The 115,343-nt window shown below is 53.6% G+C and carries 73 protein-coding genes; 37 read left to right on the top strand and 36 right to left on the bottom strand.

Annotated features, from left to right (window positions below; all coding sequences use genetic code 11):
• Positions 1-131 precede the first annotated feature (131 nt).
• Both ACL7TT_RS02075 and ACL7TT_RS02070 read left to right on the top strand, forming a co-directional pair.
• Complete coding sequence (locus ACL7TT_RS02075; protein WP_413392758.1) at positions 132-1,439, top strand: DnaT-like ssDNA-binding domain-containing protein; 1,308 nt, start codon at positions 132-134, stop codon at positions 1,437-1,439.
• 19 nt (positions 1,440-1,458) lie between these two features.
• The gene (locus ACL7TT_RS02070; protein WP_413392757.1) at positions 1,459-2,016 is read left to right on the top strand and encodes a replication protein P; all 558 of its coding nucleotides are present in this window, start codon (positions 1,459-1,461) and stop codon (positions 2,014-2,016) included.
• A 231-nt stretch (positions 2,017-2,247) separates the two neighbouring features.
• Here the strand turns inward: ACL7TT_RS02070 and ACL7TT_RS02065 are convergent, their stop codons facing one another.
• Positions 2,248-4,191, bottom strand: coding sequence for a phytase (locus ACL7TT_RS02065; RefSeq protein ID WP_413392755.1), 1,944 nt, complete (start codon positions 4,189-4,191; stop codon positions 2,248-2,250).
• A gap of 192 nt (positions 4,192-4,383) precedes the next feature.
• Complete coding sequence (locus tag ACL7TT_RS02060; protein WP_413392884.1) at positions 4,384-6,999, bottom strand: TonB-dependent receptor; 2,616 nt, start codon at positions 6,997-6,999, stop codon at positions 4,384-4,386.
• A 257-nt stretch (positions 7,000-7,256) separates the two neighbouring features.
• On the opposite strand from ACL7TT_RS02060, the gene ACL7TT_RS02055 reads away from it, so the two are divergent.
• Positions 7,257-9,194, top strand: coding sequence for a PhoX family protein (locus ACL7TT_RS02055; RefSeq protein ID WP_299942201.1), 1,938 nt, complete (start codon positions 7,257-7,259; stop codon positions 9,192-9,194).
• Between the two features lie 101 nt (positions 9,195-9,295).
• Here the strand turns inward: ACL7TT_RS02055 and ACL7TT_RS02050 are convergent, their stop codons facing one another.
• Positions 9,296-9,904, bottom strand: coding sequence for a MarC family protein (locus ACL7TT_RS02050; protein ID WP_299942199.1), 609 nt, complete (start codon positions 9,902-9,904; stop codon positions 9,296-9,298).
• 187 nt (positions 9,905-10,091) lie between these two features.
• Between ACL7TT_RS02050 and aceK the strand changes: the two genes are divergently transcribed.
• Both aceK and ACL7TT_RS02040 read left to right on the top strand, forming a co-directional pair.
• Positions 10,092-11,846, top strand: coding sequence for a bifunctional isocitrate dehydrogenase kinase/phosphatase (aceK, locus tag ACL7TT_RS02045; protein WP_299942197.1), 1,755 nt, complete (start codon positions 10,092-10,094; stop codon positions 11,844-11,846).
• 56 nt (positions 11,847-11,902) lie between these two features.
• Entirely contained in the window at positions 11,903-12,403 is a 501-nt protein-coding gene (locus ACL7TT_RS02040; RefSeq protein WP_413392752.1) for a hypothetical protein, read from the top strand.
• Between the two features lie 5 nt (positions 12,404-12,408).
• Here the strand turns inward: ACL7TT_RS02040 and ppk1 are convergent, their stop codons facing one another.
• Positions 12,409-14,457: a polyphosphate kinase 1 gene (gene ppk1 / locus ACL7TT_RS02035; protein WP_413392750.1), complete on the bottom strand. Its 2,049-nt coding sequence runs from the start codon at positions 14,455-14,457 to the stop codon at positions 12,409-12,411.
• 288 nt (positions 14,458-14,745) lie between these two features.
• Between ppk1 and ACL7TT_RS02030 the strand changes: the two genes are divergently transcribed.
• The 3 genes from ACL7TT_RS02030 to ACL7TT_RS02020 all read left to right on the top strand — a co-directional run bounded on the left by ACL7TT_RS02030 (position 14,746) and on the right by ACL7TT_RS02020 (position 18,334).
• A complete protein-coding gene (locus ACL7TT_RS02030) occupies positions 14,746-16,224 on the top strand; it encodes a Ppx/GppA phosphatase family protein (protein WP_299942191.1) in 1,479 nt (492 codons plus the stop codon).
• Positions 16,225-16,299: 75 nt separating this feature from the next.
• Complete coding sequence (locus ACL7TT_RS02025; RefSeq protein ID WP_413392748.1) at positions 16,300-17,766, top strand: protein adenylyltransferase SelO; 1,467 nt, start codon at positions 16,300-16,302, stop codon at positions 17,764-17,766.
• A 148-nt stretch (positions 17,767-17,914) separates the two neighbouring features.
• Positions 17,915-18,334 (top strand): DUF2147 domain-containing protein, encoded by a 420-nt coding sequence (locus ACL7TT_RS02020; RefSeq protein ID WP_413392746.1) that lies wholly within the window; start codon positions 17,915-17,917, stop codon positions 18,332-18,334.
• A gap of 87 nt (positions 18,335-18,421) precedes the next feature.
• Here the strand turns inward: ACL7TT_RS02020 and ACL7TT_RS02015 are convergent, their stop codons facing one another.
• The 3 genes from ACL7TT_RS02015 to ACL7TT_RS02005 all read right to left on the bottom strand — a co-directional run bounded on the left by ACL7TT_RS02015 (position 18,422) and on the right by ACL7TT_RS02005 (position 23,142).
• The gene (locus ACL7TT_RS02015; protein WP_413392744.1) at positions 18,422-19,495 is read right to left on the bottom strand and encodes an HlyD family secretion protein; all 1,074 of its coding nucleotides are present in this window, start codon (positions 19,493-19,495) and stop codon (positions 18,422-18,424) included.
• Positions 19,496-19,928: 433 nt separating this feature from the next.
• Positions 19,929-22,178 carry a DNA topoisomerase IV subunit A gene (gene parC, locus ACL7TT_RS02010; protein WP_413392742.1) on the bottom strand — a complete coding sequence of 750 codons (2,250 nt, stop codon included), beginning with the start codon at positions 22,176-22,178 and terminating at the stop codon, positions 19,929-19,931.
• Between the two features lie 142 nt (positions 22,179-22,320).
• Positions 22,321-23,142, bottom strand: a complete 822-nt coding sequence (locus ACL7TT_RS02005; protein ID WP_413392740.1) for an arylamine N-acetyltransferase family protein — start codon at positions 23,140-23,142, stop codon at positions 22,321-22,323.
• 321 nt (positions 23,143-23,463) lie between these two features.
• Here ACL7TT_RS02005 and ACL7TT_RS02000 point away from each other — a divergent pair, with 321 nt between their 5' ends.
• Both ACL7TT_RS02000 and ACL7TT_RS01995 read left to right on the top strand, forming a co-directional pair.
• A complete protein-coding gene (locus ACL7TT_RS02000; RefSeq protein WP_299942095.1) occupies positions 23,464-23,739 on the top strand; it encodes a hypothetical protein in 276 nt (91 codons plus the stop codon).
• Positions 23,739-24,281 (top strand): hypothetical protein, encoded by a 543-nt coding sequence (locus ACL7TT_RS01995; protein ID WP_299942093.1) that lies wholly within the window; start codon positions 23,739-23,741, stop codon positions 24,279-24,281. The genes ACL7TT_RS02000 and ACL7TT_RS01995 overlap by 1 nt, the downstream gene beginning before the upstream one ends.
• A 524-nt stretch (positions 24,282-24,805) precedes the next feature.
• Here ACL7TT_RS01995 and ACL7TT_RS01990 read toward each other — a convergent pair.
• From ACL7TT_RS01990 to ACL7TT_RS01970, 5 genes are all read right to left on the bottom strand, one after another.
• Positions 24,806-25,036 carry a hypothetical protein gene (locus ACL7TT_RS01990; RefSeq protein WP_299942091.1) on the bottom strand — a complete coding sequence of 77 codons (231 nt, stop codon included), beginning with the start codon at positions 25,034-25,036 and terminating at the stop codon, positions 24,806-24,808.
• Between the two features lie 903 nt (positions 25,037-25,939).
• Entirely contained in the window at positions 25,940-26,494 is a 555-nt protein-coding gene (locus tag ACL7TT_RS01985; protein ID WP_306039738.1) for a hypothetical protein, read from the bottom strand.
• A 9-nt stretch (positions 26,495-26,503) separates the two neighbouring features.
• Positions 26,504-32,431 (bottom strand): toxin TcdB middle/N-terminal domain-containing protein, encoded by a 5,928-nt coding sequence (locus ACL7TT_RS01980; RefSeq protein WP_413392737.1) that lies wholly within the window; start codon positions 32,429-32,431, stop codon positions 26,504-26,506.
• A 252-nt stretch (positions 32,432-32,683) separates the two neighbouring features.
• Positions 32,684-35,884: a fibronectin type III domain-containing protein gene (locus ACL7TT_RS01975; RefSeq protein WP_413392735.1), complete on the bottom strand. Its 3,201-nt coding sequence runs from the start codon at positions 35,882-35,884 to the stop codon at positions 32,684-32,686.
• A gap of 1,137 nt (positions 35,885-37,021) precedes the next feature.
• The gene (locus ACL7TT_RS01970; RefSeq protein ID WP_413392733.1) at positions 37,022-40,933 is read right to left on the bottom strand and encodes a fibronectin type III domain-containing protein; all 3,912 of its coding nucleotides are present in this window, start codon (positions 40,931-40,933) and stop codon (positions 37,022-37,024) included.
• Between the two features lie 1,367 nt (positions 40,934-42,300).
• Here ACL7TT_RS01970 and ACL7TT_RS01965 point away from each other — a divergent pair.
• The gene (locus tag ACL7TT_RS01965; protein ID WP_413392731.1) at positions 42,301-42,921 is read left to right on the top strand and encodes an ABC transporter ATP-binding protein; all 621 of its coding nucleotides are present in this window, start codon (positions 42,301-42,303) and stop codon (positions 42,919-42,921) included.
• Positions 42,918-43,724 (top strand): ABC transporter permease, encoded by an 807-nt coding sequence (locus ACL7TT_RS01960; protein ID WP_413392729.1) that lies wholly within the window; start codon positions 42,918-42,920, stop codon positions 43,722-43,724. Before ACL7TT_RS01965 ends, ACL7TT_RS01960 begins: the two co-directional genes overlap by 4 nt.
• Positions 43,725-43,872: 148 nt before the next feature.
• Here ACL7TT_RS01960 and ACL7TT_RS01955 read toward each other — a convergent pair whose 3' ends face one another.
• Together ACL7TT_RS01955 and ACL7TT_RS01950 are read right to left on the bottom strand one after the other, a co-directional pair.
• Complete coding sequence (locus tag ACL7TT_RS01955) at positions 43,873-44,178, bottom strand: hypothetical protein (protein ID WP_413392727.1); 306 nt, start codon at positions 44,176-44,178, stop codon at positions 43,873-43,875.
• A gap of 323 nt (positions 44,179-44,501) precedes the next feature.
• Entirely contained in the window at positions 44,502-49,697 is a 5,196-nt protein-coding gene (locus tag ACL7TT_RS01950; protein WP_413392725.1) for a DUF748 domain-containing protein, read from the bottom strand.
• Positions 49,698-49,956: 259 nt separating this feature from the next.
• On the opposite strand from ACL7TT_RS01950, the gene selD reads away from it, so the two are divergent.
• From selD to ACL7TT_RS01920, 6 genes are all read left to right on the top strand, one after another.
• Complete coding sequence (selD, locus tag ACL7TT_RS01945; protein WP_413392723.1) at positions 49,957-52,242, top strand: selenide, water dikinase SelD; 2,286 nt, start codon at positions 49,957-49,959, stop codon at positions 52,240-52,242.
• Positions 52,243-52,372: 130 nt separating this feature from the next.
• A complete protein-coding gene (locus ACL7TT_RS01940; protein WP_413392721.1) occupies positions 52,373-53,680 on the top strand; it encodes an NAD(P)/FAD-dependent oxidoreductase in 1,308 nt (435 codons plus the stop codon).
• A 111-nt stretch (positions 53,681-53,791) separates the two neighbouring features.
• Positions 53,792-54,496: a Sir2 family NAD+-dependent deacetylase gene (gene cobB / locus ACL7TT_RS01935; RefSeq protein ID WP_413392719.1), complete on the top strand. Its 705-nt coding sequence runs from the start codon at positions 53,792-53,794 to the stop codon at positions 54,494-54,496.
• Positions 54,497-54,513: 17 nt separating this feature from the next.
• Entirely contained in the window at positions 54,514-54,684 is a 171-nt protein-coding gene (locus ACL7TT_RS01930; RefSeq protein WP_413392717.1) for a hypothetical protein, read from the top strand.
• 121 nt (positions 54,685-54,805) lie between these two features.
• Positions 54,806-55,063 carry a transposase gene (locus ACL7TT_RS01925; protein WP_413392882.1) on the top strand — a complete coding sequence of 86 codons (258 nt, stop codon included), beginning with the start codon at positions 54,806-54,808 and terminating at the stop codon, positions 55,061-55,063.
• Between the two features lie 626 nt (positions 55,064-55,689).
• Complete coding sequence (locus ACL7TT_RS01920) at positions 55,690-56,235, top strand: serine acetyltransferase (RefSeq protein ID WP_413392716.1); 546 nt, start codon at positions 55,690-55,692, stop codon at positions 56,233-56,235.
• Between the two features lie 490 nt (positions 56,236-56,725).
• Here the strand turns inward: ACL7TT_RS01920 and ACL7TT_RS01915 are convergent, their stop codons facing one another.
• The 4 genes from ACL7TT_RS01915 to ACL7TT_RS01900 form a co-directional block, all read right to left on the bottom strand.
• The gene (locus ACL7TT_RS01915) at positions 56,726-57,445 is read right to left on the bottom strand and encodes an FkbM family methyltransferase (protein ID WP_413392714.1); all 720 of its coding nucleotides are present in this window, start codon (positions 57,443-57,445) and stop codon (positions 56,726-56,728) included.
• Between the two features lie 470 nt (positions 57,446-57,915).
• On the bottom strand, positions 57,916-58,695 hold the full coding sequence (locus ACL7TT_RS01910; protein WP_413392712.1) for an enoyl-CoA hydratase: 780 nt from the start codon (positions 58,693-58,695) through the stop codon (positions 57,916-57,918).
• Between the two features lie 257 nt (positions 58,696-58,952).
• Entirely contained in the window at positions 58,953-59,873 is a 921-nt protein-coding gene (locus ACL7TT_RS01905) for a dimethylarginine dimethylaminohydrolase family protein (RefSeq protein ID WP_413392710.1), read from the bottom strand.
• A gap of 81 nt (positions 59,874-59,954) precedes the next feature.
• Positions 59,955-61,202 (bottom strand): Zn-dependent hydrolase, encoded by a 1,248-nt coding sequence (locus ACL7TT_RS01900; protein ID WP_413392708.1) that lies wholly within the window; start codon positions 61,200-61,202, stop codon positions 59,955-59,957.
• A gap of 128 nt (positions 61,203-61,330) precedes the next feature.
• Here ACL7TT_RS01900 and ACL7TT_RS01895 point away from each other — a divergent pair, with 128 nt between their 5' ends.
• Positions 61,331-62,113: a tryptophan 2,3-dioxygenase gene (locus tag ACL7TT_RS01895; protein WP_299941215.1), complete on the top strand. Its 783-nt coding sequence runs from the start codon at positions 61,331-61,333 to the stop codon at positions 62,111-62,113.
• Between the two features lie 191 nt (positions 62,114-62,304).
• Here ACL7TT_RS01895 and ACL7TT_RS01890 read toward each other — a convergent pair whose 3' ends face one another.
• From ACL7TT_RS01890 to ACL7TT_RS01880, 3 genes are all read right to left on the bottom strand, one after another.
• On the bottom strand, positions 62,305-62,724 hold the full coding sequence (locus tag ACL7TT_RS01890; protein ID WP_413392705.1) for an ExbD/TolR family protein: 420 nt from the start codon (positions 62,722-62,724) through the stop codon (positions 62,305-62,307).
• Between the two features lie 185 nt (positions 62,725-62,909).
• Positions 62,910-63,362, bottom strand: coding sequence for a methylglyoxal synthase (locus ACL7TT_RS01885; RefSeq protein WP_413392703.1), 453 nt, complete (start codon positions 63,360-63,362; stop codon positions 62,910-62,912).
• Between the two features lie 263 nt (positions 63,363-63,625).
• A complete protein-coding gene (locus tag ACL7TT_RS01880) occupies positions 63,626-65,023 on the bottom strand; it encodes a tryptophanase (RefSeq protein ID WP_413392701.1) in 1,398 nt (465 codons plus the stop codon).
• Positions 65,024-65,971: 948 nt separating this feature from the next.
• Between ACL7TT_RS01880 and ACL7TT_RS01875 the strand changes: the two genes are divergently transcribed.
• A complete protein-coding gene (locus ACL7TT_RS01875; RefSeq protein WP_413392699.1) occupies positions 65,972-66,802 on the top strand; it encodes a hypothetical protein in 831 nt (276 codons plus the stop codon).
• A 77-nt stretch (positions 66,803-66,879) separates the two neighbouring features.
• Here the strand turns inward: ACL7TT_RS01875 and ACL7TT_RS01870 are convergent, their stop codons facing one another.
• The 4 genes from ACL7TT_RS01870 to ACL7TT_RS01855 all read right to left on the bottom strand — a co-directional run bounded on the left by ACL7TT_RS01870 (position 66,880) and on the right by ACL7TT_RS01855 (position 73,388).
• A complete protein-coding gene (locus ACL7TT_RS01870) occupies positions 66,880-67,806 on the bottom strand; it encodes a phosphoribulokinase (RefSeq protein WP_413392697.1) in 927 nt (308 codons plus the stop codon).
• Between the two features lie 138 nt (positions 67,807-67,944).
• The gene (locus ACL7TT_RS01865) at positions 67,945-71,091 is read right to left on the bottom strand and encodes an efflux RND transporter permease subunit (protein WP_413392695.1); all 3,147 of its coding nucleotides are present in this window, start codon (positions 71,089-71,091) and stop codon (positions 67,945-67,947) included.
• Entirely contained in the window at positions 71,088-72,293 is a 1,206-nt protein-coding gene (locus ACL7TT_RS01860) for an efflux RND transporter periplasmic adaptor subunit (protein ID WP_413392693.1), read from the bottom strand. Before ACL7TT_RS01860 ends, ACL7TT_RS01865 begins: the two co-directional genes overlap by 4 nt.
• A gap of 384 nt (positions 72,294-72,677) precedes the next feature.
• A complete protein-coding gene (locus tag ACL7TT_RS01855) occupies positions 72,678-73,388 on the bottom strand; it encodes a cyclic nucleotide-binding domain-containing protein (RefSeq protein ID WP_299941237.1) in 711 nt (236 codons plus the stop codon).
• 343 nt (positions 73,389-73,731) lie between these two features.
• Between ACL7TT_RS01855 and ACL7TT_RS01850 the strand changes: the two genes are divergently transcribed.
• The 3 genes from ACL7TT_RS01850 (at position 73,732) to ACL7TT_RS01840 (ending at position 79,240) form a co-directional block, all read left to right on the top strand.
• Positions 73,732-74,928, top strand: coding sequence for a TonB family protein (locus tag ACL7TT_RS01850; protein WP_413392690.1), 1,197 nt, complete (start codon positions 73,732-73,734; stop codon positions 74,926-74,928).
• Between the two features lie 166 nt (positions 74,929-75,094).
• Entirely contained in the window at positions 75,095-77,164 is a 2,070-nt protein-coding gene (locus ACL7TT_RS01845) for a M13 family metallopeptidase (RefSeq protein WP_413392688.1), read from the top strand.
• Between the two features lie 189 nt (positions 77,165-77,353).
• Positions 77,354-79,240, top strand: a complete 1,887-nt coding sequence (locus ACL7TT_RS01840; protein WP_413392687.1) for an MFS transporter — start codon at positions 77,354-77,356, stop codon at positions 79,238-79,240.
• Positions 79,241-79,423: 183 nt separating this feature from the next.
• Here the strand turns inward: ACL7TT_RS01840 and ACL7TT_RS01835 are convergent, their stop codons facing one another.
• Positions 79,424-81,355 carry a cytochrome c/FTR1 family iron permease gene (locus ACL7TT_RS01835; protein ID WP_413392685.1) on the bottom strand — a complete coding sequence of 644 codons (1,932 nt, stop codon included), beginning with the start codon at positions 81,353-81,355 and terminating at the stop codon, positions 79,424-79,426.
• 168 nt (positions 81,356-81,523) lie between these two features.
• On the opposite strand from ACL7TT_RS01835, the gene ACL7TT_RS01830 reads away from it, so the two are divergent.
• From ACL7TT_RS01830 to ACL7TT_RS01805, 6 genes are all read left to right on the top strand, one after another.
• Complete coding sequence (locus tag ACL7TT_RS01830; protein WP_413392683.1) at positions 81,524-82,003, top strand: glutathione peroxidase; 480 nt, start codon at positions 81,524-81,526, stop codon at positions 82,001-82,003.
• Between the two features lie 2 nt (positions 82,004-82,005).
• Positions 82,006-82,494, top strand: a complete 489-nt coding sequence (locus tag ACL7TT_RS01825; protein ID WP_413392681.1) for a MarR family winged helix-turn-helix transcriptional regulator — start codon at positions 82,006-82,008, stop codon at positions 82,492-82,494.
• Between the two features lie 395 nt (positions 82,495-82,889).
• Positions 82,890-84,425: a 2-isopropylmalate synthase gene (locus ACL7TT_RS01820; RefSeq protein WP_413392679.1), complete on the top strand. Its 1,536-nt coding sequence runs from the start codon at positions 82,890-82,892 to the stop codon at positions 84,423-84,425.
• Entirely contained in the window at positions 84,426-85,184 is a 759-nt protein-coding gene (locus ACL7TT_RS01815; RefSeq protein ID WP_413392677.1) for a hypothetical protein, read from the top strand.
• Complete coding sequence (rimI, locus tag ACL7TT_RS01810; protein ID WP_413392676.1) at positions 85,181-85,672, top strand: ribosomal protein S18-alanine N-acetyltransferase; 492 nt, start codon at positions 85,181-85,183, stop codon at positions 85,670-85,672. The genes ACL7TT_RS01815 and rimI overlap by 4 nt, the downstream gene beginning before the upstream one ends.
• A gap of 138 nt (positions 85,673-85,810) precedes the next feature.
• Positions 85,811-87,193: an MATE family efflux transporter gene (locus ACL7TT_RS01805; RefSeq protein WP_413392675.1), complete on the top strand. Its 1,383-nt coding sequence runs from the start codon at positions 85,811-85,813 to the stop codon at positions 87,191-87,193.
• Positions 87,194-87,388: 195 nt separating this feature from the next.
• Here ACL7TT_RS01805 and ACL7TT_RS01800 read toward each other — a convergent pair whose 3' ends face one another.
• Positions 87,389-89,152, bottom strand: coding sequence for an aminopeptidase P family protein (locus ACL7TT_RS01800; RefSeq protein ID WP_413392673.1), 1,764 nt, complete (start codon positions 89,150-89,152; stop codon positions 87,389-87,391).
• Positions 89,153-90,084: 932 nt separating this feature from the next.
• Here ACL7TT_RS01800 and ACL7TT_RS01795 point away from each other — a divergent pair.
• The 3 genes from ACL7TT_RS01795 to ACL7TT_RS01785 all read left to right on the top strand — a co-directional run bounded on the left by ACL7TT_RS01795 (position 90,085) and on the right by ACL7TT_RS01785 (position 94,689).
• Complete coding sequence (locus ACL7TT_RS01795; RefSeq protein WP_413392672.1) at positions 90,085-92,268, top strand: tetratricopeptide repeat protein; 2,184 nt, start codon at positions 90,085-90,087, stop codon at positions 92,266-92,268.
• Positions 92,269-92,555: 287 nt separating this feature from the next.
• Positions 92,556-94,352 carry a VCBS domain-containing protein gene (locus ACL7TT_RS01790; protein ID WP_413392670.1) on the top strand — a complete coding sequence of 599 codons (1,797 nt, stop codon included), beginning with the start codon at positions 92,556-92,558 and terminating at the stop codon, positions 94,350-94,352.
• A 37-nt stretch (positions 94,353-94,389) separates the two neighbouring features.
• Positions 94,390-94,689 carry a hypothetical protein gene (locus ACL7TT_RS01785; RefSeq protein ID WP_299941278.1) on the top strand — a complete coding sequence of 100 codons (300 nt, stop codon included), beginning with the start codon at positions 94,390-94,392 and terminating at the stop codon, positions 94,687-94,689.
• A gap of 261 nt (positions 94,690-94,950) precedes the next feature.
• Here the strand turns inward: ACL7TT_RS01785 and ACL7TT_RS01780 are convergent, their stop codons facing one another.
• From ACL7TT_RS01780 to ACL7TT_RS01770, 3 genes are all read right to left on the bottom strand, one after another.
• On the bottom strand, positions 94,951-96,261 hold the full coding sequence (locus ACL7TT_RS01780; protein WP_413392669.1) for a DEAD/DEAH box helicase: 1,311 nt from the start codon (positions 96,259-96,261) through the stop codon (positions 94,951-94,953).
• 322 nt (positions 96,262-96,583) lie between these two features.
• On the bottom strand, positions 96,584-98,590 hold the full coding sequence (locus ACL7TT_RS01775) for an alkyl/aryl-sulfatase (RefSeq protein WP_413392668.1): 2,007 nt from the start codon (positions 98,588-98,590) through the stop codon (positions 96,584-96,586).
• Positions 98,591-98,837: 247 nt separating this feature from the next.
• A complete protein-coding gene (locus ACL7TT_RS01770) occupies positions 98,838-101,192 on the bottom strand; it encodes a Wzy polymerase domain-containing protein (protein ID WP_413392666.1) in 2,355 nt (784 codons plus the stop codon).
• 323 nt (positions 101,193-101,515) lie between these two features.
• Between ACL7TT_RS01770 and ACL7TT_RS01765 the strand changes: the two genes are divergently transcribed.
• The 3 genes from ACL7TT_RS01765 (at position 101,516) to ACL7TT_RS01755 (ending at position 105,394) form a co-directional block, all read left to right on the top strand.
• On the top strand, positions 101,516-102,721 hold the full coding sequence (locus ACL7TT_RS01765) for a right-handed parallel beta-helix repeat-containing protein (protein ID WP_413392665.1): 1,206 nt from the start codon (positions 101,516-101,518) through the stop codon (positions 102,719-102,721).
• A gap of 333 nt (positions 102,722-103,054) precedes the next feature.
• Positions 103,055-104,005 (top strand): Rid family hydrolase, encoded by a 951-nt coding sequence (locus tag ACL7TT_RS01760; RefSeq protein ID WP_413392664.1) that lies wholly within the window; start codon positions 103,055-103,057, stop codon positions 104,003-104,005.
• Between the two features lie 588 nt (positions 104,006-104,593).
• Positions 104,594-105,394 carry a hypothetical protein gene (locus tag ACL7TT_RS01755; protein WP_413392662.1) on the top strand — a complete coding sequence of 267 codons (801 nt, stop codon included), beginning with the start codon at positions 104,594-104,596 and terminating at the stop codon, positions 105,392-105,394.
• A gap of 378 nt (positions 105,395-105,772) precedes the next feature.
• Here the strand turns inward: ACL7TT_RS01755 and cls are convergent, their stop codons facing one another.
• The 3 genes from cls to ACL7TT_RS01740 all read right to left on the bottom strand — a co-directional run bounded on the left by cls (position 105,773) and on the right by ACL7TT_RS01740 (position 110,393).
• Positions 105,773-107,197, bottom strand: coding sequence for a cardiolipin synthase (cls, locus tag ACL7TT_RS01750; RefSeq protein ID WP_413392660.1), 1,425 nt, complete (start codon positions 107,195-107,197; stop codon positions 105,773-105,775).
• Between the two features lie 393 nt (positions 107,198-107,590).
• Positions 107,591-108,955 (bottom strand): glutamate decarboxylase, encoded by a 1,365-nt coding sequence (locus ACL7TT_RS01745; protein WP_413392658.1) that lies wholly within the window; start codon positions 108,953-108,955, stop codon positions 107,591-107,593.
• Between the two features lies 1 nt (position 108,956).
• Complete coding sequence (locus ACL7TT_RS01740; RefSeq protein ID WP_413392657.1) at positions 108,957-110,393, bottom strand: amino acid permease; 1,437 nt, start codon at positions 110,391-110,393, stop codon at positions 108,957-108,959.
• A gap of 377 nt (positions 110,394-110,770) precedes the next feature.
• Here ACL7TT_RS01740 and ACL7TT_RS01735 point away from each other — a divergent pair, with 377 nt between their 5' ends.
• On the top strand, positions 110,771-111,073 hold the full coding sequence (locus ACL7TT_RS01735) for an HdeA/HdeB family chaperone (RefSeq protein WP_413392655.1): 303 nt from the start codon (positions 110,771-110,773) through the stop codon (positions 111,071-111,073).
• 73 nt (positions 111,074-111,146) lie between these two features.
• The gene (locus tag ACL7TT_RS01730) at positions 111,147-111,677 is read left to right on the top strand and encodes a hypothetical protein (protein WP_413392653.1); all 531 of its coding nucleotides are present in this window, start codon (positions 111,147-111,149) and stop codon (positions 111,675-111,677) included.
• 232 nt (positions 111,678-111,909) lie between these two features.
• Here ACL7TT_RS01730 and ACL7TT_RS01725 read toward each other — a convergent pair whose 3' ends face one another.
• The 3 genes from ACL7TT_RS01725 to ACL7TT_RS01715 form a co-directional block, all read right to left on the bottom strand.
• Positions 111,910-113,286, bottom strand: a complete 1,377-nt coding sequence (locus ACL7TT_RS01725) for a sigma-54-dependent transcriptional regulator (protein WP_413392652.1) — start codon at positions 113,284-113,286, stop codon at positions 111,910-111,912.
• A gap of 7 nt (positions 113,287-113,293) precedes the next feature.
• Positions 113,294-114,736 (bottom strand): sensor histidine kinase, encoded by a 1,443-nt coding sequence (locus ACL7TT_RS01720; RefSeq protein ID WP_413392650.1) that lies wholly within the window; start codon positions 114,734-114,736, stop codon positions 113,294-113,296.
• Positions 114,737-114,812: 76 nt separating this feature from the next.
• Complete coding sequence (locus tag ACL7TT_RS01715) at positions 114,813-115,103, bottom strand: helix-turn-helix domain-containing protein (RefSeq protein WP_413392649.1); 291 nt, start codon at positions 115,101-115,103, stop codon at positions 114,813-114,815.
• Between the last annotated feature and the right edge of the window lie 240 nt (positions 115,104-115,343).

Here is a 115,343-nt window from a genome sequence, read left to right as displayed (position 1 = left end):
TACCGAGTTAATGATAACACTGTGGCCCCGCCCATAGTCAGCTTAGTGACTGGAGCAGCTCTTTAGTGCCGGGACCACAGATCTGCCGCAATAGCTGCGCAAGCCCACCGACGGAGTGTTATTATCACGCCATGACACACCCCCTGCTCCCGGAACGACCCCTCTGTATCTCCCCTGCCCTGGCGGCTACTGTCGGCCTTGAGGAGGCGGTATTGCTCACCGCACTTGGCGACCTGCTCCCCTTTCTGCCCCAGCAACCCTACGCTGGGCGGGACTGGTATACGGCAGAGGGGGAACAGCTGTACCCGCTGGTGCCCTTCTGGCAAGCGGCGGATATCCAGCGGGTGGCCACCAGCCTGCGCAACCAAGGGACCCTGCTTCTGGGCGCGGCCCCCTTCGGCAGCAGCGAGATCCTCAAGTTTGCCCTGCCCACGGGACAGACCCGCCCCGCCCCGGCACCGCAGACACCCGCCAGCCGCAGTGCCAACACCATTGCGCCCAACTGGCAACCCGACGCAGAGACCCTGATGCGTATCGGCCAGTTGGGGATTCCGGAGCACTTTGTGCGGGAGCATTTACCGGAATTCGTCACTTACTGGCGCGAACGGGGCGAGCCCCGGCATTCATTCGGCGCCCTTTTCCTGCGCCAGATCAAGGGTAAATGGGAAGCTTTTCGCGCCACCACCCAGCGCAAGCAGGCCCTGCCCGACAGCTGGCAGCCGAACAGCGACACCCTGCAAAAATTGGCCGATGAAGGTGTCCCCAGCACTTTTGTCAGCCGCGCTCTGCAACGCTTCCTGGATTATCATCGCTCCAGTGGCAAGCAATCCATTTCCTGGGATCTGGAATTCAATGACTGGGTCATGGAAGATTGGGAAAAACAGGAAACGCCATTTATCGAGAAGCGCAAACCCACCGCCATGTGCCGCGACTGGCAACCGAGCGAGCATACCTGGGAACAACTGCAGCGCCTGGCCATCAATCCGCGCTTCTGCGCAGAATTACTGCCGGAATTTATCTACCAGTGGTTAGAGCGCGGCGGACACAGCGCGCGTTGGGGCGAACTGTTTATTGAATACGCCCGCGAGGAATGGGCCTATTACTGCCAGGGTATCGATAAGAACCCTGTCGCCAAGTCCATTTCGCGCAACTGGCAGCCAGGGGACGACTGCCTCAATCACCTGGTAAACCAGTGCGAGATAGAGCGCGACTTCGCCCTGTCTCTGGTTGCGGAGTTTATTATTTACTGGCGCGGCCAGAACGCCGCGCGCAAGAGCTGGGACGCCGTCTTCGTGCGTCACGCGCGCCACCAATGGGCGCAGCGCAACAAGTTGGCAATTGGAGACTCCTATGGCAAACGGCAAGACCCCAACAACAGCGCAAACCAGCGCACCCGCGACCGCCCAATCGGCGACATCCTCACAGACACAAGCTGGTAATACCGCGGAGCAGGGACTATTGAATGAAAAGAAGCGCGCGATCAACGAGGTTTTCGCACTGTTCAAGCTGAACTACCACAACCAGTTCAGCGCGGCTTTCCCCGACACCGAAACGCTGCACCACGCCAAGCGCCTGTGGCTGGAAGCCCTCGTTGCCCTTGCGCCGCAGAAGATTATGCAGGGCGCCAAACGCGCTATTCTGCACAGTGAGTACCTTCCCACGATACACAAAATGCTGCTGCTGTGCGCCGCTGGAGAAAACGGTTTTCCGGACACCCGCGCCGCCTACCGCGAAGCCTGCAACGCACCCAGCCCGAAAACCAACCACACCTGGAGCCACCCGGCGGTGTATTATGCAGGGCGCGAATCCAACTGGTTTTTTCTCGCCAACAATCCAGAGTCAGTGGCCTACCCGGTCTTTGCCGACCACTATCGCAAACTCTGTGCGCGGGTATTGGAAGGAGAAAAGCTCACCGCTCCGGAGCCCCTGAAGCTGGAAGAGACCCCAGGTAAACCGCTGTCGAAACGGGAAAATGCCCATAAACTGGCCGAACTTCGCGAGGCATTAGGGCTCTAGCCTTGACGTCCCGCGCCACCGTTCATACTCCCGCGCCATCCCCCGGATACAGGTTCAGCCTGTCAAAAGTGACCCTCCAAGCGCCTCTAAAGGCGGGGCGGATTGAACCTATCCGGGGTTACTTTTCATTCTCTGTGCTATCGGCCTGTATTGCCCTATCCGTGAAATTCCGCTTTGTGCAAAAAACCGTATCGAGGGGCACTGAAGGGCAACGCAGCTCAGTATCAGGCTTCAAGGTTCATTGGTATCTGGCAGCGCCAGCGCTTCACGAATATCCTGCCAGGATACCAGTTTGAAATTCTGTGCCGCATCGGGCATACGATTACGACCGTCCTGAACAACCAACAATCCCTGCGGATACTCGGCGCCCAGATTGGCGCTGGTTACTGCCAAGCCGTCGGTTTCTGAGCTGGCATCTATGCCCGCGTGGATATTCAGCCCCAGGCGGAAATTGCCAATAAATTCGTTGCCATCGCGACTGTACAATGCATAGCTGTCATTGCCCTGGCTGGAAACGACCAGGTAGCCGCTATCGCCCGCCCTGTATAATCCCAGACCTTCCACATCCGCAACCAGGTTTTCTCCGTCCGCTTCCGCCACCAACTGCGGTCGCGCACCACCGGCATCAAAGGCGTCCAGGTCCAGCCGCCATACCCCGAGATCCTCCTCGCCAAAGAACAGCCGTGCGTTTTCGTCGTCCACCACGCAGCCTTCCACCTGGCTGCCGACATCCAGTCGGGCACTCTGGTGCAGCTGCCAGTTTTGACCATCCTCGGGCACCTGGATTTTCATCTGGTGCAGGGCACCTACTTTATCGGAAACCCAGGCCAGGAGGTCATTGCCATTCCGGTAGAGGCACAGACCATAGGGATCTTGCAGGCTAACTGAACGCAGGCCCAGATGTTCCACTCGCCCGCTCCTGTCAATGGCGAACAGATCGACACCCGGTGTTGTGCGGTTGGATGCGGCCGCGAGGGCGCGATAGCGGGGGTGCGTTATAGGGCGTATATCCACATTGTTCACACGTCCCACCGCAAAGTGCTGAACCAGTCTGCCGGATAAATCGTAGACATTCAGGCCCCTTTTTTTATCGGTGCCAAAAATCAGGCTGTTTTCCGGCGCTTCGGGGTTGACCCAGATTGCCGGATCATCGGCGGCATCACCGGCGGATACCACGGGCTGTGTCTGGGCCCGAGCGGGAATACGCGCAGCGACTACACCGGTTCCCGAGGGCGCTTCCCGCAGCCCCGATAGCGGCGGCGATGCATCAAAATACAACAGGGCATCCCTGTCGTTATCCAGCACCAGCAGTGATCCATCCAGCAGCGCAAGGGAAACCGGGTTGTGTGCCTGCGCAATATGAATACGCCACTGGGGTCCAGCGTCCGCGGCCTGCAGGTCGTAGCGCTGCAACTGATCACCTGCAGTCAGCCACATATGGTTAGTGGCAGGCTCTACCCACAAGCCGCCAAAATCCTCACCAAGCTGCGCGGTCGATATCAATAACTTGCGTTCCTCATCCTTTTCAGCATCGGCATTCAGGCTGATCACGCCAAGGGGGGGCTGGGATATCAGCAGGCGCTGGGTGATCACATCCACCGCACAGGCATTGACCTGCTCACCGAAGTACAGCGAGCGCACCTCAATCAATGCCCACTGCCGGATGCCCGGCTTGATCAGATACTCGTGCCCCAGACCGTCTTCTCCGATGGCGAACAGTTGGGTGTGATTCCCCTGGCGGGAAAAACACAGAGCACTTTGCGGGGGCAAGTCGGAGCGGCTGCCGAGGTATTGGATCGCCGGACCTTCGCCGGAAGAGGGCTGGCGTATCCTGTACAGGCTTATTTGTGCCTGCGCATCGCTGTAAGCGGCCACCAGTACACTGCCATCTGCCTGTTCCTGCGCGGCCAGTTGCTCCAGGTTGCCCGCTTGTGCCGCCAGGGTGTCACCACCCCAATCCAGCAAAAGCAGTCCACGGCGCTCACTGGCCAAGAGAAAGCGTTGCCGGCCGTCAAGCTGCACCGGCACCATCTGCTCCGCTTTAATAGCGCCCAGAGCAATTTCCTGCCTCGGCAGTTTTTTCTCCCCCTGTAAAGGGGTATCGGATGTACCATCACAACCGCTCAGAAGAGCGCCCAGCAGTATACCTGCAGTACAAAAACACGTTCTTTTCATATCAGACATCAAATCAATAAAGACAAAACAACAAAATCCCAACTGGTTCACCGGGTGTGCTTAAAGCCCGCCCTGCCACAACCGGCTTTCACCAGTGGCAATCGCTGAGATTGCCACTGAATAGGGCCCGGGACAGTTGCACCGGGATTGATGGGCGACTGGCGGCAAACAGGCCCCAAAATACCTGTTGGATCAATAAAAGCTGCTATAGCTCAGGCCCAGTGCATAGGTGGGACCATACTCTTCATATTGCCCATTGAAACCGGCACTGTGCACATAATAGGGTTCATCGGTGAGATTCACTCCGGTGAAGGTCAACTGCAGACCGTTGTCAAAACGGTAGCGGGCGGAAAAATCCAGCTGCAGGTGATCATCCTCATAGCGATCACCTGCCGCGTTTTCAAGATCCACTTCCAACAGGCGTTCACCGCGGAAAGCGGCGGACAAACGCAGGCTGAATGCATCGCGCTCGTAACCCACGACAAAGTTGCCCACCACATCTGCCTGCGAGGGCAGGGAGATGCTGTCACCGCGCTGCCTGTCCGCCCCCAGGCCAAGGCGCGCATGAGAATCCGTCAAGGTGGCGTTGGCGCGCAGCAAAAAGCCATTGTCAAAGCCCCTGGTCCAGGCCAGCTCAACGCCACCGATACGGGCGCTGTCGCCATTCATGGGCTGCAGGACTTCCGCTTCCTCCACCGGCAGAGTCCCCACATACTGACGGAAATCCGCTGTGCTGGATGCATCGGACAGGACAATAAAATGGTCTATGTGCTTGTGAAACAGGCCTACAGAAAACATACCCAACTGATCGGCGTAGTACTCGGCGGAGAAATCCAGATTGCGGGATTGGTAAGGTTGCAGGCCGGGGTTGCCCGCTTCCACTTTCAACTCGCCCTCATCGTACTCGATTTTGGCTGGAGAGGGGTTCAGGTAACCAAACGAGGGTCGCGACAGGGACTCGCCATAAGCCGCACGGAGTACGATGTTGTCGTTGTAGTCGTATCTGAAATTGACACTGGGGAAAAACAGCCCATAGTCACGCCGGTACTCGACTCCACTGGCATAGACCCCTTCGGCAATAAGCTCGGCCTGGGGAATGGGCTCCTCCGACTCAACCACCCGCACACCCTCGGCAGTGAAGTCTGTATACTCATAGCGCACCCCAAAGACCCATTGGGATCGCTGCAAATCCACCGTATTCATAACATAGAGCGCACTGATATCCTCGCGCATGGTGTAATCGCGCGCAGAAGACAGTGCAGTTTCGGCTTTATCCAGCGCAAAGTCGGCGAGATTGGCGTTGATAAAACGATTGAGGCTGCCGGCATTGATGCCCGGACCAAAAGTATCCAGATGGTAATCAATGTCGTTGTGGACAAAGTCAGCCAGAGTGTAATCGCCTGCGAAACTCTCGTAGACCGTCGCGTTCAAGTCCCCTTGCTTTTTCCGCTGACGCTCGTGCAGGCCAAACTGTACGGTGGACGGATTGCCGGCCCATTCGAGTTCACGACTGAAATCCAGGCGCAGGCTCAGTTCCCCGTCCTCGGTGTGATTGTCCTCGATGACCAGTTCATCCAGCTGGTAGCTGGCCGGGTCCAGCACTTTCTCCAGCCCTTCACTGCCCACGGCCATACGCGGGGTTTTACCGGCTTCCACGTATCCCAGGCGCAGTGGTTTTAGAATAAAAGTGGTATCGCGGCGGTGGGGCTCCGATTCCTCTGCGTGAGAGTATCCCAGGGCATAGGAGAAATTCCAAAGGTCAAAATAGTGCTCGCCACCGAAAACCACAGAGAGAATTTCCTGTTGTTCCCGACGATCCTTGAGGGATTTTTCCAGCGCTGCCTCCTCCCACTCTGCCGAATTATCCGAGATACTTTCCGGCGCATCCCGCTCCGCATCCAGTTTCCAGGCATTGCGCTGGCGGATTTCCTCGTCTGAGAAGTCTGAATACAGACTGTGCAGGTAGAGGCTGGCCTCATTGCCGAGATCCAGATCAAAATTGGCCGCAACGCCGGTGCGCTCCCGCGTGATTGTGTAGTCGCGCTGCTCAATCTCACTGGCACCGATACCGGTGCTGCCATCCACTGCGCTAAAGCGCTCCCAGCGGCCATCGGTTTCGATATTCTCCGAGCCGAAATGGCGTTTTTGCTGGCTGACGGCCAGGGCCACACCCAGCCTTCTGTCACTGGGCAAAGCAAATACCCGAGTCATGCTCGCGGCAAGTTTGGGGCTGTTTTCTTCCTGCAGGCTGCTGTAGCTGTTCTCGGCACTGAACTTGTATCGGCTGTCTTCGTAATCCAGGGCATTGAGGCTCTTGATTTCGATGGCCCCACCAATCGAATCGGCACTCATATCCGGGGTCAGGGTCTTAAAGACTTCCAGGGTGGCGAGCAAATCCGAGGGGATAACATCCAGAGCCACGGCACGGCTATCGGTTTCCGGTGCAGGCAGGCTTATCCCATTGATCGTCGCAGCATTCAGGTTGGGATCTATTCCGCGCACGCCCACAAAGCGGCCTTCGCCCTGATCGCGGGCAATAAATACACCGGGCATTCTCTGCAGTGCCTCGGTCACATTCGCATCCGGCAGTTCACCGATCGCATCGGATGTCTGCACCGCCACCAGTTTATTGGCGTCCCGTTGACGTTCCATATCACTGCGTGCATTGCTGGCCTGGGCAGTAACCACTACCGTCTCCATGGCCTGTGGTCCGTCTTGCTGCGCAATCGCACCTGCCGCACTAAAGGCAGCAGCGAGCGCCATCAAAGGCATGTCCAGCCGCCGCAAACACTGGCTTTTATATTTCATCACATCCCCACTCCCATTTTGCCGGTGGCGTCTTTAAGCGCTGCGCAGACTAAGCGGTGACTATGACTTTTGCGTGACGTTTTTTTTAAGGTGTCATTAATCCTTCAAATTTGATCGCTAATCTCCCTATGAAAAGCTGAAGCGTGCGTGGACTAGCGTTTGCTATGGAGTGGGTACAGCCCGGTGCCCGCTCAGTACCGCGGAGATCCATCAAGGCGACGGATCACACCCATCAACGTCCTTTATCGGAGCAAAATGTGAGCCAGGAACCCAATCAACCCCCGCGACGCACCCTGCTGAAAACCCTGGGTAGCGCAGCGGCTGCCGGGGCTGCCGGCAAACTCATGCTGTTGCCCGGCTGCAGCAGCAAGGATAAAAAAAGCCGCAGGGATAACCTCTCTTTTACGGAAATTCCACACACCCTGGATTCCGAACACCACCTGCCTGAGGGTTACCGCGCCGACATACTACTGCGCTGGGGGGATGCCATCCTTGAGACAGACGCACCTTTTCGCCCGGAAAGCCTGGACAGCAAAAGCCAGCAACAGCGTTTTGGCTACAACAATGATTTCATCGCTTTTATGCCGCTGGCTCCGAATGCCCCTTCGAACCGGGGGGATATGCACGCCCAGAGCCGCAACAGCGATCGCGGCCTGTTGTGTGTCAATCACGAATACACCCAGCCCCACCTGATGTTTTCCGGCTACAATGACGCATACAGCGCCACTCGCGGTGTCAGTGGCGCGCATGTAGCGGTGGAGCAGGCCGCCTGCGGTCACTCGGTCGTGGAAATCGAGCGCGGCCCGGATGGCTGGCAGATACAATTAAGCAGTCCCTACAACCGGCGAATTACCGCAACCACGGCAATGGACATCAGCGGCCCGGCCGCGGGGGACAAGCGACTGCGCACGGCAGAAGACCCCACTGGCAGACAGGTGCTGGGCACCATCGGCAACTGCGCGGGCGGCAAAACCCCCTGGGGGACAGTACTGATCGCGGAAGAGGGATTTGGCAGTGCCTTTCAAGGGGACCCCGAAAAAATAGAAGACCCCCGCGAGGCGCGCAATCATCGCAACTTTGGTATCACCCCCTCGAACCGCAACTGGGGGAACTATGATCGCCGCTTCGATATCCAGGTGGAGCCCAACGAACCCAACCGCTTTGGCTGGATGGTGGAATACAACCCCTACAATCCAGCCTCCAGACCGCGCAAGCTCACAGCACTGGGGCGCTTTGAGCACGAGGGATTTACCCTAGTGTGCAAGCCTGGCCAGGCGGTGGTGGCCTACGGTGGCGACGATGACGAACACCAGTTTGTCTACCGCTTTATCTCCCGGGGCATCTATCGGCCCGAAGACCATGCCGGCAACCGGGAACTGCTGACCGAAGGCACACTCTACGCCGCAAGGTTTGCAGACAATGGCCAGGGGGAGTGGCTGGCGCTGCGCTATGGGCAGGGGCCGCTCACAGAAAGGAACGGGTTTCGCAACCAGGCCGATGTTCTGATCGATGCACGCCGCGCCGCGGCTCTACTGGGCGCCACCCCCATGGATCGCCCCGAGGACGTGGAGACCAACCCCCATAATGACTGCACCTACGTGATGCTGACCAAAAACAAACAGCGTCGCAAAAGCGATATCGATGCCGCCAACCCCCGCGCGCGCAATACCCGCGGCCACGTCCTGGAAATTGCACCGCCGGGGACCACAGGTCACCGCGACCACACAAGCGATCATTTCCAGTGGCAGCACTTTTTACTCGGAGGCGATCCCAATGCCGGGGACCCCGCCGAGCGGGGTGCCTATGGCCAGCAGTCCAGCGACAGCATCTCTCCCCACGGCTGGTTTGCCAATCCGGACAATGTCGCCTTCGACCCCCGCGGCAATATGTGGATAGCCACCGATGGTTGCGAGCGCTTTGGTTTTCACGACGGTCTCTGGGCCATGGCCACCGAGGGCCCCCTGCGCGCCGCGCCAAAGCACTTTTTTGGATGCCCGCGGGGTGCCGAAGCCTGTGGCCCGGAATTTACACCCGATGGCAAAACCCTGTTTGTGTCTGTACAACACCCCGCGCAAGGGCGCAGTTCCACCTATGACAACCCCCTGCACCGCTGGCCAGATAACGACCCACAGTCCCCGCCACGCCCGTCGGTACTGGCCATCTACCGGGTCGATGGCAGGGAGGTGGGCAGCTAGGGTCTGCTCCGCCCTCCACAGAGCCTGGAGATCCTGTTAAGTGTTGAGTTTTACAGCGGTGGGTGTCTACCGATACCCCATCCCGATAGAGGCGCTACAAATCAGATTGAGAAGAACTGCTGAATCCCCAGCAATACATTCGTTGTTGCCACCGAGGCCAAAATAAGTCCCATTACCCGGCTGACAATACTGGCACCCGCAGGTCCAATTAAACGGTACACCCACTTGGCCATCAGTATGAGCACCAGCACGATCAGCAATACAGCCAGCATTGCCGACGCGGCTTTCAATTGATGCATCACATTGAAGCGATTATTGTCTGTCAGAACAACGGCCGCGAGCATTGCCCCGGGTGAAGCAATCGAGGGCACCGCCAGGGGAAATATGGCCGTTTCATGGCCCTCCCGCACAAATTCCATCTCCTGTTCGGGCTTGCTTTCGCCAAAAATCATGGTGAGGGCAAACAGGAACAGCACAGTGCCACCGGCAACCTCAAAAGCGGACAGCGGCACCCCCATGGCCTCCAGTAAAAACTGACCCGCAATCAAAAAGAACAACAGAATAGCGGTGGCAACCAGCACTGCCAGACAAGCGATCCTGCGCTTTTTCCATTCGGCGTGTCCGGCGGTAACCGCAATAAATACCGGCAGTGTACCCACCGGGTCGATCACTGCGAAGAAAATGACAAAGCTGTTGATCCAATCGTTCAATTGTTACCCCGGCGTACCGTGCTACTATCCTTTCGCGCTCCAGTGCAGATCGCAGGCCGACATCAGATCCCAAACAACAACGGTACGAAATTGCGCCAGTATTTCAGAGGTGGCCATCAAACAAATCCCGGAAGACGGGTTTGATGGCCGGGTTGATACCTTGTGCCCCAGAACCAAAGTCTAGTGTATGACCAACCACTCACCGACCGCCCGCCGCATCGCCAAAACCATCCTGAATGGCTTCGATGCGTATTTTGCAGATTTTCAGAACATCACCCTGGGCGCCAAGGCGCGCTTCGAAACCGCTGCCTGGCAGGCGGTGCGACAGGTCAGCAAAGCGCGCATCGACCTGTATAAAACCAAGGTCAACCAGGTGTTAAGACTGGTGCACTCCGTCACCAGCAAAGACACCAGCCACCTGGCGCTATGGCGGGATGCCCGCGCCACCTACGCGCAGTTGATCGCCAGTCACAGCAATTACGAAATCGCCGAAACCTTCTTTAACTCGGTCTTTTGCAGCCAGTTCGACCACGCCCATATTCACGACAGTAATATTTTTGTGAAACCCTCGCGCACCCCCGACGACAAGCCCCTCAGGGATTACAGTATCTATATCAGCTACAGCGCCCGCGATGGTCTCGAACAGATGGTGGGAGAGATCCTCACGGACTTCGGTTTCTCCGTCCCCTGGGAAAATCTGCCGCGCGATGTGGAGAATATCTGTGCCGCTCTGCGCTCGGTGCCACTGGCCAATCTGGAGAGCGCGAAACAACTGCGTGTGGACATGCTGGAGTCGGTGTTCTATCGCAACAAAGCCGCCTACCTGGTCGGGCGTATGATCTTTCACGGTGAAGTGGTGCCCATAATTCTGCCCTGTCTGAACAATGGCCGCGGCGGCGTCTTTGTCGACACCCTGCTGCACAGTAACGATTCCGCCAGTATCATCTTCAGCTTTACCCGCTCTTACTTTATGGTGGACGCGCCCATTCCCTCCCGTTTCGTGCGCTTTCTCTCCACAATTATGCCCCTGAAGGAAAGGTCCGAACTGTATAATTCGATCGGCTTCCACAAACACGGCAAGACAGAGTTCTACCGGCATATTCTCGCCCATATGAAAGTGAGCAACGATCAATTTGTGATTGCGCCGGGCATCAAGGGCATGGTGATGAGTGTGTTTACCCTGCCCTCTTACCCGGTGGTATTTAAAGTGATTAAGGACCACTTCGACCGACCAAAAACCGTCACTGAAAAAATTGTCCGCGAACAATACAAGTTCGTATCCCGCTCCGACCGGGTCGGGCGCATGGCGGACACCCAGGAATACACCAACTTTATTTTCTACCGCAACCGCTTCAGTGAGGCGTTGCTGCAGGAACTACAAAATCTTGCACCCTCCAAGCTGTTGATCACCGACAAGTGGGTCATTATCAGGCATCTCTATGTAGAGCGGCGCATGGAGCCGCTCAATCTGTATTTGCAAAGCGCCAGCAAAGAGGAAACCCGCGAAGCCATGGAGGAGTACGGCAACGCCATCAAGCAACTGGCCGCCGCCAATATCTTCCCCGGCGATATGCTCCTGAAAAATTTTGGGGTCACCCGACACGGCCGTGTGGTTTTCTACGATTACGACGAGCTGTGCCCTCTGACCGAGTGCCACTTTCGCAAGATTCCCGAGGCGCAAACCGCCGAGCAGGAACTGGCGGACAAGCCCTGGTATACGGTAGATGACGCGGACGTATTCCCCGAGGAGTTCCGCCTGTTTTTCTCCGGCAATCCCACCGCGCGCGCCGCCTTCGAGAAGCTTCACAGTGATCTCTACGACTACCGTTACTGGAAGCGGCTTCAGGATCGCATACACGCCGGCCATGTGGAGAGCGCATTCCCCTACCGGCGCAAGTGGCGCTTTCGCCGCCGCTCCCCGGCGTCTGCACACAGACAGTAGCTGGGTAATAAATAGCTATATTGGTAGAAGGTCTCCGCTACTTGAACAGGTGATGCGTGCGTATTCGTGCATGGGGTGCAACCCTTGTGGCCCTGGCCCTGCTATCCGCCAGCGGCTGTGGTTACTTCCCCAGCGAAATGGCCATTGCGGGCAAGGAAAAGGTGCCCCCAGCCCATACGCGAATCACCGGCAAACCCCAGGTTGTCAGCTGTACCACCCCTGCACGGGGATTCCCCCCGATTCCCTTTGACGATCTCTACCTCTTTACCAGCAACCTGCGCAGACCTTTTCGGGAAAACCCCGGCCTGCCTGTGCAGTATGATGTCAACGCCTACGTGTGGGGGGGAGAACGCTGTGCCCCGCAGGCCTTCTGCAACAACGGGGATTACTACTGGCTGATCGGCCGCGGGCCCGGCGACGACTTCCAGACCTGGGCGATCACACCGCACTATCCGCGCATGACCATTCAATCTCCCTGCAGCGAACAACTGCAGGTGGGGCAGCGCTATCGCTTCTCTTTTAGCCGCGGACAACTGGTGGGCTTTAGCCCGGACTGAGGGGCTCAGGCGGTGCTGTGCTGTTTCAGATAGCGATAAATCGCATCCTGGGCGCGGCATCCCCGCGGTGTGTTACTGGCCAGACGCCGGTTGCTCTGCCCCGCATCCAGAATCCGCGCCTTCTGGTTGTCACTCCATTGCAGCTCGAGGATTTTGCGCACTATGCCGCGATGCACGCTCTGGGTGATGGGGAAGGTCACCTCGACCCGGTGATCCAGATTGCGTGTCATCAGGTCCGCCGATGACATCCATATCAACTCCTCCCCCCCATTGTGGAAAATATACACCCGCGCGTGCTCCAGGAATTTGTCCACCAGGCTGATCACCTGGATATTCTCCGAGAGCCCCGGGGTTTCACAGACCAGCGTGCACATGCTGCGCACGATAATGCGAACCTTGACCCCGGCAGCGCCGGCGCGGTAGAGGCGCTCTACCATCTGGCTGTCCACCAGGTTGTTGCACTTGAAAAACAGCTCGGCACGGCGCCCCTGGGCTGCCGCCTCTATCTCCCTGTCGATCGCCTGCATCAGGGCCGCGCGATTCGTGAGCGGGGAAACCGCAATATGCTGAAATACCGGACGGCGCCGGGTGGAACGGATCAATTCAAACACGTTGTAGACATCCCGCCCCAGTGCCTGGTTGCTGGTGAGCAGGCTGAAGTCACAGTAGATGCGCGCGGTATTCTCGTTGAAATTGCCCGTGCCCAAATGACTGTAATATCGCGTCTGCCCCTCTTCCCGCCGGATAATCGAGATCAGTTTGCAGTGCACCTTTAAGCCGGGCACCCCGTAGACTACCTCGACCCCGGCATCGCGCAGTTCCTCTGACCAGTGGATATTGGCCAGTTCATCAAAACGTGCGCGCAATTCCACAACCGCAACCACCTTTTTGTTATTGCGCACCGCATTGATCAGGGCAGCAACCACCTGGGAGTTTTTTGCCACCCGGTAGAGATTAATGCGAATTTCACGTACCTGGGGATCGATGGCGGCGGAAGCCAGCAAGTTGGAGATTGCGCGAAAATCGTGATAGGGGTAGTAATAGAGGCGGTCGGCACGGCGTATATGGGAGAAGGCGCTCTCGCCGCAGGGCAGGGTCGGCAGCGGTACCAGAGGTTTGTAATTGTGGCGGGCAGCACCCGCGGGAAATTTCATCAGATCCTTGGAATTGTGGTAACGCCCTCCCGGCGTGTAGGTATCGTAGCGCCCCATCTTCAGTTTTTCCTTCACCAGGTTCAGCAGCGTTTGCGGCATTTCCGCATCGTAGGCCAGGCGCACCGGATCGGCCCGCCTGCGCCGCTTGAGGGATTTCTCCATGCGGTCGACAAGATTCTGGGTAATCTGCTCGCCCAGTTCCAGCTCCGCATCCCGGCTGATTTTGAACATATACGCACGCGCCGAGCGAATGGGCAGGACATCGCGAAATACCTCCATCAGGCAAGCGCGAATAATATTGTCGAGTACGATATAGACCTGTTCGCGCCTGCCCTCGCGCGGGGGGATCAAGACAAAGCGGGACAGTGTATTGGTGGGAATATCCATCGCTGCACAGCGCAGCGAACCGTCTTTCAACTGCAGTTGGATCGCAAAGTAGATACGCGCCTCATTGAGCAGGGGCATGGTTTCGCGGTCATCGATAAAAAACGGCTCCAGTTCCGGCAGTACCTCCCGGTGAAAATAGTCCTCCACAAATTTTCGCTGCCGCTGCGTTAATTTGCTCTCTTTCACCACATGAATATCCTCTTTACCCAAACCTGCCAGCACCTTGGCATAAGCGCGGGCGTAGCGCCTCTGCAGGCGCAATACCCGTTCGTTAATCTGCCCGAGCAGCTTGGCAAAGTGCTTTTTCTGCTGTTCTCCTCTGGCAAAAGCCGCGAGGCGGCGCACATCCGCAACGCGCACGCGAAAAAATTCATCCAGGTTATTGGAAAAAATCCCCAAAAAGCGCACCCGTTCGATAATGGGCACGCTTTCATCCTCCACTTCCTGCAATACCCGCTCGTTGAATGACAACCAACTCAATTCTTTCGGGTAGAGGGGTATATCATTAGGCATGGGCGATCTGCGAAAATACACTCGGCTTCCTGTGAATTTCCATCTGCCCCGGGGGAGTGGCAACCGGGCCAAACCCGGCGGCTATGGACCCGTTACAACCCGATGTGCGCTACAGAACCGGTGACTGCCGACCGGCTGCGCTGCACACCCGGATACGGGGAATGCCACAAAAGCTGACCCCCGACCTCAAAGGCCGGTTTCCCAATGGCCGGGGACGCCTATCTTGAGCACAGGGTTATACCGTTAATAGTAGAGCAGTTTACCATCTCAATTCACGTGGGAGCCGGGATGCCAATGCAGACTCCGATAGAACGCTACGCCGCCCTCGACCTGGGTTCCAACAGCTTTCACCTGCTGCTGGCGGAATTCCGCGGCCAGCGCATGCTGCGCCTGCATACGGACCACGCCATGGTGCGGCTCGCCGAGGGCCTGGATGCGAAACGCCACCTGGACCCGGTGGTTTCCAAACGCGCCCTGGCGGCACTCAAACGCTTCCGGCCGGTACTGGAAAAGCTGCCCTCGGACCATATCCGCGTGGTGGGTACCAATACTTTACGCGCCGCGGCGGCCAGTGCAGACGCCTTCCTCGAGGAGGCGGAGTCCATCCTCGGCGCGCCGGTGGAAATTATCAGTGGCATTGAGGAGGCTCGCCTGATTTATACCGGTGTGATGGCCGCCGCGGATGAGCCGCCACGGCAGCGTTGCATTATCGATGTCGGCGGCGGCTCCACCGAACTGGTGCGCGCCTGCGAAGCGCCGGAGCAACTGCAGAGCCTGTATATGGGTTGTGTGGTTTACAGCAAGCGCTATTTTGCCGATGGCATTATCGGCAGGTACTCCGTCAACCATTTCCATCGGGCACAGCGGGCGGCGCGCGCGAAATTGCAGGAATTACAGCACATGGCCGCCGAAGCCGAGGTGATTGGCTGCTCCGGCACCATCAAGGCCGTATCCCGGGTACTCAACGGCGGCGAAGTGGCCGATATCAAGCGTGGGGACATCGACCAGTTGGCAAACACAGTCGCCGGGGTGGAACATATCGCCGAGTTGAACCTGCCCCATCTGGAGGAGGAGCGGCGCCCGGTTTTTGCCGCCGGCCTGGCGATACTCCACGCCATTTTCTGCGAACTGGACATACAGCGCATGGCGGTCTCCTCCTACGCGATCCGCGAAGGCATCGTGCATGACCTGGCCGGGCGGCTGCACGGCGGGGACCGCCGCACCGAGACCATAAGGGCAATGATGCAACGCTGGCAGGTGCATACCAACCAAGTCCGCCGCGTCAGCGATACCGCACAAAAGCTGCTGCAGCAGTTGCGCCCGGCCTGTCCACCCGAGGGCAGGCAGCGGTTGCGCTGGGCCATTCAATTACACGAGTTGGGCCTGGCGCTGACCCACAGCAGCTTCCGCAAGCTCGGCGCCTATATGATCAAACATGCCGACATGGCGGGTTTTTCCAAAAGTGAGCAGGAACACCTGGCCTACCTGGTGCGCAACCAACGCGGTCGTATCAAAAAACCCAGGGAACACTACGGCTTCCACCCCAGCCCGGACCTGCTGCTGTGCCTGCGCCTGGGCTGTATTATCCACCGCGACCGCAGCGAGCGCTCTCTGCGCGGCATCAACCTGGCCGACCAGGGTGACGCCTACCGCCTGCAGATCGAGCGCCTGTGGCTGGACGACAGCCCGGCCATCGAGGAATTGCTCTACCAGGAGGAGCAGCACTGGCAATCGCAACCCCATCCGCTGCGCCTGCTGGCTGTATGACTTCCCCCAGGGTTGACGATACGCACAGGCTGCGCACCGGGCTCAGCACCACTTTCCACCCTACACTCAGTCACTATGAAACTCAGCGAAGTTACCCTCAGCCATCATTACGCCGATCTGGGTGACGCCTTCGGCACCCGCATCGCCCCCACGCCGTTTAGGCACCCCAGGCTGATCGACACCAATCCGGCAGTACTCAGGCTGCTGGGCATTGATCCCGAAGAGGCCACAAACCCCACCTGGGCCCAGTTGGGCTCGGGCGCCAAACTGTTCAAGGGCAGCCAACCCTTTGCGATGAAATACGCCGGTCATCAGTTTGGGGTCTACAACCCGGATTTGGGGGATGGCCGTGCACTGCTGCTCGGGGAGATCGAACAGGCCGGGCGGCGCTGGGAACTACACCTGAAAGGCGCCGGCCTGACCCCCTACTCCCGCTTTGGCGACGGTCGCGCGGTGCTGCGCTCCACCCTGCGGGAGTACTTGGCGGGGGAGGCCCTGAGCGGGCTGGGCATCCGCTCCACCCGCGCCCTGTGTATTGTCGGCAGCGACGAGCCGGTCACGCGCGAGCAGATTGAACATGGCGCCATGTTGATACGCGTGGCCGAAAGTCACGTGCGCTTCGGCCACTTCGAATACCTGTTTTACACCAAGCAACTGCAGGCCCTGCAACAGTTGATCGGTGAAATCTGCAAGCGCTTTGTCGCGGATTCCCAGGGGCTCAGCGCGGGCGGGCAGGCCGAGGCGCTGTTGCGCTTCACGACCAGACGCAGCGCCGAACTGGTGGCCAACTGGCAGGCGGAGGGCTTCGCCCACGGTGTACTCAACACCGACAATATGTCGATCATCGGCGATACCTTCGACTACGGCCCCTACGCCTTTCTGGACGATTACGATCCCGCATATATCTGCAACCACTCGGACCACACCGGTCGCTACGCCTTCGCACAGCAGCCCGGGGTGGTGTTGTGGAACCTGAATGCCCTGGCCCATGCCCTCTCCGCTGTTGTGGACGTGGAAATCCTGCGCGACTGTCTGGAGCAGTTTCAGCCCATGGTCACCGATGCCTACGCCGCGCGTATGCGCGCCAAACTGGGTCTGGCCACCGAGGAGGAAAGCGACCACAAGCTGTGTGCGGCGCTGCTGCAGTTGCTGCAACACAGCACTGCGGACTATGCCCTGTTTTTTCGCGCCCTGGCCCGCTACCGCGGCGAAAGGCCGGCCTCGGCACTGCGCGAACAGATCCCCCCCGCGCAGCACGGTGAACTGGCACAGTGGCTGGCGCACTACGATAGCCGTCTGGCGCGGGAAAACAGCGACGCCCGCAGGCGCAGCCTCGCCATGCTGGCGGCGAACCCAAAATACATTCTGCGCAATTATTTGGCACAGAAGGTCATCGAGGCAGCCGAAAATGGCGACTATCATCCATTGCGGACCCTGCGCCGGCTATTGCAGTCCCCCTTCGAGGAGCACCCGCATCACGAGGTCTGGGCCATTGCCCCACCGGAATCCGCCAAGCGCATCCCGCTCAGCTGCTCCTCCTGAGGCGCAGTGACCCACGCGCTGCCCGGATAAGGCTGCCGGAGATCGATTTTTTGCGCATAACGGTTTCGAGGGCAAGGTACCGGCGGTCGCAGTATGTGAATTTTTATAATATTCTGGTCACAACCTAATAATAGAGGAACAATAACTGATGATAAGAAACCTGTTGTTGGTCACTTTCAGCCTGTTGATCGCCCTGCAGGCCAGTGCCGCAGACGTTGTGGGCCAGTGGCGCACCATCGACGATGAAACCGGCCAGCCCAAGTCCATTGTGGAAATCTACGAAAAGGATGGCAAATACTACGGCAAAATCGCAGAGCTTCTGTCGGAGCCCCGTGACACCGTCTGTGAAAAATGCCCCGGTGAACTGAAAGGCAAACCGCTTGTGGGCATGGATGTCATCACCGGTATGGTGAAGAAGGGGGACAAGTACACGGGCGGGGAGATTATGGACCCCGCCAAGGGCAAAGTGTACGACTGCAAGTTTTGGCTGGAAGGCGACAATACGCTCAAGTTGCGCGGTTACCTGGGGTTCCTCTACCGTACCCAGACCTGGCAACGGGTGCAGTAGCCCGACAGCGGCACAGGCCCGCCCCCTGGGGCGGTACCTTGCCCTGGCAGCGGCAAACGCCCAAGCGCCCTTGCAGGCAGGATCACTCTACAGGACCACCCTGCCACGCGCCCCGCTGGTGGCCCGCGCCGCTATGACCTTGTCATCTTCACCGGTATCGATGCGCACCCTGGCGCTCATGCCTGCGCGCAGGGCCGGTGCATCCTTGAGCGGGTAGAGACGCAGCCGCACCGGCACCCGCTGTCCCACTTTCTCCCAGTGGCTACCGGCATTTTGCCCCGGTGACGGGGCGAATTCGCTGTTGCTGGCGGGACTCATACTGTCCACCTGGGCCTGCCAACGGAAATCCGGATAGGCTGCCAGGGTGACTTCCGCCTGCTGGCCTACACGCACGCGACCCAGCGCCGTCTCCTCCAACTCGGCCTCCACCCACAGGCCGCTGGAATCAATCATGTCCAGCAGGCGGGTGCCGGCCGTGGCCATTTCCCCCACCTGGGGGAGGGTATTGGCAATAGTGCCGTCCACCGGGGCGATCATACGGGTGCGCGACAACTGGAAGCGCGCTCTGTCGAGCTGCGCCTGGGCCACTTTCAAATCAGCCTGCTCCTCCAATGGGATGCCCGGATCACCGCCCAGTTTTGCGCGCAGGCTGGAGAGCTTCTCGGCATTGATCGCAATCTGCGCCCCGGCCTTATCCAGTTGCTGGCGCGCGCTGTCCAGTTCCGCCTCGGAAAAAGCCGCCTGGCCGAGTTTTTCATTGCGCGCCAACTGGCGCCGATAGAATTCTGCATCTTTGCGCGCCTGCTGCAGGGCCGCATCGGCTTCAGCATACCTGGCGCGGCGCGCCAGTAGCCCGTTGCGTACCTGGGCCAGGCGCGCCTCCGCCTCCACCACGGCCAGTTCAAAGGTGGTGCGATCTATCTGGATCAGCAACTGCCCCTGGCGCACCGGCTGGTTGGCACTCACCAGCACCCGGGTGATTATGCCGCTCACTTCCGGTGCCAGGGAAACCTTATCCGCTTTCACAAAGGCATGCTCGGTCTCCACCAACTGGGTACCACCAAATACGCGCCAGCCGGCTGCCAGGATGACAACCGCCAGTACCAGGCCCAGTTTCCACAGGGCCACAGGGCCCAGCTGTAAGTGCCACTTGTCAGTCACATTCACTCTCTTCGGGTGTCAGATTTTTGCGCAGCCGCTTCCATTGCCACTGCCACTGTTGTCTCTCTCACAGGCTGAAGAAAAAACATTTTTCAGCAGCCTGCCAATCCGAACAGGGATGCTCGGGTCGCAAATCAAGCATGTAACGGCTTGATTTGTCGTGGAGGGTTTGCGGACATGCGCCGCAAACCCCGGTTCCGTAGCCCGGGTCTCGGGCGGGCAGGAACAATTGTGTAGTGACCGGCAAATGGTCCTGGGCAGCGCATGTCTGATCCCGGCCACAACCACTCTCCCTGACGCGCCCTGCCCTTTTTAAGGGGGGCTCATTATAGACCTGATTAATATTTCATCAATGGGGAGATAATGGTAGGCGGGGCAAGAAAAAAGGCGGCCCTCGCGGCCACCTTTTCTACTGGCGGGATGAGGGCTCTGCCTATTTTTCCAGCAGTTCAACCCTGTCCACCTTCTGGAAACCTCTCGGTAGCTTATTCCCCCGGCGGCCGCGCTCTCCGCGGTAGTGATCCATCTCAGAAATTTTGATCCTGGTGTGGCGTTTGCCCGCGTGTACCAGCAGCTGGCTTTTGCCCTCAAGCACGGCGATACCGACCACCACTTCCTCGCGGCTGGCAACCCGCGCCGCGGTGATATTGATGATCTTGTTGCCCTTGCCCTTGGACAGCTCCGGCAGCTCGGTCACCGGAAATACCAGCATGCGCCCCTCCGAGGTGACCGCCACCAACAGGGCCTCCTGCGGGCGATGCAGGATACAGGGGGGCAGTACCCGGGCACCCTTGGGCAGGGTCAACATGGCCTTGCCCGACTTGTTGCGCGAGTGCAGGTCCGACAACCGGGCAATAAAGCCGTAACCCGCATCGGAAGCCAGCAGGATGCGCTGGCTGTCCGGGCCCATCAGCAGCCCCTCGAAAGTGGCGCCGGAAGGCGGGTTGATACGCCCACTGAGCGGCTCGCCCTGGCCCCGCGCCGAAGGCAACGAGTGGGCGGCGATAGCATAACTGCGCCCCGAGCTGTCCAGCAGCAGGGCCGGCTGGTTGCTCTTGCCGCGCGCGGCAAACCCCAGGCCGTCGCCGGCCTTGAAGCTGAGAGAGGCGGGATCGATGTCATGGCCTTTGGCCGCGCGAATCCAGCCCTTCTTGGACAGCACCACGGTGATCGGGTCGGAGGAAAGCAGCTCCGCTTCGCTAAAGGCCCTGGATTCCTCGCGCCTAACAATCGGCGAGCGGCGCTCATCACCAAATGCCTTGGCGGCGGTCAATAACTCTTTCTTGATCAGGGTCTTCAGCCGGCGCTCACTGCCCAGGGTTTTACTGAGGGTATCCCGCTCTTTTTCCAGCTCCGCCTGCTCGCCGCGGATTTTCATCTCTTCCAGACGCGCCAATTGGCGCAGCTTAGTGTCGAGAACGTAATCCGCCTGCACCTCGGTCAACTCGAAGCACTCCATCAATTCCTGTTTGGGCTCATCACAGGTGCGGATAATCTCGATCACTTCATCGATATTGAGAAAGGCGATCAGCAGCCCCGCAAGCAGGTGCAGGCGCCTCTCCACCTTGTCCAGGCGGAACTGCAAGCGGCGGCGGGTGGTGGTGGCGCGGAAGGTCAGCCACTCGCGCAGTATTTTATCGAGGGCCTTTACCTGGGGGCGCCCATCGATACCGATCATATTCATATTGACGCGGTAATTGCGCTCCAGATCGGTGGTGGCAAACAGGTGGTTCATCACCGCTTCCACTTCCACCCGATTGGAGCGGGGCACAATCACCAGGCGTGTGGGATTTTCATGATCCGACTCGTCGCGCAGGTCGGCAATCATCGGCAGTTTCTTGGCCTGCATCTGCTGCGCAATCTGCTCCAGTACCTTGGCGCCACTGACCTGGTGGGGCAGCGCGGTAATGACGATATCGCCATCCTCCTTGCTCCACAGGGCGCGCATCCTGATGGAACCGCGACCGGTCTCATAGAGTTTGCGCATATCCTCGCGCGGCGTGATGATCTCCGCCTCGGTGGGCATATCCGGGCCGGGAATATGCTTGCACAAATCCTCGACGGTGGCTTTGGGGTTATCCAGCAGGGCCACGGTGGCGTTGACCACTTCGCGCAGGTTGTGGGGCGGAATATCCGTGGCCATCCCCACCGCGATACCGGTGGTGCCATTCAACAGGATATTGGGTACCCGCGCCGGCAGCACACAGGGCTCATCCAGGGTGCCATCGAAGTTGGGCTGCCAGTCCACGGTGCCCTGGCCCAGTTCCGACAACAGCACTTCGGAATATTTGCCCATACGCGACTCGGTGTAACGCATGGCGGCAAAAGACTTGGGATCGTCCGGGGAACCCCAGTTGCCCTGGCCGTCGATTAACGGATAGCGATAGCTGAACGGCTGGGCCATCAGCACCATGGCCTCGTACACGGCACTGTCGCCGTGGGGATGGTACTTACCAATCACATCGCCGACAGTGCGCGCAGATTTCTTGTACTTGGCGGAATTCTTCAGCCCCAGCTCACTCATGGCGTACACAATACGCCGCTGCACCGGCTTCAGGCCGTCACCGATATTCGGCAGGGCGCGGTCCAGGATCACGTACATAGAGTAATCCAGGTACGCTTTTTCGGTGTACGCCTTCAACGGCAGGCGCTCTGTGGCCTCATAGACAGTGGTGTCGGTCATACAGCACTCGTTGTTCGATTCGCGAGGGGCGGATTATGGCGGACCGCAACGGGAGGTTCAAAGGGGGTTGTGCACGGGGCCAGCCTGGGACGCAAGGTTCGAGGCGGAGAGGTGCCATCAGCCCCGGTCAAGACACCACCCTCTAAAAAATACCCGCCAACTTACGATCTGCACTTGCCCCGGAGGGCACCTCAATACCAAACACCGCGCGCAAAGTACGGCGTAAATCCCCCACATCGGCGAGTATTTTTTCGGTTTTGGGGCCATCGACCGGCAGGTAGCTCAACTGGCGGTCCAGCAGCACATGGCGCCCCTGGGGCAATATCCGTGTTGCAATCAGCTGCTGCACAAAACGGGACTCCGGATGTGTGCAGCAATACCAGTTGGCCATTTTGTAATCGCCTGCATTGCGGGGCCGGCAATCAAAGCGATACATGGGCTCCCAACGCTCCGCAATGCGGATTTCCAGCAGGTATTCCTCACCGGTCAATGTCAGGCGATAGACGCCGTGGGGCGTGTTCTGCCGGGCCACAGAATCCATCCGCAAGGGGGCTGAGGGTGTATTGCTGCCAAACCCCGCATCCAGCAAATAGGGCACCCCACCCAACACAACCCGCAGTAGCATATGGGACTGTGCGGATTCATGCTCCGGGGGCATCTGCCACAGGACACGGGCAGCGAGCCCCGTCACCTGAAAACCGGTCTGCTGCAATACCGCGCGCAGGAGCCCATTCTGCTCAAAACAATAACCCCCGCGCCGGTGATGCACCAGTTTGTCCTCAATGGCCGCCAGTTCAATCTTGACCGCATCACCAAGAAAGGGCGTGATATTCTCAAAAGGGATACTGCCGACATGGTGCGCAATCAGTGCTTTGAGGGTTTGCAGATTTGCAGCCGGCCTGCCGCGGTAGCCAATACGTGCAAAGTAACTGTCCAAATCAACGCCTTGTGTGTCCGCTGTCATTGGCCGCTTATCCTCCGGGCTCACTTTCAATACGGGGCAGACTAGCAGCACAACTTAGGTTGAGGTCAATACCAATCAATGCTCTTTTGACAGTGGGCCCCGGCAGCTCCAGCGGTCTCTGCGGCTACTGACAGGACAGACTGAAAATTCTGTAACGAATGGTGAGACATATTGACAGGTTCTGGGCCCCATACGCAGATTAGGAACAGCTAGACAAAGGTGGGCTTTGCCCAGGCAGGCAGGGTGGAATCAAGTTGCCTCAATAGTCCCAATAGTTAAAAATACGCAGAATCCTATAATAAGTCGGCTTTAAGGGACTGCATGACCGATACGCTCAAAGATATACTCTCCTTTGTGCAGGAGGTGGGCCTCAAGGACGGTCTCTTTGTCATCTTTTTCATCTTTGCACACTATTTACTATTCTGGATGTACCGTGGCCGCCTGAAAGATCGCCAGCTTGAAATCGATCGGCTGGCAGCGGATAATCGGGAATATCGGGATAGGTTTCTGAAGTTGATGGACAGCGCCTTCTCTTATTCCCCGCCAACCAGAAAAGCGGCGCCTAGAAAGCCGGTCAATGAAAAGGAGTCCGGATAATGCTTTATATACTGCTGGCAATGGCCCTGTTGGGCATTGCAGTTCAGTTATATCGGCTTGTAGAGATGAAAAAACATGACCAGCATTTATTTGAGCTTTGCCAGTTGCGCAGGGATGCCATCCACTACCTCTCCAACGCTTACGAAGACCTCTCCAGAACAGACTATATCGCCCTCAGAAAGATAAACGATGCCCTTAGTACCATTATTGCGAGCTACAGCGAGCACAGAACGGTTATCTTCAATTTCAGACGATTTTCTGTGTACCTGGATGAACTGAAGGCCTTCGAGAACAAGGCTAAAAATATATCCACCAGTAATACAGAAATACAAAACCTGCTCAACAGAATACACCACTCCATTTTTAAAGCCTTTCTCGCATTTACGCCCCAATTGAAGTCGGAACTGGCCTTCACACTTGAGCTGCACTTGATCGCATTCGGTGTGCGTGCGGGAATCAATTCCCTCAAAGGCTATTTACTGAGTCTTAAGGAAGCGAAAATGATGGTCAATGCCTTTAAAAAGTCAACTGCCCCCTGCTAGCTTCTGCCGTTTTCTCAAGCGAATTTTCTTGTAAAATAAGTTTACTATACCTCCCACCCTGCTTTTTTCTTGATTGCTTCCTTATACATTTCGGGATCACCTGAAGCCATTGACCGACCAATCGGCTCCAGCCGCGCCAATAGCTTCTTTATATTTTATCCAAGACACTGCAAAGCGCTTAACACAGTGCCATATTATCCCTCCCGCGGTAAGACCTTGTCACAGGAGAGCGCCTGTTTTGATCGCCCCCTGCCGGACCTGGTAGCGCGATACTGCTGCCGATACAGCTTACTGCAACGCCAGTTTCAGAACGGCCCGACCGGGAGGCGAAACAGCCCAGTTTATTTCGTAATCGCAATAGCAGCGCCATCAAACGCCTGATTCTTTACGCTGGGAGTACGAAGGCGAAAGGGCCGTGGTGGCTGATGCGCTTACTGCTCCGTAGTAACAGCACAGGAGGTAAGCGTGCGCGGTGCTGTTCGCAGCTGCACAGACTTTCCAGGTGCCCGCTCTTCCTCTCTGCGCTACGTCTTTTCTTTGGGGCGCCGCTTGAATGGCCTGATGGTGTCTGGCTCTTCCTCTAGCGCCCAGGCTTCGTCCAGCAGTTGCAGTAAACGCACGGCCCGTACCAGCCGGTTATCCTTGCCGGGGGCAATGTGCAGATCCACAGTGTTATCTTTGATAGCAACCGGCGTGATAATAAAATAATCCCCCAGGTGCAGTGGCTGAAACAATCGACAGGGTAATATAGCCATCTTTATAAGCTCCTTGAATCGCCTGTGACGGAAAAGCGAGTGCATAGCACCGTTTTTCTCGCCCGAGGCGCGGTCCTTGTAGGAAAAAGAAAAGGGAAACTTGCAGGGTGCGCAGCCAGAGAGGCGGTGCGCGGCTGAAGTAAAACACCACACCAATCATCACGCAACGCCACAGCACACGCCGCCGCCAGGGGCGAAAGTGACTCGAAAAGCTCGTCTTCAGGGAGACCTTTATTGAAGACGAACGAGTGTATGGCGTATCATTCAAGACAGCCTCGCTAGATAGCTTAATTATCTATTGGGGTTAGCCATCTCTCGGTGTTACTAGCACCGGGGGGTGGCGTTTTTCTATCATTTACGCGGTCATGATGCGGTCCTGCTTTATTGGTTGAAGCTTTGTTGTGGCTGTGGATTGCCCACAGGCGCCGCGGTTGCAGGGCGCCTTGCGGGCGGAATCACAATGATTGTTAAGCGTTTTTTCGGCTTTATTCTCTGTTTTTTTGTTCGCTTAGGCCGGATTACCGCTTGGCGGTAGGGCAGCAGACCTTACCGTAATCCCTTTTTACAGGGAATACAATCAAGCCGAAGCTTTAGGCGACACCGAATTCAGTTTCCCTGGCGGGTAACGATTGGCCAGGGGTTTTGGTTTAATGCAACTGTACATCAGATGCGAACGGCAATACGAACTTCACGAGATAGCAGCGTAGGTTCCTGGCCGTCGATGCATACTCCGCGCAATTCTCTGGGATCCAACTTGGTACTACACAATCGGTACCACAGCTGACAATCTACTTCCCTGATCATCTGGTGAAATATATCAGTTTATAAGGCTACTTGGCTGATACAGGGTTTTGAACACCCTCGATTTAAAAAATAGGCCCGCATTTGTGAGCTATTCGACAATTATTCTGAACTGTTCAATTCAGTAATAGCTTCATTTAGTTTATTACCCAATTTACTTTCCGCGCCCTCGTCAGAAAGAATTGCAGAAAGAACCGGTACAATTTTTTCTTTAGCCTCACTCAATGACATCAAAAGATCCAACGCTTGCTCTCGGCAACTAGAATTAAGATCCGCCACTTCACTCAAGAAAACCGGTAAAAAATCAATTATAGAAACGCGACAAGCCTCTCTTAACCCAAGCTCTTGACCATCATACGAACACTTTAATTCTTGAGCAGCATGCCCGTTGGCTATTTCAAAAAGCAAATCATAAACGTAATCACGACCTAAAGATGTGTCTGATTGCAATATCTCTATCAGAAACGGAATAGCATAAAATGATGCTTCATATAGGTCTGACTGCAATACAATATGATTATCAAGCTGCCAATAAGAAGCTTCCCTAGTTTTTGCATCTTCTGAAATTAAGTTTTTTATAGCTGAGGGAACATGCTCAGCATTACCATGAGCTTGCTGCAACTGCTCCCAATTTACACTATCAATTTTATCAAACATGCATTTACCTTATTCTGGTCCAAATGTATTGGTGCATCTATCACAGCGAGGTATTACCTTCTCGTTGCGTGGTCGAATTACTTTTGTAAATTCAATAGTTTTTGGATCTGGATTCCCTAAAGCTTCAGCGGCAAGATCTTCAGCACATTTATCAAAATCACACCCTGTTCGTTTAACTCCGACCGCAACTTTACCAGTTGCTGGATCGTGTGCACCGACAACAGTTGAAACCTTCTTTATTTGTGTGTTGGATAATTGAGAAATCTCATTTAACTTCGAATCTCGGGCGGCTTCAGCACGCTGCAATCCACTCTTTGTAGCCTTAGTTAAGTCCTTCGTCCCCTCTATAGCCTTATCCGCGCCCTTACAGAGTTTACATGCGACACCAACAACAGCTATAACAGCTCCACTATAGTCCCCATTTTTCAAATCGTTATAAGCCGCTTTAGCATCATTATAGCCGGACGCTTCTGCAACAGCACCGGACGCACCTCCCTCCTGGTAACCTTCATATGCAGAATAGGCTACAACTGCAATTGTAATAGCGAGAAAAACAAACTCGCCATTAGGATCAACATAACTAATCGGATTATTGCGCCCATAGCGATAAGGCGTCCAGCGCTGCGGATCAGTAAAACGTCCCGGATGGTTAAGCACCGGGTCCGGGCTGATAAAGGTGCCGAAAGCCGACTGCAGGTAGCGCCGCTCAAAATAACCCAGGCCAGTGGTTGTATCCCGCTCTTTGCCCGTATAGCCGTAGGGGGCCGCCGCGCTGTCACCGAGGACACTGTCCAGTTCGCCATAGGCTTTATAGGTAAAGGCGTTGACCAGCCCGGCATCGGCATCCAACGTCAGCGCGGTGGAGCCCAGATGGGTGTGCAGGTAGTAGGCGCTGGGCGCAAAGGTTTCCCCGCCCCGGTCACTGCGGGCAATACGCCGCTGGCCAAGGCGAATGTATTTCCACAGCTGGCCGTCGCGCACCTCGCTGTCTGCATCGATATACAGGGTAACACTGCGGGCCCCACCGGTATCTTCGGTGATTTTAAAGCGGCGCTGGTGTTTGAAGTCATAGCCGTAGTGATCCGCCGCCTGGGAGTTGCCGGCGGTGACCAGGCGCTGGCCGTGGTCCCACTGATAGTGCTGGTCGCCGGCTTGAATCCGGTTGCCGTTGTCATCGTACGCTATGGTTCCGCCGGCCCAGCTCAGGGCCTGGGGCCCGGGCAGGTTACCGCGGCCGGTGCGATTGGAGGCGCCGCTGTTACTGTTTGCACTGCTGCCGCCATAGCGCAGGTCCGTGATCTGTATTGCGTCACTGGTGGCCAGGTCCGGCAGGTTGACGGGGGAACGACCCAGTTGTAGCAGGTTGCCGATTTTGTCGTAGCTGTAATACGTCTGCTCACGATCATTGGCCACTCCGGTCAGGCGGTAGACGTCGTCATAGCTGTAGACCACATTGTGTGCCAGTGACGCTGCCTGGGCGGCCGCGCCGAGTTCAGCAGCCATGGCAGTCAGGGCGTCGGTGGGGCGTTGGTCGTCGATGCCCAGCACATTGGAGACGGCATCAAAGCGGTAGTCCCACTGCTGTAATGGCAGTGCGTCTGCGCTGCGTACGGTACGCAGGGCGGCGAGCCGCTGGCGTTCGTCGAACTCCCAGTGGGTTGCCACCCCGTTGGCGAGCCCCTGGTGTTGCAGGACGCCGTTGGGGGTATAGTCCAGCTGTTCCACCACACCCGGAATCCGCTCCAGCAGTCCGCGAGCGTTGTAGTGGAAATCCACCCGGGTATTGTCGGGATAGAACTGTTTTACCGGGCGCCCGGCGCTATCGTAGGCATAGCGCGTGGTGTAGAGAGGGCTGTCGATCTGCGGGCCAGTGATTTTGCGCTGGCGCTGAACCACTTGGCCACGCGCATCGTAATTCCACTGTTCAAAGCCGGCCTGGTCGGTGACTTTGGCCAGGCGCCCGCGTAAAAATCCACCGCCCGCTTCGCTGCGCTGGTCGTACTGGTAGCGCACCACAGGGGCCGTAGTGCCCAGCTGCACATCCGCTTGCCAGTGCCCGCCAGTCGGCGCTTCTCCCCGCGGCGGCAGGTGATATTCGTTCAGGAGGCGGTTGGCACCGTCATAGCGATAGTGCCGCTCCTGGCCCCGGGCATCGCGAGTGGCGAGTACATTGCCGGCGGCATCGAAGTGCTGCCAGCGCTGCCCGCGATTGGGGTCGTCCAAAAAGCGCATCCGCCCCAGGTGGTCGTAGTGCATGCTGCGCACATTGTTTTGCGCATCCTGCAGGCGGGTGAAGTTATCGTTGAGGTCGTAGTCATAGTACGTCGACCAGGTGGCACCACCGGCGCCACCCTGGGTATTGGCGCCGACGATTTCGTCCACTTGGCGCAGGCGGTATTCCCCCTCGGCAGTTTGCAAACCGTCAAACACTAGCCGCTTGGCGGCACCGGCATGGGGGCTATTGGCACGGGTCTGCTCTTCATCCTCCCGCAGTTGCACCAGCGGCTGGTAGGTAATACGGCTGAACACGCTTTCCCCACTCCCTGCGGAATAAGGCTGGCGGGCTTCCTGCATACGCCCCAGGGCATCGTAGCGGTACCGGCGCTGGTGAGGGCCTTGGTCGTCGGCCCGGTAGGCGAGGCCCTCGGCAAAATACGGCAGGGCGGTGCGAGAGACCTGGCCCCGCGCGTTGTACTGATGATGTTCACTGACCACCACCTGACCGGGCTGTTCACCCTCACTGCGTACCATCAGGGTTCGGCCCAAGCCGTCGTAGAAGTGGCGGCTGTCGATGGTGCCACCGCCCATGTCTTCACGTTGGCGCGCTTCTACCCAGCTAATCAACCCGTTTCCGACCGGTCGTGCTAACTGGTACTCGTACGCAAGCGTCGGTGCTGACAGGCTGTCTCCAGGTTTTACAATAGCGGTAAGCCGCCCCAAGTCATCGAATTGATAGCGGGTTTGCTGCCCATTAAAATCGGTGAAGCTCTGCATCACCCCAAGCGTATAATCGTAACTCGCTTTCGCAGTAAGTACATTCGTACCGGTATGAATGCGCTCTTCAATGGGATACAGTGAATAGGATGGGTCGAATACCGTCTCAACCAGATGCCCCGGCTGTTCGGGCCATAACGGGTCCATCTGCGCAATAATATTACCAACACTGTCGTAGCGATAACGCTTAAGCTCAATATAGGTGTTCGGGTTGCTGGCATCGGTCCAGGCCCTGTGCTGGGTCAGATTGCCCTTGCTGACAAAACCTAAATTCCCTCCGCTAAAACTCTCGTCGTCGTAAAACCATTGCTCTTTGGCAATCAATTGATGGTTTAAGTCGGTGACTGTTCGCTCGATTGGCCGTTGTAATATCCACCGGGCCTGCCCTGCCGATGATTCGGAACTGTAACGCCAGCGGGTGATCCGCTCATCTCCCCAGTTGCCATCCTGACGACCAAGCTCTTCAATGCGAATCGTATTACCATAATTATCATAGGCAAGCTGGGTCAGTAACCTCACCGCCTCACCCTGACCTAATTCAAAAACGATGCGTTCATTCTTGGTCAATTGCGCTTGCAGAACATCCCGCTGGTCCTCAGCAATGGACTCAGCAATTTCTGCAATTTCCCAGTTATAGCTTTCCTGGTCAAACAGTTCTCCCTGATCATTTTCACGGCGAGTGATCTTTAATTTTCCTTTTAAAACTTCAGCGCTTTCACCCAAGTGGTATTCATTGATATGGTGTAGTGTTGGGACATCCTGGCTTCCATGTTCAACGACTTCCACGCTTTCAAAGCCCCAAAAGGATTTGTCTGACGGGTTATACCATCCATTGTGATAGTTAAACTGCTTGCGCTGGATAACGCCGCTTACACCATCTTCCACGTCAATACTTTTGACCACCTGCATACCGATCGGCATTTTTCTGGTCCAGGGTCTCCCCTCAGCCATATCGCGCAGTCGTTCCCGCTGCAGAGAAATGTATTGAAGCGTTGTTTTTTTCCCCAGCCCATTGTCAATAACCTTTAGTTGATAGGGCTGTTCATTGGGGGAAAGATCGGCAACAGCATAACCGCCGTCTGAAGAGGTACGTTGATACCAGATGATATCTTGAGAACCATTACCATTAATATCGATAAAACGTATAGCATCTGGCGTGGTAAGTGTACCTGGAGCGGTGATAGAGTTTTTTGCGCTGAAACGAGACAAAGCATGATCGTCGGGATCAAGGCCATGATTGAGCCAAAATTCTGCCCGCGGCCCATTCAGATTGACTAAGTCGGCACGACCGTCACCGTTAATATCGGCAAATCGAATTTTTTTAGGGTCTAAAGGAACATTAACAACGGCATTAAAACTGACCCGGGCTCCAAACCCAGACAAGCCTCGATGTGGAAAATAAATCACTTTAAGATCATTTTGAACCTGCGCAATTACCACAATGTCAGATAGGCGATCTCCATTCATATCGGCCAAATGGACCTTTGGATTGGAAAAATCCACAGCAATTAAATCGTCGTGCGTGGGTAGATCAATAACATTACTCCAGCCATCCGGCAAATTGAGTAATGCGCGAAAGTTTAACGACTGACCGACTTTGGTTACTGACAATACATCTGTGCGCTTATCATGATTAATATCAATCAATCGCGTATTTTCACTATCTAGTTGCAATCCGGCGCGCTGGAGAGAGCCGTGACGCTCCCATTCAAAAGAATCACTGATACCAAAAACTTGCGTGTCCGACGTGGTGTAATTCAATAGTTCAGTACGACCATCCGCATCAAAATCTGCCAGTAGATTGTTCCTGTTTGTAAATTTTAAACTGGTCCTTCCCGCCATTCTTTGATCAGCAGACCACTGAACCACCCCTTGCGCATCGGGCCCTTGATTCAACCAAAACACATGATTTTGCAAGCCGGTATTGATGATATCAGGCAGCCCATCCCCATCCATGTCGAAAAATTCAGTAGATTCTGAATAAATTGGCGCATTGATACCCAGCATGATGTGTTTATCGACATTGTCCGGATCAAACCGAGTCCAAGTAAAATTCAAAGGGGGAAGATGTGTGGTGAGGTCCGCGCCATATTCCGTAATACGGTTTAATTGTGATAGTGGCTGCAAATCTGTAGTTGGATAATACTCAAGCCGATATTGTCTTACCGATTTACTCCCGGCAACCATGGTAACAGTTGCAAGGCGGTATTGCGTTTTTATTCCATAGCCAGCCCGGTAATCCATCAAAATATCCGGGCGTATTTCGTAGCCAAACTGAATACGGGCTGGGTCGGCTTGCCCGTGATTATAGGTAATTTCGGTTAAGTAAGGCTGTGCGCTATCATCAATTTTTTCCCAGTGGTAATCGATCCCATTACCATTTGTATCCGCATATTGCTTCGGATACCATCTAAATATTCTTGAGCCAGAAACAATTCTGGTTTCATCTGTTGTTCCCAATTGAAGCTTATCACCATTGGGATAATGCAGCAGCCAACCCTGAGGCAGCCTCTCATACTTAATGAAGTCAGATTCTATTTCTGCACGATAGCCTCCCTCTTTTGTCAATACCAATTCTCGGCCTTGCGCATCAATAAATTGATCAGCTTCTGCAAATTCATCGACTTGCCCATTATTATTATTATCCAGTTGATCACCAGCTGGCCATTCAGAATAATTGGGCAGCCCTAAATCTGTTTGTCTCTGTAAATAAGGAATAGAAAGTTTGACTCCAACCCCAACTAACCCATTCCCCAGACCACTGTTGTAATTGAGAGAAAGATTGGGGGATAAGCCATTCCGCCCCGAGGGCGTTACCAATTTCACCTGATACTGGCCAGTACCCGAGTTCAACTGTGGTGTGAAAGATTCCCCCAAACCCTCGATGGAACCGGGGCCACTCGGCAACGATAAAACGGTTGGAGTAACCGGAGCCGCACCCATTGCGGAGCTACAAATTGTTATAAGCAGTATCAATCCGGCCAGACAATCACTAAGGCGGATTCGATGACATTTCGCACACCAAATTTCCATGACTGCTTTTAAAATCAATTCTGCAAAATTCATAACAGTGAATATCTCCAATGTAACCCTTTAATTACAACCATGATCTATTCAAGATACAAAAAATAGGCAAAAAACTGCCCCTGCCTGGCAGGGGCCACTGTTAAGTAATAATCAATGAGTTAATCACAATTATTGTTCTGTAATACGGGCATCCTGCTCAATCCGCTCCTCAAAGAACATCAGCTCTTGCGGCATCTCACTGGCACTAAACCCGGTATTACAGGTTTGGATATTGCGCGATATGTATTTATGTCTTACAACAATTTCAATATCATCGACATCACCTATATTGAACAAATCACCAAATTGATCCGCTGAAAATATCGCCAGATGCCATTTCGAAGTTGCCACACTGCGCTCTTTAAATGCGGAAGTCGGGTACACCAGTCCGGCCGGCTCATCCCGTATTGCCGCATTGAAAGATACTGTGTAGCTGTTTTTGTAGTTCAGTGTATTGGATCCTGACACATCCCAGAAGCGTGCACTCAGTACATTATAACGATCAATCTGGTCCAATATATCGGGTACATTTTCCTCAAGGCGGGCACGAAAATAACTACTGCCCCCGTATGTCAATTCAATACTGGTTCTGTCTTCAAACGCACCAAACTGACTTAGAATATTGACACCAATGTCGATTATTTTGTCATTGTAATCACCGCCATTGTAAATACACAGTTCCCCGTTGCGCTCCAAAATACGAGGCCCCTTAAAGAAATTGATTCCCGCAATAGGCTTTAAGGTATCAAAGTTAAACGCTATCCACTGTTCACTGCCAAAATCCAACAGGTGGTAGCGCAAATAGGCTTCGAAGGCATCGTCTGCAGAGAGCATTTCAGAGGCACCAATTGCAGGGTTGGGGTGGGGATACTGCTGGGGCTCTCCCCGGATCGTATCGTAATAACCAAGTATATTCTCTTTCAGTGAAATACTATCGGTACTTTCCTGGAATGGACGAACTTGACGAGCATCGTCGAAGTCTTTCATTTCATAATAGAAATGTTCCAGCGCGTCGGCATTTCTCAGTGCAAACACACTGTCTCTTACCATTCCGGAATCACTGGAAAAAGGCTCCTGCCACTTATATTCCAACGCCTGGGCGGCATAGAACATCCACTCCTGGGCGCGCTCAAATGCAAACTCTGCTTTCTCCAAATCCTTGTTTACACGCTTTAAGTGTATGGGATCGGCGAAGTAGTTATCGATTAACCCGGATTGGAGATCCGCGGCGCGAGTCAACAGGCGGTTTGCCTGGTTCATCAGCCCAACCAGCCGCTCCACTTCCACCTCAACATTCGCTTCAGCCAGGGCAATATCCAGGTTGAGAATATTTGCCTGCAACCACATGGAACGGATACGGGCCTTGAAGTTCACTTCATTAATTTCGGCTCTTAGTGCCTGGATTTGTGCTCGCTCTTCATACGCCAATTGTTGGCTTAACGCCTGTAATTCCCCTTCCTTTCTTATCTGCCGGATATTGATATTGTGATTCTGGATACTTTGAGCGCTACTGGTCATTTCTTGTGCATACAAGTAGGCTTCACTGGCACCATAGGTAACAACCGCAGCCGCCACTCTCACCACAGCACCTAAAATCGAACCTTTTCGTCTCGCTCTTTCAGCCCGTTCCCGGATTTTGGTAATTTGATTCGTGATCTGAACCTGTTGTTGCCCATACTCAATTATCACGTCCTCGATTGCATTCTCCAGGCCATTCGCCTGGCCAAAGCGATCGATTTCGATTTCAATATCATCGAGCAAATTGCTTAGGCGTTGCTCATTTCTTTCCAGCTCTATTTGAGCGGTTTCTATATTTTTACTCTGCAGAGCAATCGTGCTACCCAGAACCGCCGTATCCGAACGGGTCACACAGGGTGTGCCACCACAGTTTTCCTGATACTCCCAACCAATTAAGCCTTTGAGTGCATCATTCACCGCAAGCATACGATCTCGGTAATCGGTTTGAAAACTTTGCTTTGTTCTTCGGAATGAGTCATAGCTCCCCTTCGCAGCATTCAGGTTCTGTATGGCATATGCCAGGGAACCGGTGCTGGGATTGTGATTCCTAATAATGGAATCGAAACTGTCGCCGTTTGAATTCTGGTCAAACATGATTAATACGGCATTGCTTGGAAGCCCCAATAAGTTGGTTTCTCCGGTCAACCAGGTATCGATATTGCCCAACTGACTCAAGGTACCGTTAAATTGTACTATTGCCTCAGGAACACCGGTAAACCCCGGCAGGGTATCCAGTTCTATCCCTGGAAACACTCCGCGCATGCTGGTGTCACTTGCGATCAGTTTATTTCGCAATTGTTCAGCATCGTTTCGCAGCTGTTCTATGACTACAGAATCCGTCTCGCCTGAGCTGACAATCAAACGGCTAGTGTTATATAGCACTTCGCCCCATTCATTCATCAAATCATACAATACACGGACGTCTTTATAACCGGTGAATAAATCACTGATCTCAGAGACATTGGCACTCTCACCGTTCTGACTCACATATCGAGGGCTATTCTGTCCTCTTGATGCGCTCCTTGCGGCAAGAATGCCCGGGTGATCGGACAACACTTGCGAATACGTATCAAAGCCCGCTTCCAATATATCCATTGCCTGCCGATACGCAGCAATTTCTGCGCTGATATCACCATCGTTAAGCCGTAGTTTACGTGCCAGATCCAGTTGCTGGTTGGCTGATATCAATTCTGCCACAGCCCGGTCATAGTAAATATTGAGTAACAGAGTCTCGACTTTGTCACGTAGTGTTGTACTGATACTTTCGGTAAGCAGTGTTTTAGCAAAATTCAACGCTTCCCCGGCTCGATTTCGCTCCGCTGGGCCATAAAGCACAGAGAAATCCTGGTCCTCATTAGTATTGCCGACACGGTAAATAACCTGACCCGTACTGGGGTCCAGTACATAGGAAAGGTCCAGGTACCGGAAGGCAGCCAGGTCCCTGGAAAAAATACCCTGAACCGGGTTTTCCTGGTTTGCCGCCACCGGATCGGCATCGTTGTAGTAGAGCTGTTTGCGAATCGCTACTGTGGGGTCCAGAACCAGCGGCCCACCTTCTGTATAGGTGGAGCAGCTGCGATTACAGGCACGTACCCGAAATCGATAACTGCTTTCAAGCACCAAGCCCGAAACTCTGACACTGGTGGCAGGACCGGTGTAGACATCCTGCCAGACATCGCCGTTTCGCTGTTGCTGCAGCTCATAACCGGCCGCTCCGGGACTCGCTGCCCAGCTGATAGTGACGCTATTGCCAGGAACACTGTCCGGAACGTTGATTGAGGCAGGGGGTGAAGGAGCCAGAGGAACAGTCACAACCGGCCCCTCTGTATAGGTACTGCACATATCAGAGGTGCAAGCTCTTATCCGGTACTGATACTGGCCATGGGGCAGATCGTTTTCATTAATTTCATTGCCACTTCCTGCGTAGGAAGCTGTCCAGTTACCACCATTGAATCTACGTTGCAGTTCATATCGATTAGCGCTATTGCTAGCGGGCCAGCTAACCGTATAGGTGCCATCGGCATCAAAGTCTGGATAATTTAAGGATATTGGCGGAGATGTGACGGTGACTGGCTGACATAGTGCAGACCGTTCAGTGTACAAATAGTTAAGCGCTACTATACAAAAAGAAAAGGTACCGTCTCGGGTTAACTCAATACTATGCGCACCCTCCTCAGTGTCATAGTAGTGCTCCTCCTCTCCAAGGATAATGATTTCCTCTGGTGTATCATAAATTGAAGAATAAGCTACAATGCCAGCATATTCGCCCGACACTTGCACAACTCTAAGGGCATTATCAGAATCATGTGGGCTAAACCAATGATACTGCCACTCGAAATTTACTGTACGATTTGAGGCAATATTACTGATGTAAGTACCAACGAATGGCGCGGCCGGCACACCACCAATTCCACCAAGATCGAAACTTTGATTACAGAGTTCAAGCTGCCTGCAAGTATCTATATCAGGAAAAGCTATAGCACTTCCTGAAAAACCCAGCAAAGCTGCCAACCATACTGTCACTATACCATACCTCAAACGCAACACTCTGTTCATTGTTATTTTCCTTACAATTTATGTGTAACATTTCAGACTGACACACCTCAACGGAGAAACCTGTCCAATTGTGTTGATTTCCGGATCAAGATACGCAGGGTACATATTTTGATCGTTATTTTTTTATTAAATTAATTTCAAATTTTTCCTAGACAATTTTATTGCCCCTATTATATGAAAAAACACAGAATCAGTTTGCCAACATAGCGAAATAAAGGATAAATCTTATTACACGGAATAGAATATCCATCTATTTTGGAGCTTTAGACTGCACAACAGGGTTCTGCATTTTGAATAATCCATCTTATATTTTGAAGAATTCCTCAGCCTTCAAAAAATAGCCCCTGCCTGGCAGGGGCTACTGTTAAGTAATAATCAAGGGGTTAATCACAATTATTGCTCTGTAATACGGGCATCCTGCTCAATCCGTTCCTCAAAGAACATCAGCTCTTGCGGCATCTCACTGGCACTAAACCCGGCATTACAGGTTTGGATATTGCGCGATATGTATTTATGCCTTACAACAATTTCAATATCATCGACATCACCTATATTGAACAAATCACCAAATTGATCCGCTGAAAATATCGCCAGATGCCATTTCGAAGTTGCCACACTGCGCTCTTTAAATGCTGAAGTCGGGTACACCAGTCCAGCCGGCTCATCCCGTATTGCCGCATTGAAAGATACTGTGTAGCTGTTTTTATAGTTCAGTGTATTGGATCCTGACACATCCCAGAAGCGTGCACTCAATACATTGTAACGGTCAATCTGGTCCAATATATCTGGTACATTTTCTTCCAGGCGGGCACGAAAATAACTACTGCCCCCGTATGTCAATTCAATACTGGTCCTGTCTTCAAACGCACCAAACTGACTTAGAATATTGACACCAATGTCGATTATTTTGTCATTGTAATCACCGCCATTGTAAATACACAGTTCCCCGTTGCGCTCCAAAATACGAGGCCCCTTAAAGAAATTGATTCCCGCAATAGGCTTTAAGGTATCAAAGTTAAACGCTATCCACTGTTCACTGCCAAAATCCAACAGGTGGTAGCGCAAATAGGCTTCGAAGGCATCGTCTGCAGAGAGCATTTCAGAGGCACCAATTGCAGGGTTGGGGTGGGGATACTGCTGGGGCTCTCCCCGGATCGTATCGTAATAACCAAGTATATTCTCTTTCAGTGAAATACTATCGGTACTTTCCTGCAATGGACGAACTTGACGAGCATCGTCGAAGTCTTTTATTTCATAATAGAAATGTTCCAACGCGTCGGCATTTCTCAGTGCAAACACACTGTCTCTTACCATTCCGGAATCACTGGAAAAAGGCTCCTGCCACTTATATTCCAACGCCTGGGCGGCATAGAACATCCACTCCTGGGCGCGCTCAAATGCAAACTCTGCTTTCTCCAAATCCTTGTTTACACGCTTTAAGTGTATGGGATCGGCGAAGTAGTTATCGATTAACCCGGATTGGAGATCCGCGGCGCGAGTCAACAGGCGGTTTGCCTGGTTCATCAGCCCAACCAGCCGCTCCACTTCCACTTCAACATTCGCTTCAGCCAGGGCAATATCCAGGTTGAGAATATTTGCCTGCAACCACATGGAACGGATACGGGCCTTGAAGTTCACTTCATTAATTTCGGCTCTTAGTGCCTGGATTTGTGCTCGCTCTTCATATGCCAATTGTTGGCTTAACGCCTGTAATTCTCCTTCCTTTTTTATCTGCCGGATATTGATATTGTGGTTCTGGATACTCTGGGCTCCAGAGGAGGCTTCTGAGGCTGCCTGTGCGATTCGCACAGAGACTTCGGAGGCACCATAGGTAACAACGGCAGCCGCCACCCTCACCACAGCACCTAAAATCGAGCCTTTTCGTCTCGCTCTTTCAGCCCGCTCTCGGATTTTGGTAATTTGATTCGTGATCAGAACCTGTTGCTGCCCATACTCAATTATCACGTCCTCGATTGCATTCTCCAGGCCATTCGCCTGTCCAAACCGGTCGATTTCGATTTCGATATCATCGAGCAAATTGCTTAGGCGCTGCTCATTTCTTTCCAGCTCTATTTGAGCGGTTTCTATATTTTTACTCTGCAGAGCAATCGTGCTACCCAGAACCGCCGCATCCGAACGTGTAACACAGGGCATGCCATCACAGACTTCCTGATACTCCCAGCCAATTAAGCCCTTGAGTGCATCATTCACCGCATGCATACGGTCCCGGTAATCGGTTTGGAAACTTTGCTTTGTTCTTCGGAATGAGTCATAGCTCCCCTTCGCAGCATTCAGGCTCTGTATGGCATATGCCAGGGAACCGGTGCTGGGATTGTGATTCCTAATAATGGAATCGAAACTGTCGCCGTTTGAATTCTGGTCAAACATGATTAATACGGCATTGCTTGGAAGCCCTAATAAGTTGGTTTCTCCGGTCAACCAGGTATCGATATTGTCCAACTGACTCAAGGTGCCGTTAAATTGTACTATTGCCTCAGGAACACCGGTAAACCCCGGCAGGGTATCCAGTTCTATCCCTGGAAACACTCCGCGCATGCTGGTGTCACTTGCGATCAGTTTATTTCGCAATTGCTCAGCATCGTTTCGCAGCTGTTCTATGACTACAGAATCCGTTTCGCCTGAGCTGACAATCAAACGGCTAGTGTTATACAGCACTTCGCCCCATTCATTCATCAAATCATACAATACACGGATGTCTTTATACCCGGTGAATAAATCACTGCGCTCAGAGACATTGGCACTCTCGCCGTTCTGACTCACATATCGGGGGCTATTCTGTCCTCTTGATGCGCTCCTTGCGGCAAGAATACCCGGGTGATCGGACAACACTTGCGAATACGTATCAAAGCCCGCTGCCAATATATCCATTGCCTGCCGATACGCAGCAATTTCTGCGCTGATATCACCATCGTTAAGCCGTAGTTTACGTGCCAGATCCAGTTGCTGGTTGGCTGATATCAATTCTGCCACAGCCCGGTCATAGTAAATATTGAGTAACAGAGTCTCGACTTTGTCACGTAGTGTTGTACTGATACTTTCGGTAAGCAGTGTTTTAGCAAAGTTCAACGCTTCCCCGGCTCGATTTCGCTCCGCAGGGCCATACAGTACCGAGAAATCCTGGTCCTCATTAGTATTGCCAACACGATAAATAACCTGACCCGTACTGGGGTCCAGTACATAGGAAAGGTCCAGGTACCGGAAGGCAGCCAGGTCCCTGGAAAAAACACCCTGAACCGGGTTTTCCTGGTTTGCCGCCACCGGATCGGCATCGTTGTAGTAGAGCTGTTTGCGAATCGCTACAGTGGGGTCCAGAACCAGCGGCCCACCTTCTGTATAGGTGGAGCAGAAGTCGCTACTACAGGCACGCACTTGAAAACGATAACTGCTATCGCGCAACAGGCCAGAAACAGTTGTGCTGGTGGCAGCACCGGAATAACTGTCAGACCATGCGCCTTCGTCTTTTTGCTGCTGCAATTCGTAACGGGTAGTTCCGGAACTTGACGCCCAGCTTATTTCAACACTACTGGAAGCCGCATAGCCAGGCACACTGATTGAGGCTGGGGCAGGTGGGGGGGCAATCACAACTCGTTTCTGGGCAGAATAAGAACTACAGCCACCTGTGTTGCATCCTCTTACCTTGAAATCCCAATTACCGATTGTCAGGCCGGTAATTAACTGGTTAGTTGTCGTTGAAGTCCCAGCTGAAGTCCATGAGCCACTATCATTTAACTTTTTTAAAATTTCATACTTTTCGGTAGTACCTGAACCCGCGCCCCAGGCTAATTGATAGCTACTTTCGTCGTGATAGTCCGTACCGCCAAGGGTGGGCTGTCCGGGTTTTCGAAGTACCGTAACTTCTATGTGGTCTGAGCCAAAATGACAACCGGGTGGTCCAGATCCAGGAACACATTCTGTAATACTTAAATCATAGAAATAAACCCCATCTTCTCTCCCAGCAATAGTGACTGAGGTTGTTATGCCTGGCGACCCAGTCGCGATTGTTCTAGAGCCATTAATGCCAGGTCCTCGCTCTGTAAGTTGAAAAGAAATTCCTGGACCAGATCTTTTATCCCAACCAAGAGTATAGGTCCCATCCGTGTCTACAGAAGTGGGATAGGTCGTAAACTTCGCGAATTGCGCCTTGGAGGGAATTGGCATGATCGTGCAAATCACACCAAAAAAAAGTACCAATATAATATTATTGTTCATAACTTTTCTTCCGATATTAAACCTGAGCAACCCTGGATAGAATACAGAATTTTTCTTAAAAAAAGTATTCTTCAAGTTACAATGAACACTCCTCCTAGTTGAACTAACAACGCGAAAAGAATATTGCCAAAATCCTTATCTTCATACACCATAACAGAGGAAAATTAATTCCACTCAGCCTGGCAACACTGCTCAACTAAAACCAAAACATTATCAGATCACATTTCCAAAACTCCCTAAAAATATCCTACAGAGATTTAGCTAACTACTAGCTTACACGCCTCTAAAAAGCATATAAAATAGCCAGAATCAGTTATAAAATTGAACTTCACCTGCGCCACTTGACTGTTTTTTCTAAAGAAAAAGCTCAATGAATCCAGCCAATGATTCAATAAAACTCTCTAGCTATAGTTATTTTCCTTTCAACCTTTATACTTCATTTAAAGTACTTTTCCGAGAGGTCAGATGTTACTTACTGCTAAATTCTCTGACAAATATGCCTATTCAATGCAAGGCTTCTAATTTAAAGGTTCGCAGCACCTCAACCGGTTAATTGAATCGCTTGTACAACTTTGAATTTTACTTACCTAATCATAAATTATTTTCATTTTCGATCCACAGTTACAAAGCAAGTTGCCTCTAAAACTCTCCAAGGGAAAACACACTCGTAATGAAGAACGACCTTCAATTCAACACCTCAACTTTATAAACAACCTAAGGGTGTCAAAAACTATGAAACTGCGATCTTCATTTGGTACCAACGCAGGGCTTACAAACTGGCACAAGAATATAAAAACAGCGTACCAATACCTATCCTTTTCTACGTTCTACTCAAAAATATTTTATTCGATTAATTTTTAGTAATAATCCTTTCACAAAATCCCTGCTTTTATATTTAATCGTTATATCATGAGCCCCTTTTTTGATCAATATCACGTCACCATCAAAAAGCTACCAACATCATTTTATGTAAAGCTCAATTTAAGCACCACAGGTGCATCATGATTCGTGTATTCCTGCAACATACCTGATAACTATTGCGGAATAGCTAAATCAATAATGCACTGCATACCAAAGTGTCATAACCCATGATGAACAACTACGATTCTGCCATCACAGTTCAGCACCTCATAAAGATCCATTTAAGAAATAAAACCTCAAATCAAGTACCTAGACCTCGGAGATATTTTTTATCTGTTCAGAAATACTTGTGCCATACAATAGATTGCCATGCCAAGAAACAGATACCGCCCCAGAAGTAGGGCAAAGTGGGGAGATACTATTGCCGGCCATAATCTGCCCAATCTCATTAAATGGAGTAAACCCCGTATAATCTTCTCAGGTTTTTCAGACGCAACAGATTTCCCAGGGCCCACTGAGGTAGCGGGTTTCACAAACACGGGTTACAACACTCAACTACAGTGATTGGTTGAAAACGATTTATGGCCATTAAAAGCATGCTTTCACTGAACACAACCAGTCTTGGTATCGATATTCTTGACAAGGTAGATTTTACCGTCAAAGCGGGGGAAGTCCTGTGCCTATCGGGCCCCTCGGGCTCCGGCAAAAGCCGTTTACTGCGCGCCATCGCCGATCTGGAGCCGCACAGTGGCAGTGCCAGTCTTGACAACAGGAAACAGGATTCAATGCCGGGCCACTGCTGGCGCAGGCAGGTTATGCTGGTACCGGCGCAAAGCGCCTGGTGGTATGAAACGGCCGGTGCACACCTGGCCAAACCCATGCCCCAGGCACTTCTTGCGCTGGGCTTTCCCGAAGAGGCAGACGGTTGGCAGATGGCAAAACTCTCCACCGGGGAAAAACAGCGCCTGGCACTGGTGCGGGCTCTCTCCTACGAGCCGCGGGCCCTGCTGCTGGATGAACCCACGGCCAATCTTGATGAAGACTCCACCTTGAAAACCGAGACCTTTTTACTGGAGGTGATTCGGGAAAAACAGTACCCGGTGATCTGGGTGGCCCACAGCCCGGCACAGATCCGCCGGGTGGCAGACCGGTATTTTACTATTGAGGGCAGAGGCCTGAAAGAACAGGAGATATCTTTGTGAATGTAATCGACTTGGCCTGGTGGCAACTGGCTCTGGCAGCAGCGCTGGTAGTGGCTCTGGCAGTCTGTACCCACATGGCCCGATTGCAGCTCGGCAGGCCGCTTTTGATCGCGGCGGCGCGCACGGCGATACAGCTGGCGCTTGTCGGTGTGGTTTTGGAAGCCCTATTTGCCGTGGGCAACCTGCTGTGGATAAGCCTTGTGGGTGTGGCGATGTTATTGTTTGCCGGTCAGCAGGTGGTGTCAAGACAGAAATATCGCCTGAGTGGCGGCTGGAGTTTTGCCATCGGCACGCTGTCTATGCTGATATCCGCCTTTAGTGTCACCATACTGAGCCTGGTGGTACTGATCGGGCCACAACCCTGGTACCAGCCCCAGTACTCTATTCCCCTGCTCGGCATGTTGCTCGGCAATACCATGACGGGCATCGCACTCGGGCTGGATCGTCTCACAGAGAGCGTGTGGCGCTCGCGGGAGATTATCGAGAACCGCCTGATGCTGGGAGAACCCTGGCGCAGCGCTTGCATTGAGTTTCGCCGCGACGCCATGCGGGCGGGCATGATGCCAACGATCAACTCCATGGCCGCTGCGGGTATTGTTTTCCTACCGGGGATGATGACGGGTCAAATACTTGCGGGCATCTCCCCCACCATCGCAGTGAAATACCAGATATTGATTTTGTTCACCATTGCCGCAGGCACCGGTTTTGGTACATTTGCTGCCGTCGCCCTCTGTGCGAGATACCTCTTCGACACACGCGAGCGGCTGTGTATGAACCGCCTGGTGGAAAGCCGCCATCGCTGAATTCAGATTGGCCCTGAGGTCCATGCTATTTTTAACTGGACCACGACCGGGCATCACAACAAAAGAGGCACATGCCCCGATACAGCGGGAATATGAAAGGTGTCATTATGCAGCCGGGTCAGCCTGAAACCGGCACACACAAGCGTATTTAGCGGCCGAAGATTAGGATAATCGCCGCAGTAACCAGACCCACCAGAAGCACCCAAACGCCCCGCAGCATCAGCGAGCGGGCGTACTCCGCCTCCTGGTATTTCAGCGCATAGGGGATACCGGTAATCGGTCCGAGAAAGATTGTCACTATCCCCCAAACCCAGCGCCGATTGCCCAGGGCCGTCAGCGCTGCCATCAGCCCGCCAAACCAGCATAGGGTAACGCCGATCACACCTATCACCAGTGCAGTGATGGACCACCACTGATGGGCCAGAAAAATTTCTACAATTTCAGTTTCAGTCACGACCTGCAGACATCCCTATTTACCCCCTGAGTCATTCGGTATCAATCACTGCGGGCATCCCCGCAGACGGTATCCCCCTGCTGAGCCCAGATGCGCATAACCGACACTACTCGCGAAATCTGGCCACCTCAGTGTGAGGTCGATACCCGCCCAGATTCTATAGCAACCTTGAGAAGGGACAAAGGGCCCCGGCTTGAAAGGGTGCCTTTTCAGTAAGTGAATGCCCACTTACCGACAAACACCCAAACCTATCCAAAGCGGTCAAACGCCCTGTCGAGATGACTAGCCACCCCGGGTTTCCAATAGCCTTAAACCACCACCAACTAGTTTGAAAACTCCACTCTGGGGTCCCCAAAGTCCCGGCCCATATAATCCGGTGCACAGGGGATCAACTCCGCTGCAGGGATACCTGCGTCAATCAGGTATCGCTCCACCCGGCGGCTTCGCTCCTGTGCCAAGCGCTCAAACTCCTCCCGCAACATGATCGGCGGGTACCGATAGAAATCAGCAAGCCTTCTGCGATTGCCATTCAGCCCCAGTGTAGAGTTCGGGTATAGGGCATTCCAGTCCCTGGCATTGGCGATGCCACAAATACCCGGGCGTGCCTCCGGGTGCTTATGTAATTTGACCACCATCTGCTGCAACTGCGCTAGGGCCAGATTACTCAAGTGCGCACTGCCGGGGGCAAACTCTATAGAATCGAAAGACTTAGCGCGAAAGCGACCCCAGGCCAGCTTGGCCAGAAGGTAAATCCCGTAAGGTGTAAAATAACTGAACAGGGCATCCATGATGGCTTTTTGCAGCACGTCACTGAAGACATAGCTCAATGAAAATTTCGGATCGCGGATATCTCCGGTTACCGGCATACTGAATTTTACATTCCCCTGGCCATCCTTTAGAAGCCACAGAGCCACATTCAGGGGAATCATTCTGGATTTGACCGGCAACTGGTCATCTTCGCGTACACGCCGGATTTTAATTTTCTCCAGTTTTATCTCCGCAAGGGCATTTATCTGGTTGTCATGAATCCGGATATCCATCACTGCATCCATTTGGCCCTGCAATATCTTGTACCCAAGCAGCCTGGCCATATAGGGTGTGGCCGGTATCAGATTGACATTATCGAGATAGCTTGTCAGCTGGGCATCCCATCTGCGCCCACCCAGGTAGTCGACGGTACCACTTAGTTGTAATTCCCCAAATCCACCAGGCCTGCCATTTGCCACCACTATTGAGGGTGGGTGCTCCCCGAGATTGCTGATATCACTGACATTCAGGTTGATATCCCGAATCGGTAAACGCGCCCGGAATTCACCCCGGCGATCCACCCAGGTAAAGGTGCCATGCCTCAGGAAGATATCGCCAATATGATAGAGAAAAGGGGAAGCGGCATTCTTCCTAAGGTGGATTTTATCGCCCTCATCCAGCCCTCGAAGTTCGGAGATCTGCTGCGCGAGGGGGAATTCGCCGTAACTGTTGCGCACAAGGATCAGTCGCGGACGTAAAAAATCGACAGAAGCTATATTCAGCAGTCCGCGGTGGCGATCATAATGCAGGGCCCCGACCTGCAAAGATCTGAAATCCCCGGTCCAGCTGTGGCGATCATAGTCCGGTGTGGTTTTTTCCCTTGGAAAAAAATGAAAATGGATAGCTTCGAGCCAATCAAAGCGCCACTCCCTCTTATTGGCAAGAAACCGGGACAAGTGAATACTCTCTCCTTCCGCCAAAAGCCTGCCCTTGCGGGAAAACAATTGAATTTCATAACCATTCAGCACAGTAATCGACAGTCCATCCCCAGCCCTAAACTGTCCTTCCAGTTCGAGCGTTCCCAATGCAAAACAGTGATTTCCCGTTTTAAAATAACTGTGGAGTATACAACTGGATAGTTGCTGTATATGCAGCTGCTGTGCAGCAATCTGGCCAGAACCAAAGCGCAGCTTAGCGACCAACAGTTTTTCCACCTGTAACAGTTTTGCCGGTAAATCCCTCGGCAAATTCGCCGCACTCAGACGCACGTCATCAACGCGAATATCCGAGAACACGGCACCTCCTCCCTCCGGCAAGCCCAACCGCTCAACCCCGCCCAGACTGAGTGGACCCACCCGATAGCAGGGAGCGAGGTGCGAGTCTCGAAACAATCCGGCTGGCAGACAACCGCTCGCAGCCCCTGCCTGAAGCAGGAATGCCCCTCCCACAGAGAGGTTATCCAATTGAAAACGGGTTATCCGCAGAGGCTCTCTGTCCCTCTGCGCCAAAGAAAGACCCACCAGCTCCAGTGAACCGTCAATCGCAAGCGGTTTGATCAGGGAAAGGGTTTGCGCGCTGGCAATCGTCAACTGATCGAGCCCATAACAGCGTTGAGTATCCCCCGGCCCAGCCCGCTCAAGCAGTTCGACGCTGACCGTTTTGCCGGATTCCGGTGTGCATACACGGGTATTGAATATCCGCAGACCCGTCACAGAGAAGTGAACGCCTCTTTTCCAGATAAAGCGCTGCCAATCCAGTTGCTGCAAGCCCGCCTGCAAGTAGTCACCCTCTTTCTGCCAGAAAGCGATTGGCCGGCTTTTCACTGGCCCCAGAGACACGCGAGCCACACCCGGCTTGAGTCCGATCCGAGTCGGGTCTCCACGAAATTCCAGTTGGGGTGTTTCAATGCAGTCCGCCAGCGGTACCCCGCCCAGTCTTTGGCGCATCAGGGTGTTAAGGCCGCAAAAAAGAATATTGTCAACCTGCAAGTTATAGAGGTCGAGGGTATCGGGGGAAAACGCCATCCGCTCTATGGACAATTTTTCAAATTGCCAGAGCGGCTCTGTCTGGGCCGCGGTTTTTAACTCCGTTTCACCCACTGAAACACCACTGTTTCCAACGGCATTGAGATTCCGGCTCAACAGACAGCGCGGCAGTTTTTTCGGGTAGCGGACCCTGTGTGGCAGGCAGGCAAAAACTGATTCCACCGACCATTTCTCCATTTTCACACTGGAGGTTTCGGCTCCGTTGCGGGACCAGAATAAAGCAAGCACCGGTATCGAGAGTTGTTGAATATCCAAATTTGCTATATCACCCGGCTCCAATAGCTGCAGTTGCGCGAGTTGGGAACCATCCAGGTTCACAGCTACCCGCGCAGGCCCCACCTGCAGATTGAACTTTTCCCCCAGTTGCAATTTTTGTAAAATCACACAGTGGATATTAAGGGGGGACATTCCCTCAGTAGCCGGCAGGCAGGCATTCAGGGCATCCAGGGAGACATTCGGCAGAGCGATATAACTGCTGCCGAGAGGGGGTAAGGTATGGCGTATTCTGGCGCTGGGCAGCGTTAGGCTGGACAAGCGCAAAAGAGACTCGCCCTGCGCCGTGCTTGCCAAGGCGCGCTCAACAGACAACCCTGCAGCGGCGATATCCAGTCCGTCCTGCCAGGCGATCAGCAGCGGGCGTTCCTGGCGCAACTCGCGCAGGTCAAAACAGACCGGCATTCGCTCGGGTGCCGGTGATGCCCGGTAGATGAGCCTCGCCCAGCTGCCCGGCAGGCAACCATCCAACCGCTGCAGGAAATTCCTTTGCAACCTGAAATTGGGCGCATCAATAGAAACCGGGGCTGTCTCTTCGCTCCCAGGCTCCAAGCCTTCGGCTTGGGCATCCAAACGGCCTTTTTCCTTGCCGTAATCTTCCTGGGCTGCCGCCGGTGTACCCGGCACCTGGCCTGCATCCGCCCAGGGGCTCGCTACCGCTGTGCGCCGGTAATACCCCTCGCCAATATCAAGCTTCTGCAGTAAAAGCCCTTTGTTGCCCTCGACCGAATCACTCAACTTCAATCGCTGCAGCTGTAACTGACCAAAAATGGCATAGGCATCTGCCCCGTGTTGCCAGGCGAAATTGCCGCGCCCGTCGAGGTTATTCAACTCAGCGCATAGGGATTGCCAGCCCTTGGGCAGTAAACCTTTCAAAAGACAGCCGGAGAGGGACTGCAGGGTGAAATCCGAAATGGAGAGGGGGGTACCGGCAGCCAGGGTATCAAGACTGTGCCATTTCAATTTTTGCAGTTGTAGCTGCTCCTCCCCCAGACCTTCCAGCCTGAAGTGCGCGAGACTGAGCAAGCCACTGGCAAACCCCCAAGGCACCTTTTTTGCAATCGAGCCAAACCGCACTGCCACGCTTTCGTCACCGAGCAGACCGGCCAGGCGCACGCAGTGATCCGGCCTTTGCCACAGTGCGCCGGCAACACAGCCGTTGGCGTTGTCAATCCGCAGACTGGCTACCGACAGAATGCGACTGACAATATCGAATTCGAGCGGACCGAAAACGGCCTGTTGTACCGTTAACGGGTTATTGCGTGGTCGAACCATATCCAGATAGTGCATCTGCTGCACACGGCTGGGCCCGGTGGTTATCTTGAGGCGGTGGCGCCAGTCAAAGGTGGTAGCTTCAGGCAATTGCAGGGTCTTGGCGCGAAAACAAAAATGATGATTGGTGTTGCGCAAATCCCGGGGGCACCAGTCGAAGTCGGTAGCGCCTGCCTGGCGCCAGTGCAGACGCTTGATCGAGCGATCATAATCGAATGCATTCATGGCGATGGTCCCGGCTCGCCAGTCCTGCCAGCGCTGATCACTGCGCCGTAGCAATATCTCCTCACCGCGCGCACGGTGCCAATGCGCAAACCCTGTAAGGCCAAAGCCGAATTTCAGGTCGCCCTCGGCGGACAGATGGCGCGCAGCCGCACAGTGCCCGATCAGCCGCTGCAAGCCGCTCAAGGCATCGGCCCATTGTTGTGGCGGGCAGCTGGCAAAAAATGCCACTTGGAAAGATTCGGCGGTTGTGCGCAGACTGGGCCAGCGAAAATTTCCGCCATCCAAAGACAGGTGCGCCAGAGTGGTATTGTATTCCGGCGCCCCTTTTATTTTTGCCAGCAACTCGTGCAGTTGGATTTCCGCGGCGTCAATCGTCACTTTGAGAGGCGCCTCTCCCTTGCGCCATAACGCCAAGCGGAAATCCCGTGCGTACATATTGCCAATATGGGCACAGGTCGGCGCCGTCCATGCCGGGCGGTACCGATAGCAGATTTTGCTGTCTTGTACCTTTGCCCTGCCGATAGCCAGATGGAAATCGCGATCCCTGGATTTGCCCCGGCCCAGATTCCAGCCCCCCACCTCCCAGACCTGTTGTAATGCATCCTGGGTGGATTGCAAATCCAGGTAGGCACCGCTGACCGAGGCGTGCGCCAATTGCACACGCCCTCGCAACAGTTGCCACCAACTGTAATCCAACATCACTTCGCGCGCAGAGAACCCCCGCCCTTCGCTGTTGAAGGCGCGCGCACCCACAACGATAACGCGCAAATCCAGCGGGGATACCCGTAGATAATCGGCGTGAAAGTCCAGGCCCCGCTGCACAAGCCACGCAGTGGTCTTATCCCGCACAAGACCCGAAGCCGCAATCGACAGGCCCTCCACCAGCAATAATCCGCCAATCAGCCACCACAGGAGACAGGTAAAAAAGGTGTTTTTTTGAATGGGCTCTGGTGGCATTGAAAAATAGCGCCCCTCAGTCAATAAAGCGCAAGCGGCAACGAGGGCCAAACCCATAAAGTAAAGACCAGCACCTGTGTATTGTTTTACCCTGGCGCTACGATTCACGATAATAGTGTGCTGAGTCGCGCTATGGGTCGCGTTCGGCGCTGTGCTGTCTACTATTTATCCAGAAATGTCGTCGCGCAGCGGGAAATTATAGCTGGCGGGTAATTGTTTGACGGCAAGCACCATGCCATCAAGTTGTCAGCGAGTGAAAATGCAGAAGTACCCGAATTACCAGGATATCGTTCTGGTTGGCGGCGGCCACGCCCACGCCATTGTATTACAGATGTGGGCGATGAATCCGCTGCCAGGCGCACGCCTGACACTGGTTTCCCCTCAGGTCCAAACTGCCTACTCGGGCATGTTGCCGGGTTTGGTGGCGGGCCACTACGCCCTGGACGATACCCATATTGACCTGGCGCGTCTCTGCCGCGCTGCCAGCGCACGTTTTGTGCAGGCATGCGCCCACCAAATTGACCCCGTGTCGCGCAAAGTCTCATTGCTGGGACGCCCGCCGCTGGAGTACGACCTGCTCTCCCTGGATGTCGGTGCGACCCCGGCGCGGGAACTGCCCGGCTCCGAGCTGGCGATGCCCATCAAGCCCATCGGGCACTTTTTCCGTTTCTGGCAAAAGCTGCAGGAGCAGGTGCAGAAAACCCATGCCCCCCTCAAGCTCGGCGTAGTGGGCGGCGGCGCCGGGGGCTGTGAACTGGTCATGGCCATGGCGCATGCGCTGGGGGAACAAGTGCTTTGCGGGCAGGTGGAGATCCACCTGATCCACGCAGGGGACAAAATACCCCAGGACTATCCGGCGCTTGCGCGCAAGTTGACCATGCGCGAGTTAGACAGACTCGGAGTGCATCTGCACCGCCACTGGCCGGTGGCGGAAATTACCGAGCTGGGTGTGCGCAACGACCGCGGGGAATTGCTAGAGCTGGATCGGGTACTGCTCTCCACCAACGCCTGCGCCCCCCCCTGGCTGGCAGACTCCAGGCTGGCACTGGATGAAAAGGGGTTTGTCCTGGTGGACTGCAAGTTGCGCGCCCAGGGGCGCCAGGAGGTCTTCGCCAGCGGCGATGTGGCCAGCTTCTCCGCACAACCGCTGCCGAAGGCCGGTGTATACGCTGTGCGTCAAGGCCCCATCCTGTTCCACAATTTGCGCGCCACGCTTACCGGGCAACCACTGAAGGTCTACCGCCCGCAGAAGCGCTTCCTCAGCCTGCTCTCCTGTGGTGGCAAGCGCGCTATCGCTGTGCGCAACAGTATCGCTGCAGCCGGCGATCTCCTGTGGCGCTGGAAAGACCATATAGACCGCAGTTTTATGCGGCGCTTTAGCGACCTGTCGGTGGCCGCGGAGGAAATGTCGGAAGCGCAACCGCGCGAAGTGCTGACGCAGCGCGCTGGAATTTCATTGTCGGGTATGCGCTGCAATGGCTGCGGGGCGAAAGTGGGTTCCGAAGTCTTGCGCCGGGCCCTGGAAAAACTACCGGTACAACAATCTGACTATTTACTGCGCGGCGTGGGCGACGATGCCGCAGTCCTGGATCTGCCCGCAACACAACTGCTGGTGCAAAGCTCGGACCAACTGCGCGCACCTGTGGCGGATCCCTGGCTATTTGGACGTATCGCAGCCCAACACGCACTGTCGGACCTCTTTGCCATGCACGCCCGCCCGGTGAGTGCGCAGGCCCTGGTGACCCTGCCCACGGCGGCGGCAGAAATTACCCAGCGCGACTTGCAGCAATTACTGGCCGGTGCCATTTTTGAGCTCAACCGCCACAACTGCGCCCTGTCCGGGGGACATACTGCCGAGGGGGCGGAAATGCAGTTGGGGTTCACTGTCAACGGGCTGGCCGAGCGGGATCAGTTATTGGAAAAAAGCGGCGCCCGCGCCGGGGACTGCCTGATTTTGAGCAAACCCTTGGGGGTGGGTACCATTCTCGCCGCCGAGGGCATGGGGGAGGCCCAGGGGCGCTGGCTGCAAAAAGCGCTGGACTGCATGCTGCAAAGCAACGCCGGCGCCGCCGAGATTTTCGCGCAAAACAGCGCCAACGCCCTCACCGATGTCACTGGCTTCGGACTGCTCGGACACCTATTGGAGATGCTCAGTGCAGACGGTCTCAGCGCCTCTCTGATTGCCGAGCGCCTGCCGCTGATTCCTGGAGCCGCGTTCTGTATTGAACGGGGCTGGCTTTCCAGTCTGCAACCGCAAAACGCCAGCGCCTATGCCTTTGTGGAAAATCCACAGGAGTGGCAGTCCCTGCCCCACTGGGCGCTGCTCACAGATCCACAGACTTGCGGTGGCCTGCTCGCTGCGATACCCGAGGGCAGTGCGGAGACCTGTGTCGATGCGCTGCTGCAAAGTGGCTGCGTCCAGGCATCGATTATCGGTGCGATCTCCCACTCAAGCCGGGCGCAATCCCGGGTGCGCCTGTACAGGGATGGAGATTGGCGCCAGCTAACCGCCCGGGACAACGAGGCGGAACAAAGTCAGGTTTGAGTTGCCACCGGCATTGAGACGGGAGATACTGGCGTAAAAATAAACGCTGGCAAGTTAAAGTGACAGCGAAAAGGTCTTCACAGCGTGGGGGAGTCGGCTTTCATAGCAATCGACAGGAAGACCACCCACCATGAAAAACATTGTGATTGTCGGCGGCGGCGCCAGTGGCCTGCAACTGGCCACAAGACTCGGGCACTATTTCAACCCCACCCCCCGGTTGTGGCGACGGCGCAAGCCGCCCCTAGCTTGCGTCACTCTGGTTGATAAAGAGCGTACCCATATCTGGAAACCCCTCCTCCACCAAATCGCGGCTGGCGCGTTGGACGCCAATATGGCTGCTCTCAACTATCAGGTCCACGCCCGCGCCAATGGCTACGAATTCCAACTGGGCAGCTTGCAATCCCTGGACCGCAAACGCCGAACCGTTGAGCTCAGTGCAATACTGGATAACAGAGGCAATCCGCTGGTACCGGCGCGCAAACTGGAATACGACTACCTGGTGCTCTGTATTGGCAGCCTGGGCAATGATTTCAATATCCCCGGCGTGTACGAGCACTGCGTGTTTCTCGACAGTAGCGAGCAGGCGCAAAAATTCCACCAGCAACTGCTGGACCATTTCCTGTGCCTGGAAACCCATGTGGAAGAAAAACTGCAAATTGCCATTGTCGGTGGCGGTGCCACTGGCGTGGAACTCTCCGCAGAACTGGTGGATGCGGGCAGGCAGATGGGACATTACGGCCGCATTCCTGCGGATGCCATCGAGGTCACTGTGATTGAAGCTGGGCCGCACCTGTTGCCCGCCCTGCCCCCGCGGTTGGGCGACAATGCCGAGCGCGAATTGGGCAAACTGGGTGTTCGGGTGCTGACAGGCTGTAGTATTGCCCGTGCCAATGCCACCGGCCTGACCACCCGCGATGGCGAGGAAATTCCTGCAGCCATCCGCGTCTGGGCCGCCGGAGTCAAGGCACCGGAGTTTCTCACCCGGCTGGATGGCCTTGCCACCAACCATCTCAACCAGATACAGGTGAAAACCACACTGCAAACCCAAAGCGATGCGCATATCTTCGCGATGGGCGACTGTGCCAGTTGTATCGATGGCCACGAACAGCGAGTGCCGCCCCGCGCGCAGGCTGCCCAGCAGATGGCAACGCTGGTCGCAGACAACCTCATCGCCCTGGCAGAAGACAAACCCCTGGAGCACTTTTACTACCGCGACCGCGGTTCTCTGGTTTCCCTGAGCAAGTTCACAGCAGTGGGCAACCTGATGGGTGCACTGGTGAAGGGCAGCCTCACCGTAGAGGGGCGCATTGCGGGCTTTGCCTACCGCGCGCTCTACCGAATGCACTTGGCGGCAATACACGGCTGGCCCAAAGCCATGTTGCTTTACCTGGTCGGCCAGGCGAACCGGGCAGTGAGCCCCCATTTAAAGCTGCACTAGTTAGCGCTAAACCCAGACCACTCAACAGGACATTGTTACAGGGATGTACCGCCCAACTCGAACACCGTAAAATTTCCGGGAGTTCCTGACTGCGCCAGCGAGAAACACAAAATGCAGTATCAACGTATTGTGGTATTGACCGGGGCCGGTATTTCCGCAGAGTCGGGCATCCGCACTTTTCGCGGGGCCGATGGCCTGTGGGAAAACCACCGTCTGGAGGACGTGGCAACGCCCGAGGCATTCGCGCGCAACCCACAGCTAGTGCAACGCTTTTACAACGCGCGCCGCAAACAGCTTCTGTCCACACACATTGCCCCCAACGCCGCCCACCACGCACTGGCAGAACTGGAAAGGAGGTTTGGGGGTGAATTTTTACTGGTTACGCAAAATATAGATGACCTGCACGAGCGGGCCGGCAGCCATCACTTGATTCATATGCACGGGGAGCTGCGTAAAGCACGCTGCAGTACCAGCGGCGCGCTGTTTTCCATCGACGGCGATCTGAAGACAACAGATAATTGTCGCTGCTGTAACCGCAGTGGCACCCTGCGTCCCCATGTCGTCTGGTTTGGGGAAATGCCCCTGCAAATGGACACCATCTACGACGCCCTGAGCCGCTGCGACCTGTTTATCAGTATCGGCACCTCGGGCAATGTCTATCCCGCAGCCGGTTTCGTGGAATGCGCGAACCAGGCGGGCGCGCACAGCGTGGAGCTCAATCTTGAGCGCAGCAATGTGGGAGACACCTTTGCCGAACACCGCCAGGGGCCCGCATCAAAAGTTGTCGACACCTATGTGCACGAACTGCTGGGTTAGATCCCGACCAGGATTTCTTGCCCGTTGCATCGCTCTCCGGCTCATCAGCGAGCACCCTGCCCTTCTCGGCGCCGTTACACTGTAGCAGGGTGATCACTTTCCCCGCAGACGCGGATAACAATACAGAGATGATCGCACCCATTCGCCGCCCCGATCGGTTCGCCCTGTTCACCACCGAGCAGCGCTAACCCGGATTTTGCACTACTTCAGATACAAAAGCGGCGGAAAGCCTTATCATTGCTGGGGTTAAAAAAGTCCAATAAGAACTTCCGTAGTGCCAAAATGCTACCAGCCTGAACTCAGTTTTTCATCTCTTGCCGCCGCAAAATTACCGCAGATTTCACTGGCGGCAATTTGACCTCCAATGCCGGCCTGCTACTCCTGAGAGAACGCGACCGCCGCCTGGGCTTGGCTCGCTCCGTCGCGGGTGTTGTCCATGATCCGCGAGATTCTGCCCGGGTTGAATACAGCACGGAACAACTGGTGCAACAGAGACTGCTGGCAATTGCTGCTGACTTTGAAGATCTGAACAATCACGACCAGTTAAGCTTCGATTCCGCGTTCTAGGCCGGTTGCCAAGGCCAGAAAACACTCGCAAGCACCGCTATCCTGTGTCGCTTTGAGCAGCAGCATCGCTCCGTAGCGGCCAACTTGCACAAGGTTGGTGCTCTTTGACCAGTTCGTGGCTCGCCATAAGAAACCGCCCAATCGCCTGACCAAAATTGCCGCTGTGGTCATCAAGAACACACGCCGCCTGCGCTTTCTGTTACCAACAGTGATGCCGGACAGAGAAATCTTCTGCGCTCTGGTATCCCGTCTGGTGCCGACGTAGTCCGAAATTGTGCTATTTCTGACACAGAAAACAATGGGGTAAGGAGTATTTGTACCCGAAAAAACTGGACCGACTTAAACTTGATCAAAGAATGCAAATGACAACTAGTCTTCACGCTGCTCAAGCGGTACACTGGCTATCAAAATAATATTCTGGCCAGGCCAGCTTGTTGATGCAAAATCCTGATTGAAAATTATAATCACCAGCAGCCCGGTTATCAAGCTCTCCTACAGAGGATTTTCATCTCATTAGTTCGTATCCATGCTGGGCGCATACAAATTTAGGCAAGGAACACCGTAAACTGCGCCCATGTTAAAAGCGCTATATGCATCTACACTTAATCAAGTTAAGAGTAATAAAGATGTATACTTTCAAAGAATATTTAATATATGAAGTTTTGAAACCAAAAAATAAATTTTCCTGGACAAAAGTCATAAAAAGAATACAAACAAACAGGGAAGCCAATTATATTTTTTGGTATCGTGCAGCGTATGTTTTATATCGAAAAAATAATTTTTTAGCAAAAAAATTATCAAAAAGAATAAACAAGAAAATAAGATTTAAGTATTGCTGTGATCTTCATAGAGAAAGCAATATAGATATTGGGTTTCGTATTGGTCATTTGTCTGGAATAGTTATCAACCCCAAGACAAAGATTGGCAAGAATTGTACAATTCGACAAAACACAACAATAGGAACGATAAAAGATGAAAACTCAGAAGGTGTTGTAATCGGTGATAATGTAAACATTGGAGCAAATAGCTGCATCATTGGTGATGGCATACGCATTGGTGATAATGTCACATTAGGAGCAATGAGCTTCGTAAATAAGGATATAGAATCAAATACAACTTACATTACAAAAAGAGAATCAATAAAAAAACAAAAACAGATAGCACGTGCATAACAAAAAACTCTAGCGGATTCCTTCAGCACTTTAGCAAAGCCACGGATGAGCAGGTTCGATTTGTTGTGGATCGATTGAACAGCAGGCCATAAGCAAGCAGAGGCGATCAATCGCGAAATACGTTATTCTTGGGACAGCAAAATGCTTTGCTCGCTGCATAAGAAAATTGTCGTTATTGCTGAAAGCCAGGCCAGAGTCAAGCACCCAGGAAAAGCGGTTTTATATCAGCAAAGATCGCGGTGGCTGTCAGGCATTCCGTGCTCAGTGAATGATACAGTCGCTCTATTTTTAGAGCGCACAGTCAACCCATGCACCGCTGGTGACGATACGTTCCAGCAACACCTTCCGCAGGATTTTCAATTTAGCGATTGATACTGAAAAGGGGAAATTCTGTTGTTGGCAATACAATTAAATATACTGTAGCTGATGGTTCGCTTGTTGAGATTTAGCACTGCTTTTTAAGGCTCTCCCTTTTAAAAAACTATGCAGGTCATTGAGATGATTTCTTTAGGTTCCTATTTATCATTACACAGTCAACTTCAATAATTGAATGTCCGCCATTTTCTTTGGATACAGGAAACAAGCCTGAAACTTCAAATCCATGTTTGCGATAAATATTCAAGCTTTCTGTGATGTCAGGCATGTTTTTGTAAATTTTCTTCAGGGCCATTTCAGATTGAAAGGTGGAGATATTTTTAATATTTTCTTCCCCACCCACAAAGACCTCGATATCAAATCCCTGAGTATCTAATTTTAAATGGATTTTGGGTTGTATGGACCCGCTGAAGGTTTCTTCGATAAATTTGTCCAGGGTTGATAGTTTGACTATTTCTGAGCTGCCAGTTTTTCCTCTTTCTTTAAGATAGTAGTCGCTGTACTCATGAAACGAGGAGAAGACATTATCAATATTGATCCTTAGCTCTCCACTTTCTCTTCCCAGGGCATAATTATAGGAAAACCAACTTTTGTCATCTTTGCTCGCTTCAGTTAGTTCTTTATAGTACATTCTGACGGGCTCAAATGAGTGTATTTTCCCTTTAAAACCAATGGAGCGTAGCAATTTTCCATACTGCCCCCTGTTTGCGCCAACATCCAGAACAGTATCAATTTGAAAATCGGAGAAAATTTTTTGCAGATGCCATTGTATTTTTAGAGTCTTCCCTTTTTTTACTATGTCATAGCCAAATAAATTGGCTATAGGTCTAAACAAATTCATAGTTCAATGGCATTTGGTTAAGGCTTAGCAGTTCTGACTTACCCCGTAACCTGCTGAAAAATATGAAGAAAGTTGGCCAAAAATGGTAATATGTTTTTTAACAATGAACACATCAACCAATTCTAGAACCAATCATCATGGACAACCCTAACCTCATCGTGAAACAGAGACAACCGTGTATTGAACGCCAAACCCAAGCAATGGATGTCAATTGAGTTTACAAACTACTGCAAAGCCAGAAGTTGAAGGGTATTGTCGAGGATCATCTTCCGGAATATCGGCAATGGCCATACCCACTAACCTTGACCTTGCCAATGGTTCCAGGGCAGGTAATGGGCGCAGTTATGATCACCGCTAGCTCGGCGAGCAGGCTCTCTCTAGAAGGGGGGCTTTCACCGCATTGGCTCATACCCATGCTGGGCATACATATGACATATCCATGACCGCTTCTGGCGGCCATGAATTTAATCAAATCTGGAGAAGTCCGCAGGCCGTTTTTCCATAAAGGCGGTTGCAGCCTCTTTAAATTCCTCGGAAGCCAGGCGCTCCTTGAAGTGGCGGCCCTCATTCTGGATAAATTCCAGGCCTTTTTCCTCGGTGGCTTGGCGCAGTAGTTGCTTGGTCAAACGCACTGCCGCCGGCGCCTTCGCTGCCAGTTCAGCAGCGGCTTCGCGGGCGCGCACAATTGCCTGTTCGGGCTCTACCGCAGCGTTACAAATACCAATGTCCACCGCGTCCTCTGCCGAGAATTTCTTGCCGAGCAGCAGCAGTTCCGAGGCCCTGGCATGGCCTGCGATACGGGGCAACAGGTAACTGGAACCGTACTCCGGACACAATCCCAGGTTCACAAAAGGCATCTGGAACATGGCGTCGTGTCCGGCGAAAGATAAATCACAGTGCAACAGCATAGTGGTGCCGATCCCCACTGCCGGGCCGTTTATCGCTGCAACAACCGGCTTGGGAAAATTGTACAGCGCGCCCATAAACTGATAAACCGGAGACGCTTCCCCCTCTGCAGAGCCCCCGAGGAAATCCATCAGGTCATTGCCACTGGTGAAGTTGCCCCCGGCACCGGTGATGATAACCACACGAATATCTCTGTTGTCGGCCGCACGGTTAAGCAACTCCGCCATGGCGGCATACATGGCCGTAGTCAGGGCATTCTTGCGCTTCGGACGATTGAGGGTGATTTCCAGTATATGATCGCTGACCTGAGCCTGAATTTCCTCACATGCGCTTTGCATATTGTTCTCCGGGTTTGGAATCCATTGGGGCTGGCTGGCAGCCTTTCAGACTGGCCTGGTACAAAGCTGTTTACGCCAACAACCCCTCTTTTTGGCGCTATGCCGGGCCAATAACGGCGAGCCACCTGTTCAGGGGATTCATATTACCGGCTGCGCCCGCGTAAGCGAGTTCATAAACAACCACATTCGTTGACGGGAAGAACCCGGCAACCACTGGCCGCCGGGTAACTTGGCTGGCACCTGGAAAATCGCTGCCATTAAGACCTCAGCGCAGAATCCCTTCGCAGAGGCTGGCACATGCAGTGGACACCGCCTCCACCGGGGGTAATCATGGAGATATCCGGATCGATCACCTGGAGGCCGTGGGCGCGGCACTTGTCAGCCAGACCGGTATTGGCCCTGGGCAGCATCACCCGGTCATTGCCTAGGGCCACCACATTGACCCCCAGCTCCAGCACTTGCGGGAAAGGAATATCGATAATTTCAATATTGCGGCTTTTGAACCATTGCACCAACTCCGGCTCTACCGCATCGACACAGACAGCCGCCAGCTTTTCCGCCAGCATCGCCACCATCACGTCGATATGCAGGAAGAAGGGATCAAACTGGTAACCCTTCACTTCCCAACCCTCTTTTTCCACCCAGCCCTGCATTTGTTGAAAGCCCAGGGGGCTGGTGCGCTCGCCGGAGTATCCGCACAGGATCACGCCCGGTTCCAGCACCATAAAATCACCGCCCTCAAGGGAGCCTGCGGTAATCACATCGTAGATGGGGATATCCAGTTCGGCATACTGCTTGACGATGGGAACCCACTCACCGCGGCGCCAGGGACTGTACATCTGTGTCACGATAGGACCCCAGGGAGTCATCACTGAAGAATCGCGCCCATAGATCTGGTAGGGCAGGCTGCTATCAGCCGGGATCAGGTGGGTGTTCACCCCCGCATGACGATAAGCATCCAGCATCTCTGCATGTTGAGCTTTTGCCACCTTGTGATCGAACTGCATGCCCAATCGCGCGGCGCGGCGGGCACTGGCATTGCCGGTGCGCCAGCTGAAGTTATCCACAGGCCCGATAAGAACATCACGCAGCACACCGTATTCGGAATCCATGCCCCAGTGGGTAAGCGCAGTGGTACCGCCGTTATCCTTGCGGTATTTCAGGGTAAATTCACGCATCTGGTCCATCCAACTATCTTATGGCGGGCCACTGACAGCAGGTGCCAGAAACCCTTTCTCTTGCTTCAATTTTTTCCCAGCTCAGGCCAGCTCAGCACTTGCGAGCATCGCCTGCAACAATACATTGCAGCCAGCTTCAAGGTGCCCTGGCTCTGCGGACTCAGCCTCATTGTGAGAAAGCCCCCCGGCACAGGGGACAAAAATCATGGAGACCGGAGCAACTCTGGAAACATAGACTGCGTCGTGGCCGGCACCGGAAACCATGCGGCGATGGCTGTAACCCAAACGTTCTACCGCACTGTGTACCGCTTCAATACAGCCCTTATCAAAGGCCACTGGTGGTGAGTACCACTCTTCACGCACATCGATGGTGACGCCAGTGGCTTCCTGGACCTGCTCCGCCAGCCGGTAAAGGGTACGGTGCAGATGCGCCAAGCCCTCCGTCGTGGGATGGCGCAAGTCCAGAGCCAGTACCACCGTTTCCGGCACAGTATTGCGGCTGCCCGGCTCGGCACGCAGATCGCCGCAAGTGATTCTGGCATCCTCAGAGTAAGCCTTCACTTCGGCATATAGCTTCTCACAAAGCCCGGCCAGAGCCTGTACCGGATCGCGGCGATCCTCCATGGGCGTGGGACCGGCATGACAGGGCGTGCCGGAGAAGGTGACATCGTACCAGCGGATACCCTGTACCCCGGTCACCACTCCAATCACCTGATTCTGCTTTTCCAGAACCGGTCCCTGCTCGATATGGGCCTCAAAAGCCGCCTTGATCGGGCCGGGCTGGGCCGGCTCTGATCCCAGGTAACCGATACGCGCCAATTCCTGCCCGATATTTTTGTCGGCTTTGTCTTTACGGCTGTGGCCGTACTCAAGGCTGAATTCCCCTGCCCATACCCCGGAGCCCACCATTGCCGGGGAAAAACGTGCCCCTTCCTCATTGGTCCACACTACCAATTCCAACGGCGCCCTGGTCCTGATCCCTCTTTCCTCCAGGGTACGCAGCACCTCCAAACCCGCCAGCACGCCATACACACCATCGAACTTACCACCGGTAGGCTGGGTATCCAGGTGTGACCCTGTCATGACTGCGGGCAGGTTGTTGTCGACCCCGGGGCGTCGGGCAAAGAGATTACCCATACGATCCACACGGATCTCACAACCGATCTCCCGGCACCAGCGCACAAACAGGTCGCGCCCCTCGCGATCCTCATCGGTGAGTGCCTGGCGGTTGCAACCCCCGGCCGGAGTCGCGCCAATTTCAGCCATTGCCATCAGACTGCGCCACAGACGATTACCATCAACGCGCAGTTGTTGTACGGGGTTTTCCATGTAAAGAACTCCGAACTGAGTATTGCGCAATATACTAATCAATCTGCCGAAATTTTTGTTTTGATCCGGACTGATGAAAGAGCGCATTATTTCGTGATTGATCAAAACCTGACCAGGAAGCAATCCACATGCCCCTTACCTATAGCACTTACCTTAAGATAGATGCACTTTTGCAGTGCCAAAATCCGCTTTCAGAGGGCCCGGAACACGACGAGTTGCTGTTTATTGTGATTCACCAAAGCTATGAGCTTTGGTTCAAACAAATGCTCCATGAACTGGATTACCTGATGCGTCTGTTCAATACCGGTGAGCGCAACCGCGCCCTGCATACCCTCAAGCGGGTGGATACCATTTACCGCACCCTGATCCAGCAGGTGGATATCCTCGAGACTCTGACCCCACTCGAATTCCTCTCATTTCGGGACCGCCTATCCAACGCCAGCGGTTTCCAGTCTTTTCAGTTCCGTGAACTGGAGTTCCTGTATGGCGCCAAGGACCCAAAGAAGCTGGAAAACTATGCACCGGGTTGCGAACACTACCGCCGGCTACAATTACGCCTGGCGTCCCCGACGCTCTGGGATACTTTCCTAAGATTCCTGGTTCATGAGGGACATCAAGTACCAAAAAGTGTGCTGGAAAGGGATGTCAGCCAGGTTGCGGAACCTTCTCCAACGGTGCAGAAAATACTGATTGATATCTACCGCAATGACCCCCTGGTAAGCGAGATCTGCGAGGCTCTGGTGGATATCGACACCTCCCTGCAGCAGTGGCGCTACCGCCATGTGAAGATGGTGGAGCGCACCATTGGCAACAAAAGCGGTACCGGAGGCTCCAGTGGCGTTGGCTATCTGCAGGGTACCCTGTTCAAGACGGTGTTTCCCGATTTGTGGGCTATCCGTTCGGAATTCTGACCGCCATAGCGGCCAGAACCGGGGATCGGTCCGCTTGGGCTAAAATAGGCAGGGACTGCCAAACCCTCCGGAATACCGACCAAAAGGGATGTATTTGCAGGAAAAGCCGACCCTTATCATGGGTCGGCACTACTGTGAGACACAAAAAAACCAGCGGATCGCTGGCTTTTCTGACTCAGTGCAAAGCGCACTTATTCATCGGAAGGGACCAGGGACACCTGTATGCCCGGGTTTACCTCCTTGGCTGCATCCGCGATCTGCACGTAGGTATCCGCACTGGACTTGTTGTGCGCACGCACAATCACAATGGCCTGGGGGTTCTCGGCGTACAACTGGGCAATACGGGCGCGCACGGCACGGGTATCAATACGGCTGCCGCCCAAGGTGATCTCGTCATTGGCATCCACCATCAGCAGGATGTTCTTATTCTCATCATCAGATTTCTGATTGGTCTCATTCGGATCCGGCACATTGACATCCAACACCTTCTCTTTCACAAAGGATGCCGTCACAATAAAGAAGATCAGCATGATAAATACAACGTCCAGCATGGGCGTCAGGTCGATATCCGCCTTTTCTTCTTCTACCGCCTTTCCGCGTCTTCTACTCATAAAACACCGTGCAGTTATCAAATACCAAGGGCGCCGGCTTAACCGGTCTGATCAGGAGGGCAAGATTGCCGCGAATTGGCAAGCATTGCAAGCACAACCTATTACCCAGAGAAATAACTATTTTAAATCAATGGGTTATAAAAGAAAACTACACTATTAGGTTGTTTTTTGAGCAAAAGATCCGACTAGCGTTCACTCAAGTAATGCTGGTAATCCGGTACCTCCCGGTCAAAGGACTGCTCCATCAGGGCAGACTGCACCATCATATCGGCACTGCTCGAATTACAGGCCACGGGAATATTCCAGGCCGCTGCAATGCGCAACAGCGCCTTGACATCCGGATCGTGGGGCATGGGCTCAAAGGGGTCCCAGAAGAAGACAAGAAAGTCCACTTTCCCTTCACTGATCCGCGCCCCCAATTGCTGGTCACCGCCAAGGGGGCCGCTCAGCAGCTTCTCGACCTTCAGACCGGTAGCGGCCTCTATTTTGCCGCCCGTGGTTCCTGTGGCCAAAAGGTAATGCTTTTGCAGCGATGTGCGATGGCGAGTGCACCATTGGGTCATCGCACTCTTGCGATGATCGTGGGCAACCAGAGCGACGCGCTTACTGGCCGGTAGGGGTTTAGTAATAAATTCCATCTGATCCTCAACGCTGGGAGCAGTCCCCAGCAGCCCTATAGTATTCCAATTTCTCCAACCTGTGCGCCTTAACCCAGGCCAGGGCGCATTCACAGTCACCTTTCTGACTATTTACCCCACAACAACCTTGATCGCCGGGTCACCAGCTGTGATGCAAAGCCCTGCAGCTATCATTCTTGCACACAGTCGGAGCTACCCATTTGCCAATGCAGCATTGCTACTCAAAGGCGCTCCCGTGAATCCTCGCCCCCAGACCGGTTCGCCTACAAAGAACGGAATCTCGCCGTGAAATGCCGCAAAACCGGAGGTTCGTATTCAAATTCCAGGCCCTTTAACCTGTGGGCCCGCTCTTGCAGTTCAATAATGGCTTCTGCGATATAGTCCATATGATCATTGGTATAAACCCGACGTGGAATCGTCAGGCGCATCAGTTCCAGTTCTGCCTGCTTTTGCTCCCCGGTTTGCGGGTCTCGCCCCAGCAGCAGCGATCCGATCTCCACTGCACGAATGCCCGCCTCCAGATACAGCGCATTGGCTAATACCTGCGCGGGAAATTGTTCCGGCGGGATCTGCGGCAACATTTTGGCGGCATCTACAAAAACCGCATGGCCACCGGTAGGGTATTGAATGGGTACCCCCCCTTCCCGCAGCCGTTCTCCCAGATAGGCTACCTGGCCAATACGGTAATGCAGAAAATGTTCATCTGCAGCCTCGTAAAGCCCCCGCGCCAACGCCTCCATGTCGCGCCCGGCCATGCCGCCATAGGTCACAAAGCCCTCCATGGGCACACACCGGGTACGCACTGCCTGGAAAAGCTCTTCATGATCGCGAATGCAACAGAGACCCCCGATATTCACCATAGGGTCTTTCTTCGCCGACATGGTCAGCATATCGCCGTAGCGGTACATTTCGCGAATGATCTCAAAGATCGATTTGTCCCGGTAATCCGCTTCTCGCTGTTTGATAAAGTAGGCATTCTCGCAATACCGCGCTGAATCGATCACCACCGGGATATCGTATCCGGTAGCGATCTCGTAAACCGCACGCATATTCGCCATGGAAACCGGCTGACCGCCAGCGCTGTTGCAGGTCACCGTGGTAATGATTGCACAAATATTTTGAGGCCCGTGTGCCTCAATGGTATTCACCAGTTTGTGTAAATCAAAGTTACCTTTCCAGTCGTAAGCGGTCGTGGTATCAAATGCGCGTTCGTCCACCACATTGACCGCTTTGCCACCATTTAACTCAATATGACCGGCGGTGGTGTCAAAATGATAGTTTGAGACAAATACCGGCGTGGTGCCGCCGCGGACCTGACGCATGCGCTCGATCAGGGCCGGGAACAGGATCTGCTCCGCTCCCCGGCCCTGGTGTGCGGGAACGGTTAACTGATAGCCAAAAAAATGCTCAACGGCCTTGCAAAGATTGTAATAGTTGCGGCTGCCCGCATAGGATTCATCCCCCAGCATCAACCCAGCCCACTGGTTATCACTCATGGCGCCTGTGCCAGAGTCGGTGAGCAAGTCAATATAGACATCATCGCTGCGCAGCAGGAAGGGGTTCAGGCCCGCTTTCACCAAGGCTTCTTCACGATCTGCCCGCGTTGTCATTTTGATTGGCTCAACCATCTTGATGCGAAATGGTTCAGGAATTCGCTTCATCGTTTTTTTCCTTGTAAATCCATCCAGTGCCCATGGCATCAGAGCTACCACTAGCACTGCCTATTGTTACAGGAATTCCAGTGTACAGTCGAAGAAAGGAAGTGGCCATGGCGATACGTCCGGGATTACCTGTACATAAAAAGAGGATGCTCCCTCGTGGTATCACGTACCCGCGACCCTCACGGACATGACAATACCGCCTTGAACTTCTTCAGGCGGACACGCTGGCAATGTCTTTACCCAAGGCTTGTGTACTTTTATAGAGGCCTATACAGGTTCAACCAGCTTTCTTCGCCAAACGACCTCGATCTCAAACCCTCTACTCAGGGAGTGTACTGGCTCTTAAGAGTAAGGCGGCACAACAAAATGTCACTGCGACCGATCCATCCGCTTGACGCGTCGACAACCTTATGCAACTGCACCATTGCTTCAAGAAGAGCGCGAAAGTCCTACTGGATTGCTGGGTGAATTGAGCAAAATGGAAAAGCGAAAAGAATAGCGCGCATCAAGATAGATCAAAGCGTTTGAGTCTTCCCCGCTTAATCGACAGGCATCTAAAACTACTGCGGACGAATCCCAAGGCACTGACTCAACTATTCAGTGTATTGTACTGTTTTCGAATACTGGCCTCACCAGAAAGAGAGAAAAAGCCAGTTGCCATCCGGGCACCTGAATAAACCCCAATAGCACTTGCAAACCTGCCCACAGATCGAAAACCGGTAAAAAAACCATTTTTTTACTTTATTTAACAAAAATTCTTATAAAACGCTTGCATTTAGGTATATAAATAAGCTGCAATTAGCGCCGCTCGCTTGGGGGGACTCATTATCAATTGTTTTTTGCTGAGTAAAAGTGGTCTGGACGATCTAGATGACCACAAGATGGCTGAGAATAATTGATAGGAATGCCCCCATTTCTAAAACAATTCTTTTTGCAGGGATATTTATAATGGCTAGCAAGAAAGTACCCAAAACCACTATCAATGATGTTGCCAAACTGGAAGCAGAACTGATCTCCCTTACCGCCAAGCTGGCTAGTGCCCGTCTCAAGCAAGAGAAGGATGCGATCAGCAGAGAGGAAAAATTGGCAAAAGACGCCAAAAAGGCCGTCGTAAAGGCGAAAACCACCCAGCAAAAGCTGGCTGCCGTTAGAGCCAAGAAAAAAACGCCTGCCCAACAGCGGCAACTACAGAAAGCCCGCAGTGACGCCGCAACGGCCAAAGCCGCCGCAGCCGAGATCAAAGGCGCTGCGGCAGAAGCCAAAGAGAAGCTGGCAGCAGTCAAAGCTGCAAACAAGCTCGCCTCTCAGGTAGCCAAGGTTGTTGCCAAAGAGGAGGCAGCTATTGCCAAAAAACTGGCCGCTGTAGAGAAGAAACAGGCTATCTCTGAAGCCAAAAAAGCCGCTGCTGCTGCCAAGAAGGCCGCTGCCGCAGAGAAAAAGAAAGCTGTTGCACAAAAGAAGAAAGCGACCGCTGTAAAGAAAAAGCCCGGTCGCCCCAAAAAAGCGGACGAAGCCAAAAAGAAACCCGGCCGTCCAGCCAAAAGCGAGGCTGCCAAGAAAAAACCGGGACGCCCCAGAAAAACTGATACCGCCGCAACTCCGGCAAAGCGTGGTCGTGGACGTCCGCCAAAAGCCGAAATCGCCAACAAGAAGCCGGGACGCCCAGCCAAAAGCGAAACGGCCAAGAAAAAGCCAGGACGCCCCAAGAAAGCTGTCAGCGCAACCACAGCAGCCGCCCCAGCAAAGCGTGGCCGCGGCCGGCCGCCAAAGGCCAAGTAAGACAATCCGGCTGGAGTGTGATAGCTCCAGCCGGATCAGGCCCCGGCTGCGTCGAGGTGTATTCTCATAACAACTGCTCAGTGCTTCAAGTTGACCGCTTTTATTCGGTGGTCTTCTCCCAACAAAAAAACACAATCTGCCCGCTCGGGCATCTCTAAAATCAAATTGCGCGTAACCCTTTCGTAGTGCTGAACAAAACGCAGCACATCCCCGTCCTGTAACCCCCCACCGCCGTTACGCTCACGCAGCTTTTGCTCCTGTAACTGCCGCCATTCGAGAATAGATTCCATACTCGGCGCTTTCAGCATCACCATAACCTCCGGCAGCGCAAACAGGGTCCGATAAGCGCCCGCAAGTTGCCGATTGATAAAGTGCCGCCAGGTACCGGATGGATCTTCTGACTGCTCAAGGGCATTCAGCGGGAATACCGGTTTGACTGATGGTTTGGCCCCCAGGCACCAACCCTCCAACAACACAATATCGACCGGCCCCATGTATTGCGGCCAGGCGTCCCGTGGGACGCGCTCATCAAGAGACTTGTCAAAGCGCGGTAAGGCTGTGACCGATTCCGCACCCGCACAACACAGGGCATTCAGGGTATCAATACCCAGCTGTACATCGTGTGTACCTGGCACCCCGCGGGTCAACAGAAGGGGGTGAACCTCGCTCGCGAGCTGCTGCCGCTCGGCGCGGGTGAGGTAGAGATCATCCAAAGAAAGTGTGCAGCAGTTGTGGCCCAACTCGGTCAGTACAATTTGAAGAAAATCAGTCAGCGTGGATTTACCCGTACCCTGGCCACCACTGATACCCACAACCAGCGTCTTTCCCGGCCTATGCCGCTCCTGCAGCCACAGTGCCAGGGGCAGGTAATAGTCTCTTATGACCCCATGAAACGCAGCCGGCAGTTGGTGTTGCCGAATAAAGCCCTCAATAACCCCGCCGGGTAGCTTACTTGCGTGCATCTGGCTGTGTGCGATAACTTCCCGGGGCCAGGCATTGACCATGTTCGATCCCTCTCAAAGTTCACCGCGGCCACAACCACTGCAATGATTGCCCAGACCACCCAATTCACTTTTGAAGCCCTATTTGATTACCGAGGTAGTGGAAATCACAAAATAATGCCGGCGGCGCAAACACCGGCGCTAGCGTTGACCTATAAACTCGGCACGGGCTAGCCTGCGGCGTACATACCCCGGCAGCACTAGCATCACCGGTGTCACCAACAGGGTGAGCAGCGTAGAAAAAGAGAGCCCATAGACAATGGCGCTGGCAAGTTTGACCCAGAACGAGGCAATAACCCCATCGACCACCACATTCCTGCCCACCATATCCACACTCACCCCCAGCGCCAGCGGCAACAACCCGAGAATGGTGGTGACAGTGGTGAGGAATACCGGGCGCAATCTCTGTGTTGCCGCTTTGAGCACAGCCTGGGTCGGGCAGAGCCGGGGCTCCTGCCTGCGTACAAAATTAAAGGTATCAATCAGCACAATATTGTTGTTAACGACAATACCGGCAAGGGCAACAATCCCCACCCCGGTCATAATTACGCTGAAAGTACTCTGAGTGAGTAAAAGCCCAAGCAGTACGCCGGTGGTGGACATGATCACAGAGGATAGAGTCAGCAGGGACTGGTAAAAGCTATTGAATTGGGTCACCAGCAGAATAAACATCAGAAACAGCGCGAGCAGGAAAGCCACGCCCAAAAACTGAAAGGACGCATTCTGTTCCTCGTCGGCGCCTCTGAACAACAATTCAATCCCCGGGTCCACTGGATTGCTATTCAGCCATGCCCGGATTTCCTTGACCTTATCGTCCGGCAGCACACCCTCCTGTGCATCCGCCTTGATTTGCATACGGGTAATGCCATTAATTCGTTCAATTTTGTCCACTCTGGGCATCGCCTCGATGTGTACAAAACTGCTGATAGGCACTGTGCCACGTGCAGTATTCACTTTCAGATCATCCAACGCGGCAAGACCGCGGGCGCTCTGTGGATAACGAATACGAATGTCCACCTCTTCATCCGTATCATCGGGGCGATATTCAGCTACACGCACGCCATTGGTCACAAGCTGCACTGCGCGCCCCACTTCGGTAAGATCAGCCCCGTACAAGGCCGCTTTGGCGCGATCCACCTGCACCTCCCACTGGATGCCTGGCAGTGGGGCCGTATTCACTATGTCTCTAAGACCATCGAATTCGTCCTCCATGGCCCACTGCAGGCGCTGGGTTTCCAGCAGTAGTTTCTCATAATCCTGTCCGCGCAACTCCAGCACAATATCCTTACCGACCGGAGGCCCTCCATCTATCACATTCGCGCTCACTTTGATTCCGGCAAAGTTGGCACTACGTGCGCGAATATCCGCAAAGACGGCTCTGCTGCGACGCTCCCGCGCCTCCGGAGGTAACAGTTCCACCAACAGATTGGCAATCTGGTCTGGCGCCTGGTCCGAATTGCCCGTGATCCCCCCGGAGCCAATTGTCGTATGGGCAATACGCACTTCGGGTACACTGAGTACCGCCTGTTCCACCCGGGCCACCAGCACTTTCTTTTCCGCCATGGATAAATTGCCCTGAGCCCGAACCTCCACATTGCCGTATTGCTCTTCGGTTTCGGTAAAAAACTCGATACCGGCCCCATAGCGACCAAAGCCAATAAAAATCACAACAAGCACTGCAATGGTGACCGCAAAGGCAGTGACAGGGCGGCGCAGAACAAACAGCAACAGGCGGGCATAGTATCCGGTAATACCCGCCAGGGCTCTAGGCTGCCCTTCCTCCAGTTGTCTCAGATAACCCCGTGTAGGCGCACTCAAAGTACTCTTGCCAAACAGGGAGCCCAGCACCGGGGCGAAAAAGAGCGCGTATAAGAGAGAACCGGTCAATACAGCAAAAACCGTGACCGGTAGATAGCGCATAAACTCCCCCACCACACCCGGCCAGAGCATAATGGGCAGAAACGCAGCGAGCGTTGTTGCGGTTGAAGCAACCACCGGCCAGAACATGCGGGTTACCGAGGCGATATAGGCACTACTTGCGCTCAAACCCTCGGCCATCTTGCGATCGGCAAATTCAGTAATCACGATGGAACCGTCGATCAGCATCCCCAGTGCCAGCAACATGCCGAACATCACCATAAAATTGAAGGAATAGCCCAACAACCAGGTGACAATAGAGCCAAATAACAGCGAGAAGGGCACGCCCAATCCCACCAATATGCCCGAGCGGAAACCGAGTGCGGCAACCACAATAATCATTACCAGCAGCATAGCGGTGAGAATATTGCCCTGCATCTCGCTGACCATATCCCGCGCGAAGTTGGATTGATCAAATACAAATTTTACCTCCACGCCTTGGGGTAATGCCTCCATCTCTTGCAGAACAACCCCCCTGACCCGCTCCGTCACATTGACAGAACTGGCATCACTACGTTTTGTGACATTGATAGCAAGACCGGGGCTGCCATTAATACTGGTATAACTGGCGGCATCCTTAAACGTGCGCCGGATGTCGGTAACATTGCCCAGGGTGACCACACCATCCGGGGAGGTTTTCAGGGGGATGTCATAGACATCTCCTGCGGTTTCAATAAGCCCCGGAACTTTTACAGAAAAGCGGCCGCGCTCAGTCTCCAGCTCACCGGCGGGAATCATCAGATTATTGCCCAACACCGCATTGATCAGCTCGGCGCTGGTCACCTGGTAGTGCTCCAAGCGTACGGGGTCAATAATGACCTCGACCACCTCTTCGCGATTACCGTGCAGATCCGCACTCAACACATCGCTGATATTTTCGATTTTGCGCTTTAATCGTTGGGCGCTACCCAGCAAGATGCGCTCGCTGAGCCTTTCTCCGGAAAGGGTGACCACAATCGTGGGAAATGGCTGTGCCGAGACCTCTTCAACCGTCGGCTCCTCGGCATCCCGCGGCAATTCCGCCCTGGCCCTTTCCACCGCATTGCGGATATCGTCGATCGCATCATCCACAGCGATTGCGGAGTCGAACTCCACCACAATATACGCGAGTGATTCACGCGCAACCGCTATCACTTCCACGACACCCTCAACCGCCCGTATCTCCTGCTCCAGCGGGCGCACCAGCAATCGCACACCATCCTCGGGGGAGATCCCCTCATGGGTGACCTGCACTATCACAAAGGGAGGGTTGACCTCGGGGCTGGATTCAATCGTCATCGCACTGCGCGCCGCCAACCCAACCAGAATGATCAGCAACATCAGACAAAGCGTACTGCGATTTCGCTCGATCCCACTTTTTAATAGCTTCACCGCAGGCCACCCTCCACGACGGGGGGCTGCTGAGAGGCTGGCATTAAGATTGGCCCGGGGGGGATATCGTCGGGCTGGGGGGGAATGTCGAAATCCTGCTCGGGGGCGATCATTTCCACTCGCACAAGATCACCGGCGCTGACATACTCCTGGCCGACGGTGATCAGGGTGGCCTGATCCGGCAGGCCACTGACCCAAACGCCCCCATCCCCATCGCCTACGAGGGTGACTTTGACAAATTCCACGCGATGTTTGCTGTCGAGAATACGCACGCCCAGTTCGCCACGATCATCCAGCGTCAACAGGGAGGCATTAATGCGATGCGCCATGACCTCTCCTGTGGGCAGCGCCAAACGCCCACTCAGCCCGCCGCGCAACTTATTGTCGGGATTGTGTACCGCCACCTCTACCCGGTATGCGCGTGTGACTTCCTGAGCCTGTTGGCTGATATAGCGCAGTTTACCCTGCACCGCCCCCCCCCCCTGCAATTGCGCGCTGGCAGAGCCAGCGGGGACCAGGTTGCCCACCTGATTTTCCGCAACCTCACCGACCACCAAAATCGGGTCCAGATCCAGCACAGTTGCACAGGCTTCACCGCGGCGAATAAAATCCCCCAATTCCACCGCACGGCTGTTCACCACCCCATCAAATGGCGCGCGGATCTTTAGGTTATCCACCAACACTTCCGCACGAATATAATCTCTTTTCGCAAGGGCCAGGGCCACCTGTTGCTGAACCATAGCCGTCTCTGCCAGCAAACCTTGCTTTTTCAGACGCAGGGCTCCGGCGTAATCCAGTTCGGCCTTGCGCTGTGCCACCTCGGCAAGCGCGAGTTGCTCCAGGCGATCCTCCGCCCCAATCTCACAAATCACTTCCCCCCGTCGCACGTTACTCCCTTCCTCCACCGGGAGACGGGTGATCACCCCATCCAACTCCGCGCGCAGGCGCACACTGCGGTTGGCTTCGGTGCGGCCATTGACCAATACCCGCGCAACATAGGACTGGGCCCCGATTTGCCGGGCCTGAACCAGCGGGGAAGCCTCGGGCCTGGCCCTTGTTGCCTTACCGGCTTCCTCACCCCCATCCCCCTGATGGCCCGGAAGCAGTACACCGCTCAAAAGCCAGGCGGCAGCCAATAGGGTGACAAGCGCTGCCGTTCGATAATTGTGATTGGACCAGATGGACGCCAGTGGACTCTGCATTCAAAAAACCTGTTGAGAAAAAACAAAGCTATCGGTTTAAGGATAGAAACCGTTCATATCTTCGCAGACAGTTGCAGCACCTCGCACTGATCAAATTTTACATAGTGAGGACTGATACCGAAAATAGAATCCTTACCGCGGGGCACTTGCCCTGGCCGCAGGTAGCGACTCTGCTGCGCTACAAACGTACTTGATGACTATTGTTGGAGAAGCGCATATCACGCGCTCAACGGGACTTGCCGCCGGTAGGACAATCCATCGACCCAGCTGTTTTGCGCAAAACGATCTGTGGCATCGCCCTAAAGCGCGCCAGAATATTACCGGTGGATAGGGATCAGCGGCCAAGCCAGCCAGATCCCAGGTTAAACAGCCACTTATACCGGGTCAGGAGAGCATCGACTCCAGAAAACCCTGCATATCCGACTCACCATCTATCAATTCGCCGGAACCAAACTCCGCATTCCAGTCCAGCAGGATGCGCGCTAGCCCACGGGCCTGTTCCGCCAGTGCCACCAATTCCTGCCGGCAGTGCTTGGGGCCTGTGTAAAGTTTCAGCTTGCGGTGGCTGTCGGCCAGTTGATGACCCGGGTACTTCGAGCGATAAACTTCCAGTTTCCAACGCAGTGAGTGCACCATGTTGCGGTAAAAAATCAGTTTTGCTGGCAACTGTAACAGGGAGAGGTCATCCAGATCACCAAACAGTGTGCAATCCAGTCCCAGCACCTGGGTGTCGCGGCTGTGGGGCGAGGCGAGCACATTGGCGCTACGGGGTTCTGATAGCAGCATGGACAGATCGCCAAACAACTCTCCGGGGCGAATCACTGCCAGGGTGCGCTCACCGGCCATCTCTGCCATTTTGCCTGCGGTATCCACATGAACCAGCAACTCGCCCCGCAGCAAGAAGTAAAGCCACTGATCCACTTCACCGGCACGCAGCAATTGTTCTCCCGGCTGCAAACTGACCAGCCTGGAGCGCTTCAGCAAAACCGTGTACTGCCACTCATTGGAAGCGCGAATATCACGAAACAGATGAATAACATTGAGTAACCGGTCCACGGCATCCCGCGGATAATCGATAAGAGGTTTGATTTCCATGCGTACTACAAATTAGTAAAAACGATTCCATTTTTTGGAAAGTGCGTTTGAAGCCACTTTATAAAACTGAATTCTATACGATATTGATCCCCCACAACCAACTTCAGGAGTGACAATCATTTCCACCACCCACTCCTGGTACCAGACAGACAGAAAGACATTCCAGCCATTTCGGACTTGAACTCAATCACAGTTGCAGTAGAGTTAGAAAAAAGGAGAGCACACTGTGCTCACCCACGCTTGAACCGCGCACTATTTCACCCGGCTCTTGCACTTCTGGGACGGACCCCAAATCCTTATTTGCCGGAACTTTTGCCTCCGGACTTTCAGGGGCTGTGAAACAATGAAACCGATAAAAACTGCCGTCTCACTTTTGCTATTTACTTTTACGGTATCCGCCAAAGCGATACCACTGTTGAACGGTCTTGCAGTCGAACAACAATTCAACAAGGATCTCTATATCGCTGCCGTTTATTCGGAAACCCTGACTGATGAAACGGCCATCCTGCTCAACGGCAACGCACCGCGCCGGCTGGAAGTACGCGTCATCGCCAACAGCCTGCCCGCGCGCCGCTTTCGTAATCAGTGGATGGAGGCGATCGCCATCAATAACCGCAGCGATACCCTGAGCAGCCAGGCAGAATCCATGCTGACATTCGCCAATCTGTTCAAAGGCCGTTTTTTACGTGGCGACCGCCTGGCAGTTGAATTTGCCGCTGACACCGGCATCACCAGGATTGCACTGAACGGGATTACCCTCGGGGAAATCAACGATGCGGATTTCTACAATACGCTTTTGCTGGCCTGGATTGGCCCTGTTCCCCCATCCACCGGCTTTCGCGACGGACTGCTCTCGGCAGGCGAGGTGGACAGCGGCCTGCTCTCCACTTACGAAGCGCTTGAGCCCAGCAGCGAGCGCATCGCAGAACTCCAGTTAAAGCAAATCAGCCTGGAGGAGGCTCTGACAACCGAGGCCCCAGTGGCTGAGGAAATCCTGCCCAAACCGACGCTGGAGGTGGCGGCACTTCCCCCTCCCACGCTGGCCCTGGTGCCAAATCCTGCAACAGCCACGCCAAACCCTGCTTCAGCCGCGGCAAGCCCTGCCACGGGCAATGAAGACGTAGAACCCGCTGCAACCCCAACCGTAGAACTGTCCCAGGCGAAACCCGACACCACCGAGGCGCCCGCGGCAGATAGGGAAGAAGACATGGAGGAAGAGGAGACGCCGCTGACAGCCGATCTGATCCTCGCCCGCCAGATATACCACTCCGCTCTGCTGCGCCACACTTTCCGCAGCATTCGCTACCCCAAGCGTGCCCAGGAACGCGGCCATGAGGGCAGCGTACGCCTGAATGTAGTGATAAATGCCCGGGGGGAAGTGCAGGAGATAGTGGCAGTACAGGAATCCCGCTATTCCAGCCTCAACCGCGAGGCCATCGCTGCCGTTGAGCGGGCTGGCCCCTACCCCGCAGTACCTCCACAATTGGGGTCAGACCGCTTCAGCTTCACCTTGCCGATTACTTTCGATATCCCAGATTGATCCGACCCTGTGCAAAAGCTCCGCCCGGCGGGGCTTTTTGCTCTCACCACACCATCTGTCGCGATCACACCGCACCTAAACGCAGCCCTCTTGCCTCCTAATGGCGCCTTCTTCTACCATGTGGATGTCGTTTGACCACCCTGAATTTAGCCAAACAGAGCTACTAATGAAAAAACTACTCTTACCAGTCGCTATCCTTGGCATTCTCGCCAGCCCCCAACTCACCCTTTCCGCGCTGGCCCACAATCACCCGGACTCCACCCACAAGAGAGCCACCCCAGAGCAGGAAAAGCGCTCCTCCGGTATTGATCTCACCGCGCTGGATACCACTGTGCGCCCGCAGGATGACTTCTTTACCTATGTGAACGGCTCCTGGCTGAAAAACACCGAGATTCCTGCGGACAAATCCCGCTGGGGCGGTTTTTCGATCCTGCGGGACCAGAGCACCGAGCAGGTTAAAGCGCTGATTATGCAAGCGGGCCAAAGTGCCAACAGTGACGGCGCCAAACAGATCGGTGACCTCTACAACAGCTTTATGAACGAAAAGCTGATCGAGAAAAAAGGCCTGTCCGCAGTGTCTGGCGAACTCGCCAAAGTCGATGCCATCAAGTCCCGCAAAGACCTGACCGACTTTTTTGCCTATGCCGATCTCGCCGGCTACAACGTGCCTTTTGGCGGCACTGTCTACCAGGACCTGAAACAGGTTGAAAACTACATCCCCTTCCTCTGGCAGGCGGGCCTGGGACTGCCGGACCGCGATTACTATTTCGAGGATACCGAGAAGAGCCAGAAACTGCGCAAAGCCTATAAAGAGTACCTGGGACAAATCCAGAAATTGGCCGGGCTCGACAACGCCAAAGCCTTTTCTGACAGGATCTTCAAACTGGAAGAGCGCCTGGCTGAACACCAGCGCAGCCGCCTGGACAATCGCGACCCTGAGAAATATTACAACAAGAAATCCGCGGCGGAGCTGAAAAAGCTGATGCCTGCGGTAAACTGGGACAGTTACCTGGCCAAGGCCAAGCTGGCCAAGGCCGACAGCTTTATCGTCGGCCAGCCCGAGTACCTGGAAGCGGCCAACCAAGTGATTGCCGATACTGATATGGCCACCTGGAAGCGCTATCTGAAGGTCAAGATCCTGTCCGCCATGGCGCCCTACATGCACAGTGCGCTGGCCCAGGCCCACTTCGATTTCTACAGTACTGCCATTCGCGGTGTCGAACAGATGGAGCCCCGCTGGAAGCGCGGCGTACAGTTTGTCAACGGCGCGGTGGGCGAACTGGTCGGCAAGCGCTATGTCGAGAAGCATTTCCCACCGGAAGCCAAGGCGCGCATGATCGTTTTGGTGGATAACCTCAAGGCCGCGTATCGCGAATCCATCCAGTCCCTCGGGTGGATGGGAGAGGATACCCGCAAGCAGGCGCTGTCCAAGCTGGAAAATTTCACCACTAAAATTGGCTATCCGGACAAGTGGCGCGACTACTCCGCCCTTCAGGTGGACGCGAATAGCCTGGTAGGCAACGTGCTGGCCGCCAACCTGTTTGAGGCCGACTATGAGCGCAATAAACTCGGCAAGCCCATTGATCGCAGCGCCTGGGGCATGAGCCCGCAGACCGTTAACGCCTACTACAACCCGACGATGAACGAGATCGTCTTCCCCGCAGCGATCCTGCAGCCGCCCTTCTTCAATGTGAAGGCGGATGACGCGGTGAACTACGGCGGCATTGGCGGAGTGATCGGCCACGAAATTGGCCACGGCTTCGACGATAAAGGCAGTAAGTTCGACGGCAAGGGCTACCTGAACAACTGGTGGACCGACTCCGACCGCAACAACTTTGAAAACCTCACCAGCAAACTGGTCTCCCAGTACAACGCTTTTGAGCCGCTGGAAGGCGAGCACATCAATGGCGAGCTGACCCTGGGTGAGAACATCGGCGACCTGTCCGGTCTGGGCATTGCGTACAAAGCTTATAAGATGTCCCTCAATGGCGAAGAGGCTCCTGTGATTGACGGCTTCACTGGCGACCAGCGTGTATTTGTAGGCTGGGCTCAGGTCTGGCGCAGCAAGATGCGTGACAAGGCGCTGAGCAGCCGTATGAAGACAGACACTCACTCCCCCGCCGAGTACCGGGTACAGGGTGTGCTACCCAATATCGAAGCCTTCTACGAGGCTTTCGATGTGAAAGCCGGTGACGGCATGTACCTGCCCGAGGAAGAGCGGGTAAAAATCTGGTAACAGGTGTTAAAACCGGCTGCCCCTGGCGGCCGGTTTTCTCTCTTGCCGCGATCTATCCCGTCGCCAGCCCCTCTCCCCCCAAGTCCTTTATATCATCCGCACCCCCTATTTCATTGCCACTACAAGCTGGACAACTTGTAGCCACTATGGCGTAACATAGGTGCGGTGCTTTTAGGAGAGAGAATAACTATGGCCCATCGCACCCAGCTCCAACTGCTAACCAGCCGCCGCTTTCTGCCTTTCTTCCTCACCCAGTTTCTCGGTGCCTTTAACGACAATGTGTATAAAAATGCGCTGATCGTGATGATTGCTTTCCGCTTGGTGGAGAACGAAGCCAACGCCCTGATCAATGTTGCAGCGGGCCTGTTTATTCTGCCCTTCTTTCTCTTTTCTGCCTCCGCCGGCCAGTTGGCCGACAAGTACGACAAGAGCCGCCTGATCAGGCTGATCAAACTGGGGGAAATCTGTATTGGCGCCCTCGGGGTCACCGCCCTCTACAGCGGCAGCAATGTTTTCTGCCTCGCCGTCCTCTTTCTGTTGGGTGTGCAGTCGGCATTCTTCGGCCCGGTTAAATACGCCATCCTGCCCCAGCACCTGAAGCGCTCCGAACTGGTTGGCGGCAATGCGCTGGTGGAAATGGGGACCTTTGTCGGCATTCTCACCGGGACCATCGTGGGCGGCCTGCTGGCGGGGCTAACCGGCCAGGGGGAAAATGGCCTTTTCTACCTGAGCCTGGTGATCATGGGTGCAGCAACCCTGGGATACCTGTCCAGCCGCGGGATTCCAATGGCGCCGGCGCCGGCGCCAAACCTGCGGGTCAATCCGAACCCCATCACCCAGATGCAAAGCATCCTGGATAAAACCGCCAAAACCCCTTCGATTTTTTATGCAATTATCGGTATCTCCTGGTTCTGGTTGATGGGCGCGGCCTACCTGACACAGATTCCCAGCTTTACCAAAAACGTGCTGGGTGGCGACGAGTCCGTTATCACCCTGTTGCTATGCACGTTTACCATCGGCATAGCCCTGGGCTCGCTGCTGTGTGAGCGCCTATCCGATGGGCACATCGAATTGGGCCTGGTGCCTCTCGGCGCCGCCGGCCTCACCATCACAGGCACCGCCCTGTCCGTCGCTGGTGGCAATTTTGTCGAGCTGCAGCAGGCGGGCCTGGGGGCGTTCCTGAGCCGTAATGGTGCCTATGCGATTCTCACCTGCCTGGTGCTGATCGGTATCTGCGGCGGCCTCTACATAGTGCCGCTCTACGCGATGATGCAGGACCGCTCAGCACCCGAAATCCGCGCGCAGGTTATTTCCATCAACAATATCCTCAACGCGCTGTTTATGGTGGTCTCGGCCCTGCTCGGCCTCTTTTTCCTGAATGTGCTGAAGGTCACTATCCCCCAGTTCTTCCTGGTTATCGCCCTGATGAATGCCGCAGTGGCCATCTTTGTCTTTACCAGGGTACCGGAGTTCGCCATGCGCCTGCTGATCTGGATGCTTTCCCATACGATATACCGGGTGAAGCACGAGGGCCTGGAAAAGATTCCCGCCCAGGGGCCCGCGCTCATCGCCTGCAATCATGTCAGTTACGTGGATGCCCTCCTGCTGGCGGGGGCGGTGCGCCGCCCCATACGCTTTATTATGTACAAACCGATCTATGAGATTCCGGTGCTGCACTTTATCTTCCGCACCGGGCGCGCCATTCCCATCTGTTCCAGGCTGCAGGATCCCGAGGGATACGAGATGGCATTTAGCGCCATAGAACAGGGCCTGAAAAATGGGGACCTGCTGTGTATTTTCCCCGAAGGGCAGCTCACCAAAGACGGGGAATTACAGCCTTTCAAGGCCGGTATTGAAAAAATACTGGAGCGCACCCCGGTACCGGTGATTCCCATGGCACTGCGTGGTCTTTGGGGCAGTTTCTTCAGCCATAACGGTGGCCAAGCCTTCACCACCTGGCCACAGCGCTTTTGGTCCAAAGTCAGCGTCGTGGCTGGTTGCCCCATCGAAGCCACTGATGCCAAGGCCGGGATACTGCACGAGCAAGTATTGGGTTTGCGCGGGGAGCAGCGCTGAGGCTGGGCAGGGCCGCAACCAGGGCACTTTGCCTGGCGCCCGCTCTACATCTAACCGGCCTTGGTATGTCACCCGGGTCCAGATAGGGAGGGTACACGCCTTTTCTGAAATGGAAATCAGGTGGCCGCGGAAAAGGGAGGCCCACCCAGAGGGGAGTCTCCCTGTTAAAGATGCCCAAACGGCTCACACCGTTTTAAGCGCGGCCTGATCGGGATTGTGATTTCTGAGTATCAGCCACAGGGCTGCTGCCAGGATAGCTGCCTGCAGGCCGATGCCCTGCCAGGTGGGGTAAATACCCAGCCAGTCGAAACTGAACGCCACCGGCAGCGGGGTAATACCGATCCAGGCCGCTTCCTGCAATGCCGCAACTGCCTTTCCTGCGAGCACGAAAGACAACGCCAGCAGAATATAGGTGGTCGCGGAAAAAAACTTACCGATAGGCAGGCGCGCCGAGTAATGCACCAGGGCGAAACCCAGTACCGCGAGCAGTGCCGCACCGGAAGCCATGCCACCCCAAAGCGCGCTGTATTGGTTTGCAGAGGTCTGTGCCAGCAGGGACTGGTAGAACAGTATCGTTTCAAAAATCTCCCTATACACCGCGATAAACGCCAGCCCGGCAACCCCCCACAGGGCACCGGCACCCAGGCTGCGGTTGATACTGTCCTGAATATAGTTTTGCCATTCCCGCGTGCGGGTTTTGCTGTGCATCCAAAAACCCACGTAGAAGAGCACCACTGCCGCCAAAAGTGCAGCCACACCCTCCATGACTTCGCGGCTGGCACCACTGATGGTAATCACGCTTTGGGCGGCGACCCAGGTAGCCACACCTGCGGCGAAAGCGCCGATCCAGCCAAGGTGTACAAATTTCAGCGCATCGCGGCGGCCGGTTTTTGCCAGGATAGCGATCAGTGCTATCACCACCAACAACGCTTCCAGCCCCTCGCGCAAGAGGATCACCAAACTCGCGATAAACAGTGCGACGTCGGACAAGCTGGAATCCTCCATCAGCGATTGGGCCCGTGTCAGCTGCGCCAGAATACTGTGAACCTGCGCTTCCACTCGACGGGGATCACTGTCGGCATTCAATTGGGCGCGCAAGCCCAGCAGCGCGCGTTCCGTGGCCAGGCGCAGGTCCGCATCCACAGAGTCCAAGGCATTCTCCGCCAGTTCAAAGCCATCTAGATAAGCGCTGATCGCCAGGGTGTGGGCATTGGCATAATTCCCTTGCCGGTAGGCTGCCAGGGACTTTTGCAACTGCGCGCGCGCCACCTCTAGGGGGGCCCCGCCCCCCTGGGGTATCTCAGCGAACAGAGGGCTGGGGTCAGCGCGCAAGGCAGCCACCGACTGCGCAGGTACGTCTGAGCGCTCACTGCGCAATACCGCCGGGCTGTACATCACCAGATCCTGTAGGCTCGGCCCGCCCACCTTCACAGCAGTGTCCTCTCCGGCAAATGCCAGGCCACCCACATAAAAAGCCAAAGACCAGCGCTGTTGTTCGTTCAGACCCTTGAAGGCGGTCATTGCAGTGCCGTCAATACCGTTACTGATGGCATCGTAAAGCCCCAGCAAAGAGCGGTTTTCAGCGCGCTCACGCTCGTGAAAATCGGTGGGTGCCGGCTCCAGCCCAGCCGCCAGCGGTCCATCCCCGCGCCCTTCCACCCCGTGACAGGCTATGCACTGGGCCCGGTAGAGTGCGCGACTGTCATTGAAGCTGAGCAGTGCGCGGGGCAGGGAGAGGGCCGGCGCAATGGAGAGCAACCCCTGGCGCAGTTTGGCGGTATGTTTCTGCACCACGTCAAGGCCCGCCTTGCGCGCAATGGCGCCCTGCAGAGCCAGGGCCTCGGCGCGGATCATTCGCGCCTCAGGCGAATCCGACAACTGCTGCCCGCGATTGAGCAACAGTTGGGCGAACTCCGCCATTTCAGTGTACTCATCCGTGTTGATCACCGCGCCGTCGGCCACTGCCTCCGGATAATCCACACCAATATACTCCGCCATCTGCATCAACTGTCGCAGCTGCTGCTCGGAAAGGCCGCTTTGCTGGGCCTGGACGGGAGTCATCGTTACAGCCAGCAGTACCATAAACAGGCGGGCCAGATAGAGGAAGAGGCGCATGGAGAATCCTTTTTGGTTACTGCAAACAGATTGATCATCAGGTGCATAATATAATTGATAATTATTCTCATAATAAAGCCCGCGCTGAAGTTGATTCAACCCAGACGTGGCTGTAGTTAAATTGTGTACAATTAAAATGTGCACAATATAAAATACAGGAACCGGATCATGGCCGATCTCTACTCAATCCCCATCGAAACTGCCGACGGTAAACCCTCCTCACTGGAGGACTATAAAGGCAAGCTCCTCCTAGTGGTAAATACCGCCAGTCAATGCGGTTTTACCAAGCAATACAAAGGGTTGGAATCACTTTACAGCCGCTATAAAGAGCGGGGTCTGGTGGTACTGGGCTTTCCCTGCAACCAGTTTGGCAACCAGGAGCCCGGCAGTAATGAGGAAATTCAGACGTTCTGCACACTGAATTTCGGGGTCAGCTTTCCGGTCTATGCCAAGCTGGATGTCAACGGCCCTGCGGCACACCCCCTGTTTGTGCAACTCAAGAAGCGAGCCCCTGGCCTGCTTGGCACCGAGGGCATCAAGTGGAACTTCACCAAATTTCTGATCAGCAGGGATGGCAAAGACGTGAAGCGCTTTGCCCCCAAAGATACCCCCGAGTCCCTGCAGGCTGAAATTGAGCAGATGTTGTAACGGTGATTGGCAGCGATGACTTCGAAGAGCTGGCCCTCAACCGCCAGCTTTGCTTTGCCCTCTATGCCGCCTCCAGGGTCATGACCAGGGCTTATCGGCCTATGCTGCAGGATTTGGGTCTTACCTACCCTCAATACCTCGTGCTGATGGTGCTTTGGGAGTGGGCTCAAGAAGACAGCGCAAACCGGGAGAAAAGAAATCTTGGCGCCCTGGGGCAGCGCCTGTTGCTCGACTCCGGCACCCTGACCCCGCTGCTAAAGCGTCTGGAGCAGCGCGGCCTGGTACAGAGACAACGCGCCACTTGGGATGAGCGCGTCACTCTGGTGGCCGTAACCCGCGCGGGGCTGGCACTGAAATCCAGAGCCAGGAAATGGGTCAGCCAGCATCCGGAGCGCACTTCGATACGCCCTGCAGAAATAGAACCGCTGCGCGATGCCCTTTGGCAATTTTTGCGCAAGATAGAACGAGGCCCCGATCGGGCTGACACATAAAACCAATCACTGCCGGCAGGCCCTCTGGAAAGGAGCACCTCGAAAGGGCTCAACTTTTTTAGGTTATAAATTCCACAGGAAAGAAAAATAAGGATAAAAATATCAATCGGTATTGAAGTTTAGGAAATAATAGGATGAACATTGACCATCAGATCAAAGATCACGCATAATGCCCAGACCCAGTCCCGACGCGGAAACCGCTACCTATGAAGACTGACTTCTGTACAACCAGACAAGGCCACCGCACCCTAGCTTTCACGCTGCGGCTGCCGCTACGCGGCATATAATTTTTCTCCCCCCACCCCCGACAGGATTCCCGACTTTATTTGAGCGGCGCATAGACAGCGGCAGAGCCCCTTGTTTAGCCTCGCAACAAATAAGGAGTAAAAGCGAAAATGAGCATCCAGAAAGATAAGTTAGTCATTTTTGATACAACTTTGCGCGATGGTGAACAGAGCCCAGGCGCCTCTATGTCCAAAGAGGAGAAGGTCCGCATTGCCCGTCTGCTCGAGCGCATGCGCGTGGACGTGATTGAGGCCGGCTTTGCCATTGCCAGCCCCGGCGACTTCGAAGCGGTAAAGGCGGTTTCCGAAGCCGTGCGCGAATCCCGCATTTGCAGCCTCGCACGCGCTGTCAACGCGGATATTCTGCGCGCCGGCGAAGCCCTGAAAAAAGCCAACGCCTCCCGTATTCACACCTTTATTGCCACTTCACCGATCCATATGCAGTACAAGCTGCAGATGGCCCCGGAAGATGTACTTCAACAGGCGGTGAAAGCGGTCAAAACCGCCCGTCAGTTTACCGACGATGTGGAGTTTTCCCTGGAGGATGGCAGCCGCTCCGAACCGGAATTTATGTACCGTATTATCGAGGCGGTGATCGCGGCCGGCGCGCGCACAATCAATATTCCCGATACCGTCGGCTATGGTGAACCCGGCGAGTACGGCGCCCTGTTCCGGCGGGTTCTCGAGCATGTTCCCAATGCCGACAAGGCCATTTTCTCCACGCATTGCCACAACGACCTGGGTCTGGCAGTGGCCAACTCCCTGTCCGCCGTAATGAACGGTGTGCGCCAGGTGGAGTGCACGATCAATGGTCTGGGTGAGCGCGCGGGCAATGCCTCCCTGGAGGAGATTGTGATGGCGGTAAAAACCCGCCAGGATCTCTATCCGGTGGAAACCGGTATCGACACCCGTCATATCGTGCCCACCTCGCGCCTGGTTTCCTCGATCACCGGATTTCCGGTGCAGCCCAACAAGGCGATTGTCGGCGCCAATGCCTTCGCCCATGAATCCGGCATTCATCAGGACGGTGTACTCAAACATCGTGAAACCTATGAAATTATGCGCGCCGAGGATGTGGGTTGGGGCCAGAACCGCCTGGTGCTGGGCAAGCACTCGGGAAGGGCCGCGGTGCGCGCACGCTACGGGGAACTGGGGATCGCGTTCTCCGACCCGGAAGCCTTCCAACAGGTTTTCCAGCGCTTTAAGGCACTGGCAGACAAGAAACACGAGATTTTTGATGAGGACCTGCACTCTTTGATCACCGGTAACGAAACCCCGGTGGAGCGCTTCCAACTGAAGGACCTAGATGTGCGCAGCAAGATCGGCAGCGCACCCCAGGCCTTTATCAGCCTGCTGATACAGGGCGAGCCACACCAGACCGAAGCCTGTGGCGGCGGCCCGGTGGATGCCATTTTCAAGGCCATAGAAAGCATCGTCGGCAGCGGCGCCGACCTGAAACTCTACTCGGTCAATGCCGTTACCCAGGGCACTGACTCCCAGGGTTCGGTAACCGTGCGCCTGGAAAAAGACGGTCGGCTGGTCAATGGTGTCGGTGCCGACACCGATATTCTGGTTGCCTCGGCACAGGCCTACATGGATGCGTTAAACTTGCTCGCCATGGGTGAAAGCAAGAAACAAGGCGTATAAGTGAACGAGCTTGAGCGGGCAGAATACCTGTCGGTACTGGGCGTGGCCAGTTATGTGCCGCGCTTTGTCTTACCCCTTGCACCCGCACCCCGCCAGGCCCAACTCCCGCCGGCATTGCCCGCGGTCGCTACTCCGCCGCTGCAACAGAGCGCACCGGCTATGGCCAGCCCGGTGCCGCAGTCAGCGGCACAGGAGGTTAACTTCACTGCGTCCGCCCCCGCAAGCGACAGTGCAAAGACTTCAGCGGTTGCCGGTACATGGGATAAACCCTCCGTGGCAGTGGCCCGGCCACAACGGGAACTGCAGCCTTTTATCCTCAGCTGCTGGAGAGTCGGTGAGGAACTGCTGGCGGTGGACAGCCATGAGCCCGGTGCCGCACTGCCGCTGGAGTCGTTGTTTGGCAATATTCTGCGCGCACTCAATTGGCACCAATTGCCGCGCCAGCACGAGCGCCTGTGCTGGCCGATTACAAAAAACCGCTTTGGCCCCACAGCGGGCGCCCCCGAGGCTCGCGATACCTTTTCAAGCTGGCTGGAAGCCTCCTGCACATGTCACCCGGTGAAGTCCATCTGGTTGATGGGGGAAGAGGCGGGGGCTTTCTGTACGCCCATACCCCTGGACGAGGCCGTCAACAACTGGCAGGAGGTGCGTATTCTCCCCCTGCCCAGCCTGTCCCGACTATTGCGGGAACCGGAACGCAAACACGGCCTCTGGCAGCTGCTGCGCAAAACCTACCCCTCCGAGACCCGAGCGCGATGAGACACTTAACCGCTTGCGGCTTTCATCTGCGCCAGGCCAACAAAGCGGATTGCAGCACTCTTGCCAACCTGGCCCGCAGCGCCCACAGCCATCCCTGGAATCGGGCTCAATACCTGCAAAGCCTGGTGGCCGGCCACCAGTGCTGGCTGCTTGCCATAGGCGATGAAACCATTGGCTTCTGTGTACTCAACCAATTAGTTGACGAGGCTGAAATTCTGGACATGGCTATCTCGCCCCGCTGGCGCCGGCGGGGCCTCGCTGAACAGCTGTTAACCCACCTGATTGCACAGCTTCCCAGGAACACCCGGCGACTCCTGCTGGAAGTGCGCACCTCAAACCTCACCGCACACTCACTCTATCGCAAACTGGGTTTTTCCGAGGACGGTTTGCGTAAGAATTACTATCCCGCAGACAATGGCGGACGTGAGGATGCTGTGCTGATGAGTCTGGCCCTGGGTCCGTTCGTAAAGGCAGCGGGCAGGCTGTAAAATCAGCCCCCCTTGCGGATGCCTGGATCGCACCTTTCAAGGAGTGACACACACGGGGCTGCACCGCATAAGCCAGTGCGCGCTGGCGAACCCAGATAGATTCCCCCCATGACCGACCTGTTTCTATAGAGTTAATGAATGCCACTAACAACAAGTAGCCCCTCACTGCTCGAAGGCTCGGTATCCGGCCATTTGCAGCGCTTGGCCCTGCCCATGGTGTGGGGCATCCTCGCGGTGATGTCGTTTAATGTCGTGGACACCTACTTTGTCTCCCAATTGGGCAGTGCACCGCTCGCGGCCATGAGCTTTACCTTTCCTGTGGTTATGGCGATCAACAGTTTTGCCATCGGCCTCGGTGCGGGCACCTCATCGGCGGTGGCGCGGGCCTACGGTGCGGGGGATGTCCGCCAGGTACGCAGACTGGTGACTGATGCCTCTGTACTCGCCCTGCTGGTATCGCTGGTCATCACCGCCATTGGCTTGCTGACAATTCGCCCTCTGTTCAGCCTGCTCGGTGCCGGCCCGGAAATGTTGCCGTTGATCGCCGACTATATGGTGCCCTGGTACCTCGGCACTATCTTCGTCATAGTACCCACCATCGCGCTATCGGCCCTGCGCGCGATCGGCAACAGCGCGCTCACCGGGCGGATCATGGTGGGCGTGGCGCTGTTCAACCTGATTCTTGACCCAATTTTGATCTTCGGGCTGTTGGGTTTTCCGAGGCTGGAGTTACAGGGCGCGGCAATCGCCACCGTTACTGTGCGCACCCTGAGCTTTTTTATGGCCCTGTACTTTCTGATCCGTCGTGAACACCTGATGGCTGCGCCCCAATGGCACCTCGGCTCCCTGCTCGAATCCTGGCGCAGGGTGTTGGCAGTGGGGCTACCGGCGGTGCTCACCAATGTCATTATTCCCATGGCCAGCGGCGTGATGGTGGCCCTAGTGGCCGTGCACGGCGAAGATGCCGTGGCCGGGCTCGGTGTGGCACTGCGCATTGAGCCTTTGGCTCTGATCGTATTCTATGCCCTCTCGGCGGTTATCGGCCCGTTTATGGGCCAAAATGCCGGCGCCGGCAAAATAGACCGGCTGCGTGAGACCGTTACGGTACTGGCCCGCTTCTGCCTGATCCTGGGCGCGGGCCTGGCGATTCTGCTGTTTTTTATCGGGGAGCCTATCGCCCACCTGTTTAGCCAATCCGCCGAGGTGGTCGCAGTGGCAGTGGCCTACCTGAGCCTGGTCCCTCTCAGTTACGCCGGCTATGGTTTTGTGATGTCGGCCAATGCAGCCTTTAATGGCCTGGGACAACCACTGCCCGCTACCCTGATTTCCTTCCTGCGTGTGCTGGGCGTCTATTTACCCCTGGCCTGGCTGGGCAATAGGTTGTGGGGGATGACCGGTCTTTTTGCCGCAACGGCCGCCGCCAACCTGCTGCTCGGTGCCCTGTCCTGGTGGTGGCTGCGGCACAACCTCCGACAACGCTGTGCAGCGGTGACATCGACACCACACTTGTCCGCCAACTGAAAGACAGGCCCAAGCGATCTACAGTATTTTCTCGACAAGCAATCCTCCCAGACTGCTTGCCGGAGACAATGCTCCGCGACTCAAGCCAGCACAAACCCCACAGGAAAACACGCCGGGGAGACTCCCTCGCCAGCATAGTGCCGAACACTGGAATCGAGAAAGCAACCTGGTGCCGGGGCCCGCCCCGCAAAAACATCACAGAGGCTCCGTGGCCGCTCGCAACCAGTCCGCGGTGTGCTCGTCAACCAGCGGCGTAATGACCTGCCGAACCCGCCGATGATAGCGGTTCAACCAATCCCGCTCCCGCGCACTCAGCAGATCCGCGTCGATCAGCACGCGATCAATCGGCACCAGGGTCAATTCCTCGAATTCGAGGAAACCGGGGTAATCCCCACTCTCTTTCACATACACCAGGTTTTCTATGCGAATACCGTATTGCCCGGTGAGATAAAACCCCGGCTCATTGGAGAGGATCATGCCGGGCTGCAGCGCCACCCCGGTAGCGACCTTACCGATGCGCTGCGGACCCTCGTGCACACTCAAATAACTGCCGACCCCGTGACCGGTACCGTGGGCATAGTCCAGTCCCACCTCCCACAGTGAGCGGCGCGCAATCGCATCAATCTGCTCTCCGCAAGTACCCTGCGGAAAACGCAGGGCGGCGATGGCAATATGCCCCTTTAATACACGGGTAAAATGCGCCCGCGCCGGTGCCGGGAAATCCCCCAGAGCCAGGGTGCGAGTCACATCAGTGGTGCCATCGGGGTACTGGGCACCCGAGTCGCACAAATAAATCCCCTCGGGTTTCATAGGCAGGCTGGACTCCGGGCTCACCCGGTAGTGGACTATGGCCCCGTTGGGCCCGTAACCCGATATGGTGTCAAAACTGTTTCCGCGAAAACCCTCTCGCGCTGCACGCTTGCCATACAGCAGCTTAACCGCCGACAATTCATCGAGCCCAGTATCGACCGCTCGGGGTAATTCCGCGAGAAATTCGCACAGCGCCGCCCCATCGCGCTCATGAGCGGCCCTGGCACCGGCCAGTTCCACGGCATTCTTGCAGGCTTTGGCCCCTGAGACGGGATCGCGTTCCTGCACCAGTTGGATATCCAGAGCGCGCAACTGCTGCAGAATCCAGCAATTACTGATCAGGGGATCCACCCAGATCTTGCCGATATGGCGACGCCGCAGGTCCGAAAACAGCAGGCGCTTGTCGGATACCACCGTCACTTCCCGGTCCAGGTGTTCAAGCAGCCCCTCGCCGACCGCCTCCGCCGATAGGTACAGGGTGGCGCTGCCATCCCGGTACAGCACGGCATTGGCCAGGGCGACCGGCAAATGCGGGATATCGTCACCGCGGATATTGAACAGCCAGGCACAGTTCTCGGGGCTTGGCAGCCACAGAGCATCGACGCGTTTCTCCGCCAGCAGCGCGGCTATACGCCGGCGTTTGTCCCTGGAGTGCTCACCACTGAACGCAAAGGGGTGGGGCCGCGCCGTGCCGGATGGCGTCGCGGGCCTGTCTGCCCAGATGGCATCGATAGGGTTCTTCTCCAGTGGTCTCAGGGTAATATCCCGCGCCTTCAAATGCCCCCGCAGCAGGGCCAGGCCCGGTTCCGTGTGCAGGCGTGGGTCATAGCCCAGTGCCTGTCCCTCGCGCAGCTGGTCACAGACCCAGTTGGCAATCTCAGCGCTATCCAGGTTTTCCAACTCTATTGGCCGGCCACCCAGTTGCTGCTGCCCCTGCAGTGTGTAACGCCCATCGACAAACAGAGCGGCCGCTTCCAGGCCAATCACCGCCACACCAGCCGACCCCGTAAACCCGGTCACCCAAGACAGGCGCTCCTCTGCCGGCGGTATATACTCATTCTGGTATTCATCGGTACGCGGTACCAAAAATGCCTCTACCCCCTGCTGTCGAAGCGCCTCTCTCAAAGCCTGTAATCGCCCCTCACTCATACATCCCCCTTCGCTATCTGAGTTCGCCAAGCCAGAGCCTGCGGCCCTGGGTCAGCCACCCTTTGCAGGCAATCCTGCTGTTGACTCAACCGAAAAAACGAGATCATTCACAAAATGTCATGACACGCCAATCCCGCTCTTATCGTGATCCCCATTGGCACCGAAAAATGCGTTTGTGAGATTCTCCCACCAAACTCAATTGTGCAGTATATCCTATCCTGGAAACGCCACTGGAGTGTATAATACGGGCCCGCATTTCTTGCAGAGACCGGGGAATCGAATTTTAAAATATGGGCCAGAGTACTGCCCCGACGGCTGCCGACACTGAGTCATTCTCTTTCCCCATATGAGGCGATTAAAGTCATTGGTTATTCATGCAAAACAAAAACGCAAAAACATTCTGAACTTGCCTGGCCTTCCTCTTACTCCTACGACAACCTGGGCCACCGACATCCCACTAAAGTTGCCTTAACTGTGGAACAAGGGGTATTTTACGGCTGAAATTGACTTCTGGTTGGACGCAACCTCTAGACAGAATAGGGAAAAACGATTTGATTGGATTGACTAAAACGGATTGAGCATCCGTATCTTTATCGGTAAACCTCCGTCTTCAGATTGACCGCCGCTACAATGACAGGCTGCCACGCCTTGAACTGAGCAGCTACCCACACTGCCGCTGAGAGAAGCAAAGAAAACCATAGCGCAAGGTTGTGCGGTAACTGGAACACAGTCATTACCAAAAGTTTCGCTCACTGAACAGAATGTCTGCCAATAGGATCATTTCTGCTGTTAGTTAAAGGAACGAAAAAGGCCACCGTGACACCCTTCACGCGCCTTCATGGCATAACTTCCTTGTCCCCGGCCCTTGGAGAAGATAAATGCTCGCAAGAAGTTGGCGTTCCTTATAAAAATCCCCTCATCAGGAAATAATCATGAAGAAACTCTTTTTGATTCTCACTGCTCTGCTGCTGGCGTCCTGTAGCGCTCAGGCTGTGAAGACCGCGCCCGAAGATCCATTAATGGCACTTACCCGGCAGGCGGCACAATCACCGGGATCGGTCAGTTTCCCCACTTACTGGGAAGCTTACCTGAAATCCCCCCAATCGCTCAAAACAGTGACCGCACAGGCGCGCTATCTCGAAGAGATGGCCTCTGTGGAATCAGGAGAGAAAACCTGCGAGGCAGTTAACTGGCAACAGATTACTCAGCAAAATACCATCTCCCTGCTGCCACACCTCAGCGCCACCGAATGCTATGAAACCCTCGGCAAAACAGAACTGGCTCTGTTCCATCAAAACATCTTTACTTTTATTGCAACCGGTATCTTGTCCAAACACAGCGGTGATACCTACTACAGCGCCTATGAAGTCGCAAGCTGGGGGGACGCGGAAGACCTGCTTTCCCTTTCCGGCTATGAGATTGTCGACAGTTATTTTGAGTTTGCCGAGAGCCGCAACGGGCTGTACCGGGTCTATAATGTCCGCACACAGAATAACAATAAAGTCGCTAAAATCTATTTTGACAACAGCCGTTTTCTTCATCGCCTGCTTGCAGTCGAGCATCCTTTTGCCGGTCTGTCAGACGCACTCTATCGTGAAATTCTGCAACCATTGGCAGACTCCGATTACGCGGCACGCCAAGCGGTCGGACAGGTTTATCACGCAGAGGGCGAGTTTCAAAAAGCGGAGCAAGCTTACTTGGATGCCATTGGCATGGGTTCTGTTATGGCCAATATCAGCCTCGGCAAACTTTGCCTGGCTGGAGAATCGACCAGGTTCTCACAAAGCGAGTGTGCGCAACTCTTTGTCTCCGCATCAGATCATGGACTTGAAGAGGCAAAGATCATGCTCGCCTATATGGCTTATATCGGCCTCGGTATAAAAGCCGACCCCGCACTGGCAGATCAACTGCTGGACAGCGCTGCGGTATGGATGCCCGCGGGACAGGCCGAATACGAAATAGCCTTACTGCTGGCTTCGGCGGAATTCACCAGCCCCAGGGAAAAGCTGGCACAGGATTTTCGCCAGGTATCCGCCGCAAAGGGATATCCTCTGGCTTTATTGGCACTAGCCCTTGCCCAGCTCAATGCAGATCAAAAACCATTGGATGAATTTGAACCACTAATTCAACAGGCCGTCGACACCCACTTCCCGCCAGCGCAATTTTTCTATGCCCGCTACCTGCTGGAGAAAAAAGGCGAGCACTCGGTAAAGACCGGTCTCGCCCTGCTGGACAAAGCCGCTTCGGCCGACTTTCCGCCAGCCCTCAATCTGAGAGCGCGGATTGCTGAAGCGGGGCTTTTCGGACGAAAAATAGATACTGCTCAAGCCCTGCGGGACTACGAAGGCGCAGCCGTACGCTGGTATCCACCAGCACAGCTTCACATGGGCATACTCAACTCCACCGGCAGGTTTATGACAACCAACCACGACATTGCCTATGGCTGGTATGCCCTTTGCGCCAAAGCCGATAACCTTGATTGCCTCACAAACCTCGGCTACGCCACTGCCCTTGGGACGGGCGTGGAACAAAATTACCAGCGCGCAGTCGAAATTTACCAGTATGCTGCAGCACAGGGATCTGCCAGGGCCAGTTACAATCTCGGGCAGCTCTATCGGCTCGGCCAGGGCGTAGAGAGAAATCTGGAGCAAGCGATTGATTACTTTACACAGGCGGCGGAGGGCGGATCAGCTGATGCCATGAATGCCCTGGGTCTAATCTATCTGAATTCGGCCCCGGAATTTCAAAGTTACCCCACAGCCCTGTCCTGGTTCGAGCGGGCTGCGGAGAATAATTCCAGATACGGCTACTTTAACCAGGCCAAAATGTACGAGCAGGGACTGGGGACTGAAAACGATCAATCCCGCGCTTTGGCCCATTACCGGAAAGCCTCGGATCTCGGACACGATATCGCCTCGCTTAGACTTGCCCAGGCATACAACTCTGGGGAGGCCGTCGATAAAGACCCCAAAATGGCAGCGCACTTTTTGAAACTTGCCGCCGAACAGGGCAATCATGGAAAGATAAAACGTGCTTTGGCAATGTGTCAGGAATCACAAAACTGTATCGAACAGGATCTAGAGCGGCTTTTCGGTCTTTTATCCACTGAGGGGTGATATTTTATGTTAATTGCTTCACTTACAGCGGTCACAGGGGTATTTCCAGGTACGCCACCTTCACAAAAATTCGCACCCTCAAAAGCGGTGCCATTTTTCACTGCAACTGCCTGATAAGTTTCAAATATGATCCAATAACGGGAAAAATAATTGCCAAACAGCCAACCTGGTAGACGTTTAATTTTAAAAGCCCTGTAAATGCATCTTACTTCACAGAATACGAGTCAATTGATTCTTATAATTTGACCCCCGTATATCCAAGCACAACCCAATTGGTCGGAACCATCATGAATACCCCTATAAGGCTCCTTGCCGCAATCAGCCTGTCTGTTACCTTTACTGCCTGTGGTGGCGGTGGCGGTTCTAGCAGTGAAAATGATACTGAAACGGAAACGCCCGCGGTGATCAGCGGTGGCGAAGGCCGTGTTATGGAAAACAGTGAGGCCACGACCACCGGCAAGCTAACCGATAGCGCCAATGCCAATCAGACCTTTGAGGCGAATAGCTTCCAGGGAACCTATGGCAATCTCAAGACATCCGAAGATGGCAGTTGGACCTATACCCTGGAAAGCGAACTCGCAGACCCCCTGAATGGTGGCGAACAGGCAAGCGAGACATTTACCGTTGGTGTCGCCGATGGCACTCGCACCACGAATATCACTATTTCAATCACCGGTTTTGACGACCCCTACAGATTCGAACCCGAATCGCCTCTGGCCATGCTGGTAGTGGACAGCAAGGAGTCCGCCACAGGCAGGCTGTCTTTGAATGATGTGGATGGCAACACCCCGGTGTTTGTCAGTGGCACCATTGCCGGACGCTATGGCGATTTCACACTTTCTGCAAGTGGCGAATGGGAATACACACTGAATAGTAAAGCGGACAGCATCAGGAAAGGGGATCTCAGCGAAGATTCCGTCACATTTACATTAAGTGATAATTCAGAGCAAATCGTTGTCTTCTCCATTGCCACCCTCGAGCCTAAAGAAAGCAGTATTGTTTTTATATTGATGAATTTTTCCGATGGGATGGCCACAGACCGGGCCGACATTTCTGATATTGCGGATATGGTATTCAATGATGTGGATTCCCTCGATAACACCTATCGGGAAAACTCCCTGGGCCAGTTGAAGTTCCTTCGTCACCGCGTGAGTGACAATACCCTCCAGCACTACTGCTACGGCGAGGCCAACAGGGAAGAGAGTTCCATTGATTGCATTCGCTTTGATATTCCGGACAACCAGAATGGCGGCACCCTGAGTATTGCAGACGCAGCAGCCCGCGCGAAAGCCGGCCAGGAGGGGGAGTACACAGACAGTGGGCATTCATGGCGTAACATGGCCTACCGGTGGGCAGAAAACAACCTTGTCGATGAGAACGGCGCACCTCTGGCGCTGAACAAATGGCGCCATCGGGTCTATATATACCCCCGGGCCGCCTATCGCGAAGGTCTCGTGGGGTACGGCGTTGCCGCCGTGGGTGGAAAGTGGAGTATGGTGGCTTCCGATTCGGACCAGCTTCTTATGGGGCACGAGTTGGGACACAATATCGGTCTCGGCCACGCTGGCTGGGACAATAACAATGACGGGGATACCAATGACAGTGGAGAGGATGAGTACGGCACTGGCGGCGCTTTTATGGGCAACCGCTCCCAGTCGAGGCTCTTTGGCAGCGCCCACCGGGAATACATGGGCTGGTATCGCATATTCCCCGAATACACTGTTACCATAAAGCAGAACCCAAGCAGCTCCCAAGATCTGGAGATACAGGCCATTGAGCTGACTGCTGAGGATCGGTCCGGCACCCTGCCACAGCAACTTAAAGTAGAGAGTCCCGGCAGCAGTAATGGCCAAAGCCATTACTATGTCAATTACCATGTGGCGCACAATGAGCTTAATCCCCGGCCACATCATGCGCATTCAGTGACAGTTCATTACCTCAATGATATAACTTCCAATCATGTTGCTGTGCTTGCGCAGCCTGGAGATGACTTTACCGATGATGCAATAGGATTGAAAATTGAATATAAGTCCCGAAATGCCGAAAACCAATCGGCAGTTATTTCCGTAAGCTATAGCCAGTAATCACGACACAATGGTTACAACCCACAAGGTGGATATTATGTTTCGAATTCTAGCGCTTTTGGCCGGACTACACTTTTCTCTCTTCGTCCAGGCCGAGGAAGTCGTCACCGGGACCTTGGAAGAAATTATCGTAGAGGATTTTGAATCCGGAAAATCCGAGCACCGCTTCTCCCTTAAAGATGAGCAGAGTGGCAACTACTACTTTATTGATGCCGAAGACATCAAGAAAAAAGGCATGAAGTCCGGCGACAGGGTAAAAATCCGGGGAGAGCGCCGCGAAAAACGCATGCTTCACATTACAGAGTCCCAAAAACTCAAACCTGAAGGGGATGAGTAACGGCTTCAGCTTATTTATTGGCACACATATCGTGATCGGTCCTGCGTTTTTATAGCTTGTCATCCCGGCCAGTAGGGCAGAAGGGAAGTAACTTGCTCTTTGGCCATTTCCCGCACCAATTGTCGCCCCGCTCAAAGGCGGGGGGACAATCATAATTAAGCGCATCTTCACACACCAGCAATCACTATCCCGGTGTGCCCATGCCTTCCGAAAACCCGACGAACATTGCACTCCACCCACGGCGCATCGATGCGGTGAAGCCTAATATCCAGAATGGGTAGGAGTGCCCTCCCTGTTCCCACGGCGCCCGGAGCGACTTCTACTATTGCGATCACCGTGATGATGGCCTTTTCCGCGAACACTCTCTACGCGCTTGTGGCGACCAGGGCGCTGCTTTTGTCCATCACCGCGTCTCGGGTTACCGGAGGCCGGCACCTGATGAGCGGGTTCGAAACCCTCAACCTGCTCCCGTGGTACTGCTTTACCAATCAGGCGTTCGATATCCCGCAACTGTTTGAACTCATCCGCGCTCACCAGGGACACCGCCTGGCCGTGTGCACCGGCGCGCCCCGTGCGGCCGATTCGGTGTACATAATCCTCCGGCACATTGGGCAGATCGAAGTTCACCACCTGGGGCAGCTGGTCGATATCAATCCCTCGGGCGGCAATATCCGTAGCAACCAGGATCTGTACCTTGCCCCCCTTGAACTCTGCCAACGCACGGGTACGCGCATTCTGGCTCTTGTTGCCGTGGATGGCTACAGCACGAATACTGTCTCCCTCCAATTGCTTTACCAGACGATTGGCACCGTGCTTGGTGCGACTAAATACCAGGGCCTGGTGCCAGTTATTCTCGCGGATCAGGTGGCTCAACAGCTTCGTCTTTCGCGTCTTGTCCACGGGGTGTAGCTTCTGACGTACGGTTGCGGTGGTGGAGTTGCGGGGACTGACATCAATCTCCAGTGGATTGTTGACCAACCCTTTGGCTAACTGACGGATTTCCGGGGAAAAGGTCGCAGAAAAAAGCAGGGTTTGGCGCTTGGGGGGCAGTATTTTCAATATCCGTTTGATATCGTGGATAAAGCCCATATCCAGCATGCGATCGGCTTCATCCAACACCAGGGCCTCCAATTGATCGAAGCGGACGGCACCCTGGCTGTACAGGTCCAACAAGCGCCCCGGTGTCGCCACCAGCATATCGGTACCGCCGTGCAGGCGCGAGATCTGCGGATTGATTTTGACCCCACCAAATACCACCGCATGGCGCATTGACAGGTACTTGCTGTAGCTCTGCACATTCTCAAATACCTGTGCCGCCAACTCCCGTGTGGGCGTCAGTACCAGGACGCGAACCTGGCCCTTGCCGGCGCGCTTACCGCTGCTCAGACGATGCAATAACGGCAGCGTAAAACCTGCCGTTTTCCCAGTACCCGTTTGCGCCGCCGCCATAACATCCCTGCCCTGCATCACCGCCGGGATAGCCTGGGCCTGGATCGGCGTAGGGGCACTGTATCCCTGCTCCGCAACGGCGCGGGCAATATCCTGGGTCAGGCCCAGATTTTCAAACAACATAAATAACCTCAAACTGCACTACAGGCGCAATCAATCACACCCCTCCACGGGGGTGCTAAAAAAAGAAATCGGTGTCAGCATTCCGAGCTGGTTGGCGCTCGGTGCACACAGCCGTCTATACACCGGCAAAAACCGGTGCGCGGCATTCGGTAGAAAATTCCGGGAAGAATTTGAGAATCATTCCGGTGGGGATGTCGGAGAGTGACCGACCTACAAATGACGCAGCTGAGCAATCTCAGCGACGGCACTATACCATAAATGGATTGACTGTATAGTTTTATCTTTTGTTAACCCGGTATCCCCACTGGCAATGGACCGCTGATCAAGGGTCTTCTTGGGACCGCTTGTCCATGGGCTCAGGCGTAACCAGATTCCACCAGAAGTCGAACTGATCCATCAGGGACAGCAACAACTTTAACTGCTCTGCATCCCCTTCGATATTCACCGAGCCGTCTTGGATTTTCTCCTGGATGGTCGCGGTGCCGAGGAGGAGATCGTTAAGATCGCTGCGCTTAATGGTGACGCTGCTATGGGGGTTGCTCACCGGTGGAGCATAATTCAGTACCGCATTCTCCAGCACCAGAGCGTATTGCTCATTGATATCCGGCAGGGTGATATTGATGGAAATCTGTTTCCCTGCTGCCCTGGGTCCATTCAGGCGAATCCCCAGATAATCAAATATCAGTTCAGTGGGCATGTTGCGGAGGGTATCGGGACTGGCAGTAAGCGGCACCGGCAGCCGCTCAATGCCATCGCGCAGCTCCTTGGCACCACTCAGGAAGAAATTTCTCCAGGTTCCATTTTCCTGCTGGTATCCCATCTGCTCCAGGGCATCTGCCAGTAGATCCCTCGCCGCACGATTGTTGGGTTCAGCGGAAACCAGCTTGTCCAGCACCTCCGCCACCCAGCGATATTCCCCCGCGTTGTAGTCCTGCTTGGCCTGCTGAATGATATTGGCCGCTCCCCCCATATACTGTACATATTTCCTGCCGGCGGCAGTGGGTGGCATCGGGTAGAGGCGCGCGGGGTTGCCGTCAAAAAAACCGAGGTAATAATTCCACACAGCCCGAGTATCGTGATTAACACTGCCATAGTAGCCGCGGTTGGCCCAATATTGGGACAGTTCTGGCGGCAACGCCATCATCTCTGCCGCTTGAACCATGTTATAACCATGGTTGGCCAGGCGCAGGGTCTGGTCATTGAGGTACTTGTACAGGTCCCGCTGTTTCTTCAGGTGATTAACTACATTCTCTTTACCCCAGGTGGGCCAGTGGTGTGGCGCAAACAATACTTCCGCTTTATCTCCCCAGCGCTGCAGGGTTTCATTGAGATAGCGGGACCATTCCCGCGCATTGCGCACCTTGGCGCCGCGCAGTGTATAGAGATTGTGTAATGTGTGCGTGGCATTTTCGGCAGCGGTGACCGCCTTCAGCTCGGGAATAAAGAAATGCATTTCCACCGGTGCTTCGGAACCCGGCGCCATTAAAAAATGGAAGGTTAAGCCATCAACCTTGAGAGTCTGACCAGTTTCTGTAATCGTGTCTGTAGGCTCGATCAGGGTGACTGTGCCAGTGGAGGTTTCCAGGCCAAGTCCTGCACCCAGGGTGCCCTTCGGGTCTTTGGCAATCAGGTTACCGTACATAAAACTGGCCCGGCGCGCCATATGATTACCGGCGAAGACATTTTCACTGACCGCCTCAATCAGGAAATCCTTGGGGGCAATGATTTTGACCTTGCCGGACTTTACATCCTCCTCGTCCACTACACCGCGAACGCCGCCGTAATGGTCCACATGGCTGTGGGTGTATATCACCGCAACCACCGGCCTGTTACCGCGATGCTGCCGGTATAACTCCAGTGCCGCTTTGGCGGTTTCCGCGGATATGAGTGTGTCCATTACAATGACGCCGCTATCGCCTTCAATAAAGCTGATATTGGAGAGATCGGCACTGCGCACCTGATAGATACGTGGGACCACCCTGTAAAGCCCCCCTTCTGAGATCAGCTGAAGCTGGCGCCAGAGGCTCGGGTTGGCGGTCTCAGGTGCCGCTTGACCCCGCGCAAATTGGTATGCCTCCAAATCCCAAACCCGATCCCCTTTATCGTTCTTGATAATGCCATTGTCCGGTAGCGGGGCAATGAATCCGCGCTTAACGTCTTCAAAGTCCTGTCGATCATCAAATGGCAGCGCTTTCAGAACCTTCTGATTTTCGTTTTTGGTGACGACGCTCGCGGGGTTTTGCGCATTGGCAAAAGAGAGGCTGGGAAGCTGTAGCAATACAGTGAAAAATACGAGCCTGAAAAGAAACGCCTTCATTCTCTGATTCACACGCATCACTCTCATCCGGTATTGGAGCCGCTACGCACTCAAAAAGTGCTGTGGGACGGGCAAGTGCTTTAACGATACCTTAAAGGAAAACAGGGACGACGCTTCCCCATAGAGAATAGGCAGGATCAGAGGGGCAGGTAGGGATATTCAGCGCCGACAGGCATATTGCCGACAGGTTCTGCAGTGGTCTAGCCTGCGAATCACGGATTGATCTGTTTCCACAAAGATGCCGCGGCCCAGTGCCGGGCTATTGCAGCGCTTTCTTGCTATTGCGCACTGCTCTCGCGTTCTCCATCTCCTGGCGAGCTTCGTCATGGCGTCCCAGGCGCACCAGCACCTGGGCCAGCTCCTCGTAGGCCGCCGCGCTGGGCTGGTTGCGAACGCGCTGACGATAGGTAGACGCGGCAGCGGCCAGCATGCCCTGTTGCACCTGAGCCGAGCCCAGATGGCCGTAGGCGGCGGTATTATTCGGGTCCGCTTCAAGGGCAGTTTGCAAATTGGCAAGCCCCTCGTCCATAAGGCCTTGCTGTATCAGGGCGATACCGAGCCCGGTATAAGCCTGCGTGCTCGGTTGCCTATCAATAACCGCTCGGAAATGGTGTTCAGCCTCTTTAAACTCTGCACCAGCCATCAGGGCAGCAGCCAGATTGTAGTGTGCCGCCGCCGATTCCGGGTCCAGTTCCAGTGACCTGCGATACATTGCCATCGCCTCATCGGGCAGGCCCTGGCGTTCAAGCACAAAACCCAGGTCGTTATAAATCGCCGCCTGCGGCTTGATTGCCAACGACTCACGGTAATGGGCTTCCGCCAATTCAAGCTCGCCAATATCGATAGACACAAGGGCCATATTATTGTGGGACTTTTGATGCTTTGGGTCTATTTTTAATGCTTTCTCCAACGCCACTGCAGCCGCCTCGCTCTTGCCCTGTTGAAACAAGGCAAACCCCTGAGCGTTCAACAGCTTCACGTTTCCGGGTTCCACTGCCAGCCCACGTTCATAGATGCGAACAGCACCGCGGTAGTTGCCGGTTCGTGCGTTGGCCATGCCGGCGCGCAGGAAGGAGTAAGCATCCAGGAATTGCGCCTTGATTTGCCCGATGGCATCCGCCGGCAGCGGAACAAATTCCGGAATATTGCCCGCGCGATCACTGCTAGTAAACCGATCAAGCACCACCGGGGGGCTGGAGCGGCCCGCCTCATCAATATGGGTCAGAAAGAGCTGGGTATAGGGGGTGTTGACCTTTGAAGAGAATACCAGCCAGTGGCCGTTCGACGAGAAGCTGTGCCAGGAATTCATCCGCGCGGTATTCGCGCGCAGGCGCCGGGCTTTGCCGCCTGCGGCCGGAATAATGTACAGCGCACTATCCGGCATCAAAAGCATGTAATTTTCCGCCTGGGTGAAAACGATCCATTGGCCGTTGGGGGAAAACTTCGCGAAAAAGTTACTCTTGTGGTTGTGGGAGGCGCCCGCTACAGGTTCGGCTGTGCCACCCAGGCCCCTGTTGAAAGGCACGCGGTACAAATCGAACTTATACGGCTGCTGGTCCTCAATAAATTCCGGCACATCCTTTTCGTTCAGCAGAATGCCGCTCGATTTGGCGATGGCATCATTCTGGTAGACCCTGGTGCGAGCGAATACGATTGACTTGCCATCGGGGCTCCAGGTCGGGTTGGTTTGTACATACTCTGGGTCGTCGGCTCCTGGCAGCGGCTTGTAAGTGCCCTCTACCGTATCGTAGACCACCAGAATACCCTTGATTGGGAAAAAGAGCTGGGAAAATTCGATACCCGGCGTCGCCACAAATACTGCTCGGTCCTTGACGGTGCTGATCACATAGCGGCCGTCCGGAGAGATCTGGGAGAGCAGGCCGAAGGTGGCTTCGCCGTCGCCCCGCTTGTAATCGCTCCAGGTGATGATCTTGTCATCACTCAACACCATCCGCTCCTCAGTAGAGAGGATGGCGTAACCGCCTTTGTCGTTGCCATAATCGACATCGAGACCCAACACACCACCATCACCTGAGAAAGAGTGGCAATTACCGCAGACCGGCAAGTCCTCCAGCACAATGGGGGGGCGATGTTCGGAATCGATAGACCCAAAGCGCCAGCGGATTTGCGAGGGGTCTTGCACAGCACTGATAAACGGCAGGGGGACCTCCCGGTAGAAGATCGCATCTTCTACCGGATCTGTTGAAGTGCGAATCCGAACAGTCGCAGCGGCGGCGACTTTGCCGCTGGCATCAACGCCAATCACCGCCAACTCGGTGTCGCTTTTGAGGGAATGCCGCTTGATGTCAGACCAGTCTTGTTCTGAAGGGCGCCAGCGTGATTCTGCACTATCAAAACGAAGTACCGCTTCTTGGCCATGAAAACGCAACATCACCTGCCACCGCGCAACACCTTCGGTCTTATCTTCCCAGACGACAGTGGGCGCCACAATTTCCGGTGGAAACAGTGTCCCATCCAGCGGATAGATAATTTCCAGCTGCCCCGCTGGCATGCTGGGAAAAGGGAACACGGTGGTGGAGCCGGCTTCCGGCCCACAGCCACATAGCACGAGCAGGACGCTGAGAAGACCAGCGCAGACTGAAAATGTATTCACATGTACAGGCGATACGATGGATCGTTCGTTGATGCCCGGAGCCCTTCACTGAGGAAGAGGCCCTTCCATTATGCGAGAATATTACAGGCCGTCACCACAACCTCAGGGGGCTCGGTGAGTGTGGAGTACATTGGGGTTGAAGTCAATTGAGAGCCCGCTGGACGGGGTTCCCGAATTGTCATGGGCCGGTTTGTGATGACAGTCCCATATTGGCGATTGACACCTATAGATCATCCATGTACGAATGGTGTGAATTGGAACTGCACACACCACAAGCGCTGATCATAAACTCATGTAGGCCCTTTTCAAGTCGGGATAACAAGATGCATGTGCGCTTTACCCTTCAAATATTTGCTGTCGCCCTGCTTGTCAGCACTACCGCAGCTCGGGCGGGTATTCTGCGAGTTTACCCCGGAGAATCCATCCAGGCGGCAATCGACGCAGCGAATCCCGGCGATACCATCCTTGTCGAGCCCGGTGAGTATTATGAAGACGCCGGAAGCATCTATGGTCTGCGCATCACCACGGACAACCTCCGCTTGATTGGAAAGTCGAAAAACAGCCATAGCCACCCCTCCGATAAAGCCGGGCAGATGTCCAACAGGGTTCGTCTTATCGCCAATGGCGCCCAGGAGACTGGCGTTTACGTAGCGCCCGCGGGTTGTGAGTACAAAAACAGCGCCTGTGCCGAAGAACTGCAGGGATTTTACCTCCGTGGCTTCAGTGTCGAGGGATACCCGGCTAACGGCATCCAGACCCGATGGGTAAACGGGTTTCAATTTGTGCGTAATGTTTCTGTCAATAATCTGAACAATGGTATCTACCCAACCCTCTCCGCCAATGGTTTGGTTCGGGATAATATTTCCTACGGCTCCCTGGATACCGCCATGTGGGTTGCGGGCTCCGAAAACATTCGCGTTATCGGCAACGAGCTGTTCGGTAGCGTTATTGGCTTTGAAATTACCGTGTCCAATCAGGTCCTGGCAAGTCATAACAAAATATACGACAATACGGTGGGTATTGGCTTGTTTCATCCCAACGGTGCGGGCAACCCACCGCTGCCGGTGATGGAAAATTGGGTTATTGAACACAATCATATCTATGACAATAACCGGCCGAACGATGCCCCAGATGGCAGCTTCCAGGCAGACCTCCCCCCGGGGGCGGGTGTGTTGTTGATGGGGGTGAGTAATCATGTGGTCGGTAAAAACCGCGTCGCGAACAATGGTTTTGTTGGCATCGGCATATTGGGTTGGTGTAGTGCTACTACTGGCACCGACAATAGCTGCGAAACCAGACCGCCGATTTCTGATCCGGCGGCAAACGATAACCAAATCTCCCTGAACACACTGAACGGCAACGGAGAAAGCCCACCGGGAGGCATTCTCGACTTCCTCGCTGCGGACCTTGTCTACTTTCAACTTGAGGTCACCGTTGGCGCCGGAAATTGTTTTAAGAACAACAAACCCGAGGGCTTAACGTTTGTATCCTCGGCCCCGAATGGTGAGCTGCCCTCCGACAATTGTTAGAGGCAGTTTTCTCCGATTTAACCACCGATATTGTGTAAGCGGCCTGGCCCTACAGGCCCTTTTGCTGCGAAAAGGAGCCCAGTGACTTTCCACCCTCCCGTTGAGTCATTTAAAATCCATGGTTGTCCAGTCGTCCTGCGCTGCATTGAGGGCTGCAGGGCCCGAGAACTCTTCCTACACTGTCAGGCTCCGACTCACCGGGCTGATGTCGGTGCCCAGGCAGCAGCAATCTACAGGGCGATACAAAAGGCTCTACTCGCCAAGGGCGGAAGTACCGCTTCAATCATTTCTGAGATGGTATTCCTGCAAAATCTTCCCGAAAATATCGCCTCTGTGCGAAAAGTAAGAGAACAGGTACTCGCCGCAAGCGGGGGAAAGGGCATCGCACCTGCCCGCACAGAAATCGGACAACCCCCGCTGAATGCCCAAGCCCACCTCGAAGTTCTGGTACAGGCGGTCATCCCCGGCACATCAATATTCAGTCTGGCCACTGTCGAGACTACTGCAACCTGCAACAGTACCGCCAGCAACTCTGGGCGTGGTTTGCGGGTTAAGTTAGGGGATGAAACCCGTGTACTCGCCAGTAGTCTCTGCAGCGCAGGCGACAATGTCCATGAGCAGACATACGGCGTGTTCGAACTGGCCGAGAACTTACTGCAACAGGCGGGCCTGGCGTTTAGCGACGTAGTGCGCACCTGGATTCACCTTCGTGATATAGACCGTGACTACAATGACCTGAACCGGGCACGCCGGGCATTTTTCGTCTCGCGAGAAATTCGGCCCGCTCCGGCCAGCACGGCTATCGGCGGTAGTCTGGCCGTTGAAAGACACAAATTGTGCCTCGGTTTCTACGCAGTGACAGGGCACAACCCTGTAGCGCGCATCCCGATGCACTCACCCACCCTGAATGAAGCCCCGGAATACGGTGCGGATTTCGTACGCGGTATGCGGGTCGCTGAATCGAATAAGACCATGCTTATTGTTTCCGGAACTGCCAGCGTTGACCTGGCTGGCAGATCGGTCCATGTAGGTGACTTTAGCGCGCAAACAGACCGTATGCTGGCGAATATGCATGCCTTGCTGAGAGGCCAGGGCGCGACTTTTGATGATGTTGTTGTCGCGATCACCTACGTAAAACGGCCATCCGATCAGTTGCTCCTGCTGGATAGGTTTCGAAATGCAGGCTTCGAAGGCTTCCCTCACGTTTGGGTTCAGGCTGATATTTGCCGCCCGGAGTTACTCTGTGAAACGGAATTAATCGCCGTCTTGCCCTGTATTCAATAGGTATGGCAGGAGCAAAGCTCATTACACGAGACTTAAGGGCGTCTCTGAAAATTGAATTTTCCTCAACTTTACTGCCCTGAAGCCCCTATTTTCCAGTGATGATGGGCACCGGAAAGTAATTTTTATATAGGCGCTTATCCAGCCCCACTTTTGTGATTCCAGGGCAGTCACCTTATTGAAGAGCTTGTATCTGTCAGATTAAATCTGCGGACTCTTTAAAAAGTCAATTTATGCGCATAGAATGCGTATTCGGCCCTCAACAAACAAATCTTGCTATGGTCTTTCCCCTACTTCGTTGCTCCAAGCCCCACTTCAAGGCAGGGGCCAAAATTTATACAAGAAAAGTTTACAAAGAAGGAGTGTCTCAATATGTCTACAAAAACCCCCTTCGATAGCTTCGGTGCTTAGAAAGATTGCTTGTAGGCAATAGATTTAAGGGGTGGAGCCTTGGAGAGTATGATTGACCTGAGTTTAAATAACTTGGCAGGTGGGATATTTAGCTACTTGGTAGTATTGAAGCCGCTAAGATTCTAACTGAACATTGAAAATGTATACAAAACACGGGGCGGGCATTATCCGGAAAAACATATGGACTCATTCTACAAACGATATTGCAATGGCGAATGCGACAAAGTATGGGATGAACTCATCTTGCTGGGTGACAAGGTTCGCTCTAGGGCTGTAATCTCTGACGCACAATCTGTTGCCCGTGAATTCGTCAGTCGATGCCGAAAAAACCTCATGCTGTTGCACGCTCGATTGCAAGAGATAGGTTACCAATTTGCATCACCCGAAAACGCATTACGTAAACCGACGAAGTCTGAACTTGAACAACTCGATGTTATCGAGAGCAAATATGGAACCCTTCCAATTATTTTACGTGCATGGTACGAGACTTTCGGTTCCGTTGATTTCCGGCAATCAAGCGAGCAACTGCAACATCCTGATGGGATCAAGCCACAAAAAGGCCCTGCCGTCTACGGCCTTGGCAGTCATCCGGCGATAGTGTTTGTCGACTTGAATGAATCCCTCAAAATGATCACTGAAATTGATAAAGAGCGGGTTGCATGCATCCAAGAAGCGAAGAAGAACGGCTACTACGATCCAGAAATGGAAAAATATGAGCCCTTCTTTCCGCTGGGTGGCTGGACGTCAAATTGTGAACCCAAGGGATTTATTTTGCCGGATCATAAATTTGATGGTGTAATTTATAACGACGGCGGTGGCGATATGTATTTTGCTTACGAACTGAGAAATGCATTTCGGTGGGGTGGATTTCCATTCTGGTCTCACTCACTCAAGAATAGAAACTTTTATTCTCCCTTCGAGTATAAACCAAATTTTAAAAAAATTGCACCAGTCCTGCAGCGTGATTTGGCAGCTGTATAAAATGGTTGATATGGATGACCAGCTCAGCTTTTCTAGCTTTTATTAATAAGGGATCCTTCCCGCCATGTAACGTCAAAGGTTCTCTAAATAACGATGTAAATATTTTACTGGATAGAAAGGTTTTAGATGTCAGGCACGGTTCGCCACTAATGGCCTTAGCTGTTGTGAGGAATTCAATTGTGTGACTACGGTCTTTAAATTCTGCCCACCGGAGTCTTGAGAGTAAATTATGCTCAGGATCATGGCTCTTTATATTTTATACCTAGGTTCAACTTGTAAGTGCATATCTCAAAGGAGCTAGAAAAAAATCGACCAGTTACCCCTAGGCTTCGCGCTTTTTCTCCGGCAAGAGATATGCACTTACAAGTTGAATCTAGGTTATAAAACCGGACCAATAGTTGCAATAACGTTATGCCAGATCCTTTTGCGACGTCGCCAAGCAAGAACATCTTCAATGACTACAGGATCTGATCGGGCGATATACTCGGATTGGCGCTCCTGTATATCATTGCTCACCGACTCATCATACAAAAGCAAATTGTTTTCGTAATTGAGGTCAAAGCTGCGTAAATCCAGATTGGATGATCCTATCAGGCTGACAACCCCATCTATTGTGAGTGTTTTGGCGTGCAGTAAACCGTCTCTGAATTCATATATTCTAGCACCAGCCTCCAGAAGCTTCCTATAATAGCTGCGGCTGGCCGCTGACACCACCCACGAATCATTATGTTTGGGAAAGATGAGTGTAACCTTTATACCGCGATGTGCCGCGGCACACAGGGCTTCAAGAACAGTTGAATCCGGCACAAAATAAGGTGTTGAAATTGTCAGCGCTGTTTGTGCCGTGCTAATCAATGTTGAGAAAAGTTGTGGCGTCGAACCCAACCTGCCAGTTGGGCCATCTCCCATAATCTGGGCCGGAATGCCTTGGGATACAGTCGTTATTACAAATGGGAAATTATCCAATGTTTCCCCTGTTGTTTGCACCCAATCACTGGCAAAAATCACCTGATTTTGTGCGACGACGCTGCCTTTTACTCTCGCCATTATATCAACCCAAGGTGCGTATTTTGCCTTTATTCTAAACTCTGGATCTGCACAGTTTTGGCTGCCGCAATAGGTGATTGCGTTATCAATGATAGTTATTTTTCGATGATTACGTAAATCAATGCGACTGGTCAATATCGTGTGAATGGGATGTTTCAGTGACAACGATACCGCAGTATGCACGCCCGCGGCACGCATTTTTTTCCAAAGATGAGAGTTAATAAAAGCACGTGACCCTAAACCATCCACCATCACTCGGCATACCACCCCTCTTTGTGCGGCACGGATAATGGCTTTGGCAGTAGCGATACCCGTATTATCTTCAAGCCAGATATAATACAGCACATGTACATGATCTTTAGCAGCCTCTATATCCTCAATTAACCGTTCCCTGGCAGCAACCTGGTCAGGCATCAGCTCAACGCTATTGCCGTCAGCAGTATGAAACCCATTTACCGAAGCGGCATAGGAAAATCCAGGCCGGTATGCAGGGGCAATCAGCTTTTGTGTCAAATTTGCATTACTAAAAACAGCTGTACATCGTGATTTTATTTCACACCAAATAGCGCTATGACGCTCTTTGGCATGATGGCCAAGATCTATTTCTCCGAACAAGAAATAGAGGGCACCTCCCACATAAGGTAAAATGAGAACAACGACAAACCAGGCTAGGCGGGAGGTGGGTGATAAATCATCACGCAATAATATGCGAATGGTAAACCCAACAACAATAATGACATGCAGTATTAAAAACATAAAATTTCAGGATCACAGGATACAGCTTATCTGTTGATATGCTGCCTAATAGCAGGATTTTCATATCAGATGCGCTGGTGTCTGAGGCCCTCGTCTTCCATTAAGGGTTTATGTTAATCCCGGCATTTTGTGTTTCGGGCTAAATCCCCGAAAACAAGCCAGCATCAAAGTGACAAGCATACCAGTAAATGTATCGTCATGCATTGTATTATCCTGTTTGGCTAGCCACGCCAATAAGAACAGGGTATCTGGCAGGCTTGACTTATCTGCTGACGGTATTTGAAGCGTTTATACAGTATTGTGGGTGGCATATAAGCGCCACGCGCATCAGATTTGATCTCCATAATACGCAGTGGCTCTTTAAACAGGACCTTTACACTCGATTGTGCTAATCTAGTGGGAAAACATTCGTTGGCCTTTGCTGTTGCCACCATTACAGTTTTGAGTGGCACGCCTGATATCTCTAATCAATGAATCAGCCATATCTCTGGAAAATCCCTCGCGAACCACAAGGCGCAATATAGACATATCTTGAATATTCTCTGGCATTGTATACGCGGGTACCTGCCACCCGTACATTCTCAGCGCATCAGAGATATCGTACTCGGTAAATCGCACCTCGCCGGTAACATGAAACACCACAACCGGAATACTCTCTCCATTATTGATAACGGAGAAATCACCAAGCTTTTCAATTTCCGCAGCCAGATACAGCGCTGTTGATTGGAGGTTCTCCATAATTCGCTTGTAGCCCTCAAAACCTAAACGAATAAAATTATAGTATTGCGCTACTATTTGGTTTCCAGGCCTGGAGAAGTTCAACGTAAACGTTGGCATATCACCACCCAAATAATTAACATGAAAAACCAAGTCAGCTGGAAGTTCATCGGAATTACGCCACAATATCCACCCGACTCCAGGATAGACGAGGCCGTATTTGTGACCTGAGACATTGATAGATTTTACCAGCGGCAAACGAAAATCCCATTTCAAATCCGAATGTAGGAATGGTGCAACAAAGCCACCACTGGCTGCATCAATGTGCAGTGGTGTGTCATATCCTGTTTGCTCATTATGCGCCAGAAGAGCATCGTGAATTTGTTCAATTGGCTCGAACTCGCCCGTATAGGTCGTGCCAAGAATTGCGACAACACCGATGGTATTTTCATCAACTAGAGATAAAACCCCCTCCTCGTGGATCACATAGCGTCCTGGCTCCATTGGGACGTACCTAGGCTCGACATCCCAATATCGGCAGAATTTCTCCCATACAACCTGGACATTACTGCCCATAACCAAGTTGGGCTTGTCCACTGCCTTGCCCTTATTTTTCATGCGTTCACGCCATTTCCACTTCAGTGCCATTCCCGCCAGCATAACCGCTTCACTTGACCCAATAGCAGATGTCCCTATGCCTCCCTCCGGTGCGTTGAACAAATTCGAGACGATATTGATACACCGCTCTTCAATTTGTGCAGTTTGTGGATATTCGTCCTTGTCAATCATATTTTTATCAAATGTTTCAGCCATCAATGCTTTTGCCTCTGGCTCCATCCAGGTTGTAACAAAAGTGGCTAAATTAAGTCTGGCATTTCCATCCAACATCAATTCGTCATGAATCAAGCGATAAGCTACCGTTGGAGACATCTCCCTTTCAGGAAGAGTAAATTTTGGTGTTGGTTCAGTCATTTCTCTGGAACCGTACCCAGGTGTTAACCCACCTGCCTTCTCGATATCATTCTTAATGTGAAAAACCATCTTATCCCTCTCCGTAAATGAGTGAAGAATTTTGACTTTTGTCAATCCAATTGGATTGGCGTCTATTGATAATGATAAATGCGGCTACAATTGAAACAATGCACACTGAAATCAACAGGGACTCGAAGCCCCACAGTCCCCATGGATTTGGTTCTGGCGGAATAAATCCAATAAGGAGACATGCAAATATGGAAATGCCACCGGTTAAACTGATCCCCCATATCCCAAATCTTCCACCAGGTATTTTGTAGGCCCTATGAACTTCTGGATGTGAATACCGAAGTCGTATTGCAGCCAGGAACATAAGAATATACATCATTGCGTACAGTACAATTGCAGTTGACGTGAGCATTAGGAATATTGTATTCACGTCACTTGATGACAGGAATAACAAACCAATAACAGAAATCAATGTTGCCTGAATCAGTAATAGCCTCACCGGCACATCGTATCGATTGGTTTTTTGAAGATAAGGGGGAAGATTTCCCTCCAGCCCTGCAGCCCATAACCCTTTAATTGGTCCGACAACCCAGGTACTTACTTGCCCCGCCGCTCCCATAGCAATTAAAAAAGCGACTACAGGTATCAGCCAGGAAAGCTGGTAATGTTTTAACAAAATAGAAAAAGCTTGTGTTGCGCCATTAATCGAATCGATCTTTTCAGCGGGCACCACAGCCGCAATAGCAAGCCCACCTAATAATGTCAATACAAATCCGATGAACGCTGCAGTGAACAGTGCAATGGGATAATTTCTTTGAGGATTAACCACGTCCCTTGCATGGCTGGCTGATACCTCTATGCCTACGAATCCAAACACAAAGCTGAGAAACAGTAACAGCCCTGTCGTATCAGTAAAAGAGGGTAGGAAGTTTTCCTGAGTAAGTTGATAATTGACTTGTAATGGGTTGCCCTGCAAAAAATACCAGGCACTACATCCTATCAATAGAAGTGTCGGTGTGATTACTCCTGCAATAAGTGCGACACTTGAAATCAATCCCGATCGTTTGGCACCCTTAAAGTTCATAACGGTGGCCAACCAGTAGATAATAAAAATGGTTATTGCAATAAAATATTTATTATTTCCAAGTTCAGGCGCAAGCACATAGGCCAAAGAACCACCTACATAAGCCAGAATGCTGGTTATCCCGAAGATGCTCTGCACCCATTGCAGCCATACAGCGAGAAAACCCAATTTGGGTCCAAAAGCCGCCTTGACCCAACCATACACGCCATTATGTGACCATCCAGTTGCCAGCTCAGCCGAAACCAAAGCTGCCGGAATCAAGAATAAAAATACTGTAATGAAATTAAAAAAAATCATGTGCATACCGGTTTCGGCCATCACCGGCATGTTTCTCATGGTCATAAACAATGCTGCAGTAATAAAGATCAGCGGTAAAGCGGTCAATTTGTTCGCACTGCGCTCAACTTCCTGCATTGGATTATTTCCCGGACTATTTTGTATTGACATTCACCGATTCCAGATCGCATAAAATTTAATTAATCGATATCCATAAGCGATCATACCAAATGGCAAGACCTACCTCCAGTAGTGTGTGATGTAAAGCATCTGTTAAATCATCAGGCGGGGTGCATTCAGCTTAATTACGGCATTAACAATCAAGGCCATCGGCACCAACAACCTGTATGCCACACTGCCTGTGTCGGCTGACTTTTCGGTCAATATGTTTTGGACATTGTTAATAGTTAAACGCACAAACTATTTGCGCTTTCTAGGCCAAGATGTCCTAACGCGAAAACAAGATAAGCTGCTACCTTAACAGGCCTTTGAATTTACTCTCGAGGAGAAATTATATGCGGGTAAAAACCCTACTTGTTGCATTACTGGCACTTTCTTTTTCAGCTTGCGCCATGGCTGAAAAGAGAGATGGAAAAAAAGACCATCCCTACTTGAATATCACTTGCAGCCAGTTTATCGATTACGATCCAGAGGATTTTGTTCGAGTATACTACTGGTATGACGCCTACTCCTGGATGACCTGGGGTAAGCCACTCATCGAAGAAGATGATTATGTGGAGTGGCATGCAAATATGATCACTTACTGTAAAAACAACAAGGATGGCACCGTATACGAAGCCATTGACGAACTGTATTAATTAGCATAAATAATTCACAAGCCGCTATTGTACCCTGTCATGGTTGATAGCGGCCTTTTTTTGAAGGTGCGAAATGGACAGTAAAAATTCTTGCACAGCGGTCTTCCCTAGTCATGATCTGGCTGAATCGGCCATAAAACCTCTGCAAAACATAGGCATTGATATAAAATCAATTTCAATTATTGGTAAGGATTATCACACAGAAGAGAAAGTACACGGTTATTACAACATCGGAGACCGGGTAAAGTTCTGGGGTAAAAACGGAATATTCTGGGGCAGTATTTGGGGTATTTTATTCGGCGGGGCATTTCTATTCATTCCTGGATTGGGCCCAGTGGCTGTCGCCGGCCCCCTAGTCCAGGTACTTGTTGGCGCCCTAGAGGGGGTTGTCATTGGTGGTAGTTTAGGCGCCCTGGGTGCAGCATTGGTCAGTATTGGCATTCCCAAGGACAGCATCGTTAACTACGAAACTGCTATCAAGGCAGACAAATTCGTTCTGATCGTACACGGTGAAGACAACTTATTGAGTAAGGCCCAAGATACGTTACAAGAGATTTCAGGTGTTGAATCCGTTGATCTGCACAGGAATAACGCCTCCCAGTAACCAAAAGAGCAGCTCTGTACAGTAGCAACATCATGGTATCAAACATTGCGGGTTTGTTGCGGGCGGTCGATTCTGAATCATGCTGATGATACAGACCTGACTTGTTGACAATACAGCACTTAAGGGACAGGTATTATAGCTGAGCTGTTGCCTGTCCCTCTCCTTCAAACCCTGCGATCATTCTGGCAGACCCTGTTGTGCCACACGCCATAGCACCTGCTGTTACTATTGCTTACCCTTGGGTTATATTGTGTTTTTTTAATCTGTATCGCATCGTTTCCCGACTGAGAGAAAGTATTCGTGCGGCAGCAGAGATATTATCCCCAGCCAGGCGCATCGCAGCTTCGCAAACCCGTCTTTCCATACTCTCCAGTGATTCACTCCCATCAAGATTCATCACCACAATAGGAGTTTCCTTGGAGATTACTTCACTACTGGTGGCAGATGTGGATTGCCCCAGGGATAGCCAGCGGTATGGAAAAACCTCACCATCAGACAGTAATACGCAACGCTCAATCACATTGCGCAATTCCCGCACATTACCGGGCCAGGAATACGCCATCATTACCTCCCAGATTTTATCTGGAATTTTATTCACGCACTTACCGGAAGTATGATTGAACTCCTGAATAAACTGCGGGACAAGCTCATAAATATCTTCCAGTCGCTCACGAAGGGGAGGTACTTCAATATTAATCACATTTAGCCTGTGAAATAAGTCCTTTCTAAACTCACCATTTTCGACTTGGTCTTCAAGGTTTTTATTGGTTGCTGCTAGCAGTTGAAAATCAACTTGAACTTCTTTCTCGCCACCAACCCTCCGGAATGATTTATCCTCAATAGCTCTAAGCAATTTCACCTGCAAACTTAGAGGAATTTCACTAATTTCATCCAAAAATAGTGTTCCTCCATCTGCCTGCTCAAATAACCCACGACGCCGACCTTTTGCGCCAGTAAAAGCACCTGCCTCATGGCCAAAAAGCTCAGCCTCAAGGAGAGATTCTGGTATAGCAGCACAGTTCACTTCCACAATACGGAAATCGGCACGCTGACTTGAATGATGGAGAATACGGGCAACAAGCCCTTTGCCTGTGCCTGACTCACCGGTGATAATTACCGAACTAAGGGATACTGAAGTAAATCGTCTTAACAGATAGCGCAAAGAATTGGCCTTTGCGCTGGAACCAGTAAACCGCTCAGCAGAGAATTTTTTTCGATTAGCGTCAGATTCTTCCCATATACGCCTTTGGGCACGGGTACTCCTCAATGCTGACGTAATGACCAGATCCATTTGATCAAAGTCACAGGGTTTTGTGAGAAAATCGAAGGCACCCAGGCGCATCGCCCTGACGGAATCAGGTACGCTCCCATACCCCGTCAGAATGATCCATTCACAAGTACGCACAACATTGGAGGTTTCTTCGAATAGATCAAGACTGTTTCCATCAGGCAATTTCATATCTGCAAGAACGATAGACGGATCACTTGAATTGAGGAGTATTTCCCGACGAGCCTCCTCCAGGCTACGCGCCCACTTGACTTCCCAACCACCCCGCTGCAAATAACGCTTTAATTCACTAGCGAAGAGTTCCTCATCCTCAATAATCAAAATGCTTTCAGCTGACTGAGATGTCATGTCGTACCACAACCGTAACTTTCGAACCCTTCGGATTATTCTCACTAATTTTCAGTGTACCGCCAAACTCGTGTGCAAATCGCAGAACAATCGCCAATCCAAGCCCGGTTCCATGCCTTTTTTCTGAAGAAAAAGCCAGTACTCGTGTATTTCTATCGCCTGTACTGAAGCCTGGCCCGTCATCACAGACCTCTATCTCCAATAGAAAATTTTTGCGCACCTTAATATGTACAGTAATATGGCCGTCTTTATCCCCAATGGCTTGCGCACTGTTTAAGATAAGATTCAATACCACTTGCCGAAATCTATCTTCTGGCAAACTGAAATACACAGGGTCATCACCTGTGAACTCGAGTCTGATTTGATTGGGGATAGAATACACAGCCAAGTCAACCAGATCCCTGATCGATTGAGACACGTTGATGCGAGTTGGTTTCTCTGGCTTATGTTGAGCAAGATTGAGCAGATTTCTTAAAAGTTCAGAAATCCGATTTAGTTCGCCGTCTACCAGTGCCAGTCGACGTTTGGCATCATCGTCATCAACCTCGATGCTTACATTTCTGACCACAGCCTTGATACTGGACAAGGGATTTCTTAGTTCATGGGCTATCTGTGCACTTATTTCTCCTACATACGCCAACCGCTCAGAATTAGCCAATGTAAGCTGCTGTTCCACTATGGCTTTTGTTGCGATCTGGACACGGGTCTCCAGATTCTCCTGCTTCTCCCGTTGCGCAAGCTCCAACTGTTGCAATCGTCCAACCATTTTGTTGTAACGTTCAAAAATAGGCAAAATTATGGGCTCTATCTGCTCTGTCTCAGCCAGTTGATAATCCCTTTCGGCTAAAACTGACATGAGCTGTGATAAATTCGATAGGGGTGCCGCCACTTTTCGACGCACAAAAAAGGTAACCAACCCGATAGTCAACGCCAGCATCACTATGATGAATAAAGACATATTCACTTCGTTGACCGTTTCGTTATGAAGAACCTCCACCAGAGCGATATGTGCTCTGAATTCACGCTTTGTGATAGACTCCATTTCACCCAGCATAAGGAGCAAGGCTTCTCTAGGCTGGGCCTCTAAAGCGTCAAACGCTACCTGGATGCGCTTCAAGTGCGCAGGGGTTTCCTCATTGAGATGCCAACCAAGGGATAGCAAATAGTCAATATCTTTATGAATTTTGGCTTTCGTATCAGGGGAAATCCTGGTCTTGTCGTCTAATGCCTGAATAATGTGTTCTTGTACATCGATACCCGTTTCTTGCAGCGCGGTTAGATGGGCAAGGTTGTTTTTGATGGACTCGTATCGATTTAAATTTAAGCTGGCTCGCAAAACAACAGCAATCAATGCGATCATAACGATTGCACCCATTGTTAAACATAACAACCATAGAGGTCTGAACACCAACTGTTTAAGCATACCAACTCCAAATGCTTTGGATAAAATATGCGTAACCGAAGGCCGCAACCTCCTATAAGAGAAAAATACGGTCACGTCAGTCAGCGACTACCAAACCTAACTCCCAAAGCAACAATCGCCAGGTTGAGTAACTGATTCTTGATTCGCCACTGGTCCAGCGCCGGACAGTCCTCGAATCTGACACACCCAGAATCTCCGCTACGCAGGCCCCTGACAGTTGATACACGGCCAGTAGTCGACGAATCTCCAGGGCGCTGGGCGGTGAATAATATCCACTATCAAAGCGCGCCAGACAGGCTTCAGGCAAACCTACCGATCCAGCGTCTGCGTAACGATTTCTTTTCTGGGTAATATCCATGCTTGCCATTCCACCTCTTGAAGACAAACCGGTTTCGGCTGAATTAAAGAGGCTTACTGCAAACATCTTGCCAAAGATCTGAAAACCCCACGCCACAAGGGCTCAGGGGGATCGGATGGAAGTATTTTACGCCACAAATAGGTTTATATAAACCATTTCGTTGATATAAACCAAGGAAAAATGGTTTATATCAACCATATCGAATCTTCTATTCGTTTCAATCCCTCGCAATTTCAAGCAATTTAATTC

Origin of the sequence: Microbulbifer jejuensis (genome assembly GCF_047289955.1) — a bacterium.
Classification (GTDB): domain Bacteria; phylum Pseudomonadota; class Gammaproteobacteria; order Pseudomonadales; family Cellvibrionaceae; genus Microbulbifer.
Note: the sequence above shows the minus strand (reverse complement) of the source record. Positions and strands in the feature narration are given on the sequence as shown.

Excerpts from the sequence above, each read along its gene's own strand:
- ACL7TT_RS02075 (WP_413392758.1), top strand. The coding sequence starts at position 132 with ATGACACACCCCCTGCTCCCGGAACGACCCCTCTGTATCTCCCCTGCC.
- ACL7TT_RS02065 (WP_413392755.1), bottom strand. The coding sequence starts at position 4,191 with ATGAAAAGAACGTGTTTTTGTACTGCAGGTATACTGCTGGGCGCTCTT.
- ACL7TT_RS02060 (WP_413392884.1), bottom strand. The coding sequence starts at position 6,999 with ATGAAATATAAAAGCCAGTGTTTGCGGCGGCTGGACATGCCTTTGATG.
- aceK (WP_299942197.1), top strand. The coding sequence starts at position 10,092 with ATGACCAACCACTCACCGACCGCCCGCCGCATCGCCAAAACCATCCTG.
- ppk1 (WP_413392750.1), bottom strand. The coding sequence starts at position 14,457 with ATGCCTAATGATATACCCCTCTACCCGAAAGAATTGAGTTGGTTGTCA.
- ACL7TT_RS02030 (WP_299942191.1), top strand. The coding sequence starts at position 14,746 with ATGCCAATGCAGACTCCGATAGAACGCTACGCCGCCCTCGACCTGGGT.
- ACL7TT_RS02025 (WP_413392748.1), top strand. The coding sequence starts at position 16,300 with ATGAAACTCAGCGAAGTTACCCTCAGCCATCATTACGCCGATCTGGGT.
- ACL7TT_RS02020 (WP_413392746.1), top strand. The coding sequence starts at position 17,915 with ATGATAAGAAACCTGTTGTTGGTCACTTTCAGCCTGTTGATCGCCCTG.
- parC (WP_413392742.1), bottom strand. The coding sequence starts at position 22,178 with ATGACCGACACCACTGTCTATGAGGCCACAGAGCGCCTGCCGTTGAAG.
- ACL7TT_RS02005 (WP_413392740.1), bottom strand. The coding sequence starts at position 23,142 with ATGACAGCGGACACACAAGGCGTTGATTTGGACAGTTACTTTGCACGT.
- ACL7TT_RS02000 (WP_299942095.1), top strand. The coding sequence starts at position 23,464 with ATGACCGATACGCTCAAAGATATACTCTCCTTTGTGCAGGAGGTGGGC.
- ACL7TT_RS01995 (WP_299942093.1), top strand. The coding sequence starts at position 23,739 with ATGCTTTATATACTGCTGGCAATGGCCCTGTTGGGCATTGCAGTTCAG.
- ACL7TT_RS01990 (WP_299942091.1), bottom strand. The coding sequence starts at position 25,036 with ATGGCTATATTACCCTGTCGATTGTTTCAGCCACTGCACCTGGGGGAT.
- ACL7TT_RS01985 (WP_306039738.1), bottom strand. The coding sequence starts at position 26,494 with ATGTTTGATAAAATTGATAGTGTAAATTGGGAGCAGTTGCAGCAAGCT.
- ACL7TT_RS01980 (WP_413392737.1), bottom strand. The coding sequence starts at position 32,431 with ATGGGTGCGGCTCCGGTTACTCCAACCGTTTTATCGTTGCCGAGTGGC.
- ACL7TT_RS01965 (WP_413392731.1), top strand. The coding sequence starts at position 42,301 with ATGGCCATTAAAAGCATGCTTTCACTGAACACAACCAGTCTTGGTATC.
- ACL7TT_RS01950 (WP_413392725.1), bottom strand. The coding sequence starts at position 49,697 with ATGCCACCAGAGCCCATTCAAAAAAACACCTTTTTTACCTGTCTCCTG.
- selD (WP_413392723.1), top strand. The coding sequence starts at position 49,957 with ATGCAGAAGTACCCGAATTACCAGGATATCGTTCTGGTTGGCGGCGGC.
- ACL7TT_RS01940 (WP_413392721.1), top strand. The coding sequence starts at position 52,373 with ATGAAAAACATTGTGATTGTCGGCGGCGGCGCCAGTGGCCTGCAACTG.
- cobB (WP_413392719.1), top strand. The coding sequence starts at position 53,792 with ATGCAGTATCAACGTATTGTGGTATTGACCGGGGCCGGTATTTCCGCA.
- ACL7TT_RS01920 (WP_413392716.1), top strand. The coding sequence starts at position 55,690 with ATGTATACTTTCAAAGAATATTTAATATATGAAGTTTTGAAACCAAAA.
- ACL7TT_RS01910 (WP_413392712.1), bottom strand. The coding sequence starts at position 58,695 with ATGCAAAGCGCATGTGAGGAAATTCAGGCTCAGGTCAGCGATCATATA.
- ACL7TT_RS01905 (WP_413392710.1), bottom strand. The coding sequence starts at position 59,873 with ATGCGTGAATTTACCCTGAAATACCGCAAGGATAACGGCGGTACCACT.
- ACL7TT_RS01900 (WP_413392708.1), bottom strand. The coding sequence starts at position 61,202 with ATGGAAAACCCCGTACAACAACTGCGCGTTGATGGTAATCGTCTGTGG.
- ACL7TT_RS01895 (WP_299941215.1), top strand. The coding sequence starts at position 61,331 with ATGCCCCTTACCTATAGCACTTACCTTAAGATAGATGCACTTTTGCAG.
- ACL7TT_RS01890 (WP_413392705.1), bottom strand. The coding sequence starts at position 62,724 with ATGAGTAGAAGACGCGGAAAGGCGGTAGAAGAAGAAAAGGCGGATATC.
- ACL7TT_RS01885 (WP_413392703.1), bottom strand. The coding sequence starts at position 63,362 with ATGGAATTTATTACTAAACCCCTACCGGCCAGTAAGCGCGTCGCTCTG.
- ACL7TT_RS01880 (WP_413392701.1), bottom strand. The coding sequence starts at position 65,023 with ATGAAGCGAATTCCTGAACCATTTCGCATCAAGATGGTTGAGCCAATC.
- ACL7TT_RS01875 (WP_413392699.1), top strand. The coding sequence starts at position 65,972 with ATGGCTAGCAAGAAAGTACCCAAAACCACTATCAATGATGTTGCCAAA.
- ACL7TT_RS01870 (WP_413392697.1), bottom strand. The coding sequence starts at position 67,806 with ATGGTCAATGCCTGGCCCCGGGAAGTTATCGCACACAGCCAGATGCAC.
- ACL7TT_RS01860 (WP_413392693.1), bottom strand. The coding sequence starts at position 72,293 with ATGCAGAGTCCACTGGCGTCCATCTGGTCCAATCACAATTATCGAACG.
- ACL7TT_RS01855 (WP_299941237.1), bottom strand. The coding sequence starts at position 73,388 with ATGGAAATCAAACCTCTTATCGATTATCCGCGGGATGCCGTGGACCGG.
- ACL7TT_RS01850 (WP_413392690.1), top strand. The coding sequence starts at position 73,732 with ATGAAACCGATAAAAACTGCCGTCTCACTTTTGCTATTTACTTTTACG.
- ACL7TT_RS01845 (WP_413392688.1), top strand. The coding sequence starts at position 75,095 with ATGAAAAAACTACTCTTACCAGTCGCTATCCTTGGCATTCTCGCCAGC.
- ACL7TT_RS01840 (WP_413392687.1), top strand. The coding sequence starts at position 77,354 with ATGGCCCATCGCACCCAGCTCCAACTGCTAACCAGCCGCCGCTTTCTG.
- ACL7TT_RS01835 (WP_413392685.1), bottom strand. The coding sequence starts at position 81,355 with ATGCGCCTCTTCCTCTATCTGGCCCGCCTGTTTATGGTACTGCTGGCT.
- ACL7TT_RS01830 (WP_413392683.1), top strand. The coding sequence starts at position 81,524 with ATGGCCGATCTCTACTCAATCCCCATCGAAACTGCCGACGGTAAACCC.
- ACL7TT_RS01820 (WP_413392679.1), top strand. The coding sequence starts at position 82,890 with ATGAGCATCCAGAAAGATAAGTTAGTCATTTTTGATACAACTTTGCGC.
- rimI (WP_413392676.1), top strand. The coding sequence starts at position 85,181 with ATGAGACACTTAACCGCTTGCGGCTTTCATCTGCGCCAGGCCAACAAA.
- ACL7TT_RS01805 (WP_413392675.1), top strand. The coding sequence starts at position 85,811 with ATGCCACTAACAACAAGTAGCCCCTCACTGCTCGAAGGCTCGGTATCC.
- ACL7TT_RS01800 (WP_413392673.1), bottom strand. The coding sequence starts at position 89,152 with ATGAGTGAGGGGCGATTACAGGCTTTGAGAGAGGCGCTTCGACAGCAG.
- ACL7TT_RS01795 (WP_413392672.1), top strand. The coding sequence starts at position 90,085 with ATGAAGAAACTCTTTTTGATTCTCACTGCTCTGCTGCTGGCGTCCTGT.
- ACL7TT_RS01790 (WP_413392670.1), top strand. The coding sequence starts at position 92,556 with ATGAATACCCCTATAAGGCTCCTTGCCGCAATCAGCCTGTCTGTTACC.
- ACL7TT_RS01785 (WP_299941278.1), top strand. The coding sequence starts at position 94,390 with ATGTTTCGAATTCTAGCGCTTTTGGCCGGACTACACTTTTCTCTCTTC.
- ACL7TT_RS01780 (WP_413392669.1), bottom strand. The coding sequence starts at position 96,261 with ATGTTGTTTGAAAATCTGGGCCTGACCCAGGATATTGCCCGCGCCGTT.
- ACL7TT_RS01765 (WP_413392665.1), top strand. The coding sequence starts at position 101,516 with ATGCATGTGCGCTTTACCCTTCAAATATTTGCTGTCGCCCTGCTTGTC.
- ACL7TT_RS01755 (WP_413392662.1), top strand. The coding sequence starts at position 104,594 with ATGGACTCATTCTACAAACGATATTGCAATGGCGAATGCGACAAAGTA.
- cls (WP_413392660.1), bottom strand. The coding sequence starts at position 107,197 with ATGTTTTTAATACTGCATGTCATTATTGTTGTTGGGTTTACCATTCGC.
- ACL7TT_RS01745 (WP_413392658.1), bottom strand. The coding sequence starts at position 108,955 with ATGGTTTTTCACATTAAGAATGATATCGAGAAGGCAGGTGGGTTAACA.
- ACL7TT_RS01740 (WP_413392657.1), bottom strand. The coding sequence starts at position 110,393 with ATGCAGGAAGTTGAGCGCAGTGCGAACAAATTGACCGCTTTACCGCTG.
- ACL7TT_RS01735 (WP_413392655.1), top strand. The coding sequence starts at position 110,771 with ATGCGGGTAAAAACCCTACTTGTTGCATTACTGGCACTTTCTTTTTCA.
- ACL7TT_RS01730 (WP_413392653.1), top strand. The coding sequence starts at position 111,147 with ATGGACAGTAAAAATTCTTGCACAGCGGTCTTCCCTAGTCATGATCTG.
- ACL7TT_RS01720 (WP_413392650.1), bottom strand. The coding sequence starts at position 114,736 with ATGCTTAAACAGTTGGTGTTCAGACCTCTATGGTTGTTATGTTTAACA.
- ACL7TT_RS01715 (WP_413392649.1), bottom strand. The coding sequence starts at position 115,103 with ATGGCAAGCATGGATATTACCCAGAAAAGAAATCGTTACGCAGACGCT.